The organism is Nodularia harveyana UHCC-0300 (assembly GCF_034931085.1).
GTDB classification, from domain to species: domain Bacteria; phylum Cyanobacteriota; class Cyanobacteriia; order Cyanobacteriales; family Nostocaceae; genus Nodularia; species Nodularia harveyana.
This window is the reverse complement of sequence record NZ_JAYGHG010000008.1, coordinates 57,672-171,282: the sequence shown is the minus strand read 5'-3', so window position 1 is coordinate 171,282 and position 113,611 is coordinate 57,672. Positions and strand designations below refer to the sequence as shown.

89 protein-coding genes and 2 pseudogenes (1 of these 91 running past the window's edge) are annotated in these 113,611 nt (G+C 39.6%); 36 read left to right on the top strand and 55 right to left on the bottom strand.

Features of this window, described 5'->3' with window-relative positions; translation table 11 throughout:
* The 10 genes and pseudogenes from VB620_RS07970 to VB620_RS07925 form a co-directional block, all read right to left on the bottom strand.
* Positions 1-222, bottom strand: a pseudogene (locus VB620_RS07970) (IS4 family transposase); the annotation flags it as partial.
* Between the two features lie 71 nt (positions 223-293).
* Positions 294-1,244, bottom strand: coding sequence for an FkbM family methyltransferase (locus VB620_RS07965; RefSeq protein WP_323195605.1), 951 nt, complete (start codon positions 1,242-1,244; stop codon positions 294-296).
* Positions 1,245-1,310: 66 nt separating this feature from the next.
* Positions 1,311-2,435 (bottom strand): glycosyltransferase family 4 protein, encoded by a 1,125-nt coding sequence (locus VB620_RS07960; RefSeq protein ID WP_323195604.1) that lies wholly within the window; start codon positions 2,433-2,435, stop codon positions 1,311-1,313.
* 262 nt (positions 2,436-2,697) lie between these two features.
* A complete protein-coding gene (locus VB620_RS07955) occupies positions 2,698-4,452 on the bottom strand; it encodes a hypothetical protein (protein ID WP_323195603.1) in 1,755 nt (584 codons plus the stop codon).
* 254 nt (positions 4,453-4,706) lie between these two features.
* Complete coding sequence (locus tag VB620_RS07950; RefSeq protein ID WP_323195602.1) at positions 4,707-5,771, bottom strand: NAD-dependent epimerase/dehydratase family protein; 1,065 nt, start codon at positions 5,769-5,771, stop codon at positions 4,707-4,709.
* 15 nt (positions 5,772-5,786) lie between these two features.
* Positions 5,787-7,085 (bottom strand): glycosyltransferase, encoded by a 1,299-nt coding sequence (locus VB620_RS07945; protein ID WP_323195601.1) that lies wholly within the window; start codon positions 7,083-7,085, stop codon positions 5,787-5,789.
* A 110-nt stretch (positions 7,086-7,195) separates the two neighbouring features.
* Positions 7,196-7,819 carry a class I SAM-dependent methyltransferase gene (locus VB620_RS07940; protein WP_323195600.1) on the bottom strand — a complete coding sequence of 208 codons (624 nt, stop codon included), beginning with the start codon at positions 7,817-7,819 and terminating at the stop codon, positions 7,196-7,198.
* Positions 7,820-7,922: 103 nt separating this feature from the next.
* Positions 7,923-8,987 (bottom strand): NAD-dependent epimerase/dehydratase family protein, encoded by a 1,065-nt coding sequence (locus VB620_RS07935; protein ID WP_323195599.1) that lies wholly within the window; start codon positions 8,985-8,987, stop codon positions 7,923-7,925.
* Between the two features lie 15 nt (positions 8,988-9,002).
* Positions 9,003-9,497 carry a hypothetical protein gene (locus VB620_RS07930; RefSeq protein ID WP_323195598.1) on the bottom strand — a complete coding sequence of 165 codons (495 nt, stop codon included), beginning with the start codon at positions 9,495-9,497 and terminating at the stop codon, positions 9,003-9,005.
* A gap of 214 nt (positions 9,498-9,711) precedes the next feature.
* Entirely contained in the window at positions 9,712-10,893 is a 1,182-nt protein-coding gene (locus tag VB620_RS07925) for a glycosyltransferase family 4 protein (protein WP_323195597.1), read from the bottom strand.
* Between the two features lie 261 nt (positions 10,894-11,154).
* Here VB620_RS07925 and VB620_RS07920 point away from each other — a divergent pair.
* A protein-coding gene (locus VB620_RS07920; RefSeq protein WP_323195596.1) for an ISKra4 family transposase occupies positions 11,155-12,215 on the top strand; the annotation gives its coding sequence in 2 pieces (ribosomal slippage) (positions 11,155-11,311 and positions 11,311-12,215; 1,062 coding nt in all).
* Between the two features lie 119 nt (positions 12,216-12,334).
* On the opposite strand, the gene VB620_RS07915 is transcribed toward VB620_RS07920, so the two are convergent.
* From VB620_RS07915 to hpsJ-A, 12 genes are all read right to left on the bottom strand, one after another.
* Positions 12,335-13,462 (bottom strand): glycosyltransferase family 4 protein, encoded by a 1,128-nt coding sequence (locus tag VB620_RS07915; RefSeq protein ID WP_323195595.1) that lies wholly within the window; start codon positions 13,460-13,462, stop codon positions 12,335-12,337.
* Between the two features lie 229 nt (positions 13,463-13,691).
* Positions 13,692-14,393: a glycosyltransferase gene (locus VB620_RS07910; RefSeq protein ID WP_323195594.1), complete on the bottom strand. Its 702-nt coding sequence runs from the start codon at positions 14,391-14,393 to the stop codon at positions 13,692-13,694.
* 37 nt (positions 14,394-14,430) lie between these two features.
* Positions 14,431-15,684: a class I SAM-dependent methyltransferase gene (locus VB620_RS07905; protein ID WP_323195593.1), complete on the bottom strand. Its 1,254-nt coding sequence runs from the start codon at positions 15,682-15,684 to the stop codon at positions 14,431-14,433.
* A 107-nt stretch (positions 15,685-15,791) separates the two neighbouring features.
* On the bottom strand, positions 15,792-17,270 hold the full coding sequence (locus tag VB620_RS07900) for a hypothetical protein (RefSeq protein WP_323195592.1): 1,479 nt from the start codon (positions 17,268-17,270) through the stop codon (positions 15,792-15,794).
* A gap of 128 nt (positions 17,271-17,398) precedes the next feature.
* On the bottom strand, positions 17,399-18,259 hold the full coding sequence (locus VB620_RS07895; RefSeq protein ID WP_323195591.1) for an SDR family oxidoreductase: 861 nt from the start codon (positions 18,257-18,259) through the stop codon (positions 17,399-17,401).
* A 21-nt stretch (positions 18,260-18,280) separates the two neighbouring features.
* Entirely contained in the window at positions 18,281-19,633 is a 1,353-nt protein-coding gene (locus VB620_RS07890) for a hypothetical protein (RefSeq protein WP_323195590.1), read from the bottom strand.
* Positions 19,634-19,650: 17 nt separating this feature from the next.
* Positions 19,651-20,790, bottom strand: a complete 1,140-nt coding sequence (locus VB620_RS07885) for a glycosyltransferase family 4 protein (protein ID WP_323195589.1) — start codon at positions 20,788-20,790, stop codon at positions 19,651-19,653.
* A complete protein-coding gene (locus tag VB620_RS07880; protein WP_323195588.1) occupies positions 20,781-21,539 on the bottom strand; it encodes an FkbM family methyltransferase in 759 nt (252 codons plus the stop codon). Before VB620_RS07880 ends, VB620_RS07885 begins: the two co-directional genes overlap by 10 nt.
* A gap of 41 nt (positions 21,540-21,580) precedes the next feature.
* The gene (locus tag VB620_RS07875; protein WP_323195587.1) at positions 21,581-22,708 is read right to left on the bottom strand and encodes a glycosyltransferase; all 1,128 of its coding nucleotides are present in this window, start codon (positions 22,706-22,708) and stop codon (positions 21,581-21,583) included.
* The gene (locus VB620_RS07870) at positions 22,705-23,898 is read right to left on the bottom strand and encodes a glycosyltransferase (RefSeq protein WP_323195586.1); all 1,194 of its coding nucleotides are present in this window, start codon (positions 23,896-23,898) and stop codon (positions 22,705-22,707) included. The genes VB620_RS07875 and VB620_RS07870 overlap by 4 nt, the downstream gene beginning before the upstream one ends.
* 169 nt (positions 23,899-24,067) lie before the next feature.
* The gene (locus VB620_RS07865; protein WP_323195585.1) at positions 24,068-24,250 is read right to left on the bottom strand and encodes a hypothetical protein; all 183 of its coding nucleotides are present in this window, start codon (positions 24,248-24,250) and stop codon (positions 24,068-24,070) included.
* A 97-nt stretch (positions 24,251-24,347) separates the two neighbouring features.
* On the bottom strand, positions 24,348-24,911 hold the full coding sequence (hpsJ-A, locus tag VB620_RS07860; protein ID WP_323195584.1) for an HpsJ-like protein, cyanoexosortase A-associated: 564 nt from the start codon (positions 24,909-24,911) through the stop codon (positions 24,348-24,350).
* Between the two features lie 630 nt (positions 24,912-25,541).
* Between hpsJ-A and VB620_RS07855 the strand changes: the two genes are divergently transcribed.
* Both VB620_RS07855 and VB620_RS07850 read left to right on the top strand, forming a co-directional pair.
* Complete coding sequence (locus VB620_RS07855; RefSeq protein WP_323195583.1) at positions 25,542-27,632, top strand: GumC family protein; 2,091 nt, start codon at positions 25,542-25,544, stop codon at positions 27,630-27,632.
* A complete protein-coding gene (locus tag VB620_RS07850) occupies positions 27,604-28,773 on the top strand; it encodes an acyltransferase (RefSeq protein ID WP_323195582.1) in 1,170 nt (389 codons plus the stop codon). Before VB620_RS07855 ends, VB620_RS07850 begins: the two co-directional genes overlap by 29 nt.
* On the opposite strand, the gene VB620_RS07845 is transcribed toward VB620_RS07850, so the two are convergent.
* The 3 genes from VB620_RS07845 to VB620_RS07835 form a co-directional block, all read right to left on the bottom strand.
* The gene (locus tag VB620_RS07845) at positions 28,759-29,958 is read right to left on the bottom strand and encodes a glycosyltransferase family 4 protein (protein WP_323195581.1); all 1,200 of its coding nucleotides are present in this window, start codon (positions 29,956-29,958) and stop codon (positions 28,759-28,761) included. The two genes, VB620_RS07850 and VB620_RS07845, sit on opposite strands and share 15 nt — an antisense overlap.
* Positions 29,959-29,964: 6 nt before the next feature.
* Positions 29,965-31,083 (bottom strand): glycosyltransferase, encoded by a 1,119-nt coding sequence (locus tag VB620_RS07840; protein ID WP_323195580.1) that lies wholly within the window; start codon positions 31,081-31,083, stop codon positions 29,965-29,967.
* Between the two features lie 126 nt (positions 31,084-31,209).
* Positions 31,210-32,352 carry a glycosyltransferase family 4 protein gene (locus VB620_RS07835; protein ID WP_323195579.1) on the bottom strand — a complete coding sequence of 381 codons (1,143 nt, stop codon included), beginning with the start codon at positions 32,350-32,352 and terminating at the stop codon, positions 31,210-31,212.
* A gap of 197 nt (positions 32,353-32,549) precedes the next feature.
* On the opposite strand from VB620_RS07835, the gene VB620_RS07830 reads away from it, so the two are divergent.
* The gene (locus tag VB620_RS07830) at positions 32,550-33,641 is read left to right on the top strand and encodes a glycosyltransferase family 1 protein (protein WP_323195578.1); all 1,092 of its coding nucleotides are present in this window, start codon (positions 32,550-32,552) and stop codon (positions 33,639-33,641) included.
* A 179-nt stretch (positions 33,642-33,820) separates the two neighbouring features.
* Here VB620_RS07830 and VB620_RS07825 read toward each other — a convergent pair whose 3' ends face one another.
* Positions 33,821-34,633 carry a carbon-nitrogen hydrolase family protein gene (locus VB620_RS07825; RefSeq protein ID WP_323195577.1) on the bottom strand — a complete coding sequence of 271 codons (813 nt, stop codon included), beginning with the start codon at positions 34,631-34,633 and terminating at the stop codon, positions 33,821-33,823.
* 119 nt (positions 34,634-34,752) lie between these two features.
* On the opposite strand from VB620_RS07825, the gene VB620_RS07820 reads away from it, so the two are divergent.
* A complete protein-coding gene (locus VB620_RS07820) occupies positions 34,753-36,189 on the top strand; it encodes a carotenoid oxygenase family protein (RefSeq protein WP_323195576.1) in 1,437 nt (478 codons plus the stop codon).
* A gap of 2 nt (positions 36,190-36,191) precedes the next feature.
* Complete coding sequence (locus VB620_RS07815; RefSeq protein WP_323195575.1) at positions 36,192-36,404, top strand: hypothetical protein; 213 nt, start codon at positions 36,192-36,194, stop codon at positions 36,402-36,404.
* A gap of 165 nt (positions 36,405-36,569) precedes the next feature.
* On the opposite strand, the gene VB620_RS07810 is transcribed toward VB620_RS07815, so the two are convergent.
* The 3 genes from VB620_RS07810 to VB620_RS07800 form a co-directional block, all read right to left on the bottom strand.
* Positions 36,570-38,186, bottom strand: coding sequence for a tetratricopeptide repeat protein (locus VB620_RS07810; RefSeq protein WP_323195574.1), 1,617 nt, complete (start codon positions 38,184-38,186; stop codon positions 36,570-36,572).
* Positions 38,187-38,292: 106 nt separating this feature from the next.
* On the bottom strand, positions 38,293-39,705 hold the full coding sequence (locus VB620_RS07805; protein ID WP_323195573.1) for an LCP family protein: 1,413 nt from the start codon (positions 39,703-39,705) through the stop codon (positions 38,293-38,295).
* A 285-nt stretch (positions 39,706-39,990) separates the two neighbouring features.
* The gene (locus VB620_RS07800; protein ID WP_323195572.1) at positions 39,991-40,383 is read right to left on the bottom strand and encodes a hypothetical protein; all 393 of its coding nucleotides are present in this window, start codon (positions 40,381-40,383) and stop codon (positions 39,991-39,993) included.
* 108 nt (positions 40,384-40,491) lie between these two features.
* Between VB620_RS07800 and VB620_RS07795 the strand changes: the two genes are divergently transcribed.
* The gene (locus VB620_RS07795) at positions 40,492-41,652 is read left to right on the top strand and encodes an AI-2E family transporter (protein ID WP_323195571.1); all 1,161 of its coding nucleotides are present in this window, start codon (positions 40,492-40,494) and stop codon (positions 41,650-41,652) included.
* A gap of 27 nt (positions 41,653-41,679) precedes the next feature.
* On the opposite strand, the gene VB620_RS07790 is transcribed toward VB620_RS07795, so the two are convergent.
* Entirely contained in the window at positions 41,680-43,011 is a 1,332-nt protein-coding gene (locus tag VB620_RS07790; protein WP_323195570.1) for a serpin family protein, read from the bottom strand.
* A 421-nt stretch (positions 43,012-43,432) separates the two neighbouring features.
* The gene (locus tag VB620_RS07785) at positions 43,433-44,437 is read right to left on the bottom strand and encodes a glycosyltransferase (RefSeq protein WP_323195569.1); all 1,005 of its coding nucleotides are present in this window, start codon (positions 44,435-44,437) and stop codon (positions 43,433-43,435) included.
* Between the two features lie 52 nt (positions 44,438-44,489).
* Between VB620_RS07785 and VB620_RS07780 the strand changes: the two genes are divergently transcribed.
* A complete protein-coding gene (locus tag VB620_RS07780; RefSeq protein WP_323195568.1) occupies positions 44,490-44,876 on the top strand; it encodes a nuclear transport factor 2 family protein in 387 nt (128 codons plus the stop codon).
* Between the two features lie 12 nt (positions 44,877-44,888).
* Here VB620_RS07780 and VB620_RS07775 read toward each other — a convergent pair whose 3' ends face one another.
* Both VB620_RS07775 and pedR read right to left on the bottom strand, forming a co-directional pair.
* On the bottom strand, positions 44,889-45,542 hold the full coding sequence (locus VB620_RS07775) for a DUF6391 domain-containing protein (RefSeq protein ID WP_323195567.1): 654 nt from the start codon (positions 45,540-45,542) through the stop codon (positions 44,889-44,891).
* A gap of 198 nt (positions 45,543-45,740) precedes the next feature.
* On the bottom strand, positions 45,741-46,004 hold the full coding sequence (pedR, locus tag VB620_RS07770) for a photosynthetic electron transport-dependent transcriptional regulator PedR (RefSeq protein ID WP_323195566.1): 264 nt from the start codon (positions 46,002-46,004) through the stop codon (positions 45,741-45,743).
* 448 nt (positions 46,005-46,452) lie between these two features.
* Between pedR and VB620_RS07765 the strand changes: the two genes are divergently transcribed.
* Positions 46,453-47,430 carry a carbohydrate kinase family protein gene (locus VB620_RS07765; protein WP_323195565.1) on the top strand — a complete coding sequence of 326 codons (978 nt, stop codon included), beginning with the start codon at positions 46,453-46,455 and terminating at the stop codon, positions 47,428-47,430.
* A gap of 682 nt (positions 47,431-48,112) precedes the next feature.
* Positions 48,113-48,439 carry a helix-turn-helix domain-containing protein gene (locus VB620_RS07760; RefSeq protein WP_323195564.1) on the top strand — a complete coding sequence of 109 codons (327 nt, stop codon included), beginning with the start codon at positions 48,113-48,115 and terminating at the stop codon, positions 48,437-48,439.
* Between the two features lie 5 nt (positions 48,440-48,444).
* Here VB620_RS07760 and VB620_RS07755 read toward each other — a convergent pair whose 3' ends face one another.
* Both VB620_RS07755 and sfsA read right to left on the bottom strand, forming a co-directional pair.
* Positions 48,445-48,930 (bottom strand): gluconokinase, encoded by a 486-nt coding sequence (locus tag VB620_RS07755; RefSeq protein ID WP_323195563.1) that lies wholly within the window; start codon positions 48,928-48,930, stop codon positions 48,445-48,447.
* Positions 48,931-48,986: 56 nt separating this feature from the next.
* Positions 48,987-49,712 (bottom strand): DNA/RNA nuclease SfsA, encoded by a 726-nt coding sequence (gene sfsA / locus VB620_RS07750; RefSeq protein WP_323195562.1) that lies wholly within the window; start codon positions 49,710-49,712, stop codon positions 48,987-48,989.
* Positions 49,713-50,194: 482 nt separating this feature from the next.
* Between sfsA and VB620_RS07745 the strand changes: the two genes are divergently transcribed.
* The 8 genes and pseudogenes from VB620_RS07745 (at position 50,195) to VB620_RS07710 (ending at position 67,957) form a co-directional block, all read left to right on the top strand.
* Positions 50,195-58,444, top strand: a complete 8,250-nt coding sequence (locus tag VB620_RS07745) for a LamG-like jellyroll fold domain-containing protein (RefSeq protein WP_323195561.1) — start codon at positions 50,195-50,197, stop codon at positions 58,442-58,444.
* Between the two features lie 393 nt (positions 58,445-58,837).
* Positions 58,838-59,320 (top strand): annotated as a pseudogene (locus VB620_RS07740) (tetratricopeptide repeat protein); the annotation flags it as partial.
* 63 nt (positions 59,321-59,383) lie between these two features.
* Positions 59,384-60,490, top strand: a complete 1,107-nt coding sequence (locus tag VB620_RS07735) for a hypothetical protein (protein ID WP_323195560.1) — start codon at positions 59,384-59,386, stop codon at positions 60,488-60,490.
* The gene (locus tag VB620_RS07730; protein WP_323195559.1) at positions 60,487-63,294 is read left to right on the top strand and encodes an FG-GAP-like repeat-containing protein; all 2,808 of its coding nucleotides are present in this window, start codon (positions 60,487-60,489) and stop codon (positions 63,292-63,294) included. Before VB620_RS07735 ends, VB620_RS07730 begins: the two co-directional genes overlap by 4 nt.
* 74 nt (positions 63,295-63,368) lie before the next feature.
* Positions 63,369-64,400 (top strand): aromatic ring-hydroxylating dioxygenase subunit alpha, encoded by a 1,032-nt coding sequence (locus VB620_RS07725; protein WP_323195558.1) that lies wholly within the window; start codon positions 63,369-63,371, stop codon positions 64,398-64,400.
* A gap of 59 nt (positions 64,401-64,459) precedes the next feature.
* A complete protein-coding gene (locus tag VB620_RS07720; protein WP_323195557.1) occupies positions 64,460-65,110 on the top strand; it encodes a hypothetical protein in 651 nt (216 codons plus the stop codon).
* Positions 65,043-66,083: a fatty acid desaturase family protein gene (locus VB620_RS07715; RefSeq protein ID WP_323195556.1), complete on the top strand. Its 1,041-nt coding sequence runs from the start codon at positions 65,043-65,045 to the stop codon at positions 66,081-66,083. The genes VB620_RS07720 and VB620_RS07715 overlap by 68 nt, the downstream gene beginning before the upstream one ends.
* 293 nt (positions 66,084-66,376) lie before the next feature.
* Entirely contained in the window at positions 66,377-67,957 is a 1,581-nt protein-coding gene (locus VB620_RS07710) for a GH3 auxin-responsive promoter family protein (RefSeq protein WP_323195555.1), read from the top strand.
* Between the two features lie 16 nt (positions 67,958-67,973).
* On the opposite strand, the gene mutS is transcribed toward VB620_RS07710, so the two are convergent.
* The 4 genes from mutS to VB620_RS07690 form a co-directional block, all read right to left on the bottom strand.
* Positions 67,974-70,571 carry a DNA mismatch repair protein MutS gene (gene mutS, locus VB620_RS07705; RefSeq protein ID WP_323195612.1) on the bottom strand — a complete coding sequence of 866 codons (2,598 nt, stop codon included), beginning with the start codon at positions 70,569-70,571 and terminating at the stop codon, positions 67,974-67,976.
* 61 nt (positions 70,572-70,632) lie between these two features.
* Positions 70,633-71,157, bottom strand: a complete 525-nt coding sequence (locus VB620_RS07700) for a hypothetical protein (protein WP_323195554.1) — start codon at positions 71,155-71,157, stop codon at positions 70,633-70,635.
* An 8-nt stretch (positions 71,158-71,165) separates the two neighbouring features.
* A complete protein-coding gene (locus VB620_RS07695) occupies positions 71,166-72,425 on the bottom strand; it encodes an AAA family ATPase (protein ID WP_323195553.1) in 1,260 nt (419 codons plus the stop codon).
* 119 nt (positions 72,426-72,544) lie between these two features.
* Positions 72,545-73,516 carry a DUF1517 domain-containing protein gene (locus tag VB620_RS07690; RefSeq protein ID WP_323195552.1) on the bottom strand — a complete coding sequence of 324 codons (972 nt, stop codon included), beginning with the start codon at positions 73,514-73,516 and terminating at the stop codon, positions 72,545-72,547.
* A gap of 1,070 nt (positions 73,517-74,586) precedes the next feature.
* Between VB620_RS07690 and VB620_RS07685 the strand changes: the two genes are divergently transcribed.
* Positions 74,587-75,807 carry a glycosyltransferase family 4 protein gene (locus tag VB620_RS07685; RefSeq protein WP_323195551.1) on the top strand — a complete coding sequence of 407 codons (1,221 nt, stop codon included), beginning with the start codon at positions 74,587-74,589 and terminating at the stop codon, positions 75,805-75,807.
* On the opposite strand, the gene thiS is transcribed toward VB620_RS07685, so the two are convergent.
* Entirely contained in the window at positions 75,804-76,016 is a 213-nt protein-coding gene (gene thiS / locus VB620_RS07680; protein ID WP_323195550.1) for a sulfur carrier protein ThiS, read from the bottom strand. The two genes, VB620_RS07685 and thiS, sit on opposite strands and share 4 nt — an antisense overlap.
* Positions 76,017-76,072: 56 nt before the next feature.
* Positions 76,073-77,179 carry a thiamine phosphate synthase gene (locus VB620_RS07675; RefSeq protein WP_323195549.1) on the bottom strand — a complete coding sequence of 369 codons (1,107 nt, stop codon included), beginning with the start codon at positions 77,177-77,179 and terminating at the stop codon, positions 76,073-76,075.
* 414 nt (positions 77,180-77,593) lie between these two features.
* Here VB620_RS07675 and VB620_RS07670 point away from each other — a divergent pair, with 414 nt between their 5' ends.
* A complete protein-coding gene (locus VB620_RS07670) occupies positions 77,594-79,171 on the top strand; it encodes a DUF1565 domain-containing protein (RefSeq protein ID WP_323195548.1) in 1,578 nt (525 codons plus the stop codon).
* Between the two features lie 76 nt (positions 79,172-79,247).
* Here VB620_RS07670 and VB620_RS07665 read toward each other — a convergent pair whose 3' ends face one another.
* The 4 genes from VB620_RS07665 to gatB form a co-directional block, all read right to left on the bottom strand.
* On the bottom strand, positions 79,248-80,345 hold the full coding sequence (locus tag VB620_RS07665) for a fatty acid desaturase family protein (RefSeq protein ID WP_323195547.1): 1,098 nt from the start codon (positions 80,343-80,345) through the stop codon (positions 79,248-79,250).
* Positions 80,346-80,700: 355 nt separating this feature from the next.
* Positions 80,701-81,384, bottom strand: a complete 684-nt coding sequence (locus VB620_RS07660; RefSeq protein ID WP_323195546.1) for a hypothetical protein — start codon at positions 81,382-81,384, stop codon at positions 80,701-80,703.
* Positions 81,385-81,524: 140 nt separating this feature from the next.
* Positions 81,525-83,603: an S-layer homology domain-containing protein gene (locus tag VB620_RS07655; protein ID WP_323195545.1), complete on the bottom strand. Its 2,079-nt coding sequence runs from the start codon at positions 83,601-83,603 to the stop codon at positions 81,525-81,527.
* Positions 83,604-83,783: 180 nt separating this feature from the next.
* Entirely contained in the window at positions 83,784-85,259 is a 1,476-nt protein-coding gene (gene gatB, locus VB620_RS07650; RefSeq protein WP_323195544.1) for an Asp-tRNA(Asn)/Glu-tRNA(Gln) amidotransferase subunit GatB, read from the bottom strand.
* 115 nt (positions 85,260-85,374) lie between these two features.
* Here gatB and VB620_RS07645 point away from each other — a divergent pair, with 115 nt between their 5' ends.
* Complete coding sequence (locus VB620_RS07645) at positions 85,375-85,926, top strand: nucleotidyltransferase family protein (RefSeq protein ID WP_323195543.1); 552 nt, start codon at positions 85,375-85,377, stop codon at positions 85,924-85,926.
* Positions 85,927-86,250: 324 nt separating this feature from the next.
* Here the strand turns inward: VB620_RS07645 and VB620_RS07640 are convergent, their stop codons facing one another.
* Entirely contained in the window at positions 86,251-88,377 is a 2,127-nt protein-coding gene (locus tag VB620_RS07640; RefSeq protein WP_323195542.1) for a tetratricopeptide repeat protein, read from the bottom strand.
* A gap of 417 nt (positions 88,378-88,794) precedes the next feature.
* Between VB620_RS07640 and infC the strand changes: the two genes are divergently transcribed.
* Positions 88,795-89,397 (top strand): translation initiation factor IF-3, encoded by a 603-nt coding sequence (gene infC / locus VB620_RS07635; RefSeq protein WP_323195541.1) that lies wholly within the window; start codon positions 88,795-88,797, stop codon positions 89,395-89,397.
* Positions 89,398-89,544: 147 nt separating this feature from the next.
* On the opposite strand, the gene VB620_RS07630 is transcribed toward infC, so the two are convergent.
* Positions 89,545-89,832: a hypothetical protein gene (locus VB620_RS07630; protein WP_323195540.1), complete on the bottom strand. Its 288-nt coding sequence runs from the start codon at positions 89,830-89,832 to the stop codon at positions 89,545-89,547.
* Positions 89,833-90,134: 302 nt separating this feature from the next.
* Between VB620_RS07630 and VB620_RS07625 the strand changes: the two genes are divergently transcribed.
* From VB620_RS07625 to VB620_RS07610, 4 genes are all read left to right on the top strand, one after another.
* Positions 90,135-90,452: an RNA recognition motif domain-containing protein gene (locus VB620_RS07625; protein ID WP_323195539.1), complete on the top strand. Its 318-nt coding sequence runs from the start codon at positions 90,135-90,137 to the stop codon at positions 90,450-90,452.
* Positions 90,453-90,762: 310 nt separating this feature from the next.
* Positions 90,763-92,811: an FAD-dependent oxidoreductase gene (locus tag VB620_RS07620; RefSeq protein WP_323195538.1), complete on the top strand. Its 2,049-nt coding sequence runs from the start codon at positions 90,763-90,765 to the stop codon at positions 92,809-92,811.
* Positions 92,812-93,020: 209 nt separating this feature from the next.
* The gene (gene clpS / locus VB620_RS07615) at positions 93,021-93,347 is read left to right on the top strand and encodes an ATP-dependent Clp protease adapter ClpS (RefSeq protein WP_323195537.1); all 327 of its coding nucleotides are present in this window, start codon (positions 93,021-93,023) and stop codon (positions 93,345-93,347) included.
* Positions 93,348-93,352: 5 nt separating this feature from the next.
* Positions 93,353-93,673: a DUF2103 domain-containing protein gene (locus VB620_RS07610; RefSeq protein WP_323195536.1), complete on the top strand. Its 321-nt coding sequence runs from the start codon at positions 93,353-93,355 to the stop codon at positions 93,671-93,673.
* A gap of 11 nt (positions 93,674-93,684) precedes the next feature.
* On the opposite strand, the gene VB620_RS07605 is transcribed toward VB620_RS07610, so the two are convergent.
* The 3 genes from VB620_RS07605 to VB620_RS07595 all read right to left on the bottom strand — a co-directional run bounded on the left by VB620_RS07605 (position 93,685) and on the right by VB620_RS07595 (position 95,518).
* A complete protein-coding gene (locus VB620_RS07605; RefSeq protein ID WP_323195535.1) occupies positions 93,685-94,005 on the bottom strand; it encodes a hypothetical protein in 321 nt (106 codons plus the stop codon).
* Positions 94,006-94,214: 209 nt separating this feature from the next.
* A complete protein-coding gene (locus VB620_RS07600; RefSeq protein ID WP_323195534.1) occupies positions 94,215-94,676 on the bottom strand; it encodes a molybdenum cofactor biosynthesis protein MoaE in 462 nt (153 codons plus the stop codon).
* 377 nt (positions 94,677-95,053) lie between these two features.
* Positions 95,054-95,518 carry an MEKHLA domain-containing protein gene (locus VB620_RS07595; protein WP_407674186.1) on the bottom strand — a complete coding sequence of 155 codons (465 nt, stop codon included), beginning with the start codon at positions 95,516-95,518 and terminating at the stop codon, positions 95,054-95,056.
* 320 nt (positions 95,519-95,838) lie between these two features.
* Here VB620_RS07595 and VB620_RS07590 point away from each other — a divergent pair, with 320 nt between their 5' ends.
* The gene (locus VB620_RS07590; protein WP_323195610.1) at positions 95,839-96,174 is read left to right on the top strand and encodes a hypothetical protein; all 336 of its coding nucleotides are present in this window, start codon (positions 95,839-95,841) and stop codon (positions 96,172-96,174) included.
* Between the two features lie 44 nt (positions 96,175-96,218).
* Here the strand turns inward: VB620_RS07590 and VB620_RS07585 are convergent, their stop codons facing one another.
* A complete protein-coding gene (locus VB620_RS07585; RefSeq protein ID WP_323195609.1) occupies positions 96,219-99,791 on the bottom strand; it encodes a CHAT domain-containing protein in 3,573 nt (1,190 codons plus the stop codon).
* 110 nt (positions 99,792-99,901) lie between these two features.
* Positions 99,902-100,591 (bottom strand): hypothetical protein, encoded by a 690-nt coding sequence (locus VB620_RS07580; protein ID WP_323195533.1) that lies wholly within the window; start codon positions 100,589-100,591, stop codon positions 99,902-99,904.
* A 477-nt stretch (positions 100,592-101,068) separates the two neighbouring features.
* On the opposite strand from VB620_RS07580, the gene VB620_RS07575 reads away from it, so the two are divergent.
* The 3 genes from VB620_RS07575 to VB620_RS07565 all read left to right on the top strand — a co-directional run bounded on the left by VB620_RS07575 (position 101,069) and on the right by VB620_RS07565 (position 105,780).
* Entirely contained in the window at positions 101,069-103,084 is a 2,016-nt protein-coding gene (locus tag VB620_RS07575; RefSeq protein ID WP_323195532.1) for a DNA polymerase III subunit gamma/tau, read from the top strand.
* Between the two features lie 393 nt (positions 103,085-103,477).
* The gene (locus VB620_RS07570) at positions 103,478-105,403 is read left to right on the top strand and encodes an ABC transporter ATP-binding protein/permease (protein WP_323195531.1); all 1,926 of its coding nucleotides are present in this window, start codon (positions 103,478-103,480) and stop codon (positions 105,401-105,403) included.
* A 203-nt stretch (positions 105,404-105,606) separates the two neighbouring features.
* Positions 105,607-105,780, top strand: coding sequence for a hypothetical protein (locus VB620_RS07565; protein ID WP_323195530.1), 174 nt, complete (start codon positions 105,607-105,609; stop codon positions 105,778-105,780).
* A gap of 190 nt (positions 105,781-105,970) precedes the next feature.
* On the opposite strand, the gene VB620_RS07560 is transcribed toward VB620_RS07565, so the two are convergent.
* The gene (locus tag VB620_RS07560) at positions 105,971-107,401 is read right to left on the bottom strand and encodes a glycosyltransferase (protein ID WP_323195529.1); all 1,431 of its coding nucleotides are present in this window, start codon (positions 107,399-107,401) and stop codon (positions 105,971-105,973) included.
* Positions 107,402-108,240: 839 nt separating this feature from the next.
* On the opposite strand from VB620_RS07560, the gene ebsA reads away from it, so the two are divergent.
* The 5 genes from ebsA to VB620_RS07535 all read left to right on the top strand — a co-directional run bounded on the left by ebsA (position 108,241) and on the right by VB620_RS07535 (position 111,712).
* On the top strand, positions 108,241-108,615 hold the full coding sequence (ebsA, locus tag VB620_RS07555; RefSeq protein WP_323195528.1) for a type IV pilus biogenesis protein EbsA: 375 nt from the start codon (positions 108,241-108,243) through the stop codon (positions 108,613-108,615).
* A gap of 156 nt (positions 108,616-108,771) precedes the next feature.
* A complete protein-coding gene (locus VB620_RS07550; protein WP_323195527.1) occupies positions 108,772-109,866 on the top strand; it encodes a phosphotransacetylase family protein in 1,095 nt (364 codons plus the stop codon).
* A 216-nt stretch (positions 109,867-110,082) separates the two neighbouring features.
* Positions 110,083-110,586, top strand: a complete 504-nt coding sequence (locus VB620_RS07545) for a DNA recombination-mediator protein A (protein WP_323195526.1) — start codon at positions 110,083-110,085, stop codon at positions 110,584-110,586.
* Positions 110,587-110,719: 133 nt separating this feature from the next.
* Positions 110,720-111,127 carry an MAPEG family protein gene (locus VB620_RS07540; protein ID WP_323195525.1) on the top strand — a complete coding sequence of 136 codons (408 nt, stop codon included), beginning with the start codon at positions 110,720-110,722 and terminating at the stop codon, positions 111,125-111,127.
* A 93-nt stretch (positions 111,128-111,220) separates the two neighbouring features.
* Positions 111,221-111,712 carry a YajQ family cyclic di-GMP-binding protein gene (locus tag VB620_RS07535; RefSeq protein ID WP_323195524.1) on the top strand — a complete coding sequence of 164 codons (492 nt, stop codon included), beginning with the start codon at positions 111,221-111,223 and terminating at the stop codon, positions 111,710-111,712.
* A 47-nt stretch (positions 111,713-111,759) separates the two neighbouring features.
* Here the strand turns inward: VB620_RS07535 and VB620_RS07530 are convergent, their stop codons facing one another.
* Positions 111,760-112,317, bottom strand: coding sequence for a glutathione S-transferase family protein (locus VB620_RS07530; RefSeq protein WP_323195523.1), 558 nt, complete (start codon positions 112,315-112,317; stop codon positions 111,760-111,762).
* Between the two features lie 12 nt (positions 112,318-112,329).
* Positions 112,330-112,794: a hypothetical protein gene (locus VB620_RS07525; RefSeq protein ID WP_323195522.1), complete on the bottom strand. Its 465-nt coding sequence runs from the start codon at positions 112,792-112,794 to the stop codon at positions 112,330-112,332.
* A gap of 369 nt (positions 112,795-113,163) precedes the next feature.
* Between VB620_RS07525 and VB620_RS07520 the strand changes: the two genes are divergently transcribed.
* Positions 113,164-113,611, top strand: the 5' portion of a protein-coding gene (locus tag VB620_RS07520; protein ID WP_323195521.1) for a tetratricopeptide repeat protein. The gene runs 278 nt beyond the window's last position; 448 of the gene's 726 nt are visible here — the first part of the coding sequence; the start codon lies at positions 113,164-113,166; its stop codon lies off the right edge, out of view.

Genomic DNA, 113,611 nt, shown 5'->3' with positions numbered 1-113,611 from the left:
TATTCTTTTTCTTCTACTCTCAAATTTAATTGGCAAAGGTATCCCATTCGCTAACCTTTCTAAATTCACATTTTTAATTGACTGTAGGATGCTCACCAAAATTTGGAGAAACAGGTATTCTCTTAGACTCAATTGACTTTTTAAGTGCTTTTGATAAAATAGAGGTATTATTTTCATTAGATAGGTCTTATTGACAATTCCTGGCCTATCTTTTTTTACCATAAATCGTTACATTCTTTATACTGTCCTGTTTTCAGCCTTGTTTGTCGCCCCGTCAGCCTACCTACTTAAGTCTAAGGAATTAAAAGAATATCTGTTCCTTCAGGATTCTTGCTATTCTGCATATCATGAATTAGCTTTTCTAGATATTTTATTTCTTTAGGTTGAATCTCATTTAGGTTATCAAAATCTTCTTTGGTAATCAGATATTGGAAATACTCATTACATAAAGCAACAAACTTTCTTATTCCTCCATGTGCCTCAAGTCCTTGTGGCCAAACCTCCACCCAACATGGTACTCCTGCTAACCAAAGAGCTTTTCCGGATTCAATCACCTCACTTTCAAAACCTTGAGTATCACTCCATACCAAACCTACATCCTGCAAATTTAAACTTTCCATAGTTACCAATTCCTCAAGTGTACTCATCGGAACTTTCACATAATTATAAACTGGAGAGAGGTTACTAAATCCTTGTACTCCTTTTACTACACGAACCTCACTCCATCCACTATCACCTGTTAAAGCCATCTCAGCATACCCTGGTCTTGAGGATATGCCAATTTGGTGACAAGAAATAAGCTCTGTTAAATTGTTTAATTTTATATTCTGTTCTAAGAGTTTAAATGTTTCAGGAACTGGCTCACAAACTATACAATGTTTTCCAGTTTTACGAGCTAGAGGAATACAAGTAGCACCTATATTTCCACCAACATTAATTATCGCTTTGCTCTTTAACCAAAAATTATGATTTTTTCCCAGCCATCTTAAAGTTGCGTCTAAAGAATTAAGTTCAAATTTACCATAAAAAAATAAATGTCTACTCACAACATCACTTGAAAATACTGTCCACCAATTATCATCTCGTTGGAAAGTAATGAACTTGCTTTGCCCTTGTATAAAATGCCATGCCAGCTTCCTACGAGCTAAAGTCCGTTTTTCGAGTGACCATGACTGAAAAGCCAAGAAGTAATCCTTCAGAAGAGAGATATGAAAAGAAATTTTTGACCCAATCTTTAAAAACATGATTGTTACACTCCTTAAAAATAAGTCATATAAGACTTTAGACTGAAAATTATGATTCGCTCAAGCTTAGGACAATGAATTATATAGATTTATCGTAGTGATAGCAGTATTTTTCCATGAATAATTTCTGGACTTTATATAAGCACGCTGTTTTAAATCCTCTGCGAAATTTTTCTCCTCTACTAATTTAATAAGTAATCTTGACAATTCGCTCAAATCATCTAATCCAAAAGTTTCACCCCCATCACCTAAAACCTCTGGCAAACAAGTGATTCTAGCAGCCAAAACTGGACAACCAACAGCCATTGATTCACATAATTGAAACCCAAAACCTTCATATTCACTAGGGTAAACAAAACAAAGAGCTTCACCATAAAGTGCTGGTAAGTCTTCATCATCTACCCACCCTAATAACCGCAAACGGTTTGTAATTCCTAATGATTCTGCTAATTTGAAAAGAGTATCACGTTGTTGATCTTTACCACCAGCTAAAACTAATTCTACACCATCTAAGTTAGCTTCAGCAAAAGCTTTAATTAAAAAAGGAATATTTTTGCGTTTTTCCCAGCCACCAATATAGAAAACATAAGGACTGTTTAATTGATATTTATTTCTAACTTGTCCTCGATTTTCTAAATTTATTTCATCATGAAATTTATCATCAGCAGCTTCATAAATAACTGTAATTTTATTTACTGGTATCTTTAAACATTTGACAATATCTTGTTTTGAATACTCACTAACCGTAATAATATGATCTGCTCTATATCTAGCAACCCAATGATAAAATTTAGTTTGCAAATTAGCTAGATTTAATTTTTGACTCCCAGGTGAATTTTGCGAGTAATAAATTTGATCTATGGCATCATGTAATGTCAGAACACGGGGACAATCACTAAACCAAGGTAAACCAAAATTCATGGGACAATGTAAGATATCTACTTGATCTTTTTCACATTGTTTTGGCAACCAATATTGTTCCCACAAAATATAACGCATTGGGGGAGAAATACGGACTTGGTAACTATCTTTTGGTAATTTGGCTAGATGGCTTTCGTGCAATGGACTATCAGAATATAAAAAAAGCTCTATACCTAATGAAGATAATTCTACCAAAAGATTAATAGTATATCGGTTCCATCCTCTCAGTGTAGGAGAGTTTAAGAGTCGGGCGTTAAAAGCAACTTTCATGAAATTATTTTCCTGGACTATACAAACTCAATATCTGTAAAATTTGCATATTATCAATTAATATAGCGGTATGCACTTGAATGAAATACAGTCATAAGTCCTCTCCTTGCTTGCGGGGAGGGGGTTGGGGGTGGGGTTCTTGTATTTCACTCAACCAATAACCGCTATAAGGTTTACGGTAGACAATTCCAATATGAATTTCCAATGATTGAAATATTGAAATATTTTCTATGTAAGTTAACCCTTAATTTTTGTATTATGTTTAAGCAGATTTATCAAGTTTATTTTCCCAAATCTGCCAATATTGACCATCTTGCAGAAGTTTCCAACCAGCATTAAGGTATTGGGGTTGCTGAGTATTTTTTGATAAGGCTACATATTTTACTTGAAATTTTTTGAACGCCTTTACTGGGTCGGCAAGAATATCATCATAAGATTTTTGACGGCTTTGAAAACGCTCATCTAATTTTTTTGCATCTCGTACCCAAGGTCCCCAAGTTGTAGTTTTTAGTTCTATATCTTGTTTAGTAAGAAACGTTGAGCGGTTGATACCTTGAAGATAATCATTGAGGGCAATTCTGGCATCCCATTCAGCATTATCAACTGCTGGACTTAAATTAACTGCATATCCATATAAAGGACGTTGATTTTTTGTCATCACTGCAAAGTCAACAAAATTTTGATCACCAGCTATAACCGATCTTGGTTTTAGATTAACATCTGATTGATCCAATACCTGATTTTTGTACTTATGATAAATATTAGTTAACTCGACAGACTCTTTTGTTTGTGATGCTTCTACATATCTGAGCCAAATTCCAGTAGTAAGATAAAAGGATACTAGGGCGATTCCAGCAAATATAATAGGCTTTTTCCACAATTTACTCAATGATATAATTTCTAACAAAATTAGTATAACTAATAATGAAAGAATCGGTCCATAACAATATTTCCAGTGAAAATTCTGAATTTGTAATCCTGTTACTATTTGATGATTTGTTAACAAAATAGCTGCCGCCGCTAATGACCAAATATGAACTAAATCTCGGCGGCGAAATATTACCCAGAAAAAAGTCCCTAGAATTAAGGATAAAGATAATACTGGTAATAATAATTCACTAAAATGGGAAATAGGTAAAAAATTATCAGTTCTTGGTAGCCATTCTGAATTAGAATTATGCTTAATTAAGGAATTCATCACTACCTGTGGTAATCCTAATAATAAACCACCTATACCTATACTTAAATAGGTTTTACGATTTTTGATATCCAAGAGGATACCAATTACTAAACCTAATATTGCAGATGTCCAGAAGTAAAAATAAATGTAAAATAATAGACCCAAACTAGCTGCTGCTAATACAATTCTCATTCGTGTAGGCTTAGATAAAGCTAAATGAAATAACCAAACGTAAATTAGTAAATATGCAAGACTCATGCCTGGAGTAATAATACGCCATTGATCTAGTAATTGGGGATTTTTTTCCAAGACAGTACCTGGAATACCTAAAGCAACTTTACTAACAGTAATAAAGTGCTTGGATATTAACCAAGATGATAACATCTCACTATCAGTCATTAAAATGATGGTAGATCCTAATGATAGCCATGAGTTTTTCAGATATGAACGAGTTACTAAATACCATGCGATGGGAATACTTATACCAGCCCACAACCGCCAAATAATATTGATATATAGGGGGTTTAAATCAAGTAATTTCGTAATCATTACTCCCGGTATAAATTGCAGCCAGGGATACATGGTAGAGCCACCTTCTTTAAGTACGGGGTCACTTAAATATAAAGGATGATTGTGGTAGGCAGTAGTAGCATAGAACTGGTAAAGAATATCATCATTATCTACAAAGGATACAGGGTTTCCTGTTTCCAAAATCCCAACAATATGTGGCATTAGAGACAATATAATTCCAACAATTATGGCTAAAGCAATGGCAATCAAATCATCACTATGTAAAGTGATATTATTTTGAATTCGTATTGAGTATTTTTTAAGCATAAATTTAATGTCCTGTTTCAATGTCTGGTAGATTACTTGTTACTTATTATATTTGTCTTTCAATTATATACACATAATTTCGTTTAAAAAGAGTACTCCTGTAAGGAATCTGCTTAATGATCGAAAATTTTTGCTTATTTCTATCAAGATAGTCAACAGACCTAGTTACCCAAAATTTAGCTTTTTGAGTCTCTATACTTTTCATTGATTATGATCTCTTTGGTTGACTTGACAAAGATTAATTTACCTAAATTTCAAAAAATACTATTTAATATTGAGTGATGCTGATTTATCCAATCATAAATTTCCATGAGCGTAGTTTTAGCATCTTTTTTTGGCTTCCAGCCAGTAGCTTCCATGATTTTACTTGAATCAGTAATAAAAATAGGTATATCTCCTGGGCTAGTTTCTGGTACTGAATCAATTTGAATCTTTTTTCCGGTAATTTCCTGACATAGTTTAGTTGTTTCTAATAGTGATAGAGTGTTTATTAAACCACCACCCACATTAAAAGTTTTCCCTTTTAATATCCGCAAGTTTTCCAATTGAATATCAATTAAGTTGAGTAAATCTGCTATATGTAGAAAATCTCGAACCTGCTTACCTGTACCACCATAGCCAATATATTTTAAAGACCTGTCGAAGTAATGACAAGCCATCCATAAAGCAAACACACCTTGGTCAACTTTGCCCATTTGCCAAGGACCAGTTAATACACCGCAGCGATTTATTAAAGTCCTGAATCCATAAGCATCTGAGTATTCATTGATGAGTAATTCTGATGCTAATTTAGTTGCACCATAGAGCGATCGCCCTCCAATTAGAGAAAACTCTTCTGAAACCCCTTGATTCGATACACCAATTAAGGATTGTTCGTCTAAAAGTTGAAACCGTGTTTCAGTTTCCGTAAACTTCAAAGATGTGAGATTGGCAATAGGATATACCCGACTTGTAGACAAAAAGATAAAATCAGCCTGAGTTTGTCGTGCCAATTCCAGACAGTTAATTGTTCCTATAAGATTGGTTTGCAGGAGATAACCAGGAGAAGTATACCCAGCTAAGACTGATGGTTCAGCAGAACACTCTAATATTAAATCTGGCTGAAGTAAAACCGGATCTAAGTCTTCTTTATTTCTCACATCACCATGAACGAATTCAATACCAGCTTGTTTGAGTCTTGGTAAATTCAACTCAGATCCCCGCCGTTTTAAGTTGTCTAAAGCAGTAATTTTCCAATCAGGGTAACGTTTGGCTAACCCTAATCCTAAAGAACTACCTACAAAACCTGCTCCTCCTGTGATCAAAACTCGCCTTGTCATTTTTTTCTCTCACTTCTAATTTTTCAGTTGACTATAGCTATGATTATGTTTGCGGATATAATCACCTCTGGAAAGCAGTTTTTCTAGTAATATGGATAGGACTATAAACAAATATCTGCTCCCCATTTCCTTGATTTTTAATTTAGAAACTCCGGTTTTACGATTACTCCAAGCAATAGGAACTATTGCGTATGTATAGCCTCTAATTATGGCTTTTAGTGGAATTTCAACTGTTAAATTAAAATGATGTGATATCAAAGGATTAACGCCATCTATTACTTCTCTTCGATACATTTTAAAAGCGTTAGTGGTGTCATTGTAATCTAATCCAAACAAGATTTTCACAAATAAATTAGCTAGGCGATTTATGATTAATTTATGTTGGGGATAGTCAATTACCTTGCCACCTTTGATAAACCGAGAACCAAATACACAATCATAACCCTGTTGGAGCTTATAGTAATAATCTACTATATTTTCAGGTGCATCAGAACTATCTGCCATCACGATAGCTACTGCATCTCCTTGAAAGTTCTCTAACCCACAACGCACAGCAAAACCAAACCCATTAGGATAGTAGTTATTGATATAACGCACTCTATCATTTTCTTGAGTCAATGTTTGTAATAACTCTTCTGTCCTATCTTTACTATTATCATTGATTACTAGAATCTCATAATTAACCTCTTTTTTATCTAGTAGCTTACAGATTGAATCAACTGTACTTAATATGCCACCCTCTTCGTTGTAAGCAGGAATCACTAATGATAAAAGAAATTGCTTATTGATGATTAACGGTTTTTTCGATCCAGTATCAGCCAATCCAGGTTCTAATCCTTCTGGATAATAAATTTCCGATTCGTAATTACCTTGATTTTTTTCATTTTTTGGCTGTTTAGATTGGGTCTTAAATACAAGTTTATCACTAATCAAATAGTTGAGAGTAGCACTTAATACTACTCCTATTAAAGTATTAATTACATAGTTAACTCCCAACCAATCCAACACAGGGAACACAATGAAGATGCGAACAAAAACAGCCGCGCTGGCAGATATGTGGTAAAGGGGGAGTTGTCGGAATAAAACATCCTTAACTACCCAAGAACCACCATTCCAAACCCAAATTCGGTAGATAAAAAAACTGAGCAATAATGAAAGCTCAATAGAGATTAAATTAGCTACATTCCTTAAAAAAGGGGTGCTAAAATCCATTTCATGAATCAGCAAGAACATCAATAATAAATTGAATGTTGCTGCTACTCCACCCCCAACAATAAACCTAAATATCCGATGTTGTATAACTTTTGTAATCATGTCTATTAAATTCTTGAAGAACATTAGTTAAGTCTTGCGGAAAATTTATTGGCAATGAATATAATAGTGATGTCTTGGACTCATTTTCAAAACTGAATAGCAAATACGATTTACAAATCTTTAGCGAAGTAAGCAAGCTTAGTACCCACGATTCGCCGAATCTTATGCTTCTGTGCTGTCTCCCTCAGTGATTGAACTACACCAGGCCATCCCGGAGTAAAGTCATCCCACAAAATGCAGCCATCAGGTGAAACTAGCTCAAATGCAATTGCAGTATCTCTCATAACTGCTTCGTATTCATGGTTTCCATCGACAAGAACCAAGTCAACTCGACTTTTCCAAGGTGTAAAGTCAAATGTCTTTGAATCGCCAACTAACGAATGAACTGCTTTTCCAGCAATATGGTCACGAAATATTGAACCAACTATTGGATCAGTTGAGATATCAAGAGTGAATATTTCTGATTCCTTTGGACTGTTAAGTGCTAGATGGAGAGTAGTACGTCCATGACCTGTTCCGATTTCAAAACAGATAGGAGGCGATCGCACCTTAGTTATGAGGCAAATAGCAAATAAATCCCATAGTGTTCCAGCCCCTAGATCCTTGTTCCAATCGGCTAAAGTCACGCTAGTTTGCTCATCGGTATTTATGATATCTTCTAACCGGATTGGCAATAGTCCACCGTATAATGGCAGAAGAAACTCTTGTGCGCGGCGATAAAGTCTACTAATCATATAAAAACTCCATTTAGTTGATCAATTGCTGGATGACTATTTTTCATATTAGCGTCTCACCATAAATATGCTTAATTTTTTTGAGCGTAGCCTGTTTTATTTTCTATATCCACCGAGTAGTGTTACGGGTAAATATCTCTTGCAAAATATCCTGAACATTGTACTTCAAATTCCATTCAGGATAATGATTTTTGAACTTTTGGATGTTACTAATCCACCAAATATGATCTCCTGAACGATTTGTTTCAACATAACTCCAATCAAGTTTTCTTTCGGCGATTTTTTCACAAATCTTAATAGCTTCCAACATTGAACAATTACTAAATCTACTTCCTCCAATATTATAAACTTCGGCTATTCGAGGTTGTTTGTAGAAATGATAAAAAGCATTGACTAAATCATAGCTGTGAATATTATCTCTCACCTGTTTTCCTTTATAACCGTATATTTGGTAAGGTTTACCAGTCATTGTACATTTCATTAAGTAAGATAAAAACCCATGTAGTTCCGCACCAGAATGACTAGCACCAGTTAGACAACCTCCTCGAAAACAGGCAGTTTTCATATCGAAGTAACGACCATATTCCTGAACTAAAATATCTGACGATACCTTCGATGCTCCGAATAAAGAATGTTTAGATTGATCGATACTCATGGTTTCATCAATGCCTTGAAGATAAGGATGTGTTTCCTCAATTTCCCATCTTAATTCTTGTTCTATGAGTGGTAAATAATTTGGTGTATCTCCATAAACCTTATTAGTTGAGCAAAAAATAAATACTGCCTCTGGGCAAATTTGGCGAGCGTTTTCTAGTAATACTAAAGTACCATTAGCATTAACAGTAAAATCAGTGTAAGGATCACGAGCAGCCCAGTCATGAGATGGTTGTGCTGCGGTGTGAATGATTAGTTGAATATCTTTGCCATAAGTATTAAATACTTGAGCTATGGCTTCATGATCCCGAATATCAATGGAATAATGTGTATATTGATCTTGATAATCTTTTAGTAATCGCTCACGGTTCCATTCTGTAGAAGCATCCTTCCCAAAAAATTGCTCTCGCATATTATTGTCTATACCGACAACATTAAAGCCTTTTTCACAAAAAAAACGAACTGACTCCGAACCAATAAGTCCAGCAGAACCTGTTACTATGACAACGCTCATTGTTAAAAATCCTCATTATTTTGTTGATGAAAACTTGATGCATTTTAGAAGTGCCTCAAGTGCATGGGTGAAGTTAGGGTACAATGGCATCACGGAAAAAGGAATTGTGCAAGCTATAAATATTATTCCTATTCGTTTTAAATCCGCTACAACGGCTATTCTTGTCAAAGCAGCAGCAATCAAAAGATTAAAAATTAACATTGCGGCTAGATAAGCCTGGGGAGTTCTGCCAAATAGTTCAAACCAAGCACGTCCTATACTTAATGGCAGTAATCCATAATAGTACGTGAAATCAATTGTAGGTGAGTAACCTTGAGCTATTAAATAATCTGCTTTTAATGCTGCACCTGGATCTCCAAACATGAAATGAGCCAATGAAGCACTGCTGGGATATTGAAATGAATAGGACAGAAGAGTTACTATGGAAAAAATTGGCCAGATGCTCAAACAATTAAATTGATGAGTATTTTTGAAAAACCATTTATTTGAGATCGTATTTAAACTAGCCATTTATCTTATTCAACTTACTAGGAAATTTAATTATAGCAACCGCCAAGGTGGTTAGGACAGAAACAGATAGTGAAACCCTTGCAATTACGGAGTTTCGATCCTGTTCCCTGTTCCCTGCTATATGTATACAATACATATAGTAAAGATAGTAAAGGGAAATGATCTGTGAGATAATAATGAAATATAAATCCTTGATTTACAAGGGACAAGGATTTTATTCTTGATCACGTATAACGCCTTGATAAATTTTTTCAATTTGTTCTGTCGTTACCTGTGGACTACAATATTCTTCAATTAATTTTCTAGCTTTTACCCTCCTTTGTTGTTCTAAAGATGGATTATTTAATAATTCCACAGTCCTGTCAATCAAACCTTGATCATCTTCACAAATACCAGCGTGAATACCATCGACCGCCGGAATACCTTCTACACCATCAGAGTTGGTGACAACTGGTGTCCCCAAAGCAAAAGCCTCCAGGACTTTAACTTTTATACCACTTCCAGAAATAGGTGCATATAGCATCACATCTATATTAGTAAAATAGGGTAAAGTATCGGGGACATCTTGATGAATTTCTAAGTCTTCTATATCGGTGAATTTGTCCAGCACGTCTTTAGCAGAACGCCCAATAATCTGTAGTTTAGCATGAGGAACACGGCGTTTTATTGCTGGCCATAGCCTAGTTAAAAGTCTTTCAGCAGCAGTATAGGATGGTGTCCAATTAAAGCTACCAATTAGACCTACTATCGGTTGTTGATTAATGTCTTTTTTCTCAGCAAAAGGGTAAAGTGAGAAATCAAGTCCCAATGGCACAGTGTAAATTTCAGCTTGAGGATTAATTATTTGAATATGTTTATTGAGGCGATCTGATAAGGTAATTATTCGCGGAAAAGCTTTTAATAATTTCTTTTCAGCCCGATATGTAAAAAACCTTCTTAGTCTAGTTTGTAAAGATTGATTCTGCTCAAAAGTTCCATCTAAAGAAAAGAGGTAATGAATATTAATGACTGCTTTTTCTTGATGTTTAAGTCCTAACCAACCACTCCAAAGCTGCTCAAGATGCAAGACATCATAAGGTTTTGCTAGTTCAGCAGTCAAATCTTGTTGTAATTCAGGACTAAATATATAAGAATAAGGTCGCTGTATGGTTTTTATCTTCCCTATTAACCCTTGATTTTTACTAGGTATCAGATAGCATCGTAGATCATACTTTGGTGCAGGAAAAAGAGTTTCAGATTTAGCTATGTCTTCTAATGTATTACAAACAACAAATGCGGTTACATTATGACCTCTCTCCATTAAGCCTTTAACTAAAACGTAGTACCATCTAGCATCTGCTTTACCTAATGGTAGAGGTGGTGAATTTATGACCAGGAGAATTCTTAGCGATTTCATTGATTTAAAAAATAGGCTATTTTTTTAAGAGGGTGTTTGTTAATTTATACTAAGTATGATTGCTTAACCCCTGGGTAAAGAGACAACATTAACTTATTTTAATCATATCGAACTATGACTGGGCAAATTAACCTTCAAAACCTAGAATCTTCTGAGTATATCACCGGGGAGCATCTCAGATTTGCTAGAACAGATGAACTAGCAAGTGGGGGTGAAAATCAGCGAAAATAAAGTCAGAAACTAACCCCCACTCAATCAATCATGGAAGCAGCTAATCATAAAAAACTCCAGGAGCATCTACAAGCCATAGCCAAAATTCTATATCAAGAAGCAGAAACTGAAGAATTAGAAAGTCTATCTGGAATTGAAAAAACAATCAGAGCGCAGACTCTAGAATATATTGCGCCAGAATTAGGAGTTTTTTTATCAAAGAAGCAACAGGAACTGCTTCAGGAAGAGTAAGAATAATTAAAAGTATTCTGGGAGAGCTACCAGTCAGTGAGAAACAAGCGCGAAAATTAAAACTAGAAAAACATCAAAAAATCAGCCCTTACTTAGAAGAATGTTGTTTGAGAGCTAGTGCAAATGTCTCTTATGAAAATGCCGCCAAAGATATTTATAAATATACAGGTATATCGCTCTGTGCTAGCACACAACAAAGAATAGTTCAAAGGTATGAGTTTCCGGAAATAGAATGTGGACAACAAATCGAAGAAATTAGCGTAGATGGCGGTAAGGTAAGGCTGCGGACTGAAGAAAAAGGAGAGCCATGTATCTGGAAAGACCATAAAGCCATCTGCATCAACCAATCAATAAAAGTAGCTAGATTGGGTGAAAATGAAGCTTTAATTGATTACGTAAATCAACAGAAGTTGGCAGAACCATTAACTTGCTTGGGTGATGGACATCCAGGGATTTGGAAAATAATTCGACAATTTAATTGTCCTGGGGAGAGACGCGAGATTTTGGATTGGTTTCATCTCGTTGAAAATCTACATAAAGTAGGTGGTTCTCTCAAACGAATCAAAGCTGCTGAAACTTTTCTTTGGCAAGGAAAAGTTGATGAAACTCTCGCTCTATTCTCTCCAATTAAAACTAGAGCGGCTCAAAACTTTTGCCAGTATTTGTCAACCCATCGACATCGAATTGTCAACTATGACTATTATCAAACCGAAAATATTTGTTCCATTGGTTCTGGTGCTATCGAGTCTACCATTAAACAGATAGATCGCCGATTAAAAATCTCTGGAGCGCAATGGAATCAATCTAATGTCTCTCAAGTCCTCATGCATCGCTGTGCTTATCTTAATGACACGCTTTAGGTGCTGTTAGTTCTTTTGTTCTAACAAAGTTGAGATGCTCCCTGTTTGATGTCTTTGATATTGAATTTAAACAAGCTGATGAAAAAATTATTTTCAAACCCAGGGAAGGCATCAATAATTCAAAAAATTAATTGCTTAATAGCCTTAGCCATATCATCCCAGGTGTAAACTCTTAACTCCTGCGTAAGAGAAGATACTAAATTACTATAATAGTCCTTTTCCCTGCGCCATTTTTGCAACCGTGCTACTAAATCTACCGCATCTTCCGGGTTAGGAAGTAACAAATCTTGCAACTGGGGGGGATAGCGTTCTGCAACTCCAGCATTCGCACTGACTAAAGCAGGTATTCCACAACAAAGGGCTTCGTGTACTCCTAAACCATAGGCTTCGTAACGAGTGGGCGCAACTAAACAATCAGCCGCTTGTAACAATTTTGGCACATCAGGACGAAAACCCAGGAAATGAATGTTAGAAATACCAGCAATATCAGCGCGACTTTGCCATTCTCTTAATTCTGCACCCGCCCCAATTACTACTAAATCAGCATTCCAATCAGGGGATGTACATAACTTTTGCCATGCTGTGAATAGGGTATCAAATCCTTTACGGCGATCGCCTAAAGCACCAATAAATACTACAATTGCTTTATCTTCTGCCCATCCTAGTTGCTGACGCAGTGCAATTCTTTGTTCTGGTGTCGGTGGATAAAAAACTTGCGGATCTATCCCATAGTAGACTGTGTGCAGTTTTTGCTCAGGAATTGCTAACTTCTCCATCAAAACTTGTTTAGTCCGGTTTGAATTAACAATAATTACCCGCGCCGATTTTAATGCTTGCTTTTCTGACTCTAAAAACATCCGACGAGCAACATATGCTTTGAACTGACGCAATAACCCTGCTTGATTATCGGGTTGATAAGCCGCATGAACATAATGCACCCAGTTAACATCTGGCCATTGACAGTTACCACCATTGACCAAAACTCTAGCACCATTGGCAACTAGACGCTGTGCTAAATTGCGCCCCATTCTGTTTAGTAAAGGGCTACTAAGTAAATCAGAATTTCCCAGCTTTGTTACTCGATGAAACGTCACATTGGGAAATGCTAACAACTCATTAGCTACCCGATGAGCTGCTAAATGTACCTGTTCACCTTCTCTTGCTAAATATTCAGCTAAAGCAAAATTAGCCCTATCCATTCCCCCAGTTTTTACAAAATCACCTGTCACCAGCAAATAAGATTTCATAAAAGACTTTCACCTGTTGCATTAGAATCCATCAATTTTCACAAAAATATACCTTATTCTTCTTGATATAATTTTATATTATTGAGAATAAAGAACTGAGGATTAACGCTTTGCTGTTTGCGTGCGAACTGACAAGTCAGCGCTTGCGCTATCGCCATTACGAATATTAGTAAATATGTAGATAATGGATATAACTAAGGGCGGTGAAATGACTTTTGACACCAATGGCTTACTTTATACTCTCAAATCTAATTCTAAAGGCAGTCAACAGATAAGTCACCATGGATTTTAGAATCGACATCTTTGAACGTCCATACTTTCTACCAGACCATGCTACAGGAATCGTGGTGTACTTATATTTTTTTAATATGCTCTTTAAAGCAATTTCCATTACAATATCATAACCATCAGCAGTTGGTTTAATGTCATTCAAAACCGTTTTTCTATAAGCCTTGAAAGAGTTGGTTATATCACTACATTTTGTCTGGAAAAGCAACTGAAGAAATACGTTTCCCAACACGGATAGAAACTCTTTTGCCATTGAGGAATCAGTTACTTTTGCTCCAGCTATAAACCTCGAACCAAATACCATATCATTGCCATTTTCAATTAGCTTGATATATGAGATCACATCATCAAGTGAATCGCACATATCCCCGTTAAATGGAATAACAATATCTCCAGTAGCAATACTAAAACCTTTTCGTAAGGCTTTTCCATATCCCGGAGGATCTCCTCCTTTCACTACAACAACATTTTTGTGTGTCTTCTCAAAAGATTGAAGAATCTCCCAAGTGCCATCATTACTGTCATCAACTGCAACAAGTTCAAAGTCAATTTCACGTTCGGACAAGTATATATATACTTCTTTCATGGTCATTTTCGCATATTCCACTTCATTCTTAAACGGAATAATTAGCGATGTCTTCATAACCCAAAATCCTGATAACTAAAATGTTTTCCTAATATTAGGATTTATTATCTACCAATTCTTTGCCAATAACTGTGACAGTTGGATGTGGAATAATAAACTTGCCACCAGAGTTTAGATACTCTGCAAATTTCTCAACAAAGAAATCTACAAAATTCCAAGACAGAAGCAAGTAGTAATCTGGCTGCTCATCAATCGTATCTTCATGAACAATGGGAATATGGGTGCCGGGGATGTATCTACCAATTTTGTACTGATTTATTTCAGTAACACATTCCACCAGATCAGATTCGATGCCATAGTAATTTATCAAGGTACTTCCTTTGAGAGGCGCACCAAGTCCAAACACACTTTTTCCTTTATCAGATATCTGTTTGAGAAGTGAAATAAGCTCTTCCTTGTTTTCTTCCACACGCTGAGAAAAATTCAGGTAAGTTTGTAGTTTGTTGAGTCCACTCCGTTTTTCTTCAGCAATTGCATCATCAATTTTTTTTGTACTAGGAAAATCTGATTCCTCTCTACCAACATACAACACAAAAGAACCACCATGAATAGGATAAAAATCTACATCTAATAATCGCAGACCATATTGAGAAAAAAGACGTTTTAGAGGAGTAATTGCATGAATCATGGTGTGTTCATGATAGAAATGATCAAATTGCAAGTTTTCAATAATATCCTTTAGATATACACATTGAGTACAAAAAATTGTATTCTTGCCCATAACCACATCTAAGCCTTGTACAAAGCTATGAATATCTTCCACATGGTAAAAAACCGCAGTGGCAGTGATGAGATCGGGATATATTCCCAAGCGTTTTATTGCCTCACCACTTTCTTTATTCCAAAAAGCCTCGAAAACAGTGATTCCTCTATTTTTAGCCATTTCACAGCTTCGCTTGCAGGGATCTATCCCCAACACTCGCATACCATGATCTCGAAACTTAGAGAGTAGTGTCCCATCATTAGCACCAATATCAAGCACAAGACTGTTAAGTGGAATAGCAAATTTATCTATGGTATTACTCACAAGTTCACCAAAGTGGTTAACCACTGGCTGATTCAAGCCTGTGATATATGGATGATTCGTGAACATAGAGTTAACAGAGGGAAACTCTTGCAACTGTACCTGCCAACAATCAGTACAAACCAACATTGCAAATGGAAATGTTTGTTCGTTATCGAGATCATTAACAGCAGGAAAATCATTACCATTAGGCTGATTACCAAAATCAATAAACTGCTCCAAATTCTCACTATGGCAGTTCATACAACATTTATTTTTCATCATCTTTGAATACATCCTTTCTAGTAGTTGCCTTTTGTAAAATAAAAGTTAATCCGGATGGGACTAATAATTGAGTTTTAACAGTTTCCATATAATCCCATTTCTTGCTTCTAGTTTCGAGATTCATCGTCCCTTCGATAAATATCAAAACCTGTACCTATGTAATCTTTACTATAGTGTTGTTTGATAAATTCCTCCAATTTAGGAAAACTATAGTTTGTGTCTGTTCCTGATATCTTTGATATTGTCTCTACTTTAATAATGAACTTCGGCATTTCTTTTTCTAATTCTGTTATAAAATTCTTCCTCAAGCTCTGGATATAAGGGTTTGATACATGGTGGTAAAATTGAAAGTCAGTAACATAGGGAGTTGCAACCACTGCCTTTGATAGGAGCATAGCCTGGACAGAACCGCCGGCAATCCAATCCAAAGGTTGGACTTTATCATCTAGTGATAGATTTTTATTCAAGTAAGTTTCTATTTCCTCAACCCTTGTATAATAGTTTGTTCCTGAAAGCCACAATGGTTCACGATTGTAAAGTATTTGTTTAATAGGATGTACTGTCAACATCAAAGCTAAAAAAATAAACAAGAAAAAACGAATAATATTAGTTCTGCTTAACTTCACAAATGAGGAAGAAGTCAATAATAAAAGTGGTGTACACAAACAAGCAAAGTACATGAATGGCATCCAATGATAAATCCAAAATTTCCCCCCAATAACAACATACACTACATAAAGCAGTGTTAATGAAAATAATAATAATGCTAACTTCTTTTTGACTACAGATAAAGAACTTTTTAGGACCAGACCAACTCCCAACAAAGCAGTAATCAGCAGACCTCCAGTGTGCGATTGTTTCAAGGAATCAAAGGTATTGTATAGCAAATACCCCACAGTGCGATCGCTCTCCACAATAGTGAATTTTCCCGAAATCTCTCCGTAAAGAGGAATATAGGATGAAAGGATATTCCAAAAGGCTTCGATTGCCCCAATTTTCCACAGCCAGAGCAAAGGAATGACTAGGGTGATGATAAAACCGAGTAACGCAAAGAGTCCGCCAATTATACACTCCTTGATGATGGTTTTTAGAGAATTAGTTCTATTTTTAGAATGAGTGCAGTTATATATAATCATTGCTGGAAGACCAATGACTAGATGTGGTTTTATCAGTGCAGCAATAGCAAATAAAACTCCATTAAAAAAATTGATCAGATTATTTCGATGTAAGGGTGTACGCCCCGTAGTAATCAACAGAGCAGTAGCCATTGGTAAAATAGCAATTAAGTCTCTCTGAAGCATCACAAGGCTTCCAATTCGCAGGTATACGATCCCAAAAAGTAAACAACTTGTGAATGCGATGACTCGACCAAATGGTTTCATAATCAACCAAGTCACTGCGAATGTTGCAGTTAGCCAAGCTATATTAACTGCACTAAATGCCTGATCAGAGTAGCCAAAAAATTTTCCCACCGCCATGTGGAATAAATAAGAAACCGGCATATTAAGTTCAAAGATGTCACGGTAAGGTACAAAACCATGCTCATTAATTAAATATGCTATGTAGTGCATAAATCCTTGATCCATGAATAATCTCCACTTCAATGAAGATATAAGTAGGATCATAAAGACTATGGTAACCCATGTAAGGACTAAATATTTTACGAGAGATAAACCTTTGGAAAAATTCAAATTTAATCGTGAATTTTTCATTGTTAAACCCTTTGGATTGTGTATGAAGAGCAGAAAGAAAGATTATCCTTTAATGTACCGGGATAAACTTGAAGGGAATCATAGGTTGATGTCCCGTTGAGACGAACAACAGGAGGACGAATATCAGTTGAAAAATCTAGATTTACGGCTTTAATATAAGAAGTATCTAAAGAAAATGCCTCAGCCACTGCACAGGCATATTGGTATCGTGACAATGCTTCTGGTCCTACGCAATGAAAAATACCTTGGCTTCCCTGACAAATTATCTTATTCAACATAGCTAAAAGATCATCAATCCATGTGGGGCAATTGACAAGGTTCGCAAATGCTAAGAACTCTTGATTAGAGCTTAGTGCATCCCAGACTAAACTCACAAAATCTCCTCTAAATCCATATAGTTGGGCTGTGCGTATGATTGCATAGTCAGAGAGTTTTTCTTGGATTAGAAACTCAGAAGCTGCTTTGTCAATGCCATACTGAGTCGTTGGACAAGGAGAATCTCCTTCTTTCCAGAAATGATCATATTTCCCAAAAACGTAATCTGAAGAAAAGAAGATCATGCGAATTTTAGATTCAGAACAAATTCTAGTTAGCACTTCTGGTATGCCATAGTTTGTTGCACGAGAAGCTTCTTTATTTTCTTCACATAATTTTATATTCTTGATAGCAGCTAAATGAATTATCAGGTCAGGAGTTTGCTCATTGAAAATACGAAACACAGCAGATTCATCTCGCAAATCAGCACAAACGATGCCTTTATGCTCTACACAATCCACAGGTATAACATCATAACCGATACTACTTAGATAGCTAGTCATTTTCTTTCCTATTAATCCTGCTGCACCAGTTACAAGTATACGCATGAAAAATTTTCGGTAACCTTTTTATTTGTTTTTTAAAAAATCATTAGCAGCTACAAACAAAGCTGTATTTAGTAACCAAAACTCCATACCACCCTGACTCATAAAAATAGGATAGTTGAAAGTAATAGCCACCAAACCAATATCATAAGCAAAAATTAAACCACCCCACAGAGCAAAATCTCCCAATTTACGATTAATAGCAATCTTCCAGGCTGTATGGCAAGCAAAGTAAATAGCCAAAACATAAGCAAATATTAGTGGAACTCCCCCATCTAACAACCATCCTGTCCATTGAATTTCTACCCAAAGCGGTTGAGATACTAAATAAGTATTATCACCAAAATAGCTATTCATCATTCCCCAACGCCCTAAACCCGCACCTAAAGGATATTGAGGTAGTAAATTCTCAATGGTATGTTCTAAGAAATGGCCTCGGTTTTGATAGTAAACATCTTGAGCAGAGCCAGCAAATAAACTATTAATACGATCTAGAGTTGATTGTCCACCTACTGCGACAGCCCAAGAAAATGCACCAATGAATAAAGCAGTTACACTAGATATCATTGCAGTTGCACGGGCAATTTGACCTGTTCTCAACAACACTACTGCTAAAAACACCATAGAAACAGCAGCCAATACCAATATGGAACGGACTTGTGTTAAATAGATACAAAATAAACCAAGCCCACCACTAGCAATAGCTGAAAGTTTCAAAATTGGGTTTTTATATTTGAGCGCAATGACAACACCAAATAAAAGAGCATATAAGCCTGAACTTGCTGCACCCCCTGGTACATCACTTAAACCCATTGGTCTATATACCTGTGTACCATTGGCTAAACTTATCAGTAAATTATCCCCACCAAACTGACTATTCTGGATGACCGTGGAAAGAACGAATTGAAATTGACCAGGATAGTAAACCTGTAATACCCCAACAATGGCACTCAACGTATTAATGCCCCACATGATAAACATTATGCTTTCAAAAGCATGGGGAGTAATTTTTAGTTTTCTTACCCAAAATAAGGGACTAAGAATAGCCAAATACATAGCTCCTTGAGCTAATCCTGCTGTTATCGAATTAATATAAGGATGGAGACAAAACTGTAACAGCATAATTGCTATTACAATCATGGCTGGTGCAGTGGCGGGATGTTTATCTTTTTTTACCGTCGGTAGCAATACCAATAAAAGTAAACCTAGAGCAAAGGACGCAACCCGTATTGGCGCTCGTAAAAACGCACCTCCCGCAAATAAGAGTAATATTTGGAGGGCAAACTGTAGCACGATGAACGTATGCGCCCATGTCCAGTTTAGTTTTACTCCTATGGAAATGGAATTGAATGAGGACTGTGTTGTTTTTAAGGTCATTGATGTTCTCTTTTGATTTAAAAAGATTCTAGTGTATTCAACAACTTTAAACTGATATGAGACCAATCAAATTCACGAGCAAATAATTCCTTTGCCCCATTAGACAGTAATTTTCGCCGTAAAGGATTTGACGCTAACTCTAACACTGCCTGAGCAAAATCATCAGGTGCTTTAACATCCACTAAAAAAAGTGCTTTCCCCTGTTCCTGCATTAACATACTATCTGTAGAACTGCCAAATGTTGCAACAGTGGGAATTCCATGCTGAAGACCAGTCATAAAAGAAGTATTTCGTGTTGATACTCCTTCATCAATAGGGACTAGATAAATATCCATAGCGGCAAACCGCCGCGAAACTTCTTCAGGTGAAAATGGTCCTTCAGCTAATAGAGGTAAATTGCCTAAACCTGATTTTGCTGGAGCAGAATCATGCCCGATATACATCACTAAAACATCAAATCCCGCTTCTATAGTTTGGTTAACAGCATTTATAATGTGATCTAATCTGCGTACTCTCTGAATACGTCCAAACAAGCCAATCACTATTGTTTGTGGTGAAATCCCTAAGCTTTCACGAACTTTATCTCTATCTGTAGGCACTTGGGGAATATTTGAACTGACTGGCAGATGTTGAATCAGTTTATTGGGAAACCAACTATTAAGTATGGGAACCCAAGGTTCTATAACAGTAAAAATCGTATCCACAGCACACCCAAGTAACCACAATTGTGCTTTTAGAAATTGCGCTAATACTGCTAATTTTTTATTCCGAATATGTATAAATGACTCATGTACAATAACTCCTATTTTGACTTGTGGACATAGCCGTTTAAGTATATTTATTGCCAGAGGTATATATGGATTTAAGCCATAACGCATTCCATAACCAAACGGGTCGTATTGAAGGATAACCCAATCAGGTGGATCTTCACGAATAAATTTAATGATTGAAAAAAAACTCTCAGGTTTCACATAGCTGAATATCTGCTCGACTTTGAATTGTGTAAAGTTGTCTATTTCCCCAAATGCCACTAAAACTTTAACTTCAAGTATTTTCGCTAATTCTGTTGCCAGGTAGGCAGTATGATCGCCAACTCCAGATATTTGGGGCGGAAAGGTAGAATTTATCAAGTATAGTTTTTTTATTTTTATTTCCATGCCCACAGAATTCCTGTATTAGCATACCTAAGTTGACCATCCGTAACTTTATAACCTAAAGCAGTTAGCCGATCTGAACACCATTGATGCCCATTAGGAATTTCTTCTGTGTTATGCCATTCCAAAACAATCTTCCTAATATTTACTGTTTCCAAACGTTTATCATTCAAAATTGCATACTCACCTCCCTCAATATCCATTTTTAGCAAATCAATTGTTTGTGTTCCCATCCATGTAAAAAAATCACAAACTTTGATTGGTAAACAATCGCTGTCAAGAGATTCTATAACCGTGGATTCACCTCCTCTGTTTGTTAAAAACATATCAGCGTTGCAATTAGAAGCAGCACTTCCTACAACCTGAACTTTATTTAACAGATTATTAATTTCTAAATGTCTATGAATTACAGCTAAATGTGCAGGATGTGGCTCAAATGCTACCAAATTGGCACTAGGATATTTATGGGTAAAGTCGATAATAGAATAGCCGACATTAGCTCCGATATCAACAATAAGTTGAGGGTGAATTTCTGGGACTGCCATTGGTTTTTGATAAGCATTACCTAAAAAAATCTCATAAGCTACTATTAGGTCAGTTGTAGGTAAAGGACGAATGACTATTTTTCCTGATTCTGCAAGCTTAACTGTAATCTGCTCACTACTACGAGATAACCGCCATAATAAATAACGCCAATAATCAAGGGGTATTAATAAATCACGGAGCCATTTTTTTTCTAAATTTTTAACCATTACAGTATCCTTTCAAAAATAAATTTTAACGACCAAGAAAATCATGCCACAGCTTCTTGTTCTACAACTTCCGAAAGCAGATGATAAAGTTGATTTAGTTGCTTTCCCGGATTACAAAGATACTCCGCCCGTGCTTTACCTCCAGATGATAGAGATGCTCTTTCATTAGCACTAGAAATTAGTGTTCCTAAAACCTGACTCAAAGCATCAATATCATTAGCCGCAACTAACCGCCCACAGGAATCATCAACAATTTCCACAGCCGCGCCCATAGCTGTAGTCACCACCGGTAAACCTGCATAAAGGGCTTCTATAAAAGCAATCCCAAAAGGTTCCCCTCCCGTATTCGGTTGACAGTGAATATCAGCAGCAGCTAAAAGGTATGGTACATCAGATCGTTGTCCTAAAAATAGCACACGGTCGCTAATACCTAACTGCTGTACTTGTACCTTTAATTCTTCTAAATATTCAGCCTCATGGGAGCGTTGCGCCCCTCCAGCTATCCAACATACCCACCCCGGCACTGCCCGCAATTTCCCCAAAGCCGACATTAACATACTTTGTCCCTTCCAGCGTTCCAGACGACATGCCTGGATAATAACTACCGCATCATTGGGGGTATTAAGTTCGGCTCTGATAGCATGGCGAATAGAGACATGATTATCAATATTTGGAGAAGCTACAGGATAATAAAGGATATCACTGTGAGTCCGAGGATAGAGTTTTGGTACAGATGCTTGGGTATAACGACTGTTAACAATTACCAAATCTGGACTCACCAATTTTGCCCAACGTTCCAAAGGATGTTCACCATTTGGCACATCATGACACCAAAAGATTAAAGGTAGATGATTAGCCCTAACAACAGACCCAAAAATTGCTTGCGGCCAGCAAGCATGACAAATCACTACATCAAATCCCTCCTGTTTCAATACTTGTTGCAGTTGCTCCCTCGCTTTCCACACCGTCCAAGGACGACTTATCCGCACCTTACCCAATAAATGCACCTTTGTACCCAAATTTCGCAACTCATTGGCTAATCTCCCCTCAAAGCATAAAGCAAACTCATGTTGCATCTGTGAACATAAATATTGTTCCCTTGCTAAAGTTACGAGCAGCGTTTCTATCCCACCAAACAAATTGCCTGAATAAATGTGTAAAACCTTCATAAGGAATCCACTGTTTTTGGTATAGTTCTGTAGTTGAAATCTGGACTTAAAACCTTGTCATACAATTCCAAACTTCTTTCGGCCATATTGATATGATTAAAGTATTGAGCCCGTATCAAGCTCCCTCTCACAAGTCTATTACGCAAACCAGGTTCTACCAGTAAGCGTTTTGCCGCCTCAGCTAAAGCCACAGGGTCATTAATCGGCACTGTTAAACCCTCCTGTTCATTTCGGCTCACCCAAGGAACTCCACTACAGGGAATATTGGCATTAATCACCGGACAACTGCTAGCCATCGCTTCTACCTGAACCAAGCCAAAGCCTTCACTGCGGACATTAGAAGGAAACCAAAGAGCCGTTGCTGCATGATACGCTCCCACTAGCTCATCCTCATTCACACGACCTAACCAGACAATGCGCTCCTCAACTCCTAATTTTTGTGCCAACGCCTTTAATTCTGCTTCTAAAGGTCCCACTCCCACCACAACGAGTTTTCCTGGTACTTTTGTTAAAGCCTCAATAGCTATATGTAAGGCTTTGTAATAGACCAACCTACCTATAGCCAGCCAAATTATCTCCCCATATTTTTCCTTAAAGCTGCGGCTGTAAGCCAATGCTGTTTGATTCGGGTGAGTGAATGTTGCAATATCTAAACCTAGTGGTAGTACATTTAACTTAGGACGATATTGTTGCAGAAATTTTGAGCCTTCAATGTACTGATAACTATCAGTTAAAATTTGTGAACTTCGACTGTAAACTAATTGTTCAAAAGGACGCAATGCATATTTCAATATTTTTTGTTTAATTACATCGCTGTGGTGGGTAATTACTAAAGGTACTTTTTTATCCAACATAGTAAAAGGTAATAGCATTGTTGGGTTAGGAGTATGTAAATGAAAAATAGTATTTGAATGATTGACAAATTTGCTAATCTTTCTACACAGTCCCAAACAAACATCAAAACCTGATACTGATAAAAGCCGACCAACACGAGTGACTTTAACATCTCCATCTTTCTCGTAAACCGTCTTGGTTCTGGTCGATAAATTTCCGCGTTTATCAAATCTATTAACACAAATAACATTAACTTCTGCACCCATAGCTGCTTGCGTTCTGGCCAGAGTTTGGATATGAGTTTCTATACCACCTCTATCTGGAGGATAATACTTAGATAAATGGATAATACGCATTTTATTTGTTTTGATCATCTTGGTTAATTTATAGTAAATACATTTAGGTAAATAGGTAACAAAAATTTATTATCTCGGAAATATGCAGTTTCCTCAGACTCACTTAAATTATTAAATCACCCATAATAAAAATTTAAATCCACACTTATTTGTTTAGCAATAAAGACTGCTATTTCCCGTAATTTTTTAACCATACTGACTCTAAAATTGGATAGACATCAGTCGCAGGTAATCCATTTAAAGGCATCGATAACTGTGTCCATAAACAGCGATCATCTCGCAACACATCTTGACCAAAAAGCCAAGGTAAAATTCGATAACTAGTCAAGTCATATTGATAGCGATTCTGCATAAATTGAGTAGAATTAACTGTCCCCCCGTCAGGAGATTAATACAGGATGTCAGGTAAGTTTGGTTACTATCATGCCCTAAATTAGAATACCCTATTTCTAAAATCTGACTTTATGTGGGAAATTTATAGCTAAATATCGAGTTTCTCCATCTAAAGTAATATTCAAACTGCTAACTATACCATTTAGCTGTTGAGGAGATGTTACTCCTTGCAATCCTTCTGTAATTTGTTGGAGCTGCTCTTGTTGTTGTGCTTGTTGAGTGGCAAATTGATTGTTTATATTCCTGTAGAGTGTGAGGCTATTGTTAATACCCAATGGCAACATTAACAGATAAATTATACCTATTGGTAAGGCTAACCAAGAGAAAAATTTTAGTACAGCGATTTGTTTGGCGTTAATAACGCTAGATTGATTGAATAAAAAAATAAATGTCAAGCCTAACAATATACTCCAGACATGATCGACTAGTCTAGTAATGGTTTGAAATTCCCAATTAGGATTTGTTAGCTGGGGCGGGAAGAGAATTGCTAGGTAGTCAAACAAAGAAAGTAAGAGCAAGATATAACCAATCAAGCGTAATAAGGCAAATGAACCCCTTTCCAAATTTTCGGTGATTGTTATGGGTTTGGTGGGAACTTTTCCTGATTTTTTTGTTTTCATTAGTTTGTTGTAATTTTAGGCTAATCTTAGTTATTTCCGGGAATTAATTGATTTATATGTCCCGCGCTGCTCATTAATTAGTACAGAAGTACAACTTAATTTTTGTTGCTGTAGCCTGGGCTTTGCGCTTACACATCCTACTTGTCTGTAAGCCGTAGCGTCATGCACCGAATCATCATACAAAAAAACTCCTTGTGAGAGTGGGTTATTGATGAATTTAGCCATTAGTCAATGGAAAGGCTCTTACCCTAGTCCTCCGTTGTAATTTAATTGGCATTGACATAGACTTAAGAAAGGATACAGCATTTTCAGAATTTTATACACGATTAATGTAATGATTCGTTATTTCCAGACTTTTGGGTTAAATATTTTGCATCTATAAGTAATCTAGAACGAAAACCCGAAAATTTGCTGAAAAAGGTTGCTTTTTTGCGCCACTACCTACTCGCACAACTGACTCATGACTACTGGCGGATTTTTACTAAAGAAAAAATCTGGAGCGTGATTGAACACAGTTATCCTGTGGATAAAAACTGAGAGAACAATCATATCTGCCAGTATGAAACGAAATGTATAAATGTTGTAGTATCATAAAGTACGAAACCTGCATTGAAATTCTATACTCGAGATATGGAAGAATACTTACGCTACTGGATCATCCTGAAACGTCACTGGTTGCCTGTTTCTATAGTTTTCTTAGCAGTTATGACATTGAGTGTCGTCAGAACTGTACGAGAAACACCTATTTATCGAGCATCAGGTCAGCTAGTGCTGAAAAAGAACTCGACCTCTTCACTCACAGGAGTTGGTAGCCAATTAGGACAACTAGAAGGTTCAGTAACAGGTAGACCATTGGGAACTGAGGTTGCTATTCTACGTTCTCTACCTCTAGCTGAAAAAACTATAAGTAGTCTTTCACTAAACTTAAACCCCTTCGTGTTTCTAAAAGACCTAGAGGTCAGGAATCTTGAAAATACAGATATATTAGAAATTTCTTATACAAGTACAGATCCTAGAAGAGCAGCTAATATTGTTAATTCTTTAATCAAAGTTTATATAGATAATGATATCGATGCGAATCGCGCTCAAACTAAGTCTGCCAGGGAATTTATTGTTCAGGAGTTGCCAAAAAGAAAATTGGCATTACAGTTTGCTGAAAAAAAATTGCAAAATTTCAAACTTCGGAATCAGATATTAGATTTGGGAGCAGAAGCAGCATCCACTGTTAGTACTATTACGGAGTTGAATAGGCTAATTGAGGAAACTACATCAGAGCTATCTGTACAAACAGCAAGGATAGAATCAATTAAGCAATTGTTTGGCGTGACTCCACAACAGGGTGTAATTGCTGGTTTTGTAGCTGAGTCTCCTAGTGTCAGCCCAGTTACACAACGTCTACAAGAGACACAACAAGAACTGGAAATACTCAGGCTACGTTTAACAGATTCCCACCCGACAATAATTAATCTTAAGGAACAGGAACTTGTTCTGAAACAGGAAGTTGAACAAGGCATCCGAAAAAGTTTTATTGGTCAAGTAGGGCAATTAAATCGCATAAATGAAGCCGATGATGTGGTTAGACTGCGTGCTGGAGGTACACAAGAAAGCCTTCTCGGTAATTACTCTACGGCTGAAGCTGAACGTCTGGTTTTGCAGGTACGGTTGAAAGCTTTAGAGGAAATAGTTCAATCTTATAAGCAGAGATCTGAATCAATACCACAGTTAGAATTGGAGCAACGGGAGTTAGAACGGGAAATAAAAGCTACTGATTTTAGCTATCAAGAACTTCTGGCTAGAAATCAGGAACTGCAAATATCAGAAAATATGCAGGTCAGCAATGCTAGGGTGATTACACCTGCATTTATTCCCGCTATACCGATGAGAAGCAGACAGTATATTAATTTACTGCAAGGATTGATTGGTGGGCTGGTACTGGGTGGGGCTACGGCCTTTGTTTTGGAAAAAATGGACCAAACTATCAAAACCACTCAATCTGCTCAAGAATTACTAGGGTATAACCTACTAGCTCATATTCCATTATTTAATAATGGTAGCGATGGTACAGGGGTAATTATGAGAAACGAACCTGAATCTCCTGTGAGTGAATCTTTTCGGATATTGCAAACTAATTTGAAATATTTTAATTCTGAACAATCTATCAAAGTCATTGTTGTATCAAGTTCTATCCCCAAAGAAGGTAAATCGACAATTGCTGCTAACTTAGCTTTTGCAATATCACAAATAGGAAGCAAAGTATTGTTAGTTGATGGAGATTTGCGCCGTCCTACTCAAGATAAAATCTGGGAAGTGGATAATGAGGTTGGTTTAAGCAATATCATCCGAGATCAGTTAAATTTAGAAAGTGCGGTCAAGGAAATTACGCCTAATTTCCAACTTATAACTGCTGGTAAACCAACCAATAACCCATCGGCACTGATTAATTCGAGTCAAATGGCTGTATTTGTGGGACAAGCTGCCAAAATCTATGATTTCGTTGTTATAGATACACCACCATTGACAGTTGCTGCTGATGCAACTATTTTTGGTAAGCTTGCTAATGGAATTTTGTTTGTACTACGCGCAGGAGTAGTTAATACTAGTACTATCGCTATTGTTAAAGATTTGTTAGAAAAATCCAACCAAAATGTTTTAGGTGTGGCGATGAATGGTATAAATGTCAAACAGCAGTATTATGACTACTATGGTAGTAGTGAGATGTAATATTAAAAGGATGCTTGTAAATAGTAGCCAAAATAAAAAGTTATTAGGAATTGACATTTTTAGAGGTATAGCTGCTTATGGGGTAGTTCTCATTCATGGACTTGGAGATATGTCTAGGGATGAAAATTCACTAATTGTTACTAATTTTTTTCTAGCTTTTTGTGTTCCTTTTTTTTTGGCTACTTCATTGTATTTAAGTAGGAAATCACTGTTATCACAAGACAGAAAAACCTACATTATCAATCGAACTAAGAGAATTATAATTCCATATTTTGCATGGAGTCTAATCTACTTTTTAGCTAGATTATTAGGTTCACTAATAGGTAATAAAGATTCTTTTAATAAATTAATTGCTGACCCGATTAATCTGATATTTTTCGGGAGTTCCTCTTTGCAATTATATTTCTTACCTATGTTGTTTTGTGGTGTTTTAGCTGCAATTCCGATTACAACATTCTTGGCAAAAATTAAAAATAATTTATTGGTTATATTATGTTTCTTCCTGAGTATCTGGCTATTTGATTTAATAGTTGAGACTGGTAATGATTTTGTATTAGGAGAAGGATTGGCATTTCAAAATCTCATTGATATATCCGTCTTGACTAATTTTGGTATTTTTCAATTAATAAGAGTTATATTAGTCATATTAGCGTGGATAATTAGGTGTACGCCATATATAATATTTAGCTTCATCATTAATGATTTTCCTATTTTTCAAAAAATGCATGATTATTTCTCTAATAGCCATAAAATTTTCCATAATCAATTAATCTTATTGTTTTTGTTACCGATATTTTTTGGAATATTTATGTTATCTAATTTAGAAATAGCTTATTTTTTATTACCATACATAACATTGATTTATGCTATTTTAGTATCTGGACTAATTTCTACTAATGCTATACTTAGCTTAATTGCTAAAAAGTTGGGTTATTTTAGTTTTGGTATCTATCTATTTCATGCTTTGATTACTGCGGGCTTCTTGCCAATTATAGTTAAAATATATCCACAATTCGGAAATATTCAATTATCTCCATTGATGTTAATACTATCCTCTGGGATAATATTTTTTGTCAGTTTGACGGTGACATACTTTATTTCTTTGAATAAAACTGCTGCACGTATATTACTTGCTGCTTAAGACTAAGTTATAAACGGTAAGAATTTGCTGTGCTAAATTCTGGGAATTGAAACGTTTTGTAGCTGTATTTCTGGCGTTTTCTGAGATAAGTTGGCGTTTTTCGGGGTTGTCGATTAAATCTAAGATGGCTGCTGCTAAGGCTATAGCATCGCTGGGAGGAACACCAACTGCATCATAGTTATGAGTAAATAATTCAGATGCACCGCCAGCTTGAGATACAACCACTGGTTTGCTACAAGCCATTGCTTCGACTATTACTAAGCCAAATGGTTCTGGTTGAGTACTAGCATGTATAATAATATCTAACTTGTGGTAAATTTTGACTATATCTTGCTGAAAACCCTCGAAATTAATTTTATCTGCTATGTCGAGAGATGAGGCTTTGTCTTTTAATTCCTGCTGGGAAAATTGCGAACCACGCGTTTTATAAATGGGTTCACCAACAATACAAAAGCGAAGATTTAAATCAGGTCGTGTTTTGAGAACGTGGGCTGCTGCTAGGATAAAAATATCATGACCTTTCCAACGTGCAAAGGTGGCAACTAACCCTATTTGTAAAGGTAAATGAGAATTTACAATTGGGGATAAACTAGGACAGAAGTAATTAATATCAACAGTATTATAGATTAATTGTATAGGTAAACTAGGTAATGTTTTTTTTGCATCTTCAGCAACTGTTTGGGAAATAGCAATTCCTAATTTGGCGCTGGGGCTAATCCATTTTAAAACATTTCCTATTAATGGTCTGGAGCTGTAGAAATCATGGATGTGCCAAACAATAGGTATGGACTTGACTCTAAGTAATGCTAGAAGTAAATGACTTTTAATACCGTTAGAATGAATTAAGTCTGGGTTGATATGGCGGACTAGTTGCTGAAGGTTTCCAATATATTTACCAATACTAGGTAATATTGTGATGATTTTTAATAACAGTATTAATGTTGCTAATATGCGATTTGTATCTTTAAATGCACTATCACCTAATTGGTTGATTGATTCTGGAAATGGGAGTATTTGTACTTGCACTCCTAACTTTTTAGCCTGTTCTACCAATTGTCCATCTGTGCCGACAATTAGGTGTATGTCTATGTCCTTTTTTTGGTTTGAGATGGCGGAAAAGATAGTTAATAAGACTCTTTCAGCACCACCAATTACTCCGACTGGATTAATAAATAAAATTTTCATGCACTGTTAATCACCAATTAGTTGCAAATAAGATTTTGCGATAATCTGAGCATGGTTAGACCAAGAATATTTTTGAGCTTGAGCAAGACGCAGATTCATTTTGGGGGCGCAATTGGGGTTTACTAGTAGTTGGTCTATTGTCTGCACCCAGGTTGATATATCGGCTATGGGACAATATATAACAGCTGCTCCACCGACTTCACGCAGTACAGGAATATCACTGGTAATTACTATACTCCCACAAGCTAAGGCTTCAATTACTGGTAATCCAAAACCTTCGGCTTCACTTGTTAATAACACTGCTGAGGCTTGTTGGTAAAGGGTGGCGATGGTTGAGCGTTGCAAACCTTGGAGATGAATGATGGCATCACTAATATTCAATCGTGTAATTTGCTCTTTTTGGGTTGGTGTCCACTCACCGCCCACTTTCACAAGGCGTAATTCTGGATGAATAGCTTTTAGTTGAGCAAAAACTGCTAATAAAATATCTATGCGTTTCCGGGGAATGCAGCTACCAACATGGAGCAGAAAAGGTGCTTCAGGTATGTGGGCAAGTATATCAGGTTGAGCGGTGATGCTAAATTCTGAGGCGATACCATAGGGCGCATGAACTAGCCGTGATGGTTCTACGAGTTGATAATGTTCAATTTGCTTTCTGACTTCTGCTGTGGAATAAAAGACAACGGCGCAGGACTGTAAGCCACGCAAAACTCTGCGAGACATGGCTTGATACCAGGGTGGACGAGGCTCTTTTTCTGGTTCTAGGAGGGAGCGAAAGGCATCAATATCGTGACAGTATATTCCTGTACGTTCTGGTGGTAATACATGGGCTATTTGGGCGTAGGAATGGTCTGAAATGTGATAAAAATCAAATTCTGTGAGTCTGGTTTTGAGATATTGGGGATAGTCCCAAAATCGGTTAATCAGGCGGTCTGCGTTGTAAGCAAAGTGCTTTTTACTAATGTTCGGAATTTGCTGGAAACGGCTGTTAAATGTGGGACAAACTTGAATAGCTTGAATAGATGCGGATTGTTCGGCTTGCAGGTGTTTGATTAACATCTGAGCGCATAAGTCCATGCTAGGCCAGTTTTCTTCGGGGTAATCGCAGATAATAGCAAGTCGCAATTGATTTTTATCCGAATTTTGGTATGTTGATTAAGAATATGTGGAAAACTCTATTTATATCTAATAGTAGGGTAAAAAACGAAAAAAATAAGCTGGTGAATTAGACATAGCTGTTTTCCGATAAGTTTAATTATCTAGAAGTTCGGTAAAAAACGCTAAATGCTGCCGAGCGACAGATGACCAAGTGTAATTTTGCTGTACTCTTTCTAATCCTTTGGCGGCGATTTCTTGCCTTTGGGATGGACTATTGAGTAATTCGGAAATGGCTGTTACCCATCCTTGTTGATCTTTTTCGCCAACTACTATGCCGGCATTTTGAATTACATGGGGAATTTCGCCACTGTCGCTACCAATGACGGGAACACCACAAGCAAAGGCTTCAATGAGCATTCTGCCAAACTGTTCTTGCCAGTTGGAGACGGTTTGACTGGGCGCAACTAGCATATCCATAGCATTGAGATATTGAGGAACTTGATGATGTTTAACGTCTGTGCAAATTCTGATTTGTTGAGGATAACGCTTTGCCCAAGTTCGTAATGATGATTCCATGATTCCAGTGCCGACAAATAAGGCTCGCCAGGGAGTTTCTAAACTATCTAAAACGTTCATGAGTAGGTCTAATCCTTTTTCGGGAACAAAGCGGCCTAAGTAGCCGATGACTGGTGTTCTTTGTGGTTCCCAACCTAACTGGTGAAGAATTTGATGTTTGGCATCAATTGAGGGGTAGAAATGGTTGATATCTACACCGGGGGTAATGATGCGCATGGGACGTGAATAGCCTGGACGAGATTTTAAGGCTTCGGTGACAGTTTGTCCAAAGGCAATCCATCCGGTAGACTTGTTGATGGCATATTGCTCAATCCATTTAAATGGGATGGGATATTGCTTGGTTTTGTTTTGAAATGTGGAGTAAACCAGTGGTGTTTTGTCTGTCGTCCACCACGCAACTTGTCCGCCGGCAAAGATGTATGGTTCTTCCCAACAATGTACTAGGTCCCAGCTTTGCTGCATAATTTCGCGCAGTCGCCAACCATAGGTCATGATGTGAATGCGATCGCTATTATGTACTGGTACTCCTTCTAACCGACAAATTTCCTGAGGATCAGTTTCTAGTTCTATGGGTCTTAAATCTCCACGCATATATGTAGGCGCAACAGATGTGACTTCCCATTCATCCTGTCCCAAACGAGCTATTTCATTAACTAATCGGCGGTTGAGGCTGACTACATAGGAATGGCCAATGGAAAGAAGTTTTCTAGTCTTAGGCATACATCCTAAATTTTCATCGCTAGCAAAGAGATTAGAGAATTTTATTATACAATTTTATTTTCAGTCAGGACTTACGCAAAATTATGAAGAAACGAACCGCAAAGGACACAAAGGACACGAAGTGAAGAGGGTTTTAGAGAGTCTTTGCGTAAGTCCTATCAGTATTAAATACTAAAGTCAACTATCATAAAAATCCTATGGAAATTACTGCTATTGTTCCTCGTCTACCCCCTGCTGTGGATGGAGTTGGAGATTATGGCTTAAATTTAGCTAAACAAATGCGTCAGGATTTTGGCGTGATCACAAATTTTGTGATTGGTGATCCTCTCTGGTCTGGTGAAACTGTGGTGGAGGGGTTTGCAGTGGAGCAGATTCAGGAACAATCAAGCCAGAATTTATTAAAGTTATTAAGTACAGGAAAATCAAGTACAACAGTGCTGTTGCATTATGTGGGTTATGGTTATGCTCGGCGGGGTTGTCCGATTTGGTTAGTGGAAGCTTTAGAACAGTGGCGAAAGTCGAGAAATGACCATCGGCTGATCATTATGTTTCACGAAATCTATGCTTTTGGAGCAATTTGGACTAGCCAATTTTGGACTTCACCACTACAAAGAAGTTTAGCGGCTCGTTTAATTCAGTTGAGCGATCGCTGTCTGACTAGCAAAGAAGGATATGCTGAGATTATCAAAAAATTTAGTCAAGGCAAGCATTTTGATATTCCCACTTTACCAGTATTTTCTAATGTTGGTGAGCCAAAAAATCTCACTCCTTTGTCAGAACGAAATCGCCGTTTAGTAGTGTTTGGTGGTATTGGTCCACGTTCTCGTGTTTATCAGCAGTCTTTTTTAGCGCTACAGAGGACTTGTCAAGAGTTAGAAATTGAGGAAATTTTTGATATTGGTTCTCCTCTCAATTTTCAGATTCAGCCGATTAATGGTATTCCTGTTACTTGTTGGGGAATTAAATCTGCTGAAGAAGTTAGTAATTTACTCGCCAATTCTGTAGTGGGGTTTTTGAATTATCCTAGTGAATATTTGACAAAATCTGGGATTTTTGCGGCTTATTGTTCTCACCGATTATTACCTATAGGGGTATGGTATGCAGGTAAAGATGGAGATGGTTTGAAAGCTGGTAAACATTACTGGCTAGCGGACAAATATGAGTCCAGGATGAAGTTATCAGAGGGACAAATAATTGCAGATCATGCTTTTAGTTGGTATCAAGAACATGAATTATCAATGCAAGCTCGGATGTTCCACTCTTCTTTAACAATACCTGTGTCAAAATAATAGTCTAGAGGAATGACCATATCAGATCAATGGCGTAGAGTATTTGTGTAAGGAAAGTTTATAAGTTGACGCTGTTTTGGGGATAAAAAAAGTTAGCGGATTGGTTAATGCAGATAATTTTAACCAATATTTTTTGATGCAGGCGCGGCGAAAGCTACTACCTGCACTTTTCTAATTACTTAGAATACTCGATGTTCTAGGGATGGCATTTGTCGGCGGACTTGTTGTAAGCGGGAAGGTTTGATTTCTGCGATCGCAATTCCCGGTTCTTCCCCAGCATCAGCTAAAATCATCCCCCAGGGGTCTATAATCACAGCGTGTCCGTGGGTGTAGCGACGGTCGTAGTTATTGCCAGTTTGAGCAGGTGCAATCACATAGGCAGTATTTTCAATGGCTCTCGCTTGTAACAATACTTGCCAGTGGTCTTTGCCAGTAAAAGCCGTGAAGGCCGCAGGTACAAACATCACATCTGCGCCTTTCTCTGAGAGATATCGGTATAATTCGGGAAAGCGGACATCATAGCACACAGAAAGTCCTATATTGCCGAGATTTTCTGAGAAATAGACCGAGGGGAGTTCCTCACCAGCCACAACAGTGCTAGATTCTCTGTAGGTGTTGCCGTCGGGGACGTTAACATCAAATAAGTGTACTTTATAGTAGCGGGAGAGTTCTTCACCACTAGGGTCAATGAGAATTGTTGTGTTATAAACTTTACCTGTATTGTCTACAGGAACGGGAAAGCTACCGCCCAAAATAGTAACTTGGTAGCGCTGCGCCATTTTTTTGAGAAATTGGGTAGATTCCCGGCAAATCTCCTCTGCTTGTGCGAGTTTATCTTGCTCTGCTCCCATAAAAGAAAAGTTTTCTGGTAAGCCCACTAATTCCGCACCTCGACGCACAGCGAGATCAATTAGTTCTTCCGCTTGGACTAAGTTTTTGTGTAAATTAGATACACTGGTCATTTGAATAGCGGCGGCTAAATAAGGCTTCATAGATTTAGTAAAAAACAGTGATTTTGTCGGGGTTAGATTTTAAAAATATATCGTTACTTGTAGAACTGCGGAACTTTTTTAGTATTGACTCACCTTTCTCTACTCATTTTTGAATCAATATGACTAAAACTACTCCACCATTAACTCATAAAACTTGGTCAGGTGCGATCGCTCAACCAGCAAAGGAATTTCCCCCCACCCCATTACCCATCCTCTCTGGTCAAGTCCCCGAAGGCTTACGCGGGACACTGTACCGCAATGGTCCAGGACGCTTAGAACGTGGCGGTATTCATGTCGGACACTGGTTTGATGGTGATGGCGCAATTTTGGCGGTTCATTTTACCGATGCTGGTGCTACCGGAGTTTATCGTTATGTGCAAACTGCTGGGTATCAAGCCGAAACCGCAGCCGGGAAACTGCTTTACGGTAATTATGGCATGACTGCACCGGGACCCATTTGGAATCAATGGCTGAAACCCATGAAGAATGTAGCTAATACTTCAGTCCTAGCATTACCTGACAGGCTTTTGGCACTTTGGGAAGGTGGGAATCCTCATTCCCTTGACCTTCAGACCTTAGAAACCAGGGGTTTGGATAATTTAGATGGTTTGAATCAGGGAGCAAGCTATTCGGCTCATCCTAAAGTTGATCAGCAAACGGGGGAAATTTTTAACTTTGGTGTCAGTCCCGGACTCAATGGCATTTTGAATATTTATAAAAGTGATTTCACTGGTAAAATCATTCAAAAAAGTGAAGTTGAACTGCAAGGAATTTCATTAATTCACGATTTTGTTTTAGCAGGAAAATATCTGGTATTTTTCATTCCAGCGTTGCGGTTAAATCTTATCTCCGTACTTACAGGTATCAAAAGCTATAGTGATTCTTTTGAGTGGAAACCCCAATTGGGAACTGAGATTTTGGTATTCGACCGGGAAACCTTATGTTTGGTGAGTCGTGGAGAAACTGAACCTTGGTTTCAATGGCATTTTGGGAATGGTTATGTAGATGCGAGTGGTTCTGTGGTAGTAGATTTTGCTCGTTATGCAGATTTTCAGACCAATCAATATTTGCAGGAAGTAGCTACAGGAAAAACTCATACCCCGGCTAAAAGTACCCTGACGCGAGTTCATCTGCAACCCGAAACTGCTAAGGTGACATCAGTTGAGGAACTATTAGACAGAAGTTGTGAATTTCCTAACGTTCCTAAAGCCAATGTTGGGAAACCTTCGCCTTATACCTATATGTCCTCATTCCGAGAGGGTACGGATATTAGTCAAGAAATAGTAAATACTTTCGGGCGTTTCGATCATCAGACAGAAACCTTCACCGAGGCTAATTTACCAGAAAATTGCTATCCTTCTGAGCCTTTACCTGTGCAAGATGCTCAAAACTCAGCAAAAACTTGGGTGTTAACAGTGGTTTATGATGGTAATTCCCATTCTAGTGAAGTTTGGGTATTTGATGGCGATCGCCTAGATGCAGAACCAGTTTGCAGATTGGGATTACCTAGCGTAATTCCTCATAGCTTTCACGGTAACTTTTGTGAGGAAATGTAGATATGAAACGACATATGCCTTTGATACTCATTGGCTTTCTAGTATTTGTAGCAGCAGGAGATAAAGTTTTACCCGGTAGTTTAGGAACAGCTAGTACCCAGACTCGTACAGCTATGAATAACTTTATGGTCAACTTGTTTGGCTCTTGGCAACCGAAGACAAAACCCTATGAACGCACAGAGCAGCAATTGCGGGAAACGGAAGGTCGAAAATAGCGATTTCCCAATGATCAAAATCTAGCCAAATTCCCTAATTTTTTTGTCATACATTTTGGCAGCAACTATAAAACTTGTATTTGATTTTTTCTGGCGGAGTCTCTGCTATCGGCTGAAAATTTCGGTATGACACCAAATTTTTTTTACTCCCCACTCCCTAATTTCCTAAAAATTCAACATATCTAATGATTCGCTGATTTCTAAATCTGAAACCCTAGCGCGAGCGTCTTGAAGTGCATCTAATTTCCCTTCTCGGCGATAAATATCTGCTGCTTTGCGAAAATCATTAATTGCTAGCTGTTTATCTCCTAGCTCAGAGTAAACATTTCCACGGTTATAATAGGCATGAGCATAATAAGAATTAATCTGAATAGTCTGGGTGTAATCCTCAATTGCTCCTTCGTAATCTCCTAAATCATAACGAGCATTACCACGGTTATAATAAGCATCTATATAATTGGGATTAATCTGTATAGCCTGAGTGTAATCGGCAATTGCTCCTTGATAATCTTCTAAATCAGCACGAGCATTACCACGATTTTTGTAAGCAACTGCATCCTGGGGATTAACCTTAATTGCTTGAGAAAATCCCTGATGATATTGGATAAAATAACGAGCAATTCCCTGGTTTTTATAAGCATCGGCGTAATCGGGGTTAATTTTAATTGCTTGAGTATAATCCTCTATTGCACCTTGGTTATCTCCAACATAAGAACGAGCCTCAGCCCGATTTTTATAAGCCACAGCAATATGAGGGTTAATTCTAATTGCTTGAGTATAATCTTCTATGGCTTCTGGATAATTTCCTAGTTGATAACGAGCTAAACCTCTTTGATTATATGCTTTGCTATCATGGGAATTTAACTGGATTCCTTGGGAAAAACTGATAATTGCGGCTGGGTAATCGCCTAATTGATAATAAGTTAAACCTTGTTTGTAATAAATCTGAGCATCTGGTTTTATTTGTAATGCTTGCTGATAGTGAGTAATTGCTGTTTGATATTCACCTTTGGCAAAACAATCATTACCCAGTTTTATATGCCAAAGATTTAAATCTTGATTAATTTGATGATGTTTTAAGGGGACTAAAAAGCCTCTTTTCTGTAATGAAGGAGGCGGGGAATTATCTTTTTGTAGGGGAATATTAGGGAGAGTTTGGGGAGAATCTTGATCATTATTTGAACTTTTTAACTGTTCTAGATAGGAAGATAAACCACCTCCATATAATAATTGATTGATACCGAAAGAGATTTTTCCTGTTTTTAACTTAATCATTTGTGTGGGTAAAAAACCAGCTAAAAACAGGTGATATTCTGGTTGTGCTTCGTTGACTTCTTCTTGAATTAAAATGCAAACTATAACTGCATTTTTGGCAACTTCTTGAGAACTAACTGACCATCTAACTTGATCAATAGTGCCATGACGGGACTTGACTTCAACGCCAATATATGGGTGGGAATTTAAAGTAAAATCAGTATTACCATCACCACCGAATCGGCTTTCATAATCGACTTCTGTAATCAAATTGGCTAAACGTTCTTTAACAACTTCTTCGCCGAGTTTGCCTTTAAGATTGTTAATAAAAACGTTACGGACTGGGGAAGTTCGCTTATATTTTTCCGCCATCAGCCAGCAAAATTCCCGTAACGTCTTTAATCTTTGCCCAGAAATGATAGTTAGTTCACTGTATTGACCTTCTTGTTCACAATGAAGTAGAAAACCGGATTTTAACCTTTTAACGAAGTCAGATTGTAGCGATCGCAGTAGTGTAATCCAGTCCATCTATGATTCTGCGAATCTGTTCATTTAGTCATTTTATCACTCAGTGCCATAGCTGCAAACTTATCTCTCCCTGTGTGTAGTGAATAAATGGGGAGAGAAGTTTGTTTTAACGAATTGTTGACCAGGAAGGTCTTTGTTGTAACCAATCCCGACCCAACTTGATAGTAATATCAGAGTCAATAATACCAGTGCTTTCGATTCGCACTTCTCCAAATCCCAACGCATTGCGGATTAACTCTGCATTCTCAAGGTCTCCTTGCTGGGCGATGATATTAGTTACTTGTAGAGGTTCATTCCAAGGTACAGATATCTGGATTTTGCGATAGCCAAATTCTTCTAAATTTTTGACTAAGTGTGTGATTTCTGTGCGATCGCTGCCTGTACTATCTTGAATGTACACTCGTAGAGAGCGGGTATTAATCTCCCGTAGTTCACCAGTTAATGGCACATCAAAGTGTTGAGACATCATTCTAGAAATACCAGTGCTGTTGGGTATCCAATAACTAGCTTGATATTCATCTGGTTGGCTAAAACGGCCTGGTAACATGAACATATGCATATTAGAACGGTTGGTGCGGACACCAAACCCAGTCAGAGCTAATAATTCTTCAACTGTTAAGTTAGTATCGATATTTTCTTTAACTACATTGAGAATTTGGGGTAATTGAGTTACTGTTGTCGGATTCAGGGTTTGATCCATCAAAGCGCGGATTACCATTTGTTGTCTTTGAACCCGACCAATATCTCCCAGTTCATCATGACGAAAACGCAATAATTGCAAAGCTTGATCGCCATTGAGATGCTGTTCACCTGCTTTTAAATTGATATATAGGTGTTGGGAATCATCTTGATATTTCAAATCTTTGGGAACGTTGACTGTCACCCCGCCTAAAGCGTCAATTAGTCTACCTACACCCAGAACATTAATTCGGATATAGCGATCAATAGCCACATCCCCCAGGAGATTACTCACGCTTTTGGCGGTTAAGGCTGGACCACCATCCATATTGGCCGCATTCAGTTTTTTGACTCCATACCCAGCAACTTCTGTGCGGGTGTCTCGCGGAATTGAGAGCATGGCGATTCTTTTGGTGGCGGGATCAAATTTGATTAAGATCATCACATCCGCTAGACCGTCAAAAGAGTTGACTTGGGGTTCATAGCCCAGACTCTGTAATTCCGTGGGAGGATTGTTAATATCCGAGGGAAGTACGCTCATCCCCATAACTAAGAGATTAACGGGGCGAGTTAATTCGGAGAATCGTAACCCAGCACCAGAAATGCGATCGCTATCAAAAACCGCCTCATCTTGGGGACTTAACTGTGCTTGCTGTAATGGGGTGCTGGTCAAAGAAACCGCTAACAGCGCCCCTGCTGTCGCTGACACCATTGCTATTCCACTCATACCCAACCAAAACCACAGCCAACGTCCAGACTTAGTTTTGGGGATCTTTTTCTGTTTCGATTTCAGGGCTTTCGCTAACTGGTTTTGTTTCGCCGAAGTTCTTTGACTGGTCACAGACTTCCTCACACTTACTGATCAAACTCGGTAAATTTTCTGACTAATTGATATGCAACCCAATTAACTGATACAAGTTAATGTTTCATTAACCGCGCTCACTACTTACTCTTATATAACCACAACACTTATAGCAGGATTTCTCCTTTGTTGTGGCAAATCCGGAGATAATTAATTGCAGTATGCCTACAATCAGTGAGTTTGACTAGGCCTAATAGAGGATGGTCAGCAATTTTGCCAAAATTAAGTAAGCCTAAGACAAATCGAGGGATTTTGTGGCATAAACTAAGACAAATACTTCCCTAAAACCCGTTCAGCAAAACTACTAAACCCTGATAAACGGTGAGATTTCCCCTGGATGAGCCGAATAATTAACCAGACGCTGACTAAAAAGTAGCTAGAGGTGAGAAAGCTATTGAGAATTAACATCCGCAACGTCAAAAAATCGGAAGTTGCAGCCCCAGTAGCTAACAAAAAATACCCCAACAGCCAAGTTAACGCTAAGGTAACAGATAGACGACTCACCACTAGTTGTTCCCGTGTTCCCCTGCGGCGATAGAGAGTCCACAAGGAGGGGAAAAAGCCAATGACGGGAATCAAATACAAAAATAACTGTTTTTTAGAGATATCCGTCTCTTGAGTGTACTGGGAATTCTTCATTGGTTCAAGATTTTCCATGAATGTTAGCCTAATCCTAAAAGAGAGAGATGAAATAGGATCATCTAGTTAGAGATAATAAGCTATAGACAAAGATTTAATTTAGTTCTATCCCGCAATCGGCTAAAGATGCAGACACGTAAGCTACTCAATTGGTGGCAGACATTTACACCCATAACCCGCATTGGTGCGATCGCCTTATGCGCCCCACTTCTAGTTCTCAATGGTTGGGCTATTTCCGCAATTTTCCATTATTTTCACTCCTTAATAGTGATTTTAGTGGGAGCCTCAGTTCTAGCATTTCTGCTTAACTATCCCGTAAGCTGGATGGAGCGTCAAGGTGCTAGGCGAGAACAAGTTGCTATTTTAGTCTTTTTGTTAGCCCTATCGGTACTTTTAGCCCTTGGTCTGACTCTGTTTCCCCTCGCCCTTACCCAAGCCCAACAATTGGTGGCGCGACTACCAGAGTTAATCGATTCTGGGCGTTCTCAGTTAATGATGTTGAATCAGAAAGCAGAAACCCTAAATTTACCCATTAATCTGGATGCTCTTTTAGTCCAAATTAACGATCGCGTCAAAAGTCAATTGCAAGCGATCGCCGGACAAGTATTAAATTTAGCAGTAGTGACATTCACAAGCCTGCTAGATTTCCTCCTAACAATGGTTTTGACTTTCTACCTCTTGCAGCATGGCGGTGAACTTTGGCAGAGTTTAGTAGAATGGCTACCCACCAGATTTCGTGAACCCTTCTCGAAAACAGTCCGCCTGAGTTTCCAAAACTTTTTCATCACCCAATTAATTTTAGCTACCTGTATGGCATCAGCCCTAATTCCCATATTTTTGTGGCTCAAAGTCCCATTCGGGTTACTATTTGGCTTAACTATCGGCATCATGGCGCTAGTTCCCTTTGGTGGTTCCGTCGGTATCACCCTAACTACCTCCCTGGTAGCACTGCAAGATTTCTCTATGGGAGTTAAGGTGTTAATCGCCGCCGTCATCGTCCAGCAAATCTTAGAAAACTTAATTGCTCCCCGAATTTTAGGTAACTTTACTGGTTTAAACCCAGTTTGGATCTTAATTTCCGTGCTTACAGGGGCAAGAATTGGTGGACTTTTAGGGGTAATTGTCGCAGTACCCACAGCTGTAATTATCAAGACGGCTTTAACAGCCTTGCGTCCTCCAGGTTTGAATAGTGAAGCGGAAGAGAAACCTGAACCCATGATTACAGAAAAATCATCCACGGCTGAAGCCAACAATTCTTTGGGTATTTCGGAACCAACATTACCTTAATTGGGAGAGAGAAATAAGTGTTTTATACTACTGCTTTGGATCTGTAATTGCACCCATAAATAAAATACTCCCTGTTTGATTGTCTCGAATCACAGAGAAAAAGGGACGGTCAACAATCATGCGGAAAGGTTCTGCTTGGGGGCTAAAAGATGTGGGGACAATTCCCACCGATGTCGTCGCGGCGGCTTCTGTACCTTCTTCGTTGACTTCCACAAATGTTTTATGTCTTACTTGGCTAATTTTGAGATTTGTACCCATAGCAGCAAAATTAGCTTGATTACTAAAAGCCTCTGTCATCCCTAAAGCCTGGAGAGCATCATTGAGTGTGATATCGTAGTCTGTTTTAAAGCGGGGTAAGCGAATCAAACCATCATGACTTCTAAACTGCGACATCCATTTTTCCCAATTCTCAAAATTCAAGTTTTGATAAAAGGTTTGCAGGTTAGATTCCTCTTTGGGCAGAAAGATATAATAGCTCACTTTGCCATCTTCACCATAAGGCAAACTCACCGCCTGAAACTCGTCGTTTTCATAGTATCTATATTCCCCAGTTTGCGACATCATCGGGTGTGATTTCTGTTCACCTGAGATTAATGTAAAAGGATGTGGGGCAGTTTGTGATTTATTAAACTGATTGCTCCATTGCCCTTTAAAATATATGGCATTAATCAGGAACAATACCTGATCTGGTGGAATCTCTGCAACTATTTTGTTGATTTTGCCCTGGGTACTATCTTCAACCCACTTATTGATAGTATTGACAGAGGCGGGATTTTGAAAGTCTAAATTCTTAACTTGTGCTTTGTAAAATTCCTGGGTGCTTTGCAGAAAATCCGGCTGCAACTTCACTTTTTCATTGACCCATAGTGAGTTAGCAATGGTCATTTGCACTTCGGGATCAGGATTTTCTAGTAATCCTTTTAATGTGGCGTAAGCTGAGTTGATTTCTCGTAAACTCATTCCCTGTAATTCTAGGGTCTTCGCCATTGCTTGTTGTGTAGAACCACTGGCTCCATTATATGCCATAGCTAGTGCGATCGCTACACTGGAAGGGGAAATAAAAATGTTATCTTGATTACTCCGATTCTTCTCTATTTCTGAAAACAGTTTGAAGCTAAATTTATTATTAGCATCCACAAGTTTAGTATCAGAAATTAATGCTTTTTTTGGCAATTGAGTCTCTGAATAAGGGAGATCAGATTGTGTGAGAGAATTTGTACTACCACTCACCTGTGAACAACCTAATACACCCAAGAGAACCACACTAGCTGCTGCTAAAACGTAGCGTCTTCCTAGACTCACACCATAACGTCTTTGTAGGAACTTTTTTTCCACACCACTCAGTTTCTGTCGATTCATTCTCCGACCTCGTTTGCCAACGTTTTTAGCTGTCTGTAAAAAATTAAAACTAAATTATGTCTCGATAGTTCAATATTGCATTTAGAACAGCCAATTCTGGAGGCTGTTACAGTTTTAGTAACAGGGATTTGCTGAGGTAAATTAAAGATAACTTATGTAAGAACATCATAAATACAGCTATTTAGATGCATAATCAAGTAAAATGTAGAATTACTGTTATCTACATTACTTAATTACCAAATAATAATTTCTATTTGCTTTTTAATGATAAATAAATCTCATCCTTGCACTTTACTAAAGCTAGGATCTTAGGGTCTGTAGTGGAGAGCAAAATAATTTAAATACAATTGCATTACCCTATACATTTTATTTTATGGATGTGGTATAATGGGGTATAAATCAGATAATTAAGCCTATACAATTAGTAGGTCTTCCCAAGATATTTCCGTTTGAACTTTTTATATAAGCTCTGAATGCGTAACTTAGCTATCCGAGTTTGAGATAATTCCGGGATATTTGGGTGAGAATTGCTTTTATGATCAAAAAATTCGTTAATTTCAGTTAAAATTACCTGCAATCGCTGGAGAATATTTTCAGTTCGATACTCGGCAAAAAATTCGGCGGATAAGGAAGTAGTTTGTGAGGATTTCAGCACTTTCATAATCCGTTGCACATCATACTCTTGGGAGTATCCCGCAATTTTATAGCAATTAAAACCAGGGTCTAAATAATCCGAGAGTCCACCATTAACGCTAGAAAACACCTGACAGCCACAAGCTAACGCTTCCATTGGTTGCAGTCCAAAACCTTCACTCACAAGCTGTTGCGCCCAATATTCGGCGGAGTCATAAAGATAAATCTTTGCTTGATTAAATAGCCCTGGTAAATCTTCTACATAAGAGTCAACTAATTTGACATTACACTTTTGCTGCAAAGCCGGAATCAATGCTGCCATTAAATACTCAGAAGACTTGCGGGCTTGTACTAAAACATCAATATTTCGCTCGATATTTAAGTTTTGAAATTCGTTACTAATTTGATTAGGTAAATAATAAATCAAAGAATTAGGAGACTTCTGCCCCCAATATCCCATTGTGTTGCGGCTAACTGTAATAATGGGAATATTCCCAGGAAGGCGAAATTTATAACCTGCACTATGGGCATGATAAATAACGTGATAGCCTTTGAGTTTAGCTGCTAGTTTAGCTATATCAAATCCCCAGCTAATGACAAAAATGGCTGAGTCTACATTTTCTGCTGTCAGCAAATCATCAATAAATAACTGGTCTGTTTCTCTTTGACGATAAGTGACGACATCAGCGTTACAGACTTGCTGTGCTAGTTTCACTGTTTTTAGTTCTGCCCACAGTCCACCGCAGGCAAATTTACCATAAGTACCTGGAACTAGGAAGTAAAGTTTTCTCATATAATTTTTCAATGTAATGATAAGTCGGTTAGCCTTTAATCTTAAAGTTAAAATGACCAATTTGGAAATTATTCAACGCCTTTACACCGCCTTCCAAGAGCGAGATACCAAGACTATCCGCGAAATTTTTGACCCTCAGATTGAATGGATACAGAATGAGGGATTTCCCGGTGGTGGTAGGCATATTGGGACAGATGCAGTATTAAACGATGTGTTTGCCAAATTCCGGTTAGACTGGGATACTTGGCAAGCTTTTGTTGAGGAATGGCTGGAGGCTGGAGACACCATTATTGCTTTAGGTAAATACTCTGGCATTTACAAAACCACAGGTAAGTCCATAACGGCAGAGTTTGCTCATGTCTATAAGCTGAGAAACGGGCGGATATTTAAATTTCAGCAGTATACTGACACATTCAAAATTGCTGAGGCTATGCAATGACTAAAAAATTTATTAATCTCGCCAACTAACTTTCACAAAATGTCCCTGTCGTCCCCAAACATCACGAGTGAGGGTAATATTTTCAATTACCAGGTTAAAGGGAATGGCGGTGGTGAGGTAGCGCTGGGCTATATAACCTAAATCGGGTGCGAGTTCTGCGGCTGTGGTGGCGGCTATTCCTAAACCAATTAATTGTTCAATGGGTCGGAATGGTAGTAAGAGATTTGCACTAACTACTAGTCCGGCTGTTAACAGCATGGCAACTGATGCATTTGTACCACAGCGAGGATGGACGGCTAAATCCCATTCACCATTGATGAGACGATTTAAGCCGAGGGTGACGGCGCGGCGCAGGTCACTGATGTTGACTTGACCATACAAGTAAAATCCTTGTTCTGTAGATAAACCACCTAACAGTTCGTTATCTATTTGGACTTTTCTCGGTCGGCTTGGGGGTGCATAGGCGCTGTTGGCTTCACTCAATAACCAAACAGTGGCGTGTTCTAGGGCGTGAACTTGACGCAGGAGGATGATTTCTTTCAACCCTGGGATAAATGATAACTGGTTGAGTAAGTCGGCATCTTGGGTTGGTTGGGGTGCTGTAAAATCAAATTTCAATAAATCGAAGTTAGACGAATTACCTGGAATAGAAGCTGAAGTATTCATAAACACTCTGCTCTCCTCTCTGGTGGAGCATATAGATTTAATTAATTTAACCCTTGATGCAGGGTATTTTTGCTAAATTTTGTGGATGTTTGCTAATTGGGGCTGCTTGATTTTGATGCCAATAGGAGTTTACGCTAGAGATTCACCTAAAAATAGAGATGTGAGCAGAATAACAATTAGGATACAGTCAAAAATTGTCTAATCGTCGCGGATGGGTAATGCACAACAGTTCACTTCATCTAGGCAGATTTTCCCCCACTGTAATGCCCAACGTACCAGAGCTACTCGGTTTTCGGTTTGGGTTTTGGTGAGAATGTTGCTGATATGATTATCCACGGTGCGTTTGCTAATCTCTAGTTTGACTGCAATATCTTGGTTAGTTAAGCCAGAGGCTACTAAGTCGATGATTTGCAATTCTCTATCTGACAGACTAACGGGGGTCTGAGACTGGCCAGCAGCCATAGGTTTTTCTATCCTCCTTTGGTATATGTACTCAATCCTCTTCTAATTCTAGAAGATTCTGTTGTTAGGAGGGTTTGAAGTGATAGCAGGAATGGAATTGACTAGATTTTCTTTAGATTTGATGGCTGGGGATTGGGGATTGCACTTCGGCTTACTTCGACTGCGCTCAGTACAAGTCGCTCAGTGTCCGGGGATTGGGGACTGGGCGATTGTTATAGTTTGATAATTATATGTAATTTTTTAGTTATATTAAAGACTTTATTCTGTGAAAAGCAAGTAATAACACAGTGATAAAACCTGAGAATTGGGAGAAGATATTGGCGGTGAAGGTAGCAAATCATGCCATTTTATGACTTTGATGACTGGCGACAGATGAGTCATGATGTTGTATCTTTTATACTGGAGTTGCTAACTCAAAATTGCAAACCCCAGATTCTGGATTCATGAAATGAGCAATCCCCGTGTTTTGTGCTTTGGTGAAATTTTATTCGATTGTTTGGCTGACCAATTGGGTCTAAGTTTGGAGGAGGTGAAGTCTTGGACTCCTTACCCAGGTGGTGCGCCTGCTAATGTGGCTTGTGCTTTGGTGAAGTTGGGAACTCCCGCAGGTTTTGTTGGGGCTGTGGGTGAAGATGAGCCGGGAAATCAGCTAGTACAGCTGTTAGAAGAAATTGGTGTGGATACTACAGGGGTGCAACGTCATTCTACTGCACCAACGCGACAGGTTTATGTGGTGAGAGATTTGGCTGGCGATCGCAATTTTGCCGGATTTGGTGAGTATGACACCTCTGAATTTGCCGATACCCGCTTAAAAGCTGAAAATTTGCCAGAATCACTGTTTCAAGAGGCTGACTTTTTGGTATTGGGGACTTTAGAATTAGCCTACCCTGAAAGTGAGAAGGCAATTCACCGCGCCTTAGATTTAGCCGAACAATACGACTTGAAGATTATTTTGGATGTCAACTGGCGACCTGTATTTTGGCAAGATGCAAATGTGGCGCGTCAAAAAATCCAGGCGATATGGAAACGAGTTGATTTTCTCAAACTTTCTAAGGAAGAGGCAGAGTGGCTATTTGATACTACAGACCCTGGCGCAATTACTTACCGCATGAACACCATTGATGGGGTGCTGGTAACAGATGGTGAACATGGTTGTACTTATTGTTTGGGTGCAAATGAAGGTAATTTACCTTCCTATCCCATTGAGGTTGTTGATACAACTGGGGCTGGAGATAGCTTTTTAGCAGGATTTATCCACCAACTGGGTAAACATGGTATTCAAGGTTTACAGGATGCAGAAACTGCGAAAAAAGTTGTGGCTTATGCTAATGCTGTAGGGGCGTTAACTACTATTAAAGCAGGTGCGATCGCATCTCAACCCACTGCGGCGGAAGTTGACGCTTTTCTAGTCTCCCATCCAGTTTAGGGAATAGTACACCCAGTTGGGATATCAGCGACCATCGGCTGATACTCCTGGCTGGAAAATGGATGAAAAATCTTCGGGTTGATATGCAATGAGATGGTATGCGTTCAAACAGCTTTAACGTATCATTGCTGGACAACTTTGCTAGTTTCTCTGTAAAGATTCAGGTCGCAATTTTTGTCTCACGCAGAGGCGCAGAGGCGCAGAGAGGAATCAAGAGTGTGGTCTAAATATATGAAAACTGCTGTAAACCAAAACAGATTAGGTGTTGGCAGTATGGGGAGAGCTTATTTGTGGCGAACTCTCCTACTACCTGTTATTCAGTTGTAAATTGACAAAACCCCCGTAGACAAACATGATTGGATAACGAAACTGATATAAGCAATCCATCCTACAAAATTTACTATAGGAATAACTGTTTTAATCTGGTTAATCGTCTTTGTAATCAGCATAGGCACTACCTCCTCTTTTTGTTGTCTTTGGCTCAACAATAGTTGTAGAAGCATACATACTAAACTGATAATAAAAGTCGCACCTCCAATCATGTCGCGGAATTGAACCGCAGGGGTTGCCCCAAAGCCTATGTTTTTGTAGATTATAAGTTATTTAGCACGGCTTTTTTTTACACAGAAATGGTTTAAAGCTTCTAACTTTTAGAAGTTTCAATAGCCAGGGACAAACAACAATGACACAGGAAGCAGTTTTTCAAGAAAGTAGTGGTAATGTATTCGCTGACTTGGATTTGTCAAATGCAGATGAACTTTTTACACGGGGTAAGATTGGTATTCAGGTACTGCGGCTTTTGAAACAACGGAACCTAAAACAACGTGAAATTAGCGAACTTCTTGGTATTCCCCAGCCAGAAGTATCTCATTTGATGAAAGGAGAGTTTCAACGATTCAGTGAGGGTAAACTCCTGATTTTCCTGAAGCGACTGGATACGGAAATTACTTTACACCTTCGTTCTCGTCACTCGCCAGATGAGTCTGCTGAAACGGTTATATCGCTATGAATGGTCTAAATCCCCAAAACCTTTTTCAAGTTCTGGACAATTAACTGGGGTGGTTGGGAAATATCTACGTAAATGGCATTATCTGGCTCCTCAAGGGTATCTAATTGACTATTGAGGAGTTTTTCTGACATAAAATGATTTTGCCTTCCTATGAGTCTCTGTTGGAGTAATTCTAAACTGCCGTGGAGGTAAATTAGTTGGATATTTTGGCTATCTAATACCAGATATTGGCGATAATCTGCTTTGAGGGCGGAACAGGCTAAGACTACATTTTCCTTTTCTTTTAACCATATTGCGATCGCAGTTTGCAAATCTTTGAGCCACGGTTTTCTATCGGTATCATTTAAGGGGATACCCAGGCGCATTGTTTCTATGTTATCTGGCGAGTGATATTCGTCAGCGTCTTTAAATTTCCAGTTTAAGGAGTCAGCTAGTAGTTTACCTATGGTGGTTTTTCCGGAACCGGAGACTCCCATGATGATGATGATCATTTTTTTAACGCAGAGTTACACTGAGGTTAACGCAGAGGTGCGCGAAGGGAAGAGAGTTAAAGTTTGAGTTGGGCTAAACCTAGATATTGTATGCCTTCTGGGGAGATGTTAAAGCGACATGGTAAGATTTCCAGTCCTTGGGCGATCGCATTTCGCAAGAGTTGACCATATACTGGGTCTGTAAGATCACCAGGAGCAAATTCCGTACAATCTCCCCGGTTGATGAAGTACAACATGACGGCGCGGGTTTGAGGTAATAATGCGGTTAATTCCCGTAAATGTTTTTGTCCTCTGGTGGTTTCGGTGTCGGGAAATAAAGCTAAGGTTCCTTGCGCCCAAGTTGTATTTTTCACTTCTAAATAAATGGGGCTTTGGTTGTCTTCTCCTGTTAAATAAAAATCGACCCGGCTTTTTTTGTCTTCTCCATAAACTACTTCACTTTTAATTTGGCTATATTCTCCCAATTCCGGAAATAGATGTTTGGTTAAAGCCAGTTTGACTATGCGATTCGGTAACATGGTATTCACCCCTACCCAAGTGGGTTGGTGATCATCTACCTGAATCAATTCTAAAGTGTAAGCTAGTTTGCGCTTGGGGTTATCACTTGCGGAAATTTGAACTGCACTCCCAATAGTAGATACTCCAGTCATCGGCCCTGTATTGGGACAATGTGCTGTGACTATTTCCCCAGAATCAAGTTGCACATCGGCAAAAAACCGCTTGTAGCGCTTGAGTAATTTTCCTGAATATAAAGTTGGATAACGGTAAAGCCAGTCTGTCATTATTAAACCTGTTTGCTGTCAGTTAATATACATTAAATTTTTACCCATTTACTGCCAACGAAAAATATCTTCCCAAAGGTGAGTGAATCCCATATCACAATTTGCCAAATTTTGTAGTCAATTCAACTTACTTAAATAATATTTCATATTTGTAAAATATCGTCACAGAAATTCATGTATTTTTGTAATTATTTATAAATAATTACCTAATCGATACAGTGGCATATTGACTTGATGGATTAGGAGAATATAAGATTATTACCGAGTAAAAAGAATACATTTATTAAATAAAATAAGGATTGATGAGTTTTGACCAAGTATAGAGAATTGCATAATTTTCTATGCTCTATTTATCATGAAAAATACACAAAATTCGTGATTTTTAGCTACTCTTATATAGGTCATAATTCAGTGAAAATTACAGTAATAATAATTTAAGTAATTTTGCTCAAAATTACCAGTTTGTTTACCATTAGAAAAATATGCTACTCCAAAAATCACAAGAAATCCAATACGTCAACAGCATCACCCATGCAGGTAAAGTCGTCCTTTTTGGTACAGATACCCAAGGTAAGGTGTGGTATAGCATCAAACAAGATGGTTTTGAAGATAGCTATTTGAATACTCCTCCTGAACAGCGTACAGGGTGGGAAAACTGGCAAGAATTGGACTTTCCCAATGAAGTTAAAGATGATGCTTCTGTAATTGAAAAGGAAAAGAAGGAATACACATATCAAGAGAATCCTTCTGAGTTTATCTTGCGTTCTCGGTATCGTACCCAAGATGAAACCGCAGTTGCACCTGTACAATTAGTCTCAGGGCTGGAGTATATTTATGTACTTCGTCAGTCTAAACAGAATACCCTATTGTGCGATCGCTATGTATTAGATGGCATTGCCAATAAATTAGTTCGTAAACTGCAAGTTCGTTTTAAACGCAGTAGTCAAAGGTTTAAAGCCAGCGATAAAATGCAGCAAACCGCAGGAGGATTAAAAAATGTTGATTCTTTAGATTATCGTGACGCTAATGGGATTTCTTTCTATGAACCAACCACCGAATTAACCTTTATTAACAATCTCCATCAAGGTTGGTTTTCCGTCATCCAGTTACCCACAGTAGAACACGCAAAATCTCGTTGGAATATTTTTGCCTACAATAGTCAAACTCAAAAAGTACACCTTTATTCTATTCGAGTATCAGAAGAAGGATTATTTGCAGTTCACGATTACAACATATTTGAACCCAAATCAGAAGATAATCCTACTTTAATACCTCGCAGTATTCCGGGAATTATTAAACGCACATTAGACTTAAATCTACAAGTAGGAAATGGTATTAGTGCCACACAATACTATGTACAAGTAGCCCGTGAAACCGAGGCTGGACAACAATTAATGCGGGATTCCACAAAAGTGATGTTGGGTATTGTGACTACAGATAATACTGTAGCTGCAATTAGTTTTGCTGTTTTAGGAGATGGAACATTATCCAAAATTCAAGAAACAGGTAATCCCCAAATTCTCCGCAGTAATATTCGTGAGGTATTACTTCCCCTCAATAGTTTAGATAACATTAAAAGCATTGGCATTGCCGAACCGCCACCAGAAGGAACTATTACCGCTTTAAATCGAACCATTACTGATGGTATTGCTAATGTACAAGTGACTTCAACAGAAACTTCTGTGCTGAAGAATGGTGATGAATTAATTATCACAGGAACAACTTCCTACGATGGACATTACACTATTACCAAAATAGATGAAACTACCTTTGAAATTGATGCTCCTTGGGTAGAGAATGGCAATAATATCACAGAACAATTGGGAACATGGCAAGTAGTACCACCGGAAGAACAAGCTGTAACTTTTGATGGTTTAATTACAGGTTATGAAATTACTTCTGAAGGAAAATTACGAGTAAAAGCCGAAAATCATGGACTAGAAAATGGTGATGAAGTTCAGATTTTTGATACGGCTAGTTACGATGGAAATTATCCCATTACCAAAGTTGACGAGCAAAACTTTACAATTAATGATCTTCGTTGGCAAATTGGAGAAGCTGTTAGTCTCAAACTACAGTCTCAAAAACGACGAGGGATTGTTTTTGATGGAGTAGGTGATTATATTTCCACACCATCTAGCGTCCTTAATAATTGTTCTGCATTTACTCTTGAAGGCTGGATTAAACCTGCATCACTTGAAGGTTCAACAAGCCTTTTTGGTCAAAATGATTTGATTGAATTTGGCTTTACATCTAATCAACTTACAGTCTGGACACCTAATGGTGGATCTACTCAAACTACCTATTCATATCCAGTTAATGAGTGGCATCATATTGCTTTAGTTGGTGATGGTAAGAAACTTCATATTTACATTGATGGTGTAGAAAAAGTACAAGGGGGAACCGCCACTTCTAGTTATGGAACTTCAGCCGATAAGTTTACTATAGGTGCTGGAGTTTGGAGTGGAGGATCAAAACATCCTTTTATTGGACAAATTTCTGATGTTCGCATTTGGAAAGTTGCTCGTACTGCCCAAGAAATTAAAAACAGTATGTACCTGCAACTGACAGGGCGAGAATTAAACTTAGTAGGTTATTGGCGATTAGGTGGAATTGCAGTTGATGAAGATAATCAACGCAAAGTCATTGATTTTTCTGTCAATGGTAACGATGGCATTGTGCATGGAAATCTCTATGTTGGCGAAATTACTCTCCGTCGTCATCTGGCAGATAATATCACCCCTACGGTGAAATATACCAATGAAAATTTAATAGCAGTTAGTCAACGGGCAACCTACATTGAAGAATTTGAATTTAAGGTTAACCCCACTGTAGATGTTAATAATGCTGACGGTAATGGCAATCAGATTTTTCGACTCTCTTATTGGGGTAAAACCAGTCTTAGTTCCCAAGATCAAATCACTATTGCTAGTGAACAAGATAAATTTGCAGACTTAGGAAATGGTTGGTATCGTGCTACTTCTCGCTTTACCATTCCCGATGGCGTTGCCCTGTTACGAACCTTTGAAATTTCTGATATAGTGGGAAATTGGGATAGCTTAGAAATCCGCAAACAGCACCTACGTTTGGTTTCAAATACTATCACGGAAGCCTCATTTAATGATAGTGTCAGTCTCGCTTCATTAGGAGTACAAGATCAACAAAACTCTCAATTGATCAAACAACTAGCTTCCCAAGAAACCCGCCAAGGATATCTGATTCAAGAAAAATTACACCTGGAAGCACAGCTTAATGCTTTATTATCTCAAGGACTAGAACGAGATACAAGGATTCAGGGACTACAAAAAGCAATTAGTGATCAACAAACTCTAGTTAATAGCTTACAAAATGACTTTAACTATTGGAATGGAGAAAAACAACGAGCAGATCAACAAATCACTCTTTACGAAGACACAAATTATAATGATTACCGAGAATGGAGTAACAAGTGGACTAAAAAATTAGACATAGGCTCTTACCCTAACCTTGGCAATATTTATGCCGAATCTAGTGATGACACTATTGATATCCACGATGATATAGATTCATTAAAAGTTCCATCAGGTCTGAAAATAACCCTCTATAAAGATAGTTGGTTTAATGGAAGTTCTTGGACACTAACAAGTAATAATTCAAATTTAGGAGATTGGAGAAATCAAACCTCCTCTCTCAAGATTGAAACAATTAATGGCAATATTGATAAAAACCATATTGCTCAACAATTTGCAAACAAACAAAATTCTCTAACTCAAGCTCAAAAAAGATTAAGTGATCTGCAAGCTGAATTATCTCTCTTGACAGGAAGTAATCAATTGTCTCAAATTCAGGCAATTAAAGACCGATTGCTAATTGTTAATTCAGAAATTAAAGCCATTCGGGATAGTTTTGTTAGTTTAAATCAGGGCGTTTTGGATGCTATTACAAATTTCACCAAGAATCCATTCACATTACCTCAATTAAGTCAAGATCCTCAAGGATTAGTAACTCAAGGTGCAATCTTAAACTTCGTCAATCCAGTTTCTCGACTCCATGCCCTAGAAACTTGTGAAGGCAATGTTCAATTCAGCTATTTTAATAGCCAAGGTAACATGAGAAATACCCTCTATGATGCCACGTCAGATAGTCTGAATACAACCTTTGAAGAGTGGCTTCCTGAGAGTCTGCGTTCCTGTTTGAATTTCAATAATGAAAGTAGCTCAGTCGCGTTAAATTCTCCTGTTTATTTAAAGGATAATTTCACATTAGAAGCCTGGTTTGCTTATCCCTTTACTGAACAGTTAAATTGGCGAGTTTTAGCAAGTTCTGAGGATGATCAACAGCAAGTTGTTGTTCATGAAAGCACGTACTTAGGACTTCGCCTCAATGATTCGTTCTTTGACTGTGGTTATGATTTAAAGCAGCTTTCTGTCGGTTGGCATCATTTGACAATTACCAGTAAATACGAAGCACAAACCACCAGTTTTTATATTGATGGCGAAAAAGTTGGCACGACTGAAGCTAAAATCACCAGTAATATTGGCACTCTAGGAAATATTACCAAGAGGGATAGTGTTAGTCAGTCCTCGACACAGACCAATACGGCTTTGCAATTTGATGGTGTGGGTGAGTACATTAATATTGGGAATCCAAGTGTTTTACACTTCAGTCGCACAGAACCCTACAGCATTGAAACATGGATTTGTCCAGAAGAAACAGGGCAAAGAATGGTCTTACTTTCCAAGTGGAATTCCGGTGTCGGTGGGGCTTATAATTTCTATTTAAGCCCTGATAAAAAACTGGGTGTCAATCATAACGTTTCTCCTTGGTCTGTTGAATCTTCTAACCCTGTAGAAACAGGAAAACTCAGCCATGTGGCTTTAACCTATGATAGTTCAGTAGTTCGCTTCTATATTAACGGCAAGTTAGCTGGTTCAGCGAATTTTGGCAAGTATCTCGATACCAACACAAATGTTTTGATTGGCGCAGACCATAATAAGTCTAATCCTTCAAACTTCTTTAAAGGCAAAATAACCGAACTCCGCATCTGGAATAAAGCTCGTACCGAAGCTGAAATCCAAGCAGATATGAACAAAACCCTGACGGGTAATGAATCTGGGTTAGTTGGCTACTGGCCTTTACGAGATGGTTCTGCTAAAGATTATTCTGCTAATGGTAATAATGGGACAATGTATGGCAGTCCTCAAACTGTAGCTTTTGACCAAGTAGAAATTTCTCATCAATCAAATACCGCTCTCCAATTTGATGGGGTGAATAATTATATTGAATTTACCCAAGGTGTACCCTCATTTGACAAAGCAATTACCATTGAATTTTGGTCTAAAGGTGCAAACGACTTACAAACTAATAGTATTGTTGAAGGGTTGGACAGTCAAAATCGAAAGGTTTTTAACATTCATCTACCCCATGAACAAACGATTTACTGGGACGCAGGAAATCAAGTTAATTGTGATCGCATTCAAAAAGTAGCACAACCCGATGAATATAAAGATAGTTGGTCTCACTGGGCATTTACGAAAGATTGCTCAACAGGACAAATGTTCATCTATCGCAATGGAAAAATATGGCATCAGGGAAGTGGTAGAACTCAACCTATATCTGGACTACAAAAGTTTCTAATAGGAGCTTTTTACTATAATAATAAGAGTGGCAAATGGAGTGGTCCCCTGGCAGAATTTCGGATGTGGAATAAAGCTCGTACTCAAGCTGAAATCCAAGCAGATATGAACAAAACCCTAACGGGTAATGAATCAGGTTTAGTTGGTTATTGGCCTTTGCGAGATGGTTCGGCTAAAGATTATTCTGCTAATGGGAATAATGGGACAATGTATGGCAGTCCTCAAACCGTACCTTTTGACCAAGTACAATTGCCCGCCAGTAGTCTTACAGTATCTAATCCGAATGCCTCTCACTTTGGCAAACTTGCCCAAGTCCGCTTGTGGGGTATTGGTCTCAATGATCAAGAAATTGCTGTGAACAGTAAAACTCTCCCCAGTGGTAACGAACCGGGGTTACTTGCTTACTACCCGATGAACGAGGCCACAGGGAACGAAATACGAGACTATTCTGGGAATAGCCGTCACGGAACAATGCAAAGGGCTTCCTGGTGGGGTTGTACTGCACCTATTGGCAACTTGGGTCATACAGCGATGCAGTTTGATGGCAAGGATGATTATGTGGATTGTGGCAATGGGATCAATTTGGCTAATTCTAGCTTTACCATAGAGTTTTGGGCAAAGCGCAACGCGCTAGGAGCGTGGAATATTGCTATTGGTCAAGGACAGATGGTCAATAATCAAGGCTTAAATATTGGTTTTCAACCTGATAACAAATTCACTTTTGCCTTTTATGGCAATGATCTTGATACCTCTACTCCCATCGCAGATTTTCAATGGCATCACTGGGTTTGCAGCTATAATGCTACAACTAACGATCGCATTATTTACCTTGATGGAAAGGCCACAATCAGAAATATTGCTTCAGCCGATTATCAAGGAACAGGTAATTTGTTTATTGGCAGGAGATTCACAGATAATGATGCAAGTTCATTCTCCGGTCAATTGGCTGAAGTTCGTATTTGGAATCAAGTCCGCACTCCCCAAGAAATCAAAGCAACCATGCACCAAAGCCTCACAGGAAAAGAGGCAGGTTTGCTTGGTTACTGGCCTTTAAGCCAAATTCAACCGGAAGGTGCAACGGTTAAAACTCCTGATTTGACAGGCAAGCATCCTGGTACAGTCTATGAAGCTCTAATTGTCAAGGATAATACTTTGCCAATTGGCGAGGATGTTGTAGTTAGCAGTGAATATAGCACTTTTGACATCAATCCCATGACCAAACAAAAATCGGCAATGATGCGCCGAATGTTTGCCTATCCTACAGATAATGGGGTAAAAGTTCTCACCGATAAACGGATTGAAACTTTAGAGTTACTTTGGATTGGTAACGCTCAATTTAAACCAACTCTCCTGGGATACATTGAAGGTGCGCCCCCTGTTCCCAGTGAAAACATGAATATTGATGGAGATTATCAATATAATGGTGCAACTTCTGTGCAATTAACCACTAGTGAAGATGTGGAATATAGTTGGAATCGCTCTCAGGATGCTGGTTTAGGAGCAAGTGTTGAGCTTTTCACAGGTGCTAAGACTACAAGCAGTGCCGGATTAGGTTTCGTGACAGAGGTTGGCAGCGCGAAAATTGGTGCGGCTGGGAATTTGGACATGAGTTATCAATGGTTTAATGAAAGTAATGTTAGCTCTAGTTCTTCCCTTGTCACCACCGATAGCCTAGAGTTACGAGGTGCGCCAGAAGTAACCGCTCAATTTCCCCATTATGGCAACCGTTTTATCCCCAAAAATGTGGGTTATGCTTTGGTGGTGTCGAGTTTAGCCGATGTCTTTATTAGTCGTCTGTCTCGTTCTCAGAAAATGGTAGGGTATGAAGTCCGTCCCGTAGAAGATATCCCCCCTGATATTAATACCATTACCTTTTTGATTAATCCTGCTTACGTGATGAATGGTTCTTTAGATGGTTTGGTGGGAAGTAGTGCGGCTAATGACAAATTTTATGGTCATGTGCCGGAAATGCGATCGCAATATGGCTCACTTTATCCTGCTAGTTACTTCCGTCTGATGGAGGCATATAACCTCAAACAACAGATTGAAAAGGCAGATAAGGAGCGACAGTCTTATTTTATTAATTTCAACTCGAATCTAGTTGATGAAGGCTCATTAAGTAGACAAGCCAAAGATGGCAGCGCTGTACAAACTGTTACCTTAAATCAAGGTGCAGAAAATATTGACATTTCTGGAAATGAATCTACAGAAGACAAACAAGCTCAATTGGATCAACTTAAATCTGAAGGTGGCGCTAAGTTAGAAGATTTAAAAAATCAAGGGAATCAACGTAAGCAAGAAATCAGTAGTCGTATTGATGATATTGAGAAACGTACCCATGCTGTAGAAAGTTTTGCAGGTTGGCAAAAGAATATGGAAAATATTCTCATTCGCTCTGGAAAACGGAATATTGTCAATACCTATGTTTGGGATGCAGATGGTGGTTTAAGAGTAGAAGAACAAAGTTTTGCTAATACCACAGAACATACTATTGGTGGCTCATTTAGCATGAGTGGTAGTCTGGGGGCGAAAATGAATCTGAGTGTGTTTGGTGTTGGTGTTGAACTGACTGCAATGGCAACCACTAATTTAACTCAAACCATGACCAAAACCCAGGCTAATAGCAAAGGGATGGAGTTGAATGTGGATTTAAGCGGGATTGAAATGTTGGGAATTACCGATGAAAATGATATTCCCTTCCAACCCGGCGAAAAAGTAGATCGCTTCCGCATGATGAGCTTTTATCTGGAAGGAAGTACGGATAATTACTTAGATTTCTTCAATTATGTGGTTGATCCTGAATGGTTAGCCAGTAATGATGAAGAAGCCAGGGCTTTACGTCAAGTGCAAACTGGTCGTCCGAATAAGGCTTGGCGGGTTTTACACCGTGTTACCTATGTGGAACGTCCTTCTTTAATGGGATTTGGTCGGGATATGCGTTCTCAGGCTGAAATCGCCAGTTTCTCCCAAGCAAGAATGTCATGGTTAATTCCTGCCAATGCTACGGTATTAGATGAGGTGAAAACTGTTCGTAACCGAGTGGAATATTTAGAGCAAGAAAACGCTAAACTGCAAGCAAAATTGGATCAGATTATCAACTTGCTGAATAATCCATAGATAGTAAAGTGTACTGACATCTTACTCCAGGCGACTAAAAGTCACGGAACTATGCAGACTAAACTAAAACTCTTGATTTGAACTTAGTCCGTCCAGGCGAACGTATTTTGTATAGCTGCGTTCGCCTTTGGCGTTGCGTTTAACCGCCAAGTACGCCAAGACCCAGAGACAAGAATTGACTCTCACCGGACTAAAGTCAGAGGCGTTTCAAAATATCTCTTATATAGCAGGGAACAGGGAACAGGCTCGAAACTCTTTAATTGTGAGGGTTTCATGATCTGTTTCTGTCCTAACCTCCTTGGCGGTTGCTATAAGTTGAAATTTGGGAATTAGCTAAATTTAGGATTCCTATATTTAACATAGAAATGGGATGTCTATCTGGTTGAGTTAACTATGAGTGATGAATTTTACAATCAAGGACTGAAAAAGGCTAAGGAGAAAGACTACGCTGGTGCAATTGAGGAATTTAGCCGTTCTTTAGAATGGACACCTTATTTTGCTGATGCTTTTTTACAACGGGGTTTGGCTTATTATTACTCAGGAGATATTCATCAAGCTATTTCTGATTATACAGAAGCTGTGAGGTTGAATCCTGGGAGTATGGATGCGTATTATTGTCGGGGTTTGGCTAGGTTAGAATTGAAAAATTTACCGGGGGCTTTGCATGATGTAGATATGGCGATTCGCCTCAATTATCATTATGCACCGGCGCATAACCTGCGGGGAATAGTAAGGCGAAAACAGGGTTTTATTCCCGATGCGATCGCAAATTTTAAAAAAGCCGCAGAATTATATTTAGCACAAAAAGATACAGCAAATTGTCGTCTGTGTATGGAAAAAATTAAACAGTTACAACCACCAAAAAAAACAGTAATTTAGTCAAGTATTTCCCAACCTATTCCTGTATGTACTTGGCGGTTAATTCAAAATTATATCCTCATGAGTCAATTTCAATTCACCCTCGCTACCCCAGCAGATGATCCTGCACTGCGTCAGAGAATGGCGCAAGATAGAATGGAAGGAAATATTGCTTTGAGTTTTCGCCGTGAACCAAATTATTTTGCTGGTTCTCAAGTTCAAGGGGAAACTGTACAAGTAATTAAATGTATTGATAATAGTAATGGTGAAATTATTGCTTTAGGTAGTCGATTAATTAATCGCGCTTTTATTAATGGTGAATTAACCAAACTGGGATATTTAGCCGACTTACGTGTGAACCCAGATTATCGCCGAGGAACTTTGTTAGCCAGAGGTTACAAATATTTAAAAAAATTACATCTAAAAAATCCCGTACCTTTATATTTTTCTCTAATTTTAGAAGGGAATCTCCCAGCAATCAAAAATCTCACAGGTGGGCGGGCTGGTTTACCACAATATCATGATCTGGGGCGCATTTATTCCCCAGCTATACATTTAGATTTACCCAAGTCAGAAATTAAGATCAGAGGGGTAACTTTTCAAAGAGGAAAACCAGAGATGTTACCTGAGATTTTAGCATTTATCAAACAATGGCGATCGCAAAAACAATTTGCACCTGATTATAATATTGATGACTTTCACAGTCACAGGTTAAGGGGACTGAAAGCCGAGGATTTTTACTTAGCAATTCGTAACAACGAATTAGTGGGAACTATCGCCGCTTGGGAACAAGAAACATTCCGTCAAACTCATATAGAAAGCTACAGTCCCTCATTAGCAAGGATGCGGTTTTTTTACAATTTACTCGCCCAAGTTACACCACTGAAACCCCTACCATCTCCTGGTACAATGGTTCCTTACTTTTATTTAGCATTTGTGGCGATCGCACACAATAGCCCAGAGATATTTCGCGCCCTACTCAGGCAATTATACCGCGATCGCTATCAAGGTAAATGGCATTATTTTATCGCCGGATTACACGAAAATGATCCCCTCACAGCAGTTCTTAAAGAATACCGAAGAATTGACGCAGGTGGCAGATTATTTGCTATTCATTATCCAGATGGTGCAGACTCCTTTAATCAACTTGATGGCAGAATACCGTATATAGAAATAGGTGCAATATGACTACAAATACAATTAAATTAGAAAAATGGCAATGGGAGCGTAAACCCAGTTTATCTGACCCCAGATTAGCAATTTTAGCCATATTAATCTCCTATATTATCCTGGGAATTACCGTTTTAGGCTTCAACCGTTCCCCCGCCCAAATCTTATTAATTATTAGTTCCGCCTGTGCATTCGATATGCTGTTACACTGGCTATTTAAACAGCGCCAGTTACTATTTCCTTTAAGTGCAGCCATTACAGGCTGTTCATTAAGCATTTTAACCAACTTTGCTCATGGTTCTTGGCTACCATTAGTACCTGTTTTCTTTGCCATTTCCTCAAAATATTTATTCACCGCCCAAAGAAGACATATATATAATCCCGCCTTGTTTGGGATTACAGCCAGTTTATTCTTAGGAAATGGCTTAATTAGTGCCGCACCCGCATATCAATGGGGCGGTTCTATAGCTATAATAATCTTTATTATCACAGCCGCGTTACTATTATTTGCCCTCCGCATCAACCGCACAGCCTTAATTATTTCTTTCTTAGGTTTCTACACCATCCAATTAGGCATCCGCGCCTATTTAATGCATGATTTAATCCCCGCAGAAACCATAGTTATGGGGGCGTTATCTTCCCCAGCCTTTTACTTATTCACATTCTTTATGATTACCGACCCAGGGACATCACCCCCAACTAAAAAAGGGCAGATTTGGATGTCCTTAATTATTGTTATCCTAGATTTATATTTACATAAATTTGAGAGTTTATCAACCTTCTTTATCGCCGGATTTATTTACTTTACTGGGCGATTAATTTGGTTTAAAATTCAGGGTTGCCCATTAGGAATTAAGGAAATATTTGATCATGTTTCTGATCATATTTATCGTTGGTCGGTCATTGGGTTTATCGGTCTCAGTAGCTTTTGGGGATATCAACAATTAGTTGCAGCCCAAGATGTGATTCAAACAGACTTTACCTTTACAGAAATTGCTGCCGATACCGCCGGAATTTCCACCCATAAAAGTGATATATTAGAACAAGTAGATCCCAGACTACAACATATTGGAAAATGGTTATTATCCGTCGGTGATGCCGTCGCAGTAGCCGATGTAGACCAAGATGGCTTACAGGATATATTTTTAACTTATCCTCTTAAAGATAACAGCGATCGCGCCGCCTTATACCTCAACCAAGGTAATTTTAAATTTACCCGTTTACCCATTCCCGCCTTAGATGAATTAGTCAATCATCAAACCACAGCCGGTTTACCTTCAGGGGCATTATGGTGGGATTATGATAACGATAGCGATGCCGATTTATTCTTATCAGTCGGCTATGGAAAATCACGCTTATTACAAAATAGATTCAGAGAAGAATGTTCACAGCAAGAAAAGCATTGTCTACCCACATTTAGAGATGTTTCCGCAGAATTAGGCATAGATGAATATACAATTAGTCTCACGGCTAATGCTATAGATATGAATCGAGATGGTAAATTAGATTTAATGGTCGGTAACGCCATGAATCCATTATTACCAGGTTATGAAAAACCAACTGAATTTAACATCTTTAATTTACCCCAACCAGAATATGAAAATGACCGCCGGATGATGAACGTCATGCACCGTAGTTGGCATGATGCTGATAATGGAGGGGAAAATTTATTTTATCTCAACACAGGGAATAAATTAGAAAAACAAGATATTAAAGCTTTGGGACTTGATGGAAATCGCTGGACATTAGATATAGGTACGGGAGATTTAAACGGCGACGGTTGGACAGATTTATATTTAGCTAACGACTTTGGCCCAGACCAATTATATATTAATCAACAAGGCGAAAAATTCGACCTTATCCGGGGTAAATTAGTCGGTAAAATTAGCCATGACACCTATAAAGGTATGAATGCTTCTTTAGGAGATGTGGATAATAACGGACAATTAGATATTTACGTTTCCAACGTCCATGAAAAACTGCAAGCCGAAGGGAGTTTATTATGGATGAATAGCGGAAACGTAGACCAAATTGGCGAAAAAGCATTTACCGACGCAGCCATGAAACATAACGTCCTCAACGAAAATCGCTTTGGCTGGGGTGGCGCAATGGGTGATTTAAATAGAGATGGCAAATTAGATATTCTCCAAGCCAACGGCATGGTAGATAATAGTTACGATCGCCCATTAGCAGAAACGAGAAATCAAAGATTAAAATGGAAAATCACCACCCCTCACTACTTCCAAAATCCTACAGCAGAACGGAAATGTGCTGACTTTTGGTATTGGAATTCCCAAATAGCCTTAACAGGGCCAGATATCCACGGATATGCAGACAGATGGGCTGATTTACGCGACAGATGTATTTTCCCCTACGAACAAAATCGAGTATATCAAAATCAAGGAGAAAATTTTATTGATGTCGCCTCTCAAGTAGGTTGGAAAGAGTTAAGTAATTCCAGAGGTATTGCATTAACAGACTTAGATAATGATGGTGATTTAGATGCATTAGTCACACATCAATTTCATCCAGTTTCAATTTATCGGAATGATTCTGCACCCAAATCATGGTTAGGTTTAGATTTGATTGGAAATGGCAAAACCTGTAACCGTGATGCTGTGGGTACAAGAGTAATTATAGATAAACAACTCAGAGAAGTGCAAGCATCAAATGGATTTTCTGCCCAAGGCGATAAACGGTTATTATTTGGTTTAGGTAACTCTCAAAACGAGATAATTCCTGTAGAAATACATTGGTGTGGAGATAAAAATATTCAATATCAACAATTGCAGATTAATCAATATCATCATATTGTGCAATGAAACTCAAAACTCCTCACACTCTCCCCCTCTGCGCCTCTGCGTCTCTGCGTGACACCAACTCATACTAAAAAAAAATGTTTATCGGTCATCGTTATTGGTATATCGCCTGTCCTTCCTCAGAACTGAAACAGAAACCAGTCAGCGCCATACTTGCATCTATCCCCCTGGTAATATTTCGCACCGCATCTCATCAAGTAGCAGCCCTAGAAAATAGATGCGCCCATCGTCACGCCCCGATGTCTGCGGGAAAAGTATGTCAAGAATCCATACAATGTCCTTATCATGGATGGGAATATGATATTAATGGCACTGTGACAAGAATTCCCGCCTTACCGTCAGACAGTAAAATTCCCAGCAACTTAAATATCAAAAAATACCATTGTCTAGAACAAGATGGTTATGTTTGGGTATGTTTAGCTGAGACACCTGCTACTTCACACCCTGTAAAATTTCCTTATTTAGATACTCCTGGGTGGACAACATTTCGGATGAAAACCCGGTTTTTAGCCCCCGTTGATACTTGTTTAGAAAACTTCCTCGACTGTCCCCATGCAACTTTTGTACATCGGTTTTGGTTTCGCACTCCCCAAGCCAAACCAGTGAAAGCCATTGTGCAGACATTACCAGATGGCGCTGTAGCTGAATACTTAGAAGAACCGCGAGAAAGCGCTGTAGTGTGGTGGCTTTTAAGTCAAAACCGCGCCCAAATGCAACATACTGACCGTTTTATCGCTCCTGCTACTAGTCGAGTTGATTATATATTTTCCGACCAGCGTCATTATATTATCACTTCTGCGTGTACACCCATAGGCGATCGCCAAACCGAAGTTCACACAGTTATTACCTTTCGCTTCCCAGTCATAGGATGGTTAATCAAACTACTTTTTGCACCCCTCTCCCGCTTCATCATTCAACAAGACGTAAAAATGATCAAGATGCAACAAGCAAACATCAACCGCTTCCCCCCAACCAACTACAAATTCACACCAGCCGATTTACTTTTACCCTACATCCTCAAATGGCGACAAAGTGACAAATGTAACGAAAATAGTAATTCACCGCCACCTCCCGCCGGTATAGAGCATCATATAGATATCATGCTTTAAAACTCCTCCTCTGAGTCCTCTGTGTCCTCTGTGGTTCAAAAATCATATTATTCCCATATATGCTAAAAACCCTGTATTATCTCATCCTCCTCACCCTCACAACCACCGGGGCAATTTTTTACAACTTACAAAACTCACACCACGGACTAGGCGGTGCAATAGCTTTACCCAAAGTTTTTTGGTTAGGTTATGCTATTTGGTTTTGGTATTTCTTACCCCTATTAATTGGTATAGATAGCCGAGTATCCAATCAATGGCGGCGATTATACTGGATTACTTGGTGGAATATGGCACTAAGAGCCGTAGTAGAATTAGGGATGATGTACTTCACTCATAACTGGCATCCATATTATGGCATTGCCCATGATTTATGCAGCGCGGTCTTAATTTTGGTCTTAATCTTCACAGCTAAAACAGAAACCAAGATTGACCAAGCAATTTCCTGGAACTTCCGCATTATGGGAGTGATGTTTCTCATCGAAGCATACTTTGCATACTATATGTTAACTAACGTCCATTCTGACACAGGTGCAGTATACTTTGTCCCAGGAAAACCAGAATATCAAGGAATCATGCTGATAACTTGGTTTGTAATTATAGCATTAACAATACAGCAAATCATCTTAGCGAGAACATGGCTTTATGAATATCAACACCCCGCAGAAATTGACAACCCTGGAAGCCAGAAAAGCGGTATCTTTGGGAATTGAATCAGAAATTCAGGCTTTACAAATAACTCAACCCAGACATCATTTATTATATTTAATCTTTCCCCTCATCGCCCTACTTGGAGTAACAGTGGAAATCAACGCCTATAACCAAGGTTTAAATTGGAATTTCGCCACTGTTGAATATGGCTTGGGAGTGATACTTGTAACCTTAGCCATGAACGCCATGTTTTTACTCATACATGAAGGCGTACACGGTATATTATTTCCCCAAAAATGGCTGAATTATTTAGCCGCTACTGTCATGGGAATTGCTGGGTTTATTTCATTTAGTGCCTATCGCGTAACACATTTACGTCATCATGAACATTTAGGGGATGAAAATGACCCCGATGACTATCACAATTACACCGATAATCACAAATTAATTTGGTTACTCCACTATAACCGATTACTCTGGGCAACTATATTATATTTGATTTTTGTACCCTCCTTAGCTTGGCGTTATGGCAATAACCAAGAACGCATAAAAATTGTCAGTGAATATCTATTCTTAATCCTCACATACATAATTATCTGGCAATTTGTACCATTACAATTGTTTTTCATCACTTGGGTAGTTCCATTTATTCTGACTAATTTCGCTATTAATATTCGCGGTTTAACTCAGCATGGTATTACTGATGCTACAGACCCATTTTTAGCCAGTCGTAGTATTGAAACTCACCCCATTATCCAGTTTTTGTTAGTTCATGAAAATTTTCATCTGGAACATCATTTATTTCCCAGTGTTCCTAGTTATAATTTACCCAAACTACATAAACTCGTCCTTCCCCAAATTAATAGACGTGTTACCTGCAAATCTTATTTATCTTTTCTTTTGCAGTTTTTCCGTGCGAGTCTGCGTCAAGATGAAACCCCTATTGGTTTAGAAACTAACAGGACTTACGCAACAATTGCGAAAAATCTTGATTTATCGAACCGCCAAGCCGCCAAGAACGCCAAGAAAACGTAGATTATGCGTAAGTCCTGACTAAATAAAGCTATTTTATGTAAGGCTGCACAGAATCTGAAATCCATTAATTCGATAACTTACGCACAAATTACGGAATAACTAACCACAGAGACGCAGAGGACACAGAGAAATCAGAATTTGAGTGAGTTTTTGCGTAAGTCCTAAATTCATCCATTTTCATCCGCGTTTGTCCGCGTCTATCTGCGTTCAATTATTCTATAAATATGATTCTATGCAGTTTCATTTTAACTTAGTATAAAGCTCTTTTAGGAATCTCATGAGAGAAAAACTTGATGCAAAATTCTAAGGTCTCTAATAATTGGGAAAAAATTCATACCCAAGTGACTCTATATCTCAAGGAGTTTTTACTAAAATTGCAAAATCCTGTAGAAACTCAAGCTGCAAAGTTAAAAGCAATTCTGGCTGAGAATAGTGATACTGTTTTTGGTGAGAAATATCAATTTTCTACCATCAATAGTTATGCAGAATATGCGGCGCGGGTTCCTATCCATGAATATGCAGATTTAGCCCCTCATATTCAAGAAATGGCGGAGGGAAAAACTCAAGTTCTTTGTCACGAACCTATAGTAGCATTTGAAATGACTGGCGGTAGTACCCAAGGTGGGAAATTAATTCCTTACACTGCGGCTGGTTTGGTCGCATTTCAACAAGCTATATTACCTTGGATAGCAGATTTATTACAGCACAAACCAGAGATTAAATTAGGGCGTAGCTATTGGGCAATTAGTCCGGTAAGTCGGACATCAGAAGTTACTAGTGGTGGTACACCTATTGGTATGGTAAGTGATGCTGATTATTTTGGTCAAGAGTTAGCAGCTTGGATGATTGATTTGTTAGCTGTTCCACCGGAAATAGCGATGATTAATGATATTTCAGAGTGGCAATATCTGACAGCTTTATATTTATTGGCTGCGGAAGATTTAAGTTTTATCTCGGTTTGGAGTCCTACTTTTTTACTGCAAATCATCCAAGAAATTCAATTAAACTATGATGCTTTAATTGCCGATATATCTACGGGAAAAAGTATCTCATCTATATGTTTACCACAGCGAGGCTCAGTTTTAAAAGCTGCTGTTGTTAATGGCATAATTGATTTACAGAAGGTCTGGAAAAATTTATCATTAATTAGTTGTTGGACTGATGCAGCAGCAAAAGCTTTTATTAGTCAATTACAAGATTTATTTCCCGATGTTTTGATTCAAGGTAAGGGACTTTTAGCTACAGAAGGAGTTGTGAGTATTCCTTTGCTGGGTTGTGATACACCTGTTTTAGCTGTTGATAGTGGATTTTATGAGTTTGTCGATGACAATGGGAAAATTAGATTATGTGATGAGTTAGTTACTGGGGAAATATATGGGGTTATCATGACCACAAATTCCGGTTTATATCGCTACAATTTAGGCGATAAGGTTTTGGTAAAGGGTTGGAAGGAAGCAACTCCTTTATTAGAATTTATGGGTCGTGGGGGAATAGTTAGCGATTTGTGTGGGGAAAAGTTAACTGAGGAGTTTGTACTTGCTTGTTTGGGAGAACGTCGCGGTTTTGCGATGGTTGTACCGCAGATAGAACCTCACCCACATTATATATTGTTTCTGGATGAAGATGAATATGATGATAATACTGCTATTAATCAAGGATTAAAATTAGATTTAGCATTCAATGCTAATCCTCAATATGAATATGCCCGAAAGTTAGGACAGTTGGCAGAATTGCAAGTTGTGCGGGTGAAAAATCCGATGACTAGTTATGTTAATTATGCCTTATCGCGGGGGCAACGTTTGGGAGATATTAAGCCGCCTGTTTTAATGTTAAATCCTGATGGAAAATTGATATTTTCCCGCCGAGTTACTTAGTCAATTCATTCTTAGTTTACTGACTATCTTTTTGCAGGTTTTCCCGCAAACCCATAGCGATTTTACTGTGTTTTTCGATTTGTCCCATGACTTGTTTGGCGCGTTGAATGACTGTATCTGGTAAACCGGCTAGTCTTCCGGCTTCTATACCATAGGATTTATCTGCACCTCCTGGTTGGACTTGGTGGAGAAATATGATTTGGTCGGGTAATTCTTTGACGGTTACTTGATAATTAGCAACGTTGGGTAAAATGCTTGACAATTCGTTTAATTCATGGTAGTGGGTTGCGAAAATTGTCCGCGCCCGAATTTCCACAGCGATATATTCTGCTACCGCCCAAGCGATGGAAAGACCGTCAAAAGTGGCTGTCCCTCTGCCAATTTCATCTAATAATACGAGGGATTTAGCAGTAGCATGATTGAGAATATTGGCGGTTTCGTTCATCTCCACCATGAAGGTAGATTGACCTGTAGCCAAATCATCTACAGCACCCACACGGGTAAAAATGCGATCGCACACTCCCAATTTAGCCAACCTCGCCGGGACAAAACTCCCAATCTGCGCCATCAACTGAATTAACCCCACCTGACGCAAATAACAACTTTTACCACTAGCATTGGGACCAGTCAAAATCACTAAATCCGGCTTTTCCTCTGCATCTGGGTGGTTGGTTTCCTCCCTTCCCAACTGAGTAGAATTAGGCACAAAAAACCCCGCAGGTAAAGACTGTTCAACCACCGGGTGACGACCATCGACAATCATAATTCCCCGTCCTTCCACCATCTGCGGACGACAATAACCCTGCTGGACAGCCAACTCAGCCAAACCACACAACACATCTGCGGCCGCTACAGCACGGGAAATGTGGCGAATGATTTCGGCTTGTTCTCCGACTTCTTGGCGCAATTCCACAAAAATCTCATATTCCAACTGATTTAAATCATCCCGCGCTGTGAGTATCCGGGCTTCCCGTTCTTTCAATTCTGGGGTGATGTAACGTTCTTCGTTGGTCAGGGTTTGCTTACGGATGTAATTGTCAGGCGCTTGGTCAGATTTACTACGGGGAATACTAATGTAATAACCAAAGGTTTTATTAAATCCTACCTTTAAATTGGGGATGCCGGTTTTTGCCCGTTCGTCAACTTCTAAATTCGCAATCCATTGTTGGTCTGATTCTACTGTGGCTTTTCTCTCATCCAATTGGGGATTCATCCCGGTACGAATTAACCCGCCTTCTTTAATATGTATAGGTGGTGATTCTACGAGATGGGCGTGTAATTTTTCTGCCAGTTCTGCCAAGACGGTGGGGACTTTTTGTAAAGCTTTGAGAAAAGGCGATCGCGCTTCCGCCACTAAGCGGGATAATTCCGGTAAACGGGTGAGAGAATCAGCCAAAGCAACTAAATCTTTAGCATTCGCAGTCCCAGAACCAGACCTACCTGTGAGTCGTTCTAAGTCGTAAATTTGCCGTAATAATTGCCGCAAATCTTGACGCAGAGGTGTATTTTCCATCAATTCTTGGATGGTATCTTGTCGCGCCCCAATCCCTTTAATATCCAGGAGGGGTTGCAATAACCACCGCCGCAACGCCCGCCCTCCCATTGATGTGCTAGTTCTATCTAATGACCACAGCAGGGAACCGTGAAATGTGCCATCCCGGACGGTTTGCGTAATTTCTAGGTTACGGCGAGTTTGATTATCGACAATTAAATAGTCAGTAATGGTATAGGTGCGTAACTTTTGCAGGGAAACGGGGTTGACTTTTTGCATATCTTCCACGTATTCCAGTAAACCCCCAGCCGCCCGCACAGCCAGAGGAAGATGATCACAACCGAGTCCTTCCAGCGATCGCACCTTGAATTTCTGCAATAATGTGGATCTGGCTTCACCTTGGGTAAAGGGAAGTTGCGATCGCAAGCTATAACAAAATGATGGGGGTAAACATTGGGGAAGATGAGGCGAAGTTTCACCCGGACGCAGCAAAGTCCCCAAATCAGGGGCGTTAGTGGGAACCAGCACCTCGGAAGGTTGCAACCGCATTATCTCCTGAGTCAGATGTTCTAAATTACTGCCTTGGGTTGTGAGAAATTCCCCTGTAGAGATGTCTGCATAAGCCAAACCCCAATGATTCACCGCAATTACCACAGCCGCAAGGTAATTATTACGACTAGACTTTAACATTCCCTCTTCCAGCAAAGTCCCTGGTGTGAGGATGCGCGTTACCTCCCGCTTCACCAAACCCACAGCTTCCGATGCGTCTTCCACTTGGTCGCAAATTACCACCGCGTAACCTTTTTCCACCAATTGGGTTGTGTAGCGTTCCCAAGCGTGGTGGGGTACACCAGTCATCGCCACCCGTCCCACTTCCCCACCGTGTTTACTGGTGAGAACAAGTTCTAATTCTCTAGACACAGTAACCGCGTCTTGGAAAAAAGTTTCAAAAAAATCTCCCACCCGATACAGCAGCAAAGCATGAGGATATTTATCCTTAACTTCCACATAATGCTGATACATCTTACTCAGCTTACTACGGTCTACCAGTTGAGTATCAACCAGAGGTGTAGCAGGGATATTGGGTTCCGTTGGTTGAGTTTCAGAGTGAGATGCAGTCATATAAGCTAGGGGTGATGCACGGAAATTCCACACTGATGATAACCCATCGCTCAAACTTTTGTTATGCTTTTCTGCGACTACTGCGCCGTGTGGGTGGTGGTGTAGTTGGTTCATAAGCCTTCAAACCTTTATCACCCGTGAAAATTTCTACTATCAATGTGCTACTGGTTTTAGCATAATACTCAGCTACAGTCTTAATTGTGGCATCTCCGATAGAAATCTTTCTAGATGCTAGACTAGGCCATTCAGTAGCTAACTGTTTCAATTGTTCCGAACTCCACAGTTCATCCACTTCAGTTGTAAAAACTTTCCAAGGTATAACTCCATCGGCTACTTTCACTAAAATATCAGCAAAAGCTTGAGCAATTTCATATCGTCTAGAATTAGCTTGTGCGATATGATTACCAGTTTCTATAATTGTCGCTAATGGTAGTATAAATTGTGTACCTTGTTCCTGTTCTAATTGAAAACGTTCTTCAACCCTACTTTTATCCCATTTGTCATTATCAGTACCGCAGGTTTCTTTACCAGGAACAGCTAAATAAACGCAGAGTATTGATGTATCAATAATTAGAACCTTTTGCATATTTTGTTTTACTTATGATCAGAAAGGCTCTTTTCAATTGCTCCTTTAGTTGCTAGCTTACCCAAAGTACCTGATGCTAGTAACAAAGGAAGATTATCAATCTCTTCTAAAATAGTAAGTTTACTTTCTCCTGTTTCTGAATCGCGGTGTGCGACAACTACAAATGGGACTATTTCGGGACCTAAAGCATCGAGTAAAGCTGGATTATGGGTAGTAATTAGAATATCAATATTTCTTTTGCTGCCAATTTCTCGGAGGATTTTAACCAGCAATTTTGCACGGGAAGGATGTAACCCATTATCTATTTCTTCAATTACTAGTTGACTACCTTCTGGTCGAGTGAGTAGTGCTGTGAGAATTGCTAAAAAGCGTAAAGTTCCATCTGACATACTCCTAGCATCAATTTCTGTAATCTCTCCATGTTGCCATTCTTCTTGACAGTAAAGCATAGCATCTGTGCCAAATCTACCTACTTTTTCCGCCCAGACTTTTTTAATATCCCCTTCTGGTAAATCTTTGATGTAATCAGACAGTGCTGATTCGACTTCCTCTTTTTGCTGTTCAGATAAACCTGCTAGAACACCAGCTATATTTGAAGCATCGCTTTCTAGTGTATCGGATAATCGTGAATAATCACGCATCTGAGAAGGTATAGGATTTAGAATAAATGTTTTTTCTAAAGTTGAAATAACAAAGGAAGCTATTTTTAGCTTAAAGGGAAGATAATAATCATTTAGAAAATTTACTGCATTTTCGTGTTGTGATATTTCTTTTGCAAAAAATCTATTTAATTCCTCTAGTTCAATCAGGTTAATACGTGAATCAATAGATTGTAAACCACTTTTTGTATAAAATACGGAATTTTTTACATTCAATGCTTTGAACTGCTCTAATTCACTATTTTCTTGTAAAATTTGAAATTCAATATATTCTTTTATAACTTTCACTTCAGGTAGTGTTTCTATTTTAATAACATATAAATAATCTGTTGTTTCATCCTCACCCTGGACTAGCACCTTTAATGTAAATTGAGACTCTGGTTTACGTGCAGCCCAGTCTACACCACCGCGAATAGAAGCCAGTGTTTTATCCCCTGCTAAAGCAGATTCAATATTTTCACCTTGGGCTATTCTTTGCAAAAATTCCAACGCTTCAACTACATTAGACTTCCCACTGGCGTTAGTACCAATTAGAACAGTCAAAGGGTCAAGGGGAAGTTCCGCATAACGGAAACTTTTCCAATTTTCCAGGATGAGTTGTTTCAACATAACCCACTCCAATACTCTCAAGTTTTAGTTTTCTTATTTATACCAATTCTACGAAAAAAAATATCCCCGACTTCTTGAAGAAATCAGGGATATGAAAGTCTTTTGAATTTGCAAAACCTTTAGACCAATTTCACATCGGGATATTCTGCCAAAATATCATCAGAAGTCAAGGTATCGCCTTCAGCTTGGGGAGTCCACAACACTTCAATGGCTAAAAGTTGCTCACCAGCCATTCCGCCAATTCCCCGCAACGCTTGACGCAAATCATCAGCACTGTTAATTTCGGGAATTTCAAATTTACCTAATGTCGCCGCTAATAAGGTGACAATCAGATATTCTCCAGGCCCTTCACTAATTAAACGGGTGGGGTTATCCAGTTCCTCAGCAGTGGATAAAGCGTCTTGATTCAAAGCTGCTTTTAGCTGGTTGTTGACATTAGATAGAGTTTCTTCACTAAACTTGCTGCGTTCCGCCAATGACAAGCGGTTAAATTGACTTTCAGCCGCAGTTAATTTCACTTGCTGCGTACCACCACCAGCATATACCCAGTATTCGGGATGACGGAGTAAAGCTAAACTGGCTTCTTGCAAAATTTCTGCTCTTCCTTGGGGGGAATTAGTATCAGCAGATTCGGCGATTTTGTTGAGTTCGCTTTGCAAACCACGCGCTTGGGCTAATAGACCAACTTGTAGACGAGTTACAGATACGGAAGGGTTGCTGCTGTAACCAACGGTTTCGCCTTCTCCATTATCGCTGACACGGCGGAAGGTTTGTACCAAAAAGTTGGCGATCGCAAAGAAAATTAAAATGCTGAATATACCACCAAATCCGCCACCGATACCCCAAAAAGGAATCAAGAACGGAAAGCCAAAGCCACCACCACCAGGATAGTAACCACGACCACCGCCACCACCAGGTCTAGGTGTGTAGGTGCGGCTAGAAGGCGCTCTAAATGAGCCTCCACCAATGCGACCACCAGTCCGGGCGGCTAATGCTCCATCTGCATGGCTTAGTGCTAAAGTTAACACGAGTCCGAAGACAAAGAAAAGTTTTAACAGGGGTTTGAAGGTTTGTTTTAGTTTGTTACCCATAACACAGGTGCTTAAAATGTTAGTATGTATGACTGCGTTCCCAGTTTCTATAACACTGCGGAATCATTAGTTTTTGACTGACTTGAATATTCTTCTTTTTACTCTACATCTCTAATTTAACGCGTCTGGGCTTGATTCGACATTCAGCCAAGGGGGGATTTCTCTAGTAGATAACCGTACATCAAGCACACTTACCTAGCCTCAGTGGTGTAATTACACGGGTATTAACTAGGAAGTTACTCAGATAACTTGATACTAATTATCACAACCATAGAAAGTTCCAAACATCCGAGAACATTGACGGTATATTCTCACTAAAAACCAGAATTTTTTTGGCATTTTGGCATCACAGCCCTGGTTATTTAGGCTAGTCTAGAAATATCAGTAACCTTAAGTAAATTTTGTGGCAGTTTATTAGTTATAGCTTTGACTATAATTGGGGTTTTATCCTTATTTTTTGTTGATTGCGAGTTTGATGTAAATTAACAAACACTTCATACAAATAATAAACAATTCTCCATACTTAATGTTCTACAATATGGCTGAGATGTCTGGCATGAATTACTTTGATTACAGATAAAAAATTATTTTTTCCAGATATATCCTCCAGGATAGCAACTATGTATACACATATCTCTGGCTTTTTTTATTAACTAGAGATTCTCAATAAATTGGTAGTAAATGTGTAGTAATCTAGTTTTTTCCTGTTAGATAAAATGACAAAATCAGGAAAAATTAGATATCAGGACTTACGCAACAATTGCCAAAAATCTTGATTTATCCAACCGCCAAGCCGCCAAGAACGCCAAGAAAACTTAGATTATGCGTAAGTCCTAGATATATCTAGCCAATTATCTGGTTAAATCATGTCGCCCCCTCAGAGACAGCAGAGCTAGCACTTTACTAATAGACCTGAAACATATTGCAACTGGCAATTATTCCCTTTCTGGGTGTACTTCCGTGGTAGCAGATATCTTGATCATCAAATAGAAGTTAATTAAGGCTCAATCCTTCATTTCATTATTAATTAATACTTGCATCTTACCCGAATTAAACTTATCGCAATTAGTATGGAAAACATCTCAGAAATACCTAGAAAAATCCGAGAGCAAACCGCCTCACCGGATATTCTCGTAATCTCCCGGTTCTTTCTGCCAAAAAAGGCCGTAATTGGGGAATATCTCTATAATCGCTGTCTGCAAGATCCTGAAAGGGTAATGGTTTTGGCGGCTGGTTGTGCTGGCGATCGCATCTTTGATGAACAGCAACAATTTCCTGTATATCGCTGGTTAAATGCTCGTTACTGGCTGAGGGGTTACTTACAGCCGGCGATAGATTTAGTTTGCTCATTTCTGTTAGCAATTAAACTCTATCTTCGCTATCATTACCGTTATATTGAGTGGGGTCACGGTTATCAGTTTCCGGTGTTATTGCTATTAAGCTATATCTTACCCATACGCTTTTTTATTCATCTGCATGGTAGCGATATTCTTAATAGTTTACACAATCCTCTATGGCGATCGCTCCTGAAATTGACCCTCACACGCGCCGCCGGAATTGTTTGTAATAGTTACGTTACTCAAGATTATCTCCGCAAAACTTTTCGCTTACAAACTCCTATTCATGTTATTCAACCTGTAGTCAGACCGGAAAAATTTGGTGTAGACAAGCATCAAGGTAACTTTGATGATCTACGTCAACGGGTACGGAAAGCCTACAATATCCCAGAAACAGCAATCGTGATTCTATCTGTAGGAAGATTAATTAAGCAGAAACGCTTTGAACAGGTGATTGAGAATTTACCCCTACTGCTAAATAATGGAATTGACGTTCACTATCTAGTCTGTGGACAAGGTACATGGGAAACCCCATTAAAAAATTTAGCCCAGCGCTTGCGGGTAGATCAGCGAGTACACTTTACAGGATATGTACCCGACGGCGAATTAGCTGGCTATTATGCAGCCTGTGACTTGTTCGCCATGCTAAATTCCTCAGATAGTCAAGAATATATCCAGGGTTTGGGAATTGTTTATTTAGAAGCCAGTTACTTCGGTAAACCTGTAATTGCGGCTCGTTTAGGCTCGGTGATTGATATAGTTCGTCACGAAGAAAATGGGATTTTGGTAAATCCCCAATCTGGATACGAAGTTTTTCAAGCTTTTAAACGATTGTGTAATGACCCACAGTTACGGGAAAAACTCGGTCGTAAAGGTAAAGAATTAGCTAGACGGAAAACTCTCCACCGTTCCATTTACCTTTCGGAACCTCTCCCTGATGGTTTGTTGAATTAACCACCACCAACAATGGTAACTATTTCTAGGCGATCGCCTGATTTTACTTTTGTTTCTAACCAAAATTGACGGTGTAAGATCTCACCGTTATACTCCACTGCAATTAAACGGGGATTAAAACCCAACTGTTGGAGTAAATCTGGTAAAGCAGTTTGGGATAAGCAACTCCGATTTTCCCCATTTACCTGGAGAGTAATTTTATCAGACATCTTAAATCAGTGAACAGTGAACAGTTAACAGTTATCACGCCGATTTAGTCGCCAAGTTAGGCTGAGATCCGATGCATCTGGGAAAGCAAATATTGTGTTACTAAAGTCGGCTGTTCGGCTTCGATAATCGCCCTTACCACCGCTACACGTTCTGCACCCGCTTCGATCACATCGTTAATATTATTTGCATCTATACCCCCAATAGCAAACCACGGAAGAGAGCTATTTTGGGCAGCATATTTCACATATTCTAAACCTGCGGCTGGCTTATTGGCTTTTGTGGGAGTTTCATAAACTGGACCGACACCAATATAGTCTGCACCCTCAGCAATGGCTTTTTGCATTTCTTCCGCATTGGTAGTAGAACGCCCGATTAAACGCTGGTGTCCCAGTAACTGTCTAGCCATAGCAATGGGCATATCTTGCTGTCCCAAATGTACCCCATCTGCATCCACAGCCAAAGCTAAATCTACTCTGTCATTAACGATAAATAAAGCGCCATAGGAATGACATAGTTGCCTTAATTTTGTCGCCTGTTCTACCCGCACAGTATCATCACCAGTTTTATCACGGTACTGCACCAGAGTTAATCCACCTTTGAGAGCTGCTTCCACTGTTTTCAACAGGTTTTCTGCGGGAGAAGTCACTAAATATAAATGCGATCGCCACAGCAATTGATGACGCTGGTAGCCCATTAAACTACTTTCTAGGGTATAAACCCGATAGCGCATCTGCTTAAAGGCTTTCCCCATATTCGGATGGTAAAGTTTCCCGTATTCCTCCAACACCCGCATCGCTTCTTGAACGCGGCAAAAATTAGCTTGTAATAAGGCTTTCAGACTAGAGCGTTGTTCCTCCTGGGGATGACTCAATTCCGTACCCGGATCACCTGGTGTATCTCGCGCCGCCCGTAGTTCCGCCGTATGCCAATGAGCCAACTCTTGACGTAAATACTTACATTCCCCCAGCAATTCCGCATTATTTAACCCAAAGCGACACCATTCTTCAATAATTCGCAAGCCTTCGCGGGCGCGGTCTAAATTTGCATCTAAAATCCGGTAAACAACTTGCTGTATTTGTGCTTTTTGGCTGTGTGGCTCGACCATGAGAACAACCCGATGAGGATTTTCATTAAATGACGTAATATCAACACTTTTAGACATTTTGATTAAAAATTTTTAGTTCGGGAATTGGAAAAACTACCAAGAATCGACTATATACTGATACATAATTGGCTGACTACATAGTTGATCAACGTTGAGGGACGACTTTATAATATATCTTAAAGTGGACTCAAACTATATATGTAAGAATGCTAGTTGATCGCTAACAAGATGTATTTTTTGGGGAAAATATCAATTGTTAATTATTTTTTAGAAAAAAACTTGTCCAGTTATCCATAGAAAAATCCCTCAGACAATAGAAATAATTTTAATGTTCCGGGGAGTTTTTACTATCAGTGACTACAGCCTCAAATTGGTAGATTTTTGGAATTGCAACTTAGAAAAACCAGAAACAATTATCGACTTTCGACATTCTAGTGTCTCAGGGAATAAAACTTTAGTGTCAGGACTTTTATGAAATTGATTAATTCCATTATGTATTCTCAATATCGTCAAGCAAATAGCATCGAATTAAAACTAAATCCCCAGGTTAACAGATCAAATTCCTCTCTGGAATTAGTTTGGCCTTTAGTTTCTTCCATCTTATCTCTCACACTGGGATTAGGAATAGTCGGAATCAGTTCCGGTAAGGTTTTGGCTGAAATACCATCTCGACCAAATCAAATTGCCCAGATCCCAGGTCAAGTTACTGAAGTTAAAATGTTATTTGTTAACCCCCGTACAGGAAATAACACTTCGGGTAATGGTAGTGAAAACGCTCCTTTGCAAAGCATTACTCAAGCTTTGAAACTCGCTAATTCCAATACCATGATTATGCTCTCTCCTGGTACTTATAGTGCTGAAACTGGAGAGGTTTTTCCCATTAATCTTAAATCGGGTGTGGTGATTCAAGGGGATAGCCTGACTAAAGGAGAGGGAATTATCATTAAAGGCGGTGGGAGATACCTCAGTCGCAGCTTTGGTGGTAAAGATGTCACCTTTGTCGGTGTCAATAAATCTGAGTTAAGTGGGGTAACGGTAACAAATACCAATCCTCGTGGTTATGGTTTGTGGATTGAATCCAGTAATACTGTAGTTACAAACAATACATTTACTGATAATACTCAGGATGGGATTTCTATAGCTGGTAATAATAGTACGCCGACAATTAGACAGAATCGCTTTTATCGCAATGGTGCGAATGGTATGACCATTGGTGGTAATTCCCAGCCGGATGTTCTGGAAAATGTCTTTGATCAAACAGGATTTGGGATAAATATTACTCAAAATGCTGCCCCTTTACTGTTGCTGAATAAAATTCAAAACAACCGCTCTGGAGTTATTGTACAAGCCAATGCTCGCCCGGTTTTACGCAATAATTCCATTCAAGGTAATCGAGAAGATGGGTTAGTGGCGATCGCCCAAGCTATCCCCAATTTAGGTACTATTGCTGAACCAGGTGGTAACGAATTTCGCAATAATAACCGCCATGATATTAATGCTAGTGCAGCCAAGCAAATAATTCCGGCAGCTGGTAACAACCTCTCTCAAAATCGCATTGCTGGTAAGGTAGATTTCAACGCTCAAACAGCACCCACAGCTTATCAACCCAAGCCTTCCACCGTCGCTAATCGGCTGCTTCAACCAGTGTCTTCAAATCGAGAGGTTAGCTCGTCTGCATCCACTCAGACTCAATCAGAGGTCAATTATGTGAACATGGATTCCAATTTTGTGGAATTTACTGCGCCTCAAGCATCATCTCCCTTTACAGGATCACCTCTGTTACCAGCGCGTAATCAGAATACTCCCTCAAATCAGACAACTGCATATAATAGAGCGCCGTCGGGTGTAAGTTACCGCGTCATCGTCAATGTAGCCAATGACAGGGAACGGGATTTAGTCCGAAACTTAGCACCCGATGCATTTCCCACCATGCGTCAAGGTCGTAGAGTTATGCAAGTGGGAGTTTTTAGCGATCGCAATAATGCCGATTCCATTATCAGAGTTCTCAATAGTAACGGTTTAAAAACTACACTTGAGCCGTTAAGTTAATCGTGACCAAAACATAACTTAGTGTCTTGGTGTCTCAAGGTTTAATTATTTTTCACCACCAAGGCACAAAGTCAGATTAAATCTCTACTTTTTGGTTAAGGGGACAAGGCATTGTTATCTTTCCTGCCCAATCTGTAAAAGTATTTTCATCTTTGTAATGGCGAGGAGTTGACAGCAATAAGCGCCATGCTTCTTTGGCATCTAATAAATGATATTTCTCGGCATAATTAGTTTTTAATAATTCTCGAACCATCACATAATAATCCGAGTTCATCCCTGGGAAAATATGGTGTTCTGTATGGTGGGAGAAATTAAAATGTAGCAGGTCAATAAATTTGTAAACTCGCAAAGATGTAGAATTTACTACGGGATCATTAATATCCGTCATCGGACACATCAGATGATTTGTATAAATATAAAACATCAATCCTGCATGACCAATTCCTATGGGTAAAAAGTATCCCAGTATCAGTTTTAAAGGGTCAAATTGTAGATAAGCTATAATCGCTAGATGAATTATTGATATCAACACTAACTCACCTGCGATCGCCCATCGATCTTTAGCACTAACAGTAAATGCTGATGGCACATAATCGACAGACTTATTATTAAAAAATAGCACCGAAGTCAGAGTACGAATATTATGTCCACCCCATGCCACTGTCATTCCCAAGATTAAACAGAGGGGATTGACTTCTAAAGAAGGAACAACTAAATTATTAAACCATTTACCCCAGTTTTTCGGCTGTGTTTCTAAGTAATTGCGATCTGGATCACCCAAGCCATTAGTGTGATGATGATGCACCCGGTTATGAACCGACTTCCATAACGTTGGCGGCATCCACAACATTGTTAGTCCTGGAAAACTGAAAAAATAAGCTAGTTTTGAGTTTCTAATCACGCCACCGTGCATCAAATCGTGGGAACTACATCCTACGGACATGACGCTATTAGCCATAATAATAGTTAGGGGTAAATATAACCATAAAAGATAGACTGGCCAATTATCTAATTGCGCCGCTATCATCCATCCCAGTATCAAAATTGCGAGATTAATTCCCAGGATAATTAACTTACTTGGATCGGGCGCAAATGCTTCAGGGGGAAGCTGAGAACGTAATAATTTCGCGTATGTTCCCTGGTTAATTAATCTCTGCTCGGTATTCAAATTCATAGATAATTTTTATGCAGTAATCAAGCTAGATGCTTATTTACAGTAACATAGTCTGTATCTATGAAACTATATTTATAACTGTCGATTTTATCTGAATTTTAATAATAAGATTATCTAATCAGGACTTACGCAACAATTGCCAAAAATCTTGATTTATCGTTCGCGTAGCGTGCGCGAAGCGCATACCGCCAAGCCGCCAAGAACGCCAAGAAAATGTAGATTATGCCTAAGTCCTACTAATTTTAAAATATATTCAAATAGAGATTTCAGCATACTGAAAACCTGTGATTAATTCTAACTAAATTTATATTTATTCCCTACTCCGGGACACTGAGCGTAGCCGAAGTGCTATTCCCTACTCACCCGACATCGCTTTCAGTTTTGAAGTGAATGAATCAGACTCTCCGCTCGTTGCTGGCGTAAATTGTCCAATGGGTGGATGATTAGCAGATGGTGGTAGTAGTTTTGTAGTCTGGTAAGAGTTTGGTAGTGACGAACTTTTCTGAATCTGCCGTTGTGAGTCCAGCCTCATCTGAGTCGCTACAGCAGCGCCGACAGTGGAAGATACTAGTAAGTGTTCTTCTGGCTCCTCCTCGGCTTCAGCAATCATCGGTTGTCGGTTTGCCCTTTCAGTTTGCCGATAACTATTAGTAGCAGGTAAGGAATGGGGTATCAACGGTTGATCAAGAGATGCTGATTCACCTGGTATTTGCGTTTTAATTTCAGGTAGAACTGGTGCAGCTATTTGAGTCAGGCTTTCGGGAAATTTGCTACAAATCAGACGCTCAAATTCCATATTGAAATGATAAAGCACATCACCCCGTCGCTGCCAAAATACTAAAATTTGCTGTACAGAAATTCCTTTATAGCGACCTTGATATAAGGCCTCAATCACTGCTAAATGCAGCCATTTAACTGGATATTCTGATTGCCAACGGTTAATTAACTCACTGGCAGTATACCCACTGAGATCAAAACTATAGTGAGTTAATAGAGCTGTTGCTAATTCGGCAGATGATTTTGGGGATGTTGTGAACATGGGATTATTGGCTTCAGAAGACGGGTATAAATTGTCTACCCACCGCTTATAGCCTATCGTGTTTTGAGCTATAGAATTGGTGACCAAGAATTTCCAGGCTGATAAACAGTGTATTTCATTTTACTTGGTCAATTGGTAAATTAGTCAACAATATAAGCAGAATTAATTCTGGAGGTGCGCTGGATAGCAACTAATGCTTGATAAACCATTGCGGCTACTTCGGCGCGTGTTGCTTCCCGCTTTGCTGCCAGTTGCTTGGGATTTGGGTAATTCACTACTATTCTTTGTTGTGTAGCCGTTACCACTGCTTGACGAGCATAATCGGGAATTGTTTGACTATCAGTATAAGTGAGTAAGGGATTGTGATCAGCCGTTGGTAGGTTAAGTCCATTTACTAAGGAGAGAATTACCTGTAACTTTTGCACATTTTGGTTGGGGCGGAAAGTCCGATCGCCAAATCCACTGATAAAACCGCCCCTAGTGGCAATTTGTAAGGCTGGATAACCCCAAAAAGTTGGGGACACGTCTGTAAAATCCAGTGGCGGGCGTTGGGGTGCAGGATTAAAGGCTACAGCTACTAAAGCGGCATATTCGGCGCGAGTCATGGGTTTATTGGGCTGGTAGCTACCATCTGCAAAACCATTAGTTAAATTCATGCTAGCTAACCCCCGGATAAATGATTCTGCCCAATGTCCGGTAATGTCTGTAAATCCGGGGATATCGACATCGGGGCTGACAATGTAGGGTGAGGCGATCGCCTGTTCTGGAGTGCTGGCTACTAAGGCTTGATAAATTAATGTTGCCACTTCCCCACGGGTCATATCTCGCATCGGTTCTAGTTGTTCCCGTTGGGGATAATTTAGCACCAGTAAGGATTGGGTAGCAACTGCGACAGCATTGGTGGCATAGGTGGGAATTTGAGCGCGATCGCGGTATGCCTTTAACACCTGGGTATTTCCCCCTGTCAGTTGTAACCCATTGACTATGGATACGATGGCTTGTGCTTTGGTTAAATTTTGTCCTGGGCGAAAACTACCATCAGGAAACCCACTAATAAAACCCATTTCCACCGTTTTTAAAATCGCCGATGCTGCCCAAAATCTGGGGTTGACATCTGTAAATTGAATACCTGGATTTTTTCGCGGTAACTTAAAAGTCTGAGCAATAATTGCCGCATATTGGGCGCGGTTAATCGGTGCATCTGGGGCAAAAGTCCCATCAGGAAAACCGCTAATTGCACCCCTATTTACCAATGCGGTCACAAAATCCTCTGTCCAGTGTCCCGCTAAGTCCGAAAAAATACTACTACCGGAGATCCGCCCAGGATTTTCTGCTAACACAGCCCGGAAATCCACCCTTCCCTGCACTTGGGTAGGACTCAACTGATTACCTGCGGAAACTAACGCCTGTGATGTGGTGTTCTGTAAATCGAATTCGCCATTATTGAGAAAAATATTACCCGCCCCGTCTTGGTTATTCCCCAAATCAGGAATAGCATTACCATTGACTAACATCCCACCTTCGGTATTTTTGGTAATCAGATTCTGACGCAGTACAGGTTTAGCGTTGCGAGAAAGTGCGATCGCCATACGGTTATCTGATATTCTGTTCCCTACGATTAATGGCGCTGCATCATCACTGATGGCTAAAGCTAAAGGGTTATTTTCAAATCTATTCCGCAACACTTCACCCTTGCTATGACGTGCCATCATTAAGCCACTGGCGGCGTTTTCCCTAAACAGATTATCCACAATGGTAGGTTTAGCATTACCAGTTACAAATATGCCTTCCCGACCACAGTTAATTAAACTATTATTGGCGACATTTATTACTGTAGATTCAATCCAAATTCCAGTCCCTCTAGCCCTGGGGTTAGTCACAGTCACACCAAAGAGACTAGCATTACTTTCTAACAGTAATGTCATACTTTGCGTCCCAAAGGTGGAAGTTTTATACTCACCACTCCCAGAAATCACAATCTCAGCACCTTTGTTAGCTTCATTCCCGATGACTGTCACCCCCGCAGAAATCACAATGGGAAAAACTTCACCATTAGCGGCGCTATAAGTCCCAGGTGTCAACTGAATAATTACAGGTGTTTTGATAGCTTTTACAGCACGGGTGAGACTTTTAAAGGGACTCGACCGAGAACCAGCATTGCGATCATTCCCCTGGAGAGGATTGACATAGATTGTGGTGGGGAGGGAGGAGTTGACCATTGATTATTTTTTTCTTCCCGTAAATCTGCAAAAAAATAAGGAGAGCTACTTACGCAACTCTCCAGATCATTAGGGTTCTACATATACACAGAATAGCTCTTTAGCTGTGAGGGGTGTAACCTATTGTTCTACCCCTTTTGTAAAGATTTGATGAATTTTGGCAAAAAACCCGGTCAAAATCTAGGAATTAAGTTTTTTCTCGACTAATTCATTAGTTAATTTCGGGTCTGCACGTTTGTCTGTTTTTTTCAAAACTTGCCCGACAAAGAAGCCTTTCAGCTTTGTATTACCAGCGCGATACTTTTCGAGTTCTTTGGGGTTCGCGGCGATCGCCTCATCAACAATCGGTTCTAGTACACTAGGATCGGTGATTAACTCCTGACCTGCAAAGGCCTTTTCTGGAGACATCCCATCAAGTAAATCTGGGAGCTTTTGTTTCGCTTGGGCATTACTAATTTTACCAGATTCAATCAGAGTAATTACCTCTGCTAAATTGGCGGGGGTCAAACCGATTTCATTAATACTCAGCTTTTGCTTATTCAGATAGGCGGCGATATCTTGAGTAATCCAGTTAGCAGCAGCTTTGGCATTTGCTCCAGAGGCGATCGCCCTTTCAAAATAATCAGCCACAATACTGTCTTCTGTCAATACACCTGTATCGTAAACCGACAAACCCAAATCATTTTCATAACGATGGCGTTTTTGGGCGGGAAGTTCGGGAAGTTCCTGCCGCCATTCCTCTAATTGCGTGTTAGATACCTCAATGGGTGATAAATCTGGTTCGGGAAAATAGCGATAATCACTAGAACCTTCCTTCACCCGCATACTACTGGTACGTTGTGCGCCTTCTTCCCACAGCCGAGTTTCTTGGATAATCGGTTCACCGGCTTCTACGGCTGCAATTTGGCGTTCAATTTCATAATCAATCGCCCGTTGGATAGCGCTGAAGGAGTTCATATTTTTAATTTCCACCTTCACACCAAACTCTTTGCGACCCACTGGACGCACCGAAATATTCACATCACAGCGTAGAGAACCTTCTTGCATATTCCCATCACTGACACCCAGATAACGCACAATGCGGCGGATTTCTTGGGCGTATTCCGCAGCTTCTACACCGGAACGCAAGTCAGGTTCCGAGACAATTTCCACTAATGGGACACCTGCGCGATTGTAGTCTACCAGAGAATAGCTAGAACCAGACAGGCGATCGCTTCCCGCGTGTACCAGTTTTCCAGCATCTTCCTCCATGTGTAACCGAGTCACACCAATGCGTTTACGAGTCGCGTTCCCCTCAGCATCTACCAATTCAATTTCTAACCAACCATGTTCAGCAATGGGGAGGTCATATTGAGAAATTTGGTAATTTTTAGGAAGGTCAGGATAAAAATACTGTTTCCGGTCAAATTTACTATACTTAGCAATTTGGCAATTTAAAGCCAAACCAGTTTTCACCGCATATTCCAAGACTTTTTCATTAAGTACAGGTAAAACTCCCGGTAAACCCATACACACCGGGTCAATGTTAGTATTAGGATCAGCACCGAAAGCTGTAGAGCTATTGGAGAAAATCTTGGTATTGGTACTCAGTTGACAATGGGTTTCTAAACCAATAATCGCTTCGTACTCAGTTTTTACAGTGGTAGCAGCAGTCATACTATATTTTTCGCTATTTAGTCTAATTTTTAGTTTAGGTTACTATTTTAGCCCGTCTGCAACTTTCCCAGACAGTTGTAATCACCATGTTTTTTTTAGTGATACCCCACAGTTTATGAATAGCAATACTTCCTTACAGATGATTTTAGCCGATACACCTGTAGGTATTGTCTTACCTGCGATCGCCCAACTCAATCTATCTAACTGGTGGTTAGCCGGGGGTGCAGTGCGAAATACAGTTTGGCGAGCAGTATTTGGTGAAAAATGTCATTTATTCATTAAAGACTTTGATATTGCCTTTTTTGATCAATCAGGAAACCGTTCCCAAGAACTAGCAGCAAAAGCACAATTAACCGCCCAATTTCCCAATTATGAGTTTGATGTCAAAAATCAAGCTAGTTTTGCCCGGTGGCGTTCTGGGCGTAGACCTTACACCAGTACAGAAGATGGCGTTGCAAATTGGTTACACACCGCTACTGCTGTAGGTGTTCGACTAGATGCACAAGGGGAATGGCAATTTTTCACCCCCTACGGCGTAGAAGACCTATTTGCTGGAATCATTCGCGCGACACCAGAAAATATTCACAACCCCGACGCTGATTATAAAGCCTCTGAATTTCTGGCTAAATGTCCTAACTTGCAATTGGCACAAAGTGAAATTCAATGAATAAATATCAGCAGATAACTATAGATTTTTTTGAACTTATTAGGTTGAGAAATAGAATATTGTGTTTTAAATTAAAAAAATGTACAATAATCTTAAAATAAACGGCGTTGCTGAATCAAAGTATGAAATGCCAAAATCACCTTGATTTTTCTTAGTTCCTTTGCGCCTTTGCGCCTTTGCGTGACACTAATTCATATCTCAATTCAGCAACGCCAAATAAATTATTATACATAACTACTATGGGCTAATTTTTATTTTGTTGGCGAAGTCTCGTCTTTTCTTCTCTCTCTGTGTCCTCTGCGCCTCTGCGGTTCGTTTCCATATTTATTTCGATATCAGTTCCCTAAAACTTCTATCATCAGCAATTTCATCAAAATCAATATCAAACGCTGCATCTTCCTTATATCGAGGATTCAGGTCAATTGCTTGTTGCAGATTTGCCAAAGCTAATTTCAGTTGTCTTTGCAACGCATAACAAGCCGCCATATTATAGTATGCACTGGCATAATTAGGATTAATTTTTAATGCTTGATCAAAACTAGCGATCGCCTGATCATCCTCACCTAATCTTACCAAAGCATAACCGCGTTTATCCCAGACCTTGGCAGAATTGGGATTAATATCAATAGCTTTGTCAAAACTAGCGATCGCATCTTCATATTTTTCCAACTCTATCAAAGACAGACCCCGATTTAACCAAGCCACAGGATCATCAGGTTTAACTTGGGTAGCCTTATCAAAAGAATTGAAAGCTTGTTGTTGCTGTCCTAGTTTACCAAAAGCCACACCGCGATCGCACCAAGCCTCATGATAATTTGGCTGAATTTCAATAGCGCGTTCATAGGAAGCGATCGCATCTTGGTAGCGTTGCAATCTTCCCAGAGTTAAACCCTGTTTCAACCAAGCCACCGCATTTTCAGGTTCAGTTTCCACTATCCTATTATATAGTGCGATCGCCTCCCCATATTTTCTTTGAGCAAACAACTCATCTCCCCTTTCTAGATCATCATTAACTAACTCCCTTGTTTCCGGCTGAGATGCTGTAACTTCCTCATTTTCCTTAACAGATAGCGGCGCACTATTCGCCAATTCCTGCAAAATTATATTCTTGCGTTCTTCAGCATCCAACTGTAACCGAGAAAGTTGAGCGCCAAAATCCTGCTCTAACTTTTCTAGCCTCTCCCAAACCAGTAACTTTCGTGATTCCGCATTCAATTTCAACTCCGAAAATTGCTCCACAAACTCCCTACCAGATGCTTCTAAATTCGCAATCATTAACTCTTTTCTGTTTTCCACATCCAGATGTAATTCAGAAACCTGAGCGCCAAAATCTGATTGTAATTTAGTTAAATCTACTATAGTAGTCTGTTTTTGTAATTCTACATCAGAATACAACTCAGCTATTTGAGCCTCAAACAAATGCTGTAATTCCCCTAAACTCCCCAGGGTTTTATCCTTTTCAGCTTCAGCATCTACTCCCACACGACCCAAGTTCGCAAACAACCGCTCTTTCTCTTTTCCAGTCTCAGACTCTAAAGCCGCAACTTCTGATTTAAATAACCTTTCTAATTCCTGAATATTCCCTAATATATTATTCTTTTCAGCTTCAGCATTCACCTGTAAACTAGTTAAACTAGCCACAGTCTTCACCTGCTCTTCCTCAGTCTGAGATTGCCATTTAGATATCTGGGAAATAAATTCTTGCCTAGAAGCTTCCACATCTTCTAGAGTTACATTCTTTTCCTGTCCCACCTCCGACTGTAACTCATCCAATTTCTGGATAAAATCGGACTCTAAATTTTCTAACCTTGCAATTATTTTATCTCTTGTTTCTTGTGCTTCCAACTGCAACCGAGATAGCTTCGCCACAAATTCCGACTCTAAATTCTCTTGAATCTGATCAATTTTGGTTTCTAAATCCGCCAAAATATTATCTCTTGACTGCAACAACTCAGATGTTAAATTAGCTAGGTTTTCCTGTTCTTGTTGAATATTTGCTTTCAGAATCAAAACTTCTTGTTCCAATTCCCGATTCATCTTTTTCGATTCTTGAATCAGATATTCAGCATCTTGCTTGACAATTCTCAACTGATTTTGTAAATTTTCCACTCCCTCCAACTGTGCCATTGCCCTCTGGACAATCTCACGAATTGCCACCCTCCGCAACAGCCAGAATAAAGCAATCACCGCCACAGGAAACAAGCTCAAAATCACCAACCACACATTGAACAACACCACCGTGCTATTTACAGCTGGTTCCACAACTGAGGTAACTGGCTCTGGAGTCTGTTGTGTTTGCAACTGAGCCAACTTTTGCGGCTGTTGATTGGCTATGACCTCGACCAATTGTCTGGGTTGTCCACTAGCCATACCAGCCGACAACAGCAAGGGCGAAAAGACAACAGCGCTTTTCAACACTAAGGTGAGGAGAACTTGATTTTTGCGCTTCATAAGAACCATCCTGATTCTTGGGTCAATTTTTGCAGTGGCTTGCCTATCTCCAATCTATACCAGAATTGAATCCTCACCGCATACTTCCCCCCATACCAGCCCCTAAAATTACGTTTGGGACTCAGATATTCTGCTTTCACACCCCAGAAAATTCCTTTTTCATACCCCAGAATGTAAAAATCATAGTGATGATTGTGTTAACTTATAATGGAAAAGCTTAGACTGGATATCTAGTCTAAGCTAGACAGATATAGTAAAATTTAAGTATGGGTGTTTACTAGAAAACAACCACTGTTAATTCGCGTTCAACGTCCATGTAGTAAACGTGAACTAATTCCGGTCACAAAGTTACTTTATCTGTAAAAAACACAAGCAATCTGGAATTCATTAGTGCGCTAATGGAAACAGACACAGGGGATGATAGTTTTCCCAGTACGGATAAAAGCGTACAAACCGATACTGTGGATATTTTTCCATATTATTAGGAACTATCGTCTGCAAACCACAATATTGAATGAAGAGGAAACCATTATCGTAGTTAAAAAACAATTAATCAACGAGCAAATCAAGTCAAGTCAAGTCTACTTGATTGATCATGAGAATAATAACCGTGGTCTAATAGATACTTCGGAAGCGCTACAAATAGCAGAAAGCGTAGAGCTTGACCTCGTTTTAGTCTCCGAAGGTAAAGACGCACCAGTTGCCAAGATTCTCAACTATGGCAAACTTCAGTACCAAAAGAAAAAACGTCAGACCCAAAGTGCTAGACCCACTGTCAAAGAAGTGCGGTTCCGCCCTAACGTCGGTGTAGCTGACTATAATTTGCGTATTGAACAAGCAGCTCAATGGTTGAGTAAAGGCGATTCAGTCAAGTTTGCGATTCGCTTACGGGGTCGAGAACACCAACATCGGGAGCAGGCTGGAGAAATGCTAGACCGCATTGTTAGCGCGCTCAGTGAAGTAGGAAAAGTCCAGTCCCTAGATAAACGCTCACTGATTGTTCAAGTCATTCCCGCTTAAATTAATCTTTTAGGGCTATTGCACCTGTAAGCAAAATTGTTGGTTGTCAATAGTCCTAAAACATAGCGCTGGGGTTCCTGTATAGGTTCCACAACGCCAACCTGAAGTCTCTGGGATGGCTGAAATTAAACAGCGTACCCAGAGAAATTATTCTTGAGTATCATCAGCAATGGGTTCAGATTCGGTTTCAGGTTCAGTTTCGATTACAGGCTGAACTTTAACAGGTTTTGGACCACGCGCCAGAGCCGGATTAACATTTTGCCGAGCTTCATCTTTAAAAGATGACTTTTTGCCACTGTCAGATGAGCGACGACCAACTGGTTTCAAGCTTTTACGATCAGACTGCACCGGGGATAAAGCATCCCCATTCTCAGAACTATCTCCCGTAACTGCTGGGGACTGACGTTCCGATTTCTTGATTGGGCGTTCCACCATTGTTAATTTTTATAAACTTATTTGTATATTACATCGGTTTGTTGAAAACTGGCGAGAAGTGCAGTCCTAAGTGCCACAAGACTTATCGCCATCAGCAAAAATTCAACCCATTACAGAAGTTAATCATATTTTAATTATCTACTATGTACAGATAGTTAGCTTCTGTGTAATCTTAAGAATATTAGGATTTATTCGGTGACAGTATTTGTTTTTAGTATTGACAGGTATTCCCTTTTGGTCTTGACAAATTTAATTCTCCGCAATTTAAATCTATACTCAGTCATAATTTTGGAGACTATCCGATGTCGATTTACGTAGGCAACCTTTCTTACGAGGTTACAGAAGCAGATATTAACGGAGTATTTGCTGAATATGGTACTGTTAAGCGCGTTCAAGTACCTACTGACCGTGAAACAGGTCGGATGCGCGGTTTTGCTTTCGTAGAAATGGAGACAGAAGCCGAAGAAACAGCAGCCATTGAAGCTCTAGATGGTGCTGAATGGATGGGTCGCGGACTGAAAGTTAACAAGGCTAAACCCAAAGAAGATAGAGGTTCCTTTGGTGGTGGGAACAGAGGCGGCGGATATGGTGGTGGTGGTGGTGGACGTAACCGCTACTAAAATTTAAAAACACAATTTGAGTCAGGGAAAAAGAAAAACAAATTAACGAATATTTGTAGGTGAGGTGAGTGCATTGATTCTGATGATATTGCCTGTGTAGTAAGGACTTTTCGTCAATTCATGCAATATCTCCCCCAACAAATTGTGTATTTTGTGAGTCTGATCCCCCACGCATCCAGAAAAGTCAGATGTTAAGTCTGGCTTTTTTTGCGTGAGTATAACCCCCAAGTGTTTCCCGTCAACTTGTGATCAACATTTGTCAAATGCTACCGTCTACAAATCGAGATAAGAGTTCAAGGTTTCTCTGACTATGAAGTGTAGACACAAAGTAGCTTACAGTTTGACATCGCTAATCAGTATCAGCTTAATCCCTCATGTGATTGCAGCTGATTCTGCTATTCTGGCTGCACCACCCAGAAATCCAGATAAAACCGTCAATTGTGAAATTTTAGTTGTCGGTGGTGGACTCTCAGGTGTAGCAACAGCTTACGAGGGTTTACTAGCAGGACGCAGAGTGTGTCTCACAGAAATTACTGATTGGTTGGGAGGTCAAATTTCTTCCCAGGGAACATCTGCATTAGACGAACGCCCCACCCAGCGCAGTCGCCAATTTTATTCTCGTGGCTACTTGGAATTACGCAATCGCATTGCACGTAAGTATGGCAAGCTAAACCCTGGAGAATGCTGGGTAAGTGACTCTTGTTTTCTACCTCGTGATGCTCATACCGTGATGACTCAGATGCTGAAAGATGCAGAGAGAAAAGGTAGAGGCAAGTTAGAATGGTTCCCCAATACGGTGATCAAGGATTTAGAATTTACACCTTCGACAGTTGAGGGCGGTGGACAATTAATTAGTAGTGCTATCGCCATTCAACATCAACCAGCTAAAGGCGCACCACCTCTTAACACCTCAACTTTAGCTCAAACAATTGAAGATGCTTATCGCTACGAAAACTCATCTCAGTTGACTAAAAATATTATTCGCTTATTACCCCAAAACAAGCCCGGTAATTCCCCTAAATGGTACGTTGTAGACGCTAGCGAAACAGGGGAAATTATCGCCCTGGCTGATGTACCCTACCGACTGGGTATTGATCCTCGTTCCCACCTAGAACCTTCTTCCTCCAGCACCCAAAATAATCCTTATTGTACCCAAGGTTTTACTTACACCTTTGCAATGGAGGCTACCAAGGAACCCCAACCCCAAGAACAGCCAGCGTTTTATTCACAGTACGCCCCATATTTCAGCTACGAATTAGAACGACTGGCAAACTTTGATTTAGTTTTTACCTATCGCCGCATTTGGAGTCCCCAACAGGGAGAACCAGCAACCTTCCGTGGTGTGAAATTTTCCACTCCCACACCAGGGGATATTTCCATGCAAAACTGGACTTGGGGTAACGATTATCGTCCAGGAACCTCCCAAGATAATCTAGTTTATACTCGCCAACAGTTGCAAGGTAATGGACAGTTGCAACCAGGAGGCTGGATGGGGGGACTGCGGACAGAAACCCTCCGCAAAGGTGAAGAAAATGCCCTTTCCTACTATTATTGGCTAGTCGCTGGCACTACAGATTCCCAATTAGGTAAAGGTGTCAAGCAGCAACACCCAAATAATCGCTTTATATCGGGCTTAGATTCTCCGATGGGAACAGCCCACGGCTTATCCAAATATCCCTATATGCGTGAAGGAAGACGCATCATTGGCCGTCCCAGTTGGGGACAACCAGAAGGTTTTACGATTTGGGAAACTGATATTTCTCGCCGTGACTACAACGATGAGTACTACCGAAATACACTTCCAGCCAATATGTACCGCAGGTTACAAGCAACACTGGCTGGCTTGGAAGCGGTATCTGTAATTACAGGTAAAAAGCCCCCCGAACAAGTGATGCGGCGGACTCGTTCGACTATTTTTCCCGATTCTGTAGGTATTGGTCACTATGCTATAGACTTCCATCCTTGTATGGAAAAAAGCCCCCCAGAAGCTCCTGGTAACAGAGAATTTCCTGGAGAAAGGCGGGGTGCTGGTCAAGCTTATCCCTTCCAAATTGCCCTGAGAGCCATGATTCCTCAGAAAATTGACAATTTGCTAGTAGGAGGTAAAAGTATCGCCACTAGTCACATTGCGGCTGCTGCTTATAGGGTTCACTCATTTGAATGGTCTTCTGGCGCTGCTGCGGGAACAACTGCGGCTTTTGCCTTAAAAAATCAAGTTGCACCTTATCAACTGGTCAGCGATTTACCCAGGCCAGCACCACAATTACAAGCTCTCAAACGTCTATTAGAGCAAAATGGCAACCCGACGGCTTTCCCTGATACTTCCATTTTTAATGAAGACTGGGAGAACTGGCGTTAGTTTTAGGGAGTAGGGGGAAAGAAGCAGGGGAGCAGGGAGCAGGCTTGCCCTGAGCGCAGTCGAAGGGGAGCAGGGGGGAGAAGGCGGTAACTTCCTAATGACTAATGACTAATGACTAATGACTAATGACCAATCCCCAATCCCCAGACAATATACTAAACTAGTTATTTGTAGTGTAGTTTTGTCAAATCCTGTTGGCTTTCTGTTTTATGGTTACAAGATTTTCAGCAGCTGTATATGGAGCAGGTACAGCACCAACTGTATCTCCTGGAAAGACTACTCAAGTTATCAGCAAGACTTATCCCAATTACAAAGTGATTGTTTTAAACGATGACTTTAATACTTTTCAACACGTATCTGAGTGTTTGATGAAGTATATTCCGGGAATGACTGGTGATATGGCTTGGGATTTGACCAATCAGATACATTATGAAGGACAAGCTATTGTCTGGGTAGGTCCCCAAGAAATGGCGGAACTGTATCATCAACAGCTGCGTCGAGCTGGTTTAACAATGGCTCCTTTAGAAGCGGCTTAATAATCATGGGTAAACCCGCTAAAGACGCTTCTGGTAAAGATGGCAGATTAGTCTGGAATCACTCAACTCATCTTTCTGGTCTCATCCCAATTTTAGAACGTCTCTGCCAACAGGATGGGATTCAAACTGTCACCCCTGGCGTAATTGGGAGGGCGAAAGGTCATTGTCCAAAAATGCAACTACGTGTATCTGTGCCTATTCGGGGTGGTTACAAAGTCATAGCTCGTCATGGTAAGACGGTACAAGAGGTTTTTATCCTGACCACTTTAGACCAGGATAAATTTCAAGATTCTATTGCGATCGCCATGAAAATTAAATCAGCTTAATAGTCTATTGACTATTCTTCCACTTGGCGGATTGAAAATTTATGTAATGGTAAACTCAGGACGCAAGAAAAAGTTAAAAAGTACGACAAAGCAATAGTGATTTTCACAGACATAAGTAAAGTTTCCCAGTCAGGTAAAATCAACTTTTCTAACCCAAAAGCACAACAGTAAACAAGCCAGTATGAAAAGCTCATTCTAAAGAGAATTTTCTCTGTTTCTTCCAGATTATCTTTTGGCTGCTTGCGATCCCACAGTAATAACAGACCAGCAATACAAGCAACAAAGGATACAGCAACTACGAATTCGTGGCACATTAAATTTATTGAATGCATTTGCATTGATCCAATACTTTCCCATTGAGATTAAGTCTAAAGGAATAGTCTCATGATCCCCAAAATATATTTACAAACTGCAATAGATAACTGCAATTAACTTTAAGTAATGCAACACAAGTTTGAGTTAGATTAAGTTAAATAATTTTTAATTTAAATTAAATAGTTTTGTAAAGGAAGTCTAGGCAACTTATACTCAGAAATTATGACTAATGCTCACACGCCGCAATACTTACCCAGGTGCTGGAACCATCAAGCCAATGTTCTTTTTTCCAAATAGGCGCATTATGTTTAAGAGTATCAATAGCATAACGGCAAGCGTCGAAGGCTTCACTACGATGCGGACAACCAACTGCTACTAAAACGCTGATTTCTCCAACTTGCAAACGACCGACGCGATGATAAATTACTACCCGATTGACATCAGGCCAAGAGGAACGAATATCAGCCGCAATTTGATAAAAAACTCGTAACGCCATTGGTTCATAAGCTTGATATTCTAAAGCAACTACAGGTTGTCCATCGGTTTGATTGCGAACCATTCCACTCATTAATACTACAGCCCCATTAGCTGGGTTGTTAGCTTTGGCGTAGATTTCTTCCAGAGATAATGGTGCAAAGGTAATGGCAAAACTATCTTCTGTTTTCGGTTTAATTAGTGTATTAGACATAGTTGAGTTTATAGAAATACTGAGAATATATAAATAGTATAAATCCTCAAAATGAGGCTTGAGATTTATCAAATATCATTGATTTTTTGTAGGTAGTCTTTATGCAAAAAATCTGAGATAGTAGAGACAATAATCATATTAATGCGAATTGAGTCTTTTAGTTTATCATCGAGGGCAAAGATAATTAATCAACTTTTTGAATCCAGAAAAAACCACACTTAAAAATCAATTGAATAACTTAACATAACGTCCTATTTTACCGTCGAAGTTTTAATTTGTTTTAGTAACTCACCTCGTGATTAAGCAAGGAGTTAAACGAATTATTCACTTTACCAATAAAAGCTGTCGAGTTCGACAATTTCTTACTCAGTGTATGCTCAGATAAATTCACATTTAGAGTATACAGCAGCTTGACCAGAATACTGATGTTGCTCGTCTAAAAGATTCCAGAGAATACCATCTTCGATTTGAAAGCGTTTACCAGTGCTGGTGATTCGCACACCAGAAAAATAGCTAAAGCCTTTAGTTGCTGCTTCTGCTAACAACCGATCTCGCTCTGCTTGTACTACCGCTTCAGCCGTTTTTCGTGAAGGTGTGCGGGTAAATTCCTCCCAAGACATTTCCCATTGTTCTAAAGCTTTGCGGTTTCCGTAATTAAAAATCGGACTTACTTGTGTACCGTGACTAGCTAAAATAAAAGGCGCTTCAAACAACCCTTGGGCTATTTCTCTGGATGAACCACTCACATCCAACAAAGAATATCCTAGCCAATGCTGAAAACTGTTGAGAATGCGTTGACTGTGAATTATTATAGTCTCTTGCTGCCAAGGAAATTCAATCATGCTAGTTATGGCAAAATATCAGAGGTTGTTGATAAATAATTATATTAGAAGCAAAAAGACAACCAATAAATTTTGTAACATTCATAAATAGTATTATATCTTTTTGAAAATATAGCAACCGCCAAGTAAGTTAGGACACAAACAGATAATTAAACCCTCTAAATTAGCGAGTTTTCAGCCTGTTCTTTGTTTCTGAGTATATTTAAATTATGTTACATAACTGGAGTGGTTACTTCAGGTCTATGCTAAGGTAAGTTCAAATGTCTAAAAATATGTTTACTTCTTATTTTTTAGATGTTGACATTAATCCCCAGAAATTGATGCTTGATTTCAACGCCTTAGCTGAGTTTTCCCGCGCCAATTGTACAGGTATTTGTGCATTTCTTGTACCAGCAAACTTAATTGCCTCATCCCTGACAATCATCCTCACAGTATTGCGTCGTCCCATGCATCAAGTATGGAAATCGGTGGTACTCGCTAGTATCTTTGCTGTAGTAATGGTACTTCATGTATGGACTTGGTTTATGATTGGGGTGGTGATGTTGCCTACCTATATATTGTTGTCCCTAGCAATCAGTTGTTTACTGACTAATTTTGTAGCCATCCTGTGGCAAAAGCGCCAGACTCAAAATCATAGTCAGACTCAAAGTGCTTAAACTCTCATTCTCTGCGCCTCTGCGTCTCTGCGTGCAGAAAGGAATTAGGGCATAATCCCTTTAATTGTGTATGCTGCCCAGTAATAAGGATGACTGTAAACTTTTTTATCGGGAATCATTTTACTACTCTTATATAAAGATGTAGCTAAATAGGCTTTAATTGTTAATTCCTGATGATCGAGATTATTTAATAACTCTTCATACCATTTTGTCAAATCCAGTGCAGTTAGTTCTTTCAGCCATGATGTGGCTTCAGCTAGGGCGGTAACTGGTGATTTATCTAGCTGTAGTCTTCTATAGAATTCAATCATGATTAAAATGCTGGCAGATGATTCTACAGTCCAGAGGGTAGTTACTACATAGGGTACTCCTTGAGATATGAAACTACTGGCTAAATCTATATATTCGGTGTAAATATTCTGGTTTTTATTTTTCGTAGCTTCAGCAGCTACAAGAGTCACTAATTTGTAAGTATTTAAATTGCTTTGGCTGATTTCTTCTAAGGTAATTTTTTCTTCATCTACTAATAGCAATGCTGATTTTTGCGGCTGACTGTGATTGTTACTGATACCCCCGACAAAATGCAAGATGTTATAAGGCTGAAATAGGGCGTTAGCTACTTGATTTTTGGTGGCGTTTTCCCCTTGGATATGTAGGTAATTATGGAACTTCTGGCTAATAATTTCAGATGCGGCTTTAGCCAGTTTCAGGGGGGAATAATTTGTGCTGTTGGGGTATTCAACACTCAGGAAGTTTTGCAGGGGGAATAGTGATGTACTTTGAGATTTGATGAATAAACCTTTCTGAATACTGGGTAGGTAGCTAATCGTTAATTTGTTTGCTATTTCTGTCTGGGATGATGCAGAAGCAAAAAGAGTATGGAGAGGCAATTTGTGCAAGTTGCGGTGGGGAATTAAAATCAGTTGGGTGATGTCTTCGAGTTCTTGAGTAATTGTGGAAATTTGGAGAATATCTTGGAGTTGTAACAGCTTGGTTTCCATGTCTACTCGCCAAACATGATTACTTTTGCTGTGTTGGTCTGGGGTTTGAGTGAGATATTCTTGGTATTCTTGATGCCAATTTTCGTACCAATTTTCAAATTCAATTAAGCGTCTGACTGCTTCGGGTAGGGATAATTCATCTACAGACTGGGGGTTTTGTGGTGAGTCTCCTGTGCTGAAATCTTGTATGGGTGTAAAGAGTAAAATGGGTGATGGGGCTTGGTCTTTGATAATGAATGTATGTAAGGCGACTGGGCTAATATGCCAGTAAATAATGGCTGTGTGGGGATTGAGGAGTTGTTGAACTGAATTGTAGTAGGGTGAGTAAATCTGTTCATGCCAATCGGATAGAAGCCAAGTTATACAAGAGTTTTTGCCTTGTTCTGCCATTTCCCAGGCTTCTACTAAGTCGCCGGATTCGACGGCTAAATCTACTTCTAGTTGACTAATTCCGGCAAATTTGAGGGCTAGTTGTTTTTTACTTTCATCAGACCGAGTGGATTGATTGAAGAGTTGCGCTAATAAATCTGCGGCTTGTTGCTGTAGTTGTTCGGCTTGTGCTGTGTTACCTATACTCAAGTATGCTTTGGTGAGAGATTGCAAGACTTCTAAGTGCAGTTCGCTAAAGTCTTCGATGGTGAGGGTTAATAGGGCTTGCTGATATTCGGCTATGGCTTGATGCCAATAATAACGAGTTTGTGAGGATTTTTTGCCCTGTTCGTAGTAGGTGTTGGCTTTAGCTATGTGCAGTCTTCCCCAGCCTTCTGGGTGGGTGTCTGGATGAAGATGTTTTAATCCTTGTTCATAGGTTGCTAGTTTACCTTCATAGCCGCCTTGCTGTAAGGCAGGATTCTCTGTGGTGATGCTATTTAAGGATTTTAAGGTGGTTGGGGGAATTAAGTGACCTGCGGCTGTTCCTCGACCGATCCAGGCTTCCCAATAGTCAAGTTTAATTTCTAAGGCGTTGTCGTAGGCGAGGATGGCTTGGGAAAATCTGTCTAAATAAAATAAGACTAGGGCTTGGTTGTACCAGGCTGGGTGAAAGTCGGGTTTGATGGCGATCGCTTGTTGATAGGAGGCGATCGCTTGTTCTCTTTCTCCTAAGTTTTCTAAGGCTATCCCCCGGTTATACCAAGCTAAGTATAAATTTGGTTCTTTGGCTAGAGCTTGATCCCAGGAGGCGATCGCTTCAGACCAGTTACCTAAATTAAATAACACTACACCCCGGTCAATCCAAACTTCATGAAAATCTGGTTGTAGTTCAATGGCTTGGTCGTAGGAGGCGATCGCGGCGGCTAATTGTTCACCGACGGCTAAGGCGATTCCCCGGTAATACCAGTGGTCTGGATTTTCTGGTTCTAGATGTAGGGCTTGGTCGTAAGCGGCGATCGCATCGGGAATTTCGCCTAATTTTAACAGGGCTAAAGCTTTCCCGGCTATGGCTTCGGGATTCTGGGGTTGAATTGCTATGGCTTGGTCAAAACAGGCGATCGCTTCGGTAAATTCTCCTAACTCACCGCAAATTCTGCCCCGATAACACCAAGATTTGTAGTGATGGGGTTTGATGGCGATGGCTTCGTCATAGGAGGCGATGGCGGCGGTCAAATCTTGTAAATGAAATAAAGTTAAACCCCTGTTAAACCAATATTCCGAGACATCAGGATTGATTTCTATAGCTTGATTATAAGACGCGATCGCTCCTAGCAAATCACCTGTTTTCGCTTGCTGAAGACCCTGATAAAACCAATCTTGGCCAGGAACATCCAGTTGATTAGGAATCACAGTCTGGATCTCATGGGACGGTGAGAGATTAGCAGCTAGCTGTTGGACTAAATTCGTACTCTGATCCAACCTCACCAATAACTCATCTAAGGTTTCAGCTACATTTGCCTGTAAATTACCTAAAGACTGATTCCAGTTTTCAGGAGAAGATATGATTGTTGTCCCAGGTTTTGGGAGTGGGATCATCTGAATTTTTTCCGTTTCAGACTCCTCTAAAAGTGGATTCAAATTCCCCATCACATCTTTCTCAGGCGGAGTGAATGAGATTTGTGCAGTAGTTTCCTCTACTTCAACTGTATTTTCCCCAACATCATCAACTTGTTCAATTTCTCCGGCTTCATTTCCTAAAGATTCACCTAAATTTCTGATTAACTCCTGTCCTGGGGAGTCCACAATTTCAGACTTTGTAGTTTCATCTTCTTGGTATTCATCGCCCAATTCTCCGGTCAACAACCGGATACCAATGTCATAAGAGAGTTCACCAACCGTACCAATTCCCAGTTCGCCTAATTGCATCATCTTTGTTGCTAACTGATGATGAGGCGCTGGTGATAACAGCAATTTTTCCGCAAATATCAGTAGCCAATCTATCCACCGATCAACACTAATCCGATCTTCCATCCGTTGTAGATATTGGATCGCCCATTGTTGTCCTCGTCCTTGATGTACACCTTCCAACAACTCATTAAATAAAACTTCCAGATCCGCATTAGTGAGTTCAGGAACTGGTTGTAACACTTCCAATCCCTTGACAGCATCAAAAGAACGATTCTGCTGATGATCAACAGGGTGGGTTAAAAACTTGTTAAGCCTCTGGAATAGCTGCGTGAGCATCTGCCATAATTGTCGGTTGGGTCTCTCCTTGATTGTAGCGATCGTTGTGTCAAAAAAAATCACTAATTACGGGATCAGATTTTTAGAATGGTGAAGTTTGTCAAGCCGGGTTAAGTCTGATTTGTATTAGATGGACTAGTAGGATGATATTGATTGATCAGTTCCTGGATAATCTCTTCTGGATCATTAGTCTCAATTCCTAGTTGCTGGCTGATTTGCTGGCATATTGTCTCATCCTGCTGCAACATGACCAAAAGTTCATCTAGGGTGACGGTTTTAGTTGTTCCCTCGGTGGGTAAATTTTCTGACTGACTTGCTGTTTCTGGGGCTGACTGATTGTTTGGGTCTGGTGAAGGTGTCTTAACTGCATCTGGTCCGTCATATTCCCATATTGGTTCTGGTTCCCCTTGATTGCGTCTCAACAACTGCATTCCAATTTCTAATGATACAGATCCCACTTTACCAATACCAACCTCTCCGACTTTCACTAAACGAGCTGCTAATTCGTTGTTAGGTGTGGGTGATGCGAGTAATTTTTCCCCAAAACCCCGCAACCATTCAACCCAACGTTCAGTAGAAACACGATGTTCAATATTATTTAGCCATTTTTGCGCCCAATCTTGTCCTTTGGCCTGATGTACTCCTTCTATTAGTTGATTGAAGAGAAATTCTAAGTCGGTATCTGTGAGGGGTGGTGCTGGTTTTTGGGAAATATCATCCCTGATGTGGGAGGGAGTGGGTTTTTCTCCAAACCAGCTGCGAAAAAGATTTTTTAACCATTGAATTAGCCGCCTGAGCATTTTGTTACACCATGAAGTATTGTTGATAACTTCGGACTTAGGCAATAACTCTGGCTCCGACAAGATTAAGAATCAGAGTAAGCAGGGTATGGCTGTTACTACTGAAGCTCTTATTTGTTTATCTTCTTTGAGGTATGCGGTTCGCAAGCGTTATTTCATAATTTTGCATAAGTCCTGCCACTATTAAAGCAGAAAGCCCTCAACTAAGTCGGTAAAACGGAAAGTTACAGGTGATTCGGACTACTAAATTCGGTGGGGAAGTTACGGTGAATTAATTCTGGCAGATGAGGAGACAAACAGATAATAAAACCCTGATAATTAGGGAGTTTCCAGCCCTTCGACTCCGCTCAGTACAAGTCGCTCAGTACAAGTCGCTCAGGGCAAGCCTGTTATTGGCTCCCTGCTATAAAATGGTTTTATCCCAAACTCGACTGGGTGCTGATAACCAAAGTTGAAAGGCACTAAAGTCTTCCATTCATGTCTTACGAACCCCTGCACCATAAGTATCGCCCCAAGAGTTTTGCTGAATTAGTGGGACAAGAGGCGATCGCTACTACCCTCACTAATGCGATCCGCACTGCTAAAATTGCCCCCGCCTATTTGTTTACAGGTCCCAGAGGTACGGGAAAGACTTCTAGCGCCCGGATTCTTGCTAAATCACTAAATTGTCTCAACAGTCCCCAGCCCACTGCTGAACCCTGTGGTGTGTGTGATGTTTGTCAAGGGATTACTAAGGGTTATTCCCTCGATGTGATCGAAATTGATGCGGCTAGCAACACTGGTGTTGATAATATCCGGGAGTTGATTGAAAAAGCGCAGTTTGCCCCGGTACAGTGCCGCTACAAGGTTTATGTGGTCGATGAATGCCATATGCTCAGTACGGCGGCATTCAATGCGTTATTAAAAACATTAGAAGAACCACCGAAACACGTCGTTTTTGTCTTAGCGACTACAGACCCGCAGCGAGTATTACCCACGATTATTTCACGCTGTCAAAGATTTGATTTTAGACGTATTCAGTTAGAGGCGATGGTCAACCATTTAAGTGCGATCGCCTCCAAAGAGAATATTAATATATCTCCCGATGCTGTCACCTTGATTGGTCAAATTGCTCAGGGAGGATTACGAGATGCGGAAAGTTTACTGGATCAATTAGCTTTATCTGTGGGTGAAGTGACACCAGAAAAAGTTTGGGATTTGGTGGGTTCGGTGAGTGAACGGGACTTACTAACGCTATTAAGTGCGATCGGCCAAAACCACGCAGAAGGCGTATTAGATTCTAGCCGGAAAATCCTTGATAGTGGGCGAGAACCCCTGATTATTCTGCAAAACCTCGCCGCCTTCTACCGCGATTTACTCATAGCTAAAACAGCATCCCATCGCCAGGATTTAGTCACCTGCACCCAGGAAACTTGGGCAGCATTGGGAGAATTTGCCCAAAAACTCGACATCACCACAATTTTGCAGGGACAGCAACACCTCCGCACAGCCGAAGTGCAAATTAAAAATACCACCCAACCCCGTTTGTGGTTAGAAGTAACATTACTGGGATTATTGCCGAGTGCAACTGTTCAAACCCAAGCTGAAAGCACACCTCAGCGAGTGAATGCACCTGCTGTCGCTCCAAATTATTACCCAGTAGCTACACCACAGCCCACAAATCAGAATCCTCCGATTCATCCAGCAGCTGCACCCCAACCCACAAATCAAAGTTCTCCGATTCATCCAGCAGCTACACCCCAACCCACAAATCAAAATTCTCCGATTCATCCAGCAGCTGCACCCCAAACCACAAATCAAAATCCGACTGTTAACCCAACCACACCGGAACCTCAAACTGAAGCACCAGAAACTAGTCAACCTGCATCTCCACAGGAACTTACTACAGAATCAGAGTATGACTTAACTCAAGTTTGGCAACAAGTGCGGATGAATATTCAGATGCCATCTCGACAAGCCTTACTTGGTCAAATGTGCCAGATTACAGAGTTTAACGGGAATGTGGTGCGGATTGCTGTCAAAGGTGCTTGGTTAGACACACTTAAATCTGATCTGCCCACTATTAAAGCTGCTTTCCAAAAGATTTTTCAGCGCGAAATAGAGGTTTATCTAGAAAAAGGAACTGCTTCCACTCCTAACTCCACCAGAAAAAATCCTCAACCACAAAATTCTGCTCCCATTCAACAACCACCAGCACCCAACTATCATCAGCCAATTCAATCCTTTGCATCGACGACTCCATCAGCCACACCAAAACCAGAACCGGCAGCAAATACCGAATCAACCACTAATACAGCTAGAGTGCAAACATTACCCCCACTAACAGTACCAACACCCCAAGCTGATTGGGAAACTGATGAAGTTGAAAACGCCGCCCGAAATCTAGCCAAATTCTTCAATGGGCAAATTATCCGTCTCACAGACGATGGACTAGATTCCTCTGAATCCATCACTCCATCTGATTGCTTAGATGAACCGGATACTGATGATTAATCACTTACACCAGCTGTACTAAGCACTTAAGTTTTAACTAAAAATCCGAAAAAAACCAGATACTTGTTGCATAAATGTCCAGACAGTAGTATTGTGATTTTCGTAATCGTTTAAATATGCTGATAAATATCAGCTAAAAATTTTCATGGGCGGTTAATTTAAAGATATACGAATCCTATTTAATTGCTGAATATTCTCGTCAAGAATGTTGATACTCGACCTTTAATTGTCAACATCACCGGAAAAACAAGACATTATGACTAATCTAATATCACTATTAAGTTTGAATAGCTGATGTTTTGGTGACTTCCTCTAATACAGAATCTAGTTAATTGTCTTCTGTATTTGTGTAGTAAATAATTCAAAAAGGGTTTTGTAAAATCAGGGTGCAACATGAATTTATTTAGTCGAGAATTTTGGAAACAATTTTTAGCGATCGCCAAACCCTATTGGTCTTTTAAAGGTAATGAAGATAGAAGATTTATCTATGTTTTATATTCCTGGACTTTATTAGGTTTATTAATTGCCTTGGTTATCGGAATTAATGCCGTTAATGTCTATAATAGTTTTGTCACTAGGGACTTAATAGATTTACTCGAACAAAGAGATATAGCTAGTTTTTTCCGCTTATTATTTGTCTATAGTAACCTGTTAATCATTTTGATACCTTTAGTGGGAATTTCCAAATATCTGAGAAAAAAAATTGCCCTTGATTGGTATCAATTTTTAAATAATTATATTTTAGATAAATACTTTAAAAATCGCGCTTATTACAGAATCAACTTTCGTACAGAAATCGATAACCCAGACCAAAGAATTGCCCAAGAAATTGAACAAATACCCCAACTAGCTACAGAATTCTTTTTAGTGGTCTTAGAAAGAGGTTTAGAAATTGCTTCATTTCTAGTGGTGATTTGGACTATCTATAAACCCGTAGCTGTCATAGTAGTTATTTACGGAATTTTAGGTAATATTATTTCTGGGTATCTCAGTCAAAGATTAATTAAAATTAATACTGCTCAATTAGAAGGAGTCGCTGACTTTAATTACAGCTTAACCCACGTCCGGAATAATGCTGAATCAGTTGCTTTTTTTCAAGGAGAAGATCAAGAATCAGATATAGTCAAGCGTAAATTTACTAAATTGATCGATGCGAAAAACCAAATGATTGGATGGTTACGAGATCAACAAGTTTTTGTAACTGGATATCAATCTTTCTTGAGTATCTTACCTTTTCTAGGCATTGCACCTTTGTATTTTTTCGACCAAATCGAATTAGGAGAAGTTAACCAAGCTAGTACCGCCTGTAATTTCTTTGCTGGTGGTTTAGCTGTGTTGGTAACAGAATTTGGTACTTCTGGTAAATTTATCAATTTGGTAGAACGCTTATCTACTTTCTCAGAAATTTTGGACGTTACTAAGGCCAAGAAAACAGGTAATACCATTGAGACAGTAGAAGCCGACCGTTTAGCACTGGAAAATGTCACTTTACAAACCCCCAACTATGAGAGGGTAATTGTGAAAGATTTATCTCTAGTTCTAGAGTCTGGAAAGGGTCTATTAATAGTTGGGCCTAGTGGTCGCGGTAAGAGTTCTTTATTGAGAGCGATCGCAGGTTTATGGGAAGCTGGTAGTGGTCGCATTGTCAGACCTCAGCTAGAACAGATGTTATTTTTACCCCAGCGTCCTTATCTGATTTTAGGCAACCTCCGGGAACAACTTTTATATCCCAAGCAAGATCGTCCCATTAAAGACGAAGAACTAGAGGAGATTTTACAACAAGTTAACCTCTCAGATTTAACATCAAGAGTCGGCGGTTTTGATACAGAAGTTTATTGGGAAAACATTCTTTCTTTAGGTGAACAACAACGCCTCGCCTTTGCCAGATTATTAGTGATTCGTCCCCGCTATGTAATTTTAGATGAAGCTACTAGCGCCTTAGATTTGAAAAATGAACAACAACTTTATCAACAGTTGCAACAAAGCGGTACAACTTTTATTAGTGTGGGACATCGAGAAAGTCTGTTTAGTTATCATCAATTGGTCTTGGAACTATCGCCAGAATCAAATTGGCGACTTGTGCCGATAGAAGAATATAACATTAACCGCGAGTTTTTGACCCTACCAGAGACTGAACCGCTAAAGGTGCTAGAAAACATACCACAGAAACCACCCAAGCAAGAGTCAGATTTTGCATCACTAAAAATTACTGAATTGCGTCAGGTGTGTAAAGAAAAAGGTATTACATGGCGTAATGCACGCGGTACTGGTAAACATCTAACCAAAAGCGAAATGTTGGAAATACTGAGCGAAATGTAGTATTTTCGAGGTTATGCAGCCAATTTCTCTGGTGTCAAAAATCTCCTCACCTTGAAAGGTTGAGATTTAAGCCTTGAGTTTGCCATTATGCAACTTCCCAGACATCAGAGATTTAAACTGGATGAAGTCATTTTCAAAACATGACAAATGCACAATAAAATAGTAATATATATAAGGTTTTTGAATTTATTCTGAGGTTAATTATGGACACATTCGGAGTTGCAGGTACAGCTATTGCTACTATAGTTTTTGCAGAAGCCGTGAAAGAAATTGGTAAAAATATCGGTCAAGCTATTTGTGACTTTGTAGTTTCTACTGTCAATTTTATTAGTGATACAGTTAAGAAAGGTTTCCAAGCAATTTTTTGCTGGGGTTAGTTGATCTCCCAGGCAAAGTTAAAAGTTTTAACTACATCTATCAGTTTTGATCATAACTAGGGACAAGTACGGCTAATTTCAGCTTAAACAGAGTTCTGACTATTTGTTTGTCTGAGTTCTATTTAGATGAAAAGATCCAAAATTTAAAATAATTTCTGGATCTTTAAGTATCTAATTTTTCAAATAACTATTAGTCATTTCCTGAATGCACTGTTTTTACCCATTTCAGCCGCTTTGGTCTGAAAGAAATCCGGGCGGTTGTACTACTGATGACTACCAACCAATGCAACATATACAAGGTTCCACGCAATGTTTGTAGCAGTAGCTGAAAAGACGTAGAAAGATTAAATTTCTGCTCTGGTCGTATCCGCTTGAGTCCAGCAAACATACCAATAACTGACATACTGACTGAGAGTGTAGTTACCGGGCTGAGAATTGGTAAGCGATGTCGAGCCACAGCCATTAATAAATCTGGAACTGCTGCTGTGGGTAAGATATACATAGTGAACATAAACATCAGCATATCCCAGGTTTTTCGCACACCCAGGCGGTTTTTGAGGATGAGATCCCAGTAATCTAAATAGCGCTGATAGCCACCTTCTGCCCACCGACTGCGCTGATGCCAAAGGGCGATCGCATTTGTCACACCTTCTTCCTGCACACATGGGAAAAATGTAGCATCAATGTCCCATTTGTCTAGATGTAGCCGGACAGTCATATCCAAATCGTCGGTGATGGTTTCCTCATTCCATCCACCAAAACTTTCTAAGGCTATACGTCGGACAAATTGACCATTACCCCTGAGTTCGCCAATCCCACCTATGGCAATACGTTGTTGCTGAAACCATGTGTCTAAGGCCATTTCAGCCATCTGACCCCGAATCCAAAAATTTCGTTTGGCGTTGGTATTCGCTCTAGCGTCTGCTTGCAGAATAGCTTTTCGCACCTGCACCGCCCCTACCTTTTCTCTTTGGAATAAAGGTACTACCTGTAGCAGTAAGTCTGGTACTACCTGAGCATCAGCATCAAAAACTGCCACAATTTCACCCTTGGTCAATGGCAATACCTGATTCAAAGCCCCTGATTTGCCACCACTGGCTTCGCTGGAACGCCTGAAAACCTGGAGTTGCTTATACTCTTGGGCTAGTTCGGCTAATAACTCCGGTGTCTGATCGGTACTATTATCGTCAATAATCCAGACTTCATACTGTCCATCTGGATATTTCAGGCTACAAAGATTTTTGACTAATTGACTAATAACGGCTTCTTCATTTTTAGCTGCTACTAACACAGAGACAGATGGAAAATCTCCCTGCATTTCCTTGTTGTAGCGCCGGGGCCTAGCAAATACCACCACTAAAGCATGGAAGCCCAGGACAGTAGTTAGTCCTAGAATGAATATTGAACCCCACGAAGCTAAGTGTAAAGCGATGGTGCTGCTCCACACTACAGTTAAAACCAGAGCGGCTTTGCGTCTACGTCCTTTGAACCGGGATGGTAGAGACATGGGATCTACCTCTACCACTGTTTTCTCCTGATCTGTTGATGGCTCGGATAATAGGGAGTTAAGTTGGTCAAGCTTGTCGTAATAATCTTTTTCCGGCCAGGGATTCGCTGGCATAGGTTACTTAATTTTAAAATTGGTATTTTTATAAAGTTGGACAATCCCATCTCTAAGAAGAAAGGGATGTTGGGTGGGAACTGGCCTTTTTCAAATCACTCTTAATCAAGTTTTGACCATTCGTGTCTGATCATCAGCAACTAGAATATCCGTTGATATCTCCCGAAGGTTTGACCCATTTTAGGGTAAGTTTATCTGTAGAACCAACTACCCAGATGACTACTAAAGCTTGTTCAACTTTCCACAGTCATGAGAGTGTTTTTACTGTTTTACACCTTATTTGCCTTCGGTATAACCCTAAGCTTATTGACATACCTCCTCGTCCTAAAGAAGCGAGGATTCCTTGACACTTCGCTGGAACACGCCACAAGTGGTCTTATCGTCCCTCCATGTCCGTTTAAAGTCTCCCAATGCCCTATGGCGACTATGCCCAAATTTTAACATAAAGCCGTCCTAGAAGTGACGGGGCTTGTATCCCATTATTTTCGGTCAAAAGGTGACGAGTGATTCTGGTGGTTATCCCTAAAATTTACGCCTAAAAGTGCTGCACTATTTCAGCAGAATTTTCACTATGGCGTAGGAATTTTACCTTTGCTAATCTATTTTAGCATTTCACCACCGCATAAATTTAGTCATTGGCTGATATCTTGCGAATCACGGATCAAAAATTTAAAATTTGATTGGGCGCTACTGAGACCTTGAATTGATGGATATGATCTCTAAGGCCAGTCTTAAGTGAAGAGGGTAATTACCATACCGGAGTGTGAGCAATAGACATTTTGTGGGAAGAATATTCACATCTATCCATGATGATCAATTCACTTGGGAAATATCTAACTATGACTATTGAGAAACTCCAGCCAGCTAATCCACAACAAGCAAATGTCTATTTACCTTATATTCAAAGTGCAAAGCGTAATTTTTTACCCCTTGCTCTTGGTCTTTATCAAAAAGGTGTTTTGGAAGGAGAGCGCAAAATTGAAGGTGGTGAGAGTATTTCCTTTGTCGCTTCTTGGAATGTTGCCACCCTACCTTCAGATTTAACACGTTGCCGAATCCAGTTTGATGGCAATGCTGACCTCAGCTATGAGGTGATGATGGCTAGTTTTGAATTTGTGAATTTTTTAATTGAACTGATGGAAAACTATAAGCGCTATCGATCGACTGATTTTTCACAGGTTTTTTACCGCAAAATGTTACGGATAGAGGAATAAATTCGCAATATTCCCCAAAAATATCGAAAATTTCCTTAAAACAAAGTGGATTTAGGAAAACTGACTTTGTTAACACTCCAGCCTGTTGCCGGAACCAACTAAAATTAGGAAACACCTAGCTTGGTTCTACTTCCTTTTGCAATTAGGAGTGCATGTGTGCCAAAATCTGCTAAATGTTTGCTGATTGGCTCAACCGAGACTTACAGTGGTAAATCTGCAACAGTTTTGGGTTTATCTCATCAGCTACAGCAAAAAGAACTAGATATTGCCTACGGTAAACCGCTAGGCACTTGCTTTAATGCATCTGGCGGCACCGTAGTTGAGGAAGATGTCCAGTTTATTGTCAATAGTCTGAGCTTGCCAACAAACCGTGTTGCTGCCACAATGATCGCTTTGGATGAAGTCAATGTCCAAAAACGCTTGCGCGGCGAGGACAAAAACGATTATCGACAGCTTTTAAAACAGCAATATTTACAAGTTTCCCAAGGAGATTTAGTGTTGCTGGAGGGGCCTGGCGATTTGACACAAGGTCATCTGTTTGACTTGTCTTTGTTACAGGTGGCTGAAGCATTGGATGCGGCTGTACTGTTGGTAGCTCGTTATAATTCGCTACTTTCTGCTGAGGCGTTATTGTCTGCTAAAGAGCTAGTGGGCGATCGCTTAGTGGGAGTTGTGATTAATGATATCCCTGCCGAACAATTAGAAATAGTTGACACTCAACTATGCCCATTTTTAGAAAAGCAAGACATTCCCGTATTCGCAACTTTGCCGCAAAATGATTTGCTCCGCAGTGTCAGCGTTGGTGAATTGGTCACCCAGTTAAATGCTGAAGTTCTCTGTCGTGGCGATCGCCTAGATTTGATGGTGGAAAGTTTGGCAATTGGGGCGATGAATGTCAATTCGGCTGTGAAGTATTTCCGCAAACGCCGCAATATGGCAGTAGTCACAGGAGGCGATCGCGTGGAAATCCAACAAGCCGCCTTAGAAACTTCTACACAGTGCCTGATTTTAACCGGACAACTGCCACCACCCGCGTTTATTCTCACTCGTGCTGAGGAGCTAGAAATACCCATCCTATCGGTTGATTTAGATACTCTCACTACTGTGGAAATTATTGACCGAACCTTTGGGCAAGTACGGGTACACGAACCCATTAAGGTTCAGTGCATTCGCCAGTTGATGAATGAGAATTTTGACATTGATCGCTTGCTATCTAAACTAGATTTAACTCCCGCCGGGAGATTATCTTAAAGCAGGGAGCGGGGGGGAAGAAAATTCTCCATCCCAGTACCCAATCCCTGCATAAAGCATGAGTTGCGAAACTCATTAGCTCAATTTATGCGACCAAGTTATTCAGCGAATAAAGCCAACATCAGGAAAATGTAGCAATATGTAACTCAAGTTGGCTTTTCACCTACACTCTGTTTGGTAGAATAGCTTGGTTGTTTCATCTGATTACGTCTATCTTTGAGCCAGTCAACAGACCTTACCAACCTCGATACATTAGCGCAGGAACTGGCGACCATCCAGCAAACGGGTTCTAAGCGAATCGCCTTACTGGGTTCTCGTCATGTGCCAATTACGCATCAGAATTTGATTGAAATGATGACCTATGCCCTGGTTTTATCAGGGAATCGGATAATCACCTCTGGGGCTACAGGTACAAATTCAGCTGCCATTAAGGGAGCAATGCGGGCTGATCCCAATTTATTGACGGTCATTTTACCCCAAAGTTTGTCACGCCAGCCCCAAGAATCCCGCGAGCAACTAGAGCAGGTAATGCATCTGGTAGAAAATTCCAGTAATGATAATCTGTCTTTAGCTGAAGCTAGTTATATTTGTAATAAGGAGATTGTATCTCGTTGCCAACAACTGATTTGTTTTGCATTTCACGACAGTCGCACTTTGCTACAAACTTGTGGAGATGCAGAAGAACAAAGAAAAGTGGTAACGCTTTTCTACTTTGACTAAAGTGCAGTAAGTCCTCGTCCAGGTAATGATAGATATAGGAAACTGCGAATTGGTAATAGGTAGTTGGGTTAGCCAATTTACCTGTTACCGATTGATTATAGCTAACTAACAAGTAATATTGATTGGTTTAATTATGCCTGTATCTAGTGTTTTTTTGTATTCTATTGCTGCTGCTGCGGTTCTGATTTATCTGCCATTTTTATTGGTAGCTTATGCTCGTGTGCAGATTGGCTATGAGGCACTGGCTACTCCTCGCGCCAAGTTTGATCAATTACCCCCCTATGCTCAACGAGCGACTTGGGCGCATCAAAACTCCTTTGAAGCATTTATGTTGTTTGCCACGGCAGCATTGATGGCTTATGTGACTGGTGTAAATTCTCAGATAGCAGTAGTTGCGGCGATCGCTTTTGTGGTGGTGCGTTTGCTATACTCAATTTTTTATATTTTGAATATACCTTTATTGCGATCGCTGATGTTTGCCATTGGCTCCCTTGGTTCTGCTACTCTCATCATTTCCAGCGTTATCCAAGCCACTCGTTAACCAAGGAGTAGGGAGTGAATATTTTTCTACCTTTGACTGTTGACTTCGCCCCCAGGGTGTTCCCAATGTAAAATCTCAAATCTAAAATTATTTATGGCTTCTACATATTCCTTTGACGTTGTAAGTGACTTTGATAGACAAGAATTAGTCAATGCTGTCGATCAAGTTGTGCGAGATATCAAAGGTCGTTACGACCTCAAAGATACTCAAACTACTCTGGAACTAAAAGATGAAAGCATCAATATCAGCACTGATAGCGAGTTTACCTTAGATTCAGTTCACAATATTCTCCGCGAAAAAGCCGCCAAGCGTAACCTTTCTCAGAAAATTTTTGAATTTGGCACAGTTGAATCAGCTAGCGGTAACCGTGTACGCCAAGAAATCACACTTAAAAAAGGTATCAGTCAAGAAATTGCTAAACAAATTTCTAAATTGATTCGGGACGAATTTAAAAAAGTGCAAGCCTCAATCCAAGGTGATGCTGTGCGGGTTTCGGCTAAAGTTAAAGATGACTTACAAGGTGTAATGCAACGTTTGAAACAAGAGGATTTTCCTGTAGCTTTGCAATTTACCAATTATCGTTAAACAACCCATAGGGTAGAGAAAATCTACCCTAGAGTAATTTTTCTGAACTACGACCGTCCGCCGATACTTTTTTGAAAGGCTGGACGCTCAGATATACGTTTGATATAGTTCAAAACTTCTGGATAGGCGCTAAGGTCTAGCTTCAGCATAATAGGAATGTAAGCCAGCATAGAACCTACTGCCACATCAGCAACAGTAAATTCATCACCCAGTATAAAAGATTGTCCCTCAAAAATCTCATTCAAGGGAGTTAACAATCGGGGCATTTCCCGCTCTCGATTTGCTTCCACAAAAACTCCTGGCCCAAGGGTAGCATTAGCAAACAATACCCACTGGGCAAATATACCCCGCTCTTCGGGAGAAAGTGGGGTTTTGCTGTATTTATCGGCAAGATAGAGTAAAATTGCCCCGGATTCCCAAAGTTGCAAATTCCCATCCACAATTGCTGGTACTTTACCCATGCGGTTAATTGTCAGGTACTCAGGCTGCTTGTGTTCCCCCGCCTGCATATCTAGCATGACAAATTGATATGGAACTGCCAGTTCTTCTAAATACCACTGGATAATTGAAGCTCGGCTCCTAGCGCCACCGTAAAGTTTTAGCATGATTACTGGGAATTAAAGAACTTTGTGAGTGTGGGAGTGCTGTTTTACGTTGTCGTCTTTATTCACAACTCTAGTAGCATTGAGTACCCGCTTGCGTTCAGTGGAATATTGAAAATCAGTGTAGGTTGTACCCAGAGGAATCAGGGATGTTGCTGTTTCACGACGCTTGTAGGTGCGAGCCGCAGCAAAGACCCGTGGTGCAAATTCTTCTGCAAACTGAGCAGAGTCTGGGAAGCCTTCTGGTAGTAGAGGTGTATCGCCATCTAGTACAGAGCCGATTGTGGTGGCACAAGCTAGCTTATAGGAGGTGGGAATCCCTTTAAATAAGGCTTCTAAGGCAGCAGAGGGAATTGGTTCTACAACTTCAACTTGATAAACTTCCCCATCTTCTTTAATAAAGCAGGTTGAGAGACCGATAACTATATAATCGTCAGCAGCTAAATCAGGTGCATTTTGATCAGAAATTGCTGTTGTCATTAAAAATTTTCTCAAAACTTAAAAATTATCGCCATTCATTCTCAACCCTACAACAGTAGTTAATGAGTGGAGGCTTGTTGGCATTCTAGCAATTTGTTGCTCTCACTAGTTGATTACTCTTGAAGATTGATCTTTATTATTTCTGGAATTCAACTTACGGGTGACGTATTAATTATTAGGTTCCACTATTAATTGTTTAAGTAAGGTGATCTAAGTGTTTAATTTGTTATCCACAGGATCTGAAATTCAGCTACTGTACAGATGCCAAAGTAATCATAGACACCTTATTAACTGACACAGGGGCGCAACTACGACCACGACTAAAACTGTAATTTGATTTAGAAGAGCGAGTAGCTCAGGCAACACAATATGAATAGCCATTCATTTTTAGCTTTTGGTAAGCAGCAAAATAAAAAATCCAATTTTGTCTCAGATAGTCCTTTTTATGCTAATGGGCAGAAAAATAGCCGTAGCGGTGGATCTGATTTAGGGGATGACTACTTGCGCTCTTCGGCTTTGAGTTCCGCTCGTCAAGGAGATTACACTGAGGCGATCGCCTTACTGACTGAATTAATTGAACGCCGTCCCCAAAATTCCGTTGACTATAATAACCGAGGATTGATTTATTTTCAGAGTGGTGAGATGCCAAAAGCTTTGGGCGACTACAACACAGCACTGCTATTGAATCCCAATTTAGCTAGCGCTTATAACAATCGAGCTAATTACCATGCAGCGCGTGGAGAATTCGTCGCTGCACTGGCTGACTACGACCAGGCGATTGATTTGAATCCTAGTTATGTCCGGGCGCGGATTAACC

Bases quoted from the DNA above. Each gene is read 5' to 3' on its own strand.
- VB620_RS07965 (WP_323195605.1), bottom strand. From the start codon at position 1,244: ATGTTTTTAAAGATTGGGTCAAAAATTTCTTTTCATATCTCTCTTCTG.
- VB620_RS07960 (WP_323195604.1), bottom strand. From the start codon at position 2,435: ATGAAAGTTGCTTTTAACGCCCGACTCTTAAACTCTCCTACACTGAGA.
- VB620_RS07955 (WP_323195603.1), bottom strand. From the start codon at position 4,452: ATGCTTAAAAAATACTCAATACGAATTCAAAATAATATCACTTTACAT.
- VB620_RS07950 (WP_323195602.1), bottom strand. From the start codon at position 5,771: ATGACAAGGCGAGTTTTGATCACAGGAGGAGCAGGTTTTGTAGGTAGT.
- VB620_RS07945 (WP_323195601.1), bottom strand. From the start codon at position 7,085: ATGATTACAAAAGTTATACAACATCGGATATTTAGGTTTATTGTTGGG.
- VB620_RS07940 (WP_323195600.1), bottom strand. From the start codon at position 7,819: ATGATTAGTAGACTTTATCGCCGCGCACAAGAGTTTCTTCTGCCATTA.
- VB620_RS07935 (WP_323195599.1), bottom strand. From the start codon at position 8,987: ATGAGCGTTGTCATAGTAACAGGTTCTGCTGGACTTATTGGTTCGGAG.
- VB620_RS07930 (WP_323195598.1), bottom strand. From the start codon at position 9,497: ATGGCTAGTTTAAATACGATCTCAAATAAATGGTTTTTCAAAAATACT.
- VB620_RS07925 (WP_323195597.1), bottom strand. From the start codon at position 10,893: ATGAAATCGCTAAGAATTCTCCTGGTCATAAATTCACCACCTCTACCA.
- VB620_RS07915 (WP_323195595.1), bottom strand. From the start codon at position 13,462: ATGAAATCTTATTTGCTGGTGACAGGTGATTTTGTAAAAACTGGGGGA.
- VB620_RS07910 (WP_323195594.1), bottom strand. From the start codon at position 14,393: ATGAAGACATCGCTAATTATTCCGTTTAAGAATGAAGTGGAATATGCG.
- VB620_RS07905 (WP_323195593.1), bottom strand. From the start codon at position 15,684: ATGATGAAAAATAAATGTTGTATGAACTGCCATAGTGAGAATTTGGAG.
- VB620_RS07900 (WP_323195592.1), bottom strand. From the start codon at position 17,270: ATGGATCAAGGATTTATGCACTACATAGCATATTTAATTAATGAGCAT.
- VB620_RS07895 (WP_323195591.1), bottom strand. From the start codon at position 18,259: ATGCGTATACTTGTAACTGGTGCAGCAGGATTAATAGGAAAGAAAATG.
- VB620_RS07890 (WP_323195590.1), bottom strand. From the start codon at position 19,633: ATGACCTTAAAAACAACACAGTCCTCATTCAATTCCATTTCCATAGGA.
- VB620_RS07885 (WP_323195589.1), bottom strand. From the start codon at position 20,790: ATGGAAATAAAAATAAAAAAACTATACTTGATAAATTCTACCTTTCCG.
- VB620_RS07880 (WP_323195588.1), bottom strand. From the start codon at position 21,539: ATGGTTAAAAATTTAGAAAAAAAATGGCTCCGTGATTTATTAATACCC.
- VB620_RS07875 (WP_323195587.1), bottom strand. From the start codon at position 22,708: ATGAAGGTTTTACACATTTATTCAGGCAATTTGTTTGGTGGGATAGAA.
- VB620_RS07870 (WP_323195586.1), bottom strand. From the start codon at position 23,898: ATGCGTATTATCCATTTATCTAAGTATTATCCTCCAGATAGAGGTGGT.
- VB620_RS07865 (WP_323195585.1), bottom strand. From the start codon at position 24,250: ATGCAGAATCGCTATCAATATGACTTGACTAGTTATCGAATTTTACCT.
- hpsJ-A (WP_323195584.1), bottom strand. From the start codon at position 24,911: ATGAAAACAAAAAAATCAGGAAAAGTTCCCACCAAACCCATAACAATC.
- VB620_RS07855 (WP_323195583.1), top strand. From the start codon at position 25,542: ATGGAAGAATACTTACGCTACTGGATCATCCTGAAACGTCACTGGTTG.
- VB620_RS07850 (WP_323195582.1), top strand. From the start codon at position 27,604: ATGACTACTATGGTAGTAGTGAGATGTAATATTAAAAGGATGCTTGTA.
- VB620_RS07845 (WP_323195581.1), bottom strand. From the start codon at position 29,958: ATGAAAATTTTATTTATTAATCCAGTCGGAGTAATTGGTGGTGCTGAA.
- VB620_RS07835 (WP_323195579.1), bottom strand. From the start codon at position 32,352: ATGCCTAAGACTAGAAAACTTCTTTCCATTGGCCATTCCTATGTAGTC.
- VB620_RS07830 (WP_323195578.1), top strand. From the start codon at position 32,550: ATGGAAATTACTGCTATTGTTCCTCGTCTACCCCCTGCTGTGGATGGA.
- VB620_RS07825 (WP_323195577.1), bottom strand. From the start codon at position 34,633: ATGAAGCCTTATTTAGCCGCCGCTATTCAAATGACCAGTGTATCTAAT.
- VB620_RS07820 (WP_323195576.1), top strand. From the start codon at position 34,753: ATGACTAAAACTACTCCACCATTAACTCATAAAACTTGGTCAGGTGCG.
- VB620_RS07815 (WP_323195575.1), top strand. From the start codon at position 36,192: ATGAAACGACATATGCCTTTGATACTCATTGGCTTTCTAGTATTTGTA.
- VB620_RS07810 (WP_323195574.1), bottom strand. From the start codon at position 38,186: ATGGACTGGATTACACTACTGCGATCGCTACAATCTGACTTCGTTAAA.
- VB620_RS07800 (WP_323195572.1), bottom strand. From the start codon at position 40,383: ATGGAAAATCTTGAACCAATGAAGAATTCCCAGTACACTCAAGAGACG.
- VB620_RS07795 (WP_323195571.1), top strand. From the start codon at position 40,492: ATGCAGACACGTAAGCTACTCAATTGGTGGCAGACATTTACACCCATA.
- VB620_RS07790 (WP_323195570.1), bottom strand. From the start codon at position 43,011: ATGAATCGACAGAAACTGAGTGGTGTGGAAAAAAAGTTCCTACAAAGA.
- VB620_RS07785 (WP_323195569.1), bottom strand. From the start codon at position 44,437: ATGAGAAAACTTTACTTCCTAGTTCCAGGTACTTATGGTAAATTTGCC.
- VB620_RS07780 (WP_323195568.1), top strand. From the start codon at position 44,490: ATGACCAATTTGGAAATTATTCAACGCCTTTACACCGCCTTCCAAGAG.
- VB620_RS07775 (WP_323195567.1), bottom strand. From the start codon at position 45,542: ATGAATACTTCAGCTTCTATTCCAGGTAATTCGTCTAACTTCGATTTA.
- pedR (WP_323195566.1), bottom strand. From the start codon at position 46,004: ATGGCTGCTGGCCAGTCTCAGACCCCCGTTAGTCTGTCAGATAGAGAA.
- VB620_RS07765 (WP_323195565.1), top strand. From the start codon at position 46,453: ATGAGCAATCCCCGTGTTTTGTGCTTTGGTGAAATTTTATTCGATTGT.
- VB620_RS07760 (WP_323195564.1), top strand. From the start codon at position 48,113: ATGACACAGGAAGCAGTTTTTCAAGAAAGTAGTGGTAATGTATTCGCT.
- VB620_RS07755 (WP_323195563.1), bottom strand. From the start codon at position 48,930: ATGATCATCATCATCATGGGAGTCTCCGGTTCCGGAAAAACCACCATA.
- sfsA (WP_323195562.1), bottom strand. From the start codon at position 49,712: ATGACAGACTGGCTTTACCGTTATCCAACTTTATATTCAGGAAAATTA.
- VB620_RS07745 (WP_323195561.1), top strand. From the start codon at position 50,195: ATGCTACTCCAAAAATCACAAGAAATCCAATACGTCAACAGCATCACC.
- VB620_RS07735 (WP_323195560.1), top strand. From the start codon at position 59,384: ATGAGTCAATTTCAATTCACCCTCGCTACCCCAGCAGATGATCCTGCA.
- VB620_RS07730 (WP_323195559.1), top strand. From the start codon at position 60,487: ATGACTACAAATACAATTAAATTAGAAAAATGGCAATGGGAGCGTAAA.
- VB620_RS07725 (WP_323195558.1), top strand. From the start codon at position 63,369: ATGTTTATCGGTCATCGTTATTGGTATATCGCCTGTCCTTCCTCAGAA.
- VB620_RS07720 (WP_323195557.1), top strand. From the start codon at position 64,460: ATGCTAAAAACCCTGTATTATCTCATCCTCCTCACCCTCACAACCACC.
- VB620_RS07715 (WP_323195556.1), top strand. From the start codon at position 65,043: ATGAATATCAACACCCCGCAGAAATTGACAACCCTGGAAGCCAGAAAA.
- VB620_RS07710 (WP_323195555.1), top strand. From the start codon at position 66,377: ATGCAAAATTCTAAGGTCTCTAATAATTGGGAAAAAATTCATACCCAA.
- mutS (WP_323195612.1), bottom strand. From the start codon at position 70,571: ATGACTGCATCTCACTCTGAAACTCAACCAACGGAACCCAATATCCCT.
- VB620_RS07700 (WP_323195554.1), bottom strand. From the start codon at position 71,157: ATGCAAAAGGTTCTAATTATTGATACATCAATACTCTGCGTTTATTTA.
- VB620_RS07695 (WP_323195553.1), bottom strand. From the start codon at position 72,425: ATGTTGAAACAACTCATCCTGGAAAATTGGAAAAGTTTCCGTTATGCG.
- VB620_RS07690 (WP_323195552.1), bottom strand. From the start codon at position 73,516: ATGGGTAACAAACTAAAACAAACCTTCAAACCCCTGTTAAAACTTTTC.
- VB620_RS07685 (WP_323195551.1), top strand. From the start codon at position 74,587: ATGGAAAACATCTCAGAAATACCTAGAAAAATCCGAGAGCAAACCGCC.
- thiS (WP_323195550.1), bottom strand. From the start codon at position 76,016: ATGTCTGATAAAATTACTCTCCAGGTAAATGGGGAAAATCGGAGTTGC.
- VB620_RS07675 (WP_323195549.1), bottom strand. From the start codon at position 77,179: ATGTCTAAAAGTGTTGATATTACGTCATTTAATGAAAATCCTCATCGG.
- VB620_RS07670 (WP_323195548.1), top strand. From the start codon at position 77,594: ATGAAATTGATTAATTCCATTATGTATTCTCAATATCGTCAAGCAAAT.
- VB620_RS07665 (WP_323195547.1), bottom strand. From the start codon at position 80,345: ATGAATTTGAATACCGAGCAGAGATTAATTAACCAGGGAACATACGCG.
- VB620_RS07660 (WP_323195546.1), bottom strand. From the start codon at position 81,384: ATGTTCACAACATCCCCAAAATCATCTGCCGAATTAGCAACAGCTCTA.
- VB620_RS07655 (WP_323195545.1), bottom strand. From the start codon at position 83,603: ATGGTCAACTCCTCCCTCCCCACCACAATCTATGTCAATCCTCTCCAG.
- gatB (WP_323195544.1), bottom strand. From the start codon at position 85,259: ATGACTGCTGCTACCACTGTAAAAACTGAGTACGAAGCGATTATTGGT.
- VB620_RS07645 (WP_323195543.1), top strand. From the start codon at position 85,375: ATGAATAGCAATACTTCCTTACAGATGATTTTAGCCGATACACCTGTA.
- VB620_RS07640 (WP_323195542.1), bottom strand. From the start codon at position 88,377: ATGAAGCGCAAAAATCAAGTTCTCCTCACCTTAGTGTTGAAAAGCGCT.
- infC (WP_323195541.1), top strand. From the start codon at position 88,795: ATGATAGTTTTCCCAGTACGGATAAAAGCGTACAAACCGATACTGTGG.
- VB620_RS07630 (WP_323195540.1), bottom strand. From the start codon at position 89,832: ATGGTGGAACGCCCAATCAAGAAATCGGAACGTCAGTCCCCAGCAGTT.
- VB620_RS07625 (WP_323195539.1), top strand. From the start codon at position 90,135: ATGTCGATTTACGTAGGCAACCTTTCTTACGAGGTTACAGAAGCAGAT.
- VB620_RS07620 (WP_323195538.1), top strand. From the start codon at position 90,763: ATGAAGTGTAGACACAAAGTAGCTTACAGTTTGACATCGCTAATCAGT.
- clpS (WP_323195537.1), top strand. From the start codon at position 93,021: ATGGTTACAAGATTTTCAGCAGCTGTATATGGAGCAGGTACAGCACCA.
- VB620_RS07610 (WP_323195536.1), top strand. From the start codon at position 93,353: ATGGGTAAACCCGCTAAAGACGCTTCTGGTAAAGATGGCAGATTAGTC.
- VB620_RS07605 (WP_323195535.1), bottom strand. From the start codon at position 94,005: ATGCATTCAATAAATTTAATGTGCCACGAATTCGTAGTTGCTGTATCC.
- VB620_RS07600 (WP_323195534.1), bottom strand. From the start codon at position 94,676: ATGTCTAATACACTAATTAAACCGAAAACAGAAGATAGTTTTGCCATT.
- VB620_RS07595 (WP_407674186.1), bottom strand. From the start codon at position 95,518: ATGATTGAATTTCCTTGGCAGCAAGAGACTATAATAATTCACAGTCAA.
- VB620_RS07590 (WP_323195610.1), top strand. From the start codon at position 95,839: ATGCTTGATTTCAACGCCTTAGCTGAGTTTTCCCGCGCCAATTGTACA.
- VB620_RS07585 (WP_323195609.1), bottom strand. From the start codon at position 99,791: ATGCTCACGCAGCTATTCCAGAGGCTTAACAAGTTTTTAACCCACCCT.
- VB620_RS07580 (WP_323195533.1), bottom strand. From the start codon at position 100,591: ATGCTCAGGCGGCTAATTCAATGGTTAAAAAATCTTTTTCGCAGCTGG.
- VB620_RS07575 (WP_323195532.1), top strand. From the start codon at position 101,069: ATGTCTTACGAACCCCTGCACCATAAGTATCGCCCCAAGAGTTTTGCT.
- VB620_RS07570 (WP_323195531.1), top strand. From the start codon at position 103,478: ATGAATTTATTTAGTCGAGAATTTTGGAAACAATTTTTAGCGATCGCC.
- VB620_RS07565 (WP_323195530.1), top strand. From the start codon at position 105,607: ATGGACACATTCGGAGTTGCAGGTACAGCTATTGCTACTATAGTTTTT.
- VB620_RS07560 (WP_323195529.1), bottom strand. From the start codon at position 107,401: ATGCCAGCGAATCCCTGGCCGGAAAAAGATTATTACGACAAGCTTGAC.
- ebsA (WP_323195528.1), top strand. From the start codon at position 108,241: ATGACTATTGAGAAACTCCAGCCAGCTAATCCACAACAAGCAAATGTC.
- VB620_RS07540 (WP_323195525.1), top strand. From the start codon at position 110,720: ATGCCTGTATCTAGTGTTTTTTTGTATTCTATTGCTGCTGCTGCGGTT.
- VB620_RS07535 (WP_323195524.1), top strand. From the start codon at position 111,221: ATGGCTTCTACATATTCCTTTGACGTTGTAAGTGACTTTGATAGACAA.
- VB620_RS07530 (WP_323195523.1), bottom strand. From the start codon at position 112,317: ATGCTAAAACTTTACGGTGGCGCTAGGAGCCGAGCTTCAATTATCCAG.
- VB620_RS07525 (WP_323195522.1), bottom strand. From the start codon at position 112,794: ATGACAACAGCAATTTCTGATCAAAATGCACCTGATTTAGCTGCTGAC.